Raw genomic sequence first — 113,801 nt, forward strand, 5'->3', positions numbered from 1 at the left:
AGAATGCGGACGAAGGTATCGACGAAATTCAAGCTTCCTCGTCCTACACCCTACCCGCCAACGTCGAGAACCTCTGGTTGGGCGGGGTTGCGAGCTACGGCGCCGGCAACGAACTCGCGAATGCAATCCAGGGCAACGATCAGTCCAATCATCTCTTGGGGCTAGGCGGCGATGACATGCTCAGCGGGAGCCTGGGCGACGACACTCTCGATGGCGGCACCGGCAACGACACGATGCTGGGCGGGTGGGGCAATGATATTTACTACGTCGACACCGCCCTGGACGTCGTTATCGAGTCAGACACGGACAACGGGACCGATACGGTTCGCAGCACCGCCGCAAGTTTCACCTTACCGGGAAACGTCGAAAATCTCGAGCTGCTGGGCAACTCGTTCCTGACTGGCAGCGGTAATGCCTTGGATAACTTGATCACCGGCAACTCGGGCAACAATCGGCTTTTCGGAGGGGCAGGCAACGATACGCTATTCGGTAATGATGGTGACGACCTGCTTCACGGAGGCGAAGGCACTGACACGCTGAACGGCGGTTCAGGAAATGACACGGCAAGCTACAGCAATTCATTTTTGGGAGTCACTGTAAACCTCTCGATTGCCGGGCCGCAGAATGTTCTTTGGGACAATATCGACACGCTCGTAAGCATCGAAAGCATAATCGGCTCGATTAGCGGCAATGATACGCTTGTTGGTGATGGCGGATCAAACCGTCTCGATGGCATGGGTGGCAACGACACCCTTCGAGGCGGTGAGGGCGATGACTTTCTGAACGGAGGCGCCGGCAACGACACGCTCCTCGGAGAGGGCGGCGACGACGTCATAACTGATAGCGACGCTGGAAATGACATCCTGGACGGCGGAGCCGGCAACGATTTCATATCCCTGTATCGCCTTGATTCGAGCCTGAACGAGGCGGTGACGATCCGGGGCGGAGACGGCAACGACATGATTACCGCCTGGAGCTACGCTTCTGGCAGTGTTGTGATCGATGCGGGAGCCGGCGACGATTCCGTATCACTCGTCACATCGAACAATTCGCAACAAATCACGCTCGGGACCGGACGCGATGTCCTCAATCTCGATCTCTTCCAGCCGATTCAGGGGGCGGGGCAGACCAGCCGCATTGTGACCGATTTCCAGACCGGTGCGGTCGGCGACAGTGTTTTGATGCACCAGCTGCTGAGTCGCTACGGCGAATGGGACGGCCAATCCAATCCATTCGAAGCCGGCGTAATCCGGCTCGTCCAGCGTGGGGCAGATGCGGTCCTACAGATGAGCGGAATCGCGGGCGTAAGCGATTTCCAGGACGTCGTCATATTTCAGAACGTCAGCACCGGGAGTTTCGTTGCCGAGAATTTTGGGGGGTTCTCACCCAATGGCGTGCCTGCAGCCCCCACCAACCTCACGGGAGATGGCGCCGATAACACGCTCAATGGTGGATATGGCGAAGACATCATCAACGGGCTGGGTGGCGATGACACCATCGACGGCTCGACTGGAAACGACATCCTTCGAGGCGGCGACGGGTACGATACGATTCGGCCGGGGCAAGGGAACGATGTTGTAGAAGGCGGCGCAGGTAACGATTTCATCGATCTATATCATGATGGCGGCTCGGACTCGGTCGACGCTGGAACCGGCAACGACTGGATCAGGGTTTATCGGACGTTTCGCGACGTCTCTGAAGACCTCACCATCATTGCGGGCGATGGCGACGATCAACTTACCTACCAGAATTTCGATCGCGGAACGCTGACTGCCTCCCTTGGCAGCGGAGCAGATCTCTTCATCATCCTTGGCGCTCGCCAGGACATCAAGCTGACGCTGGGCGCGAACGCCGACATCATTGATCTATCCCAAAACGACCCCACGCTCATTGGCGAAATGCTGATCACAATTGCCGACTATGTTCCCGGTGAAGATCATATCGAGTGGGGCTATTATCTACAGAACCAGCTGATCGGATGGGATGGTCAATCAAATCCATTCACCTCGGGATACCTGCAGCTTGAGCAGCAGGCTGGAAAGGTTGTGCTCTCCATCGACCGCGATGGATCCAGCGACAGCACTTACGCCGCCGCCCCGTTCCTCGTCCTTGAGAATGTCTCCCTGAGCTCGCTTTCGTCGGCGGACTTCGCAGGCCATTCGCCTGCCAGCGACGCCCGCAACGACTTCAACGGCGATGGGCGCAGCGATATTTTGTGGCGCAACGACAATGGGCAGATGACCAACTGGCTGGGCGAGGCCGATGGCGGCTTTGCCTACAACGATGCCAATGCCGCCAACGTCATCGCTACCGACTGGCGCATTGCCGGGGTTGGCGACTTCAACGGTGACGGCCGCGACGACATTTTGTGGCGCCGGGACAATGGGCAGATGACCAACTGGCTGGGCGAGGCCGATGGCGGCTTTGCCTACAACGATGCCAACGCCGCCAACGTCATCGCCACCGACTGGCACATTGCCGGGGTTGGCGACTTCAACGGCGACGGCCGCGACGACATATTGTGGCGCCGGGACAATGGGCAGATGACCAACTGGCTGGGCGAGGCCGATGGCGGCTTTGCCTACAACGATGCCAATGCCGCCAACGTCATCGCTACCGACTGGCGCATTGCCGGGGTTGGCGACTTCAACGGCGACGGCCGCGACGACATATTGTGGCGCCGGGACAATGGGCAGATGACCAACTGGCTGGGTGAGGCCGATGGCGGCTTTGCCTACAACGATGCCAATGCCGCCAACGTCATCGCCACCGACTGGCACGTACAGCCATCCGAAATCCTGTGGATGTGAGGGTGTCGAGGAGACAATTTGTTATGCTTGTCGACTCGTGGACGTGCCTACCAAGTCAAGCCCCAACGGCGATTTGCGGCAAATCCGTGCCTGTCCGCCGATAGAGTCCGCGCGCCTCGGAATCCGCCTCGAACCGGCGCGTCTGGCCGATTACAGTTTCGCCCGCGCCAAGCATCAGCCAACCGTCCGGCACCATCGCATCGGCAATGCGGTCGAATACCACGCCGCGCCGCTCTGAGTTCAGGTAGAGCAGCACATTACGGCAAAGGACGATGTCGAACTTGCCGGGATGGGGCGCCGGTTCAAGCAGGTTCTGTACCTGGAACCGGACCGTCCGGCGGAGCGGCTCGACGGCCCGCCATCCATTTTCGGTTTCCTCGAACCAGCGGATCATCTGGTTGATGCCAAGGCCGCGCTGGACCTCAAACTGGCTATATTGTCCTTCCCGCGCGCGCCGCACCACCGCCTCGCTGACATCCGTCCCCAATATGTCGATGGTCCAGCCTGCCCATTTCACCGGGTCTTCGGCGAACAGCATTGCAAGGGAATAGGCTTCCTGCCCGGTTGAGCAGCCGGCCGACCAGATCGTCAGACGCTTGGTAGCGGCACGCCGCTGCATCAGCTTTGGAAGTGCCGACCGCGACAGCAGGTCGAATGGAGCCCGGTCACGAAAGAAATAGGTTTCGTTATTGAGAAGTGCCTCGACGACCTGGGTAGCAAGGCTAGGTTCGCGCCCCATCACGAGGATGGTGATCAGCTCGTCGAGGCTCGGGATCCCCCGTTCGCGGAGCAGCGCGGCAAGTGCCGTCTCGATCCGCCAGCGACGGCTCATCGTCAGCTGTTGACCGGTACGAGCTTCGAGGAGTCCAGCCAGAATTCGACTGGAACTGTCGCTTACTTGCACGGGCCCTCCTCGGCACGCGACCCCACCCGGCGAGCCAGCTTGTCGGGCGAGAGTACAGCACAGGCCAAGCCCAGCTCGGCTACGGCACGCGGCATTCCCCACACCGCGGACGTGGATTCGTCCTGTGCCATGACCGAGCCGCCCGCTTCGATAAGCTTGCGTGCGCCTTCCGCTCCGTCGCGACCCATTCCGGTCAGGACGATACCAAGCGCGCCCCCGCCAAGTACGGCACCTGCCGACGCCAGCATGGGATCGACCGAAGGCATGCAACCGCTGGAGACTTTGGTCTTTAGTAGGCGAGCGATCAGCAAGCCGTTGACCTCGTCGACGAGCATGTGAGCCTCGCCAGGAGCGATGACGATGCAGTCGGGAAGCAACTGGGTCCCGTCCTGTGCGACAACGGCCTCCCTTCCCGCTGCGACCGACAATTGCCGCGCGAAGACCGTCATGAAGGCGGGTGGCAAATGCTGCGTCACGAGGATCGGAACGCCGATGCGCGCCGGAAGCGCGGCAAAAAAGGCGCCCAGCGCCTGGATGCCTCCGGTCGAGGCGCCGATTGCTACCAGCCTCAATGCTTGGCTGCTTTGCGGGCGGATGACCTGCGGCAACGATGCCGGTTGGCTGGGCCGGACCGAGCTCCGGTCCGCATAACCAAGGCCGCGAAGCTTGCTGAGTAGCACTTCGGAGAAGCGGCCGTTGAAACGACCCGTCCCGGGCTTGGGCAGCGTGTCAGCAGCGCCGAGCGCCAGTGCAGCCACCGTTTCCTCCGCCCCCTCTTCGGCAAGCGACGAGACGATCAACACCTTCGCGCCCTTTGCGGCCTCGAGAATTCTGGGAAGCGCCTTCAGCCCGCCCACGCCGGGCATTTCCAGGTCCAGGACGACGATATCAACCATCACCTGACCCAGCGCTTCGATTGCGTCTTCGGCCGTCCCGGCGATTCCGGCGATCTCGAAATTGCCGTCCGCGTCGATCATCCGGCTGAGCACCGCGCGCGCGACCATCGAATCGTCGACGATCATCAGCTTGATCGGCCGGCGTGATTCTCGGTCGGGCCCCGCCCGATGGCTGGCCCGGGAAGTGGCGAGCGCGCCGCTCATGAGAGCCTCAGGCGACGCCGACGAGTTGTAGCTTGATGTGAAGCGTTTCGCGATCGAACGGCTTCATCACATATTCGTCCGCTCCGGCCTCCAGTGCCGCGCGGATGTGCGCCATGTCGTTTTCCGTCGTGCAGAAAACGACCTTGGGCTGGTCGGAATGACCGCGCTGCCGAAGCAGCTTCAGGAATTCCATGCCGCTCATCACGGGCATGTTCCAGTCGAGCAGGACGACATCCGGCATTTTTGCCTCGCAGCGATCGAGCGCTTCACGGCCGTCGCCGGCTTCCTCGACCTGGAATTCCAGGGTCTCGAGGATGTGGCGCGCGACCTTGCGGATCACCTTGCTGTCGTCGACGATGAGGCAGGTTTTCATATGTCTTCCCGTGCGTTTGACGAGTTTATGTAAGCGATAAGGGTAACGAACATCTTAAGCCGCGCGCGCTTCAGCGCCTGGGCCGGCAATCAAGGCCGCGACATCGACCAGGAGCAGCGGCCCCTCTTCCGTTTCGACCATTCCCAGCGAGACGCGTTCCCACCCTTCTCCCATGGCAGCCCGGATCGCGGCCGGCTCGGACAGCGCTTCGACGACGTCTTCGACCGCATCGACCGTCAGCGCATAATTATGACCGTCCAGCTCGACGACCGCCGCTTCATGGATGTTGCCGTCGGAAAGGTCGGTCGCTCCCAACTCCAGCGATCGCTGGCAGTCGATCACGGTGAGGACGCGGCTGCGAAGCGCGGACAGGCCGGCGAGATGGGCCGGAGCGCGAGGCACCGGGATCAGCGTATCCAGTTCGACCACGCTTTCCACCGCCGCGGCAGGCATCGCCACACGGCTTCCGGCTATCGAAACGATCAGCAGCAACTCGTTCATCAACGCCTCCCCGCGCTTGCGGCCTTGAGCGCGATCAGCAGGCCTGTGCGGTCATATCGGTAGACACTGTCCAAACCGTCTGCGGCGTCAGGGTCGGTCGCCAGTCGCAGCACCCGCCCGCCTTGTTCGGCCGCGATTTCGCGGTCCTGCGAGACGATCGTGATGTCCGCGCTAAGCTCGTCCTTCTCGCCGATGACCAAATAGCCGGCAGCCTCGATGATGGGGCGGAGCATATTCTGCATCCAGGCGTCATTCTCCGGCAGTCGGCAGACCAGTTGCGCGGCAGGCCGCGTCGCCGCCACGCCAAGATACTCGGCGAAGATCCAGTGGGCGTCGATCAGTTCGGCGGGCTCGCCTTCGATCAGCGTGACGCCGCCGACATCACCGGGTGCATCTGCGGGAATCACGTCGCGATCCAGGCTCTTGAGGTCGATCACCTCGCGGAAGGCATAGCCGATCTCGTGGCTGCCATCGTTAAGGCGGAAAACGCGAACCTTGCCTTCGAGGGCATCGGGTTGGTCAACGCCGGCAAGCGGCAAGATCGCATCGCCCAGCTGGACCCGAAGCTGCCCGGCGCTGTGGCGAATGGCATCCTTCGCTTCCACTTCCTCGATGCGATCGACCACGCCGAGGCGAAGTGCGCGCCGCGCGCCGTCGAGCCCGCGGAAGAGCAGGACCGGGATCTCATTCGAATTGGCAGCGGCCGGTGCTTCCGCAGCGCGTCCGCCGCGTTCCAGCGTTTCGAGGCGCACCCCGCCAACCTGGGCAAGACCGGCCGGATCGAACAGCAGGATCGGACTTCCGTCGTCGGCCAAGGTGGTGCCGGCATAAAGGCCGGTCGCCATCACCGCTGGTGCGGCGGGCTTAACCACCAGTTCTTCATGGTCATGGATGCGGTCGACAGCCAGTGCATAAACATCCCCGCCCGACGGCCTCAGTACGACCAGCGTGCGTTCGTCGTCGCTCATCGTGTTGGGCAGACCCAGCACATCGGCGAGGGCGACCTCAGGCACACGGCGGCCGCGAATGGTCGCGACCCCTGCCCCGCCGATCGTTTCCAGCGTGACGCTGGCGCCATTGGCGCGGACGATCTCTTCGATCGCCGAACGCGGAATTGCGAAATGCTGCTTGCCGATCGACACGGTGAGCGCCGGAATGATCGTCAGGGTGAGCGGAACGCGAAGCGTCATCCGCGTTCCCTTGCCGGGTAAGGAATCGACCTCGACGACACCGCCGATACGTTCGACGTTCGAACGGACGACATCCATTCCGACACCACGTCCGGAAATGGCGGTGACTTCCTTTGCGGTCGAAAGGCCCGCTTCGAAAATCAGGGCCAGCTGCTCGCCCTTCGACAGCCGCTGCGCGACATCGCGCTCGATGACGCCGTTGGCCAGCGCCTTCTCTACCAGCTTGGAGCCGTCGATGCCTTTGCCGTCGTCGGCGATTTCGATCAGGATCTGATTGCCCGACTGGCGCGCCGAGACGGAAAGCAGGCCAATTTCGCGCTTCCCGGCCTTCAACCGGTCAGCCGGCGGCTCGATCCCATGATCGACCGCGTTGCGGATGATGTGGGTCAGCGGATCGCGGATCATTTCGATCATCTCGCGGTCCAGCTCGACATCGCCGCCGTCGATATCCACCAGCACCTGCTTGCCGAGTTCCGATGACAGGTCGCGCACCATGCGCGGCAGGGCTACGAACAGATTTTCGATCCGCTGCATGCGCGTCCGGGTAATCGCGTCGCGCATCTCGGCGATAATCCCCGACAAGCGCTCGAACGCTCCGCCGACTTCGACTTCGCCTGGCGCTTCGCGGAGGCGGCGGGCAAGTTCGTTGCGGGCGAGCACCATGTCGGACACGCCGGACATCACCCGGTCCAGTAGCTCCACCGAAAGCCGGATCGTGCGCGGCGTCGCGTTGCTGCCCTTTGCGCCATTGTCGGCAACGACGGTAGCGACTGCCGGTGCCGCCGCACCTTCAGCACCGGGCGCGAGCGCGTCGATCAAACCGCTGTCATCGCCCGACGGAAGTTCCTCGCCGGCATCGATCGCGGCAATCATTTCGCCGATACGATCGATGATTGCGAGGACAGCACTGACGAGCGCCCCGTCCGGAACCCTGCGGCCGGAGCGGCAGTCTGCAAGCGCGTCCTCGGCAGCGTGGCTCAGGGCCTCGAGGCGGGGAAAATCGAAGAAGCCGCAATTGCCCTTCACCGTGTGGACAAAGCGGAAGATGCTGTCGAGGCGGCTTCGATCGTCGGGATTTGCTTCCCAGGCGACGATTTCGCCGCCCAGCGATTCGAGCATTTCCCGGCACTCGGCCACGAAATCGGCAATGAGGTCGTCCATCGGAGGCGAAGCCCTACCCAGCTAAAGTTGCTTGGGTCCTCTATGCCGCCAAGGTGTTAACGCCTCGTTAGCCCTGTCCCGACCCTAAATTCGGGAGGGTAACGCCAATCAGCAGCGTCTGGTCTTCCGGATCGCTGAGCTGGATCGAGCCCCCGGCCTCCTTTGCCAACGTATGTGCCAACCAGGCACCCGCGGCACGCGGCTCAACTTCGCCGCCCGAATGTCCTTGCGCGATCGTTTCGCGAAGCTTGGGATCGAGCAGGATCCGCGGACCTTCTGCCCGGATCACCATTTCAAGCGCACCGTTCCGCCGCTCCGCCCCGACATCGAGCCGCCCGCCGCGAACCAGCGCATCGCCGGCAATCATCGCCAGGTTGAGCAGGAGTTTTACCGCTCCCTTGGGCAGCTTGTCGTCAGCCACCATCCAGCCGAGCTCGGTCCGCTTGTCTGCGCCATAAAGGCCCTCGAGAGCAGTCCTCGCCTCGCGCGTATCGATCTCATCACCGAAGCCACCGCCAGCGCCAAATGCCAGGCGGAAGAATTTCAACTTGTTGGCGGTCGCCCGGGCGCTTTCCGCAAGCAGTTCCAGGCAGCGCTCGCGCATGTCCGGGTCCTGCTCGTCCGCGAGCAATTCGATTCCGTTGTTGAGCGCTCCGACCGGCGACAGGAGATCGTGGCAAAGACGGGAGCAGAGAAGGCTGGCAAGTTCGACTGAATTCATGGCCAAGTGAATAGCGGGACTTTAACCTGAAGCAAGCATTTGCCCCCATTGAATCCTACAAGCCCAATTCCCAGATTGGGATCAATGACCGGGGGGTATAGCGAAGTCGAAATAGCGCTCGACGCCAGCCATGCAGGCTGGCGGCTCGATCGCGCACTCGCTGCCACGGTTCCGAGCCTTTCGCGCGAGCGGCTGAAGGTGCTGACCAAGGCCGGCGCGCTGACCCGCGATGGCAACGCTGTCCGCGACCCGGCGATCAAGGTTAAGGGCGACGAGCGCTTCATCTTGGCGATCCCGGCACCGGAGCCGGCCCATAACGAGCCGCAGGAAATACCGCTGCCCATCGTTTATGAAGATGAGCATCTGTTGGTGGTCGACAAACCGGCCGGTCTGGTGGTCCATCCGGCGGCCGGAAACCGCGACGGAACGCTGGTCAACGCACTGCTTCATCATTGCGGCGGGTCGCTTAGCGGCATCGGCGGCGTAGCGCGGCCGGGCATCGTACATCGGATCGACAAGGATACCTCTGGCCTGCTGGTCATCGCCAAGCATGACAAGGCTCATGAAGGATTGGCCAAGCAATTTGCGGATCACTCGATCGACCGGCGCTACCTGGCGATCGTCTCCGGCGTTCCGCGGCAGGCCGACGGTTCGGTCGACGCACCTCTCGCCCGTTCGCCGCAGAACCGCAAGAAGATCGCGATTGTCTCTGCCGGCAAGGGTAAGCGGGCCGTCACACACTGGAAGCGGCTGGAATTGCTCAACGATGCTGCGCTGGTCGAATGCCGCCTGGAGACGGGCCGGACCCACCAGGTCCGGGTGCATATGGCCTCGATCGGCCATCCGCTGGTCGGCGATCCGGTCTACGGGCGCGGAAAAGCCGTTCACAGAAAGTTACTTAATCAATTGGACTTCAAGCGGCAGGCGCTGCACGCTGCGCACTTGGGGTTCATTCATCCGGTGACGAAAGGTCGTTTGTCGTTTGACAGTGCCCTTCCGTCGGACATGCAGGAACTGTTCACCGCACTTGGTGTATAGAAATAAAACAGCTAAGGGGCGTGCCCCCTGGCGAGGGAGTGAACGAAACGATGGCTAATGCGACCCGCGTTGTGTCGATTCCCGCCTCTGGCGGCGAAGCCGGACTCAACCGCTACCTCAGCGAGATCAAGAAATTTCCGATCCTTGCTCCTGAGGAAGAATATATGCTTGCCAAGCGGTGGCGCGAACATGGCGACACCGACGCAGCCGCGCGCCTCGTCAACTCGCATCTCCGCCTCGTTGCAAAGATCGCCATGGGCTATCGCGGATATGGCCTGCCGGTCAGCGAGCTGATCAGCGAAGGCAACATCGGCCTGATGCAGGGCGTGAAGAAGTTCGAGCCGGAGCGGGGCTTCCGCCTCGCCACCTATGCGATGTGGTGGATCCGCGCCTCGATTCAGGAATTCATCCTGCGCTCGTGGAGCCTCGTCAAAATGGGTACCACCGCGGCGCAGAAGAAGCTGTTCTTCAACCTCCGCCGGATGAAGAACCAGATCGATGCGTTCGAGGAAGGCGATCTGAAGCCGGAAGCGGTCAGAAAGATCGCCAACGACCTTGGCGTGACCGAGGAAGAAGTCGTCTCGATGAACCGTCGCATGGGCATGGGCGGCGACACCAGCCTCAATGCTCCGCTGCGCGACACGGACGGCGAAGGCCAGTGGCAGGATTTCCTGGTCGACAACGGGCCGCTTCAGGACGAGATCCTGGCGGACGATGAAGAGCGCCAGGTTCGGCATGAGCTTCTGGTCGAGGCGATGGAAAGCCTCAACGACCGCGAGAAGCACATCCTGACCGAGCGCCGCCTGATCGACGAGCCCAAGACGCTCGAAGACCTCTCGCAGGTCTACGGCGTCAGCCGCGAGCGCATCCGCCAGATCGAGGTCCGCGCGTTCGAGAAGCTGCAGGCCGCGCTGATCCGCTTGGCCGGCGAGCAAAGGCTGCTCCCGGCTGCTTAAGGATCAACTCCGATTGTCGGCGGTCAGTGCCTTTTCCTGACGAGAACAGCGTCCTGATTCCTGCCGATGCCCTCTGCAGAGATGGACAATACATCAAAGTATTTTGACCATCTGCGTCGAATATACGCATGGGTATGATAGCTGGTTTGATAGAAATCAGGCAAACCATCCGTGCCTGATCCGGTTGAGTAGTAGAATCCACGAGAATTAATTTCGCTCAGCCCAGCCTTGGGAAGCTTGCTGTAGTGATTCTCACCATGGGTTGTGAAGAGGCCGATGCCGCCTGGCTTCAGGATCCGCGACAACTCCGCCAGCCAAGCGTTTTGCATTTTCTCAGGGAGGTGCGTGAAGACGCTGATGCTGAAAATGAAATCAAACTTGCCGTCGGGATACTTCGTCGGGACCTTCACGCGGTTCACATCAACGTCCTGGAATGACGGGTAATGAGCGTTTAGCCAACGAATGGGCTTGATATCTATGTCTGTCCCGGAAATCCTCCCGGGAGGAACCATGAATCCAAGCGGAATCATTAATCGACCGCAGCCGCATCCAAAATCTAGAATATTATCAAACTTGAACAGTGACTGCCCGTTGCTTTGCAATATCCGCTCGATATCGTCTAACATTCTCTGGCCGCTAATGAAAAACTTATCGTTATAAGTGCCGGCGACGCGAATTTGTAAATGCTTCGGCGGTACGGAAATAGATTTATCCTTGAGATTCAGAAGTGAAATGAATTGACTCAACTCAATCTGAATATCTGAATATTTTGTCTCAATTTTTTTGAGACGTGAGAAGACATTGATTGAACTAATAAACTGCTTAATGCTATCTATCAGCATTCATTCACCCGCTTAAATCGAATTGAAAATGCCCGTCATACCTGAAGTTCGATCAGGCGACGTGCTGGGATATCCCGCAAGCTGTAATTCGCAATGTGGGTTGGCAACAGGACCGATCTCACACCTGAAAAAGATTGTGATCTCACTGCCCGTTGGCATCGTGTGGCCAGCCTAGCCAGCGATAATGTTGCTCAGCGTCGCTTCGGGAAGGACGAACGGCATAGGCGATTGAGCGAGGGGTAGTTTACTCCCCGCGACCGGAGGCAGCCTGATCGTCGTCCGGAGGAGGCGGGCCCGCTTCCGCCAGACTTGGTCCTCTTTCGGACAGACCGGCGTCCTTCACCCCAGCGACGTGATCGGCGACCCACGCGCCGCGCTCGCCGAGCGGCTCGGCGCGGCCGGTGGTGCTGTCCATGGAAGTTTGGTGCTCAAGCTCGGCATTAAGCTCCGCGCCGAACAGGAAGGCGTAGGCGGACAGGTACATCCACGTCAGCAGCATGACGATCGCCGCGATCGAACCATAGGTCGCGCTATAGTCGGTCAGCCGGGTGACATAGAAACTGAAACCCGTCGCCAGCAGCAACCAGACAATCGAAGTGAAGATCGACCCCGGTGTCAGCCACTGCCAGCGCGCATCCTCACGCGAGGGACCAAGGCGATAGAGCGCCGCTGCCATCCCGGCCGCCAACAAGGCCATGCCGACATAAAGGCCGATCCGCCCGGCGACGAGCAAGGCGGCTGTTGCCCTCGGCAAAATTCGCTCCAACTCCCCAATTGCCGCCATCGCAGCCAAGGCGATCAGCGCAATCAAGGTCGCGCCCACCGTGATGACGATCGCAATCCCGTAGAAGCGGAACAGGCTGCGCTTTTCCTTTTCTTCATAGGCAATGTTCAGTGCGCTCATCACCGCGCCCGCGCCATTGCTGCCGGCGTAAAGTGCGACTCCGAGTGCGGCCAGGATTCCGAAACCGCTCGATTGCTCCGAGGCATGGACGGCGTTCATCAGCAACTGGCCCAGCAGCTTCACCACATCGGGTGGAAGGAAGCGGACCAGCGTCGTAACATGGTCGATCACCGTCGTCGGCTGGGCGAACATGCCGTAGCTCAGGACCAGGATTCCAAGCAGCGGCACCAGCGCCAGGAAGCCGTAGAATGCGACACCTGCGGCAACCAGTCCGATATTATCGAGCCAGCTCTGGTTCCACACGCGAACCGCAACGTCCTTCCAGGCGCGCAGCGGTATTTGCCAGGGGGTGATGGCGTTGCGGCCGTGCCGGTCCCGAGGAGCTTTCGTCATGCGGATCTTCAAGCGCGGGAGAAGCGACGTCGTTCCGCCACTTGCCATTCGCGCGAAAGAGTCCGACGCTGTTCCTTTGGAGAGCGCCTGCCGCTCGACATGCGACTCGGCGCCCCCGCCAACACCGGAGGAAGGAGAGTCGCATGCCCGGAGCAACCAATGGCACGAGGTTAATCGCGCTGGTCGGACCGGCCGGCGCGGGCAAGACTAGCCTGGCGGAAGCATTTCTGTTCGCCAGCGGAACTACCGACAGGCAGGGTTCGGTCGCAAACAAGTCGAGCATCGGTGACAGCAGCGAGGAATCGCGCTCCCGCGGCGGATCGACCGAAACCAATCTCTACAATTTCACCTACCTCGGCGACAAATACGCTATCATCGACGCGCCCGGATCGATCGGCTTTTCCGCCGATGCCGCGCGCGGCCTGGCGGTTGCCGATGTCGCCATTGTCGTCGTTGATCCGGACCCGGCGCGTGCCGCCCTTGCCGCCCCTGCCCTTCGGATGCTCGACGAGCTTGGCATTCCCCACCTCATTTTCGTCAACCGCATCGACCAGGCCCATGGCCGGATCCGCGACCTGCTGACCTCACTGCAGCCGATGAGCGTGTCGCCGCTGATCGCGCGCCAGCTTCCCATCCGTGAAGGAGAAAAGGTTACCGGCTTCATCGATATCGCGCTGGAGCGCGCCTATCATTATGTGCCCGGCAAGCCGTCTGAGCCGATCGCGCTTCCCGACGAACTGGCGGAGCGCGAAGCGCAGGCCAGGACCCAGTTGCTGGAGCAGCTGGCCGACCACGACGACAATTTGCTAGAGCAATTGCTAATGGACCAGGTGCCGGAACCGGGCACTATTTTCGCGGACCTGAAGCGCGAAACGAGCGACAACCTTGGCGTGTCGGTTCTGTTCGGTTCGGCCCAGAACGGCTGGGGCGTACGGCGATTGCTGAAGGCCCTGCGCCACGAGGCGCCGGGTCCGGAATCGACCGCAGCCAGGCTGGGGGTCGATGCTCCCGCCGTCTATGCGTTCAAGATCTTTCACGGGGGATCGGTCGGGCGGCTGGCGCTGGCGCGTGCGCTTGGCGGCGGTGTTCATGAAAACACCGATTTCAAGAACTCGAACGACGAGCACGGCCGGCTGGGTGCGCTCTTCTCGGTCCAGGGCGAGAAGACCGCAAAGATCGCCGACGCGGCCAATGGCGATGTCATTGCAGTAGCAAAGGTAGACGGAGTGAAGTCGGGCGACTGGCTCGGGGCCGGCAAATTGCCTCCGAAGGTAGACATCGATTTCCCATCGCGTAATTGCGCACTCGCAATCCATCCGGCCGATCGCAAGGACGATGTGAAACTGTCCGGCGCGCTAGCCCGAATCCTCGAGGAGGATCCAAGCCTCACGCTCGAACAGGATGAGGCCAGCCATGAGATGCGACTTCGCGGCGTCAATGACGAGCATCTGAAGACGACCTTGGCGAAGCTGAAACGCCGGTACGGCGTCGAAGTCAGCCACCACGCGCCATCGATCGGCTATCGGGAATCCATCCGGAAACCGTCGCAGCAGCGCGGCCGTCACAAGAAGCAATCCGGGGGTCACGGACAGTATGGCGACGTGATCATCGAGATCAGGCCGCTTGGGCGCGGCGACGGCTTCCATTTCGAGGAGAAGATCCACGGCGGGGCAATTCCCAAGCAGTGGATCCCGGCAGTGGAACAGGGCGTCAAGGACGCGATGGCAAAGGGGCCGCTTGGCTTTCCGGTTGTCGATGTCGCAGTGACGTTGTTGGACGGCAGCTACCATAGCGTGGATTCCAGCGAACTTGCGTTCCGCCTGGCCGGGCGGATCGCGATGCAGGACGCGTTGGCCGAGGCAGTACCGCACCTTCTGGAACCGGTTCAGAAACTGGTCGTGGTAACACCCGCCGTGTCCACCAGCCGGGTCTCGTCGGCAGTCGCCAGCAGGCGCGGCCAGATGCTCGGCATGGGTCCGCGCGAAGGCTGGACCGGTTGGGACCGGATCGAAGCGCTGATCCCGGAAGCGGAGCTGACCGGCCTTGAAGCGGAACTTCGGTCGATGAGCCAGGGACTTGCCAGCTACGAAGCGGAGTTCGACCATCTGGCCGAGCTAAGCGGTCACCTGGCCGATAAGGTGGTCCAGCAGCATGAGGCGGAACCCGCCTAGGCGAGACCTTCGACGGTCAGGATCGGATGCCAGTCGCCGAGCCGGTGCGTTGACGCGAAATCGTCAGGCACTGGCTCGCCGGCATGGATGCCGTGACTGACATAGACCGCATCGATTCCATATTTGGCGGCCCCTAAAATGTCGGTCGGCAGGCCATCGCCGATCGCCACCATTTCTTCGAGCGGCGGGTTGCCAGCCAGCGAGCGGGCATAGTCGTAGATCGGCCCGTGCGGCTTCCCATACCATAAGACGTGGCCGCCCATGGCTTCGTAGATATCGGCCAGCGCCCCGGCGCACGCTTCCCGCCTGCCACGATGAATGACGACCCGATCCGGGTTGAGACAGTGCATGACGACCCCCGATTGCGCGAGGCCCGCAAGCATGTCGCGATACTGTTCGGGGTCGTCATATCGATCGTTGAGTCCGGTGCAGGCAAGCTCGGCATAGTTGCTTGAGATGATCGTAACGCCGCGCGATCGCAGGTCCTCGCGATCGTCCTCCAGTCCAAGAAAGCCCACCGGTCGAGGCGGATGGGTGAGCGCGGAGATTCCCGCCTCCCCGCTAGTCGAAATCGCATCATAGCTGTCGCGGGAGAGGCCCAGCCGATCGAGAGCGCGCTGTACCGACGACGCTGGCCGCGGCGCATTGGTGAGAAGGATGATGTGACGGCTTTCATCCTTCCATTTGAGAAGCCGTTCCTGCGCGCCGGGAAACAGGTGCCCACCATCATGCACGACACCCCAGATGTCGCAGAGAATGACGCGGTACTTGGGATCGAGATCGTCGAGAGAATCCATGAGCTCGCGATGCCCTGCCGCTCAGATCGTGACAAGCTGCCTTGACGCGACACCAGCCAGCGGCTTGGGTGCGCGGCAAATCGAGAGGGGAGCACACGTGGCCAAACGCCTGACTTATTATATTCTCGGGGGCCTGGTGCTCGGCATCCTCGTCGGATGGGTCCTGAATGGGACCATCCAGGATGGGACGCCAGAGGCTACAGCGAAGCTTGAGCAGATCGCGCACTATTTCTCGATCCTGACCACCGTCTTCCTTCACCTCATCAAGATGATCATCGCGCCGCTGGTGCTTTCGACCCTGGTGGTTGGGATTGCGCATATGGGTGACACGTCGGCACTGGGCCGGGTTGGCATAAAGGCCGTTGGCTGGTTCCTGTGCGCCAGCATCGTCTCGCTCACCCTCGGCCTCGTCCTCGTCAACATGCTGCAGCCGGGGGTCGGCGTCGGCCTTCCGCTGCCGCCCGAGACTGCAACCAGCGGCGTTGACCGATCCGCCTTCGACTTTGCCAAGTTCGTCACGCACATCTTCCCTGAATCGATGATCGAGGCGATGGCGGAGAACCAGATCCTCCAGATCGTCGTCTTCTCCCTGTTCCTCGGCGTCGCCATCACCGCCGTCGGCGAGCCCGCCCGCCCGCTGGTTCGCGCGATGGAAGCGCTGGTGAAGGTGATGTTGCAGGTCACCGACTATGTGATGCGCTTCGCTCCTGTCGCGGTGTTCGCGGCAGTCACGGCAACGATTGCCGAGCGGGGCCCTGGCATCCTCGGCACCTATGGCTACTTCATGGGCAGCTTCTACCTGGGCCTGATCCTGCTTTGGGTACTGCTGTTGGGAGTCTGTTTCCTCATTGTCGGCAAGCGCACCCGCCAACTGATGCGCTACATCCGCGACCCGATCGTCCTGGCCTTCTCGACCGCATCTTCCGAGGCCGCTTTCCCCCGCACCTTGGAAGCGCTGGACCGCTTCGGTGTGCCGCCGCGCATCGCCAGCTTTGTCCTGCCGCTCGGCTATTCGTTCAATCTCGACGGTTCGATGATGTACATGACCTTCGCCGCGATTTTCATCGCGCAGGCCTATGGCATCGACCTGACTCTCGGCCAGGAGATCGCGATGCTCCTGACCCTGATGGTGACGTCAAAGGGTATTGCCGGCGTACCGCGCGCCAGCCTGGTGGTCATCACCGCTACGCTATCGCAATTCAACATCCCCGAAGCCGGCATCCTGCTCGTGCTGGCGATCGACCATTTCCTCGACATGGGCCGTTCTGCGACCAACGTCGTCGGCAATGCCGTCGCGAGCGTGGTGGTCGCCAAGTGGGAAGGAAATCTCGATCCTATCGAGCCAGCCGACATCGAGCCGCCTCATGCCCCGTCCAGTCACAGTCTGCTGCATGCGCCGGACGGCGAAGCGGCCAAGGGGCCTGATTCCTTCAGGTAGCGGGCGCGGGAACGACGCGGTCGTCGGCTGGCTCGCCCCGGCTGACAACCGTCGCGCAGGTCAGGTCTCCGGTGACGTTGAGCGTCGTCCGACACATGTCGAGGAAGCGGTCGACGCCCAAGACCAGGCCGATGCCTTCGGGCGGAACGCCGATCAGGCCTAGGATAAGCGCCACGACCGGCAATGACCCGGCGGGAACGCCGGCAGTTCCGATCCCACCAAGGATGCAGATGAACAGCACGACCGCCTGCTGACCAAGGCTCAGCTCCACGCCGAAGAACTGGGCGAGGAACAGGACGGTTACGCCTTCGAAGATCGCCGTTCCATTTTGATTGGCGGTCGCGCCGATCGTAAGCACGAAGCGCGCGACCCGGCGCGGCAGACCCAGCTTCTCCTCGGCAACGCGCATCGCGGTTGGAAGGGTGGCGTTGGACGATGCCGTCGAGAACGCCATGACCATCGCCTCCTGGCTTTGGCGGAAGAACCACAGCGGGGATACGCCGCCCGCGAACTTCAGCAGCAGCGGATAAGTCACGAACATGTGAACACCGAGCGCCAGCAGGACCACGCCGACATAGGCGCCGAGCTTCACCAAAAGGTCCCAGCCGAACAGCGACGCCAGGTTGAACATGAAACAGGCGATGGCGATCGGCGCGAGACGGATGATCAGGCCCATGAGCCGCATGGAAACCTGGAAGATGGCTTCGAAGATATTGAGGAGCAGCGCGGTCTGCGGCGTCGCCGTCAGCAGCATCCCGATGCCGAAGATCAGCGCAAAAACCATGACCGCGAGAATGTCGCTGGTCGACATGGCGGTGACGATATTGCTGGGGATGATCGCCAGGACCGCGTCAACACCCGTCGGTTTTTCGGCCTGTCCGGAAAGGATAGCTCCCGCTCCCTGCCGCGCACTGTCCAGCATCTCTTGCGCCTGGGCGTGGTCCACGCCGACGCCGGGCTGGAAATAGTTGGTGACGGCCAGTGCCAGCACGACGGCGATGCCCGAAACCACCACCGTAAAGGCAAGCGTTTTAAGGCCGACGCGCTTCAGGGCGCGGATATCCCCCATTTCCGCAATCCCGACGATCAGTGCGGAGATGAGCAAGGGGATGACCATCATGAAGATCAGGCGGAGGAATATCTGCCCGATCGGACCCGTCACATAAGTGGAAATCCACTCAGCCCATGCCGGCTCCGCCGCCGCATTCGCAATCAGCCCAAGCGTGAGGCCGACCAGGAATCCAATGAGCATCTGCCATTGCAGGGAAATGCTCCGGCGCTCTGCGGTGGCCATTCGCTAGCCTTTCTCCTCCGCCGGCCATTACGGAGGCGGTTGGGTCAGCTAACGCCTGAGTGGCCGATCGGTTCTTCAAGGGACTTGGGCGGGACGCTGAACCATTTCGGACCGGCGGCCGTCATGTAGAAGCAATCCTCCAACCGGATCCCGAATTTGCCGGGGAGGTAAATGCCGGGCTCGTTCGAGAAACACATGCCGGGCGCCAGGGCTGTCATCTCGCCGTGGACCAGGTTGATCGGTTCATGGCCCTCCATGCCGATGCCGTGGCCGGTGCGATGCGACAGTCCCGGCAATTTGTAGCCCGGGCCATAGCCCCAGCTTTCGTAGGCACGGCGGACGGCATCATCGACGCTGCCCGCAGGAGCGCCGACCTTCGCGGCCTGGTTGGCGATCTGCTGTCCACGCGCCATCTGGTCCCAGACCTTGCGCTGCTCGGGGGTCGGATCGGCTCCCCAAACGAAGCTGCGCGATATGTCGGACTTGTAGCCGCGCACGTCGCATCCGCAGTCGAACAGGACGTTGATGCCCCGCTCCACTACCTGCGGCTTGCGCGTTCCATGAGGATAGGCCGTCCCCTCGCCCAGCAGGACGAGCCCGCCGTCATAAGAGCCGCCCATGGCTCGTGTCGCCTGGCCGATGATGGCGTCGATGTCGGCGACGGTCATGCCCGCCTTCAGTTGGGGCCAGGTATAGGCGAATGCGGCGAGCGTGATGTCCGACGCCGCCTGCATCAAGGCCAATTCCGGAGCGGTCTTGATCATCCGGCAGCCGCGAACGACGGGATTGGCGCTGACGACCCGTGCACCAGGCAAATGCTGGTTCAGCTTGTCGAGGATGAAGAAGCGGTTGGTTTCTTCCATGCCGATCGGCGACGAAGCCAGGCCACGCTCCCGGAGAAAGTCCGCTACCAGTTTCAGCGGTTCGACGTCTTCGTGCCAGGTTCGGACTTCGGCTGGGATGCCGAGGCTTTCCTCGATCGACGGCTTCTCGAAGAAGGGTGTGACGATGATCGGGTCACCAGTGGCGGGAATGACCGTCCCCGTCAGCCGTTCCGATCTCCACCATTGGACGCCGGTGAAATAATCGAGGCTTGCGCCGGATTCGACGATGATCGCACCGATGCCGTTGGCCTGCATCAGCGCCTGCGCACGCGCCAATCTGGCAAGCCGTTCTGGCCTGCCGATCGCCGGGGGAATTGCGAACTTCTTTAGCTCGGCGGCCTGCGCCGTTGCGCTGCGGGCCAATCCGGTCATCGATGCGGCTGCAAGCAGCCCTCCCCCGGCTAGAAGCTGGCGGCGACCAATTCGCATATATTCCCCCACTATCGTCGGATGGTTGGGCCCATCTGTTGCATGATGGCGTTCAATAGGCCAGCTACGCCGATCCATGCCTATCGCCCTGCCCTATTCGACCGGAGCACGCCGCCCCGGGCCCAAGGAGACCGTCGCGCTTCTCGCCGGGCTGATGGCGCTGAATGCGTTCGCCATCGATGCGATGATTCCTGCCCTGCCCGATATTGGGGCGGACCTCGGCGTCGGCACCGAGAATATGCGGCAGCTGGTGGTGATCGCCTATTTCTTCGGTTTCGGCGTCGGGCAGATTATTTGGGGACCGCTTGCGGACCGGTTCGGGCGCAAGCCGATCCTGGCAGTCGGGGTCGCCCTCTACGCGGGCTTTGGGCTGCTTTGCGGAATCGCTGGAAGCTTCGAGTTGTTGATCGCGGGGCGCATCGCCATGGGCGCCTCGGCCGCGGTTACCCGCGTGCTTGTCACGGCCATGGTCCGGGACCTGTTCGAGGGCGAGGAAATGGCCCGGGTCATGAGCCTCGTCTTCATGGTGTTCATGCTGGTGCCGATGCTGGCGCCCAATATTGGCCAGGCGATCCTGCTGGTTGCCGACTGGCGGGCGATCTTCCTGGTCTTGGCCGGGTACGGCGCGATCATGTGGCTATGGGGGTTCATCAGGCTTCCCGAGACGCTTCACCCGGAATTTCGGCGTGCTCTCAATGCAGGCGAAATCTGGTCCGGCGTGAAGGTTGCGGCGTCCGACCGGCTGTCCATCGGTTACACATTGGCGCTGACGGCGGTCTTCGGTGTGCTGACCGGCTATATCTCCTCGATCCAGCAGATCGTCTTCGACGTTTTCGATTCCGGTGAACTGATCGGCATCGTGTTCGCAGCAATCGCCGGGCCGATGGTCTTCGCAAGCTGGGGTAACAGCCGCGTCGTTGGCCGTTTCGGCCTTCGCAGGACTGGCCATTGCGGCCTGATCGCGATCGTGACGATGACGGCGATCCATGCGATCGTTGCGGAATCCATGGACGAACCCTTGTGGCTGTTCATCCTGCTGATGCAGCTCACCTTCGTCAGCTTCTCCTTCACGACATCGAACTTCGGAACCTTGGCGATGACCAACATGGCTCCGATCGCTGGCACGGCCTCCTCTTTCCAGGGAGTGACGGGCACGATCGGTGGTGCGCTTCTTGGTCTCGCCATCGGCCAATCGTTCGACGGAACGCAGCTGCCGTTCCTGATCGGCTGCGCGATGTGCGGAACTCTGGGCCTCGCCATCGTGTTCTGGACCGAGCGCGGGAAATTGTTCGCGGCAATTGGCAAGCCGGAAGAGGAAGAAGAAAGGGCGGAGACAACGCCCCCGCCCGATCCCGACTATTGATGTTGCAAAAGCAGCCTATTCCTCGACGTCGTCGTCAGGTCCGGCTCCAACCATCAGCGCTTCGCCGACCTCTTCGGTCTTGCCGCGGATCGCATTTTCGATCCGCTTCGCCATGTCCGGATTGTCCTTCAGATACTGCTTGGCGTTCTCACGGCCCTGACCGATCCGTGTCGAGTCATAGCTGAACCAGGCGCCGGACTTCTCGACGAGGCCTGCCTTGACGCCAAGGTCGAGCACTTCGCCGACCTTGCTGACGCCTTCGCCATACATGATGTCGAATTCGACCTGCTTGAACGGCGGGGCGACCTTGTTCTTCACCACCTTCACCCGTGTCGTGTTGCCGACAATATCATCCCGGTCCTTGATCTGGCCGGTACGGCGGATGTCCAGGCGGACCGAAGCGTAGAACTTCAGCGCATTGCCGCCGGTCGTCGTTTCCGGATTTCCGTACATGACGCCGATCTTCATACGCACCTGGTTGATGAAGATGACCATGCATCGCGAGCGGCTGATCGAACCGGTGAGCTTGCGCAGCGCCTGGCTCATCAGGCGGGCCTGGAGGCCGACATGGCTGTCGCCCATCTCGCCTTCGATTTCGGCCCTGGGAACCAGCGCGGCGACGGAGTCGACCACCAGCACATCAATCGCGTTCGAGCGGACCAGCGTGTCGACGATCTCGAGCGCCTGCTCACCGGTGTCGGGCTGCGATACGATCAGCTCGTCGATGTCGACGCCAAGCTTCTTGGCGTAAACCGGATCGAGGGCGTGCTCGGCGTCAACGAAGGCCGCGGTACCGCCGGTCTTCTGAGCTTCGGCGATGGCGTGCAGTGCCAGCGTGGTCTTGCCGGAGCTTTCCGGACCGTAAATCTCGATGACCCGGCCGCGCGGCAGGCCGCCGACGCCCAGCGCGATGTCGAGGCCCAGCGAGCCGGTCGAAATCGTCTCGACCTCCATTTTCTCGCGGCTGCCCAGCTTCATTGCCGAGCCCTTGCCAAACGCGCGATCAATCTGCGCGAGCGCTGCTTCCAATGCCTTTTGACGGTCCGTGTTCACATTATCCCCATTCAAGCCGACGACTTTGAGTTGCGCTGCCATGGCCTTCATTCCCTCGTCAATCGGGCGGCTCGTTACCCCCCTTGAAGGCCATTTCGTATCCTATTTGTTCCATAAGAACAAGATAGGAACAATTACATTGATTTCTTCTTTGAAACTATCAGGAAATAGGCTTCGCGCATCGCTTCTTCAAACGAAGTTCGGCCATAAATATCATTGTGCCCCGCCCCCTTGATCGTTCGGTCGTAAATGAGGTTCGGAACTTGAGGGCGCAGGGCCGCGGTTCGAATTGGGCGGATGATCTCATCGCGCTCGGCCGCGACCAGCGCGACCGGGACCGGATTGCCCTTCAAAGCGCCGGCGGAGTTCATCTCATGCTCGAAGAAGGGACCGACCGGCAGCCAGGGAAACAGGTCGGACGCCGCGGCCTTCAACGAATCGAACGGTGTCACAAGGATCAATCCATCGAGCCTTCGCTTCCCCGCCAAATGGGCCGCGACCCCGCTGCCGATGCTAAATCCGGCAGCAATAACCTTCCTCGCCTTGGTGTGTTCGACCGCGGCATCATAAACTGTTGGCGCGTCGGCAATCAGAGCCTCGGACGACGGGCTGCCCGTCGAGGGTCGATACCCCCGATAGTGAAATGCCACGACATGTGCGTCGGGGAACAGGCGGTTGAGTTCTACCGCGACATGCTGGCCATTCCAGGCATTTCCGCCGAAGCCAAGAACCAGCGGATCGTCGCCTTCATTGCGAGGCCGAAGGTAAACGCCGTGGAGCCGCACGCCGCCGGACGCTTCGATTTCAAGCTTTTCCGCACCAGCAGGCAGCGGTCCCGCAGCCGGAACCGCGTCCGTCGGGAACAGCATCTGGGTTTGAAAGAAACTCATCATCAGAAGCACTGCACCCATAGCGCCGAGCGCCACGATAAGCAGCCTGCCGGCAATTCCGATACGTCTAGCTGGCGAATGCCGCTTCAATGATCGGTGTGACCCGGTCGATCGTGTAAGGTTTTTCGATCATCGGGGCGTTCTTGAATTCAGCCGGGGGCGGATCGACATGCCCGCCGCTGGCTAGCACGAAGGGCGTGCCCTTTTCGCGCAAGGCCGTGGCAACCGGCCAGACATTCTCGCCCTTCAGATTGACGTCGAGGATCGCCAGATCGAAGTCGATCTTCTCTACGGCTTCCAATGCGGAGCTGACACTGTCGCAACTGCCACTCACCTCATGCCCCAATGAATGGAGGAAATCCTCCAGCATCATGGCAATCAGCGGCTCGTCCTCGACGATTAGGATGGAACGCGAACCCGACATAGACCTAGGAAATAGCAGCCGTTTCGCCGGAGGAAAGGATTAATTGCCGGACAACACTTTACGGACGGCTTCCGCAAGTTCCTGAACCGAAAAGGGCTTGGGCAGGAAGGCGACATTGGCGATGTCGATCGACTTTCTGAGCTGCTCCTCGGCATAGCCGGACATGAACAGGATCGGCAGTTCCGGCCGGGTCTTGCGCGCCTCGCGGACCATGGTCGGCCCGTCCATCAGCGGCATGACCACGTCGGAGATGAGCAGGGCGATCTCATCGCCGCGGTCGATGATCTCCAGCGCTTCCTCGCCATTGTTGGCGGTCAGCACCTTGTAGCCGTGCCGGGTGAGCGCCCGTTCCGCGACTGTGCGGACCATCGGCTCGTCCTCGACCAGCAAGATGGTGCCAGTGCCCCAAAGCTCGTTTTCGCTCTCCTGCTTCTTCGATTTGCGCCCGCCCTTCTTCTCTTCCTCAACCTGGTGAACCGGCAGGTAGATGGTGAAGCGGGTACCGTCGCCGACCTTGGAATCGGCAAAGATATAGCCGCCCGACTGCTTGACGATGCCGTAGACGGTCGAAAGCCCAAGGCCCGTGCCCTTCCCGACTTCCTTGGTGGTGAAGAAGGGTTCGAACACCTTGCTCAGGATCGCCGCCGGAATGCCGGTCCCCGTGTCGGCGATCGACAGCGCCGAATAATCGGCGATGGGCAGGATCTCGCTGCCGAGGTCGGCGACCTGATTCGCCTTTACCGAATAGGTCTGGATGGTCAGCGTGCCGCCGCCCTTGGTGGCCATTGCATCGCGTGCATTGACGGACAGGTTGACGATCACCTGTTCAAGCTGCCCCGGATCGGCGCGGACCGGGCCAAGGTCGCGGCCGTGCTTCACCACGAGCTGGACGGTCTCGCCGAGCAGCCGCTTCAATAGGTGCGACACTTCACTGATGACGTCGGGCAGCTGAAGGATCTGGGGCCGCAGTGTTTGTTGGCGAGAGAAGGCGAGCAGCTGCCGGGTCAAGCCGGCGGCGCGGTTGGAATTGGATTTGATCTGCTGAAGGTCATCATAATCGGTGTCGCCGGGCGTGTGCCGCATCAGCATCAGGTCGCAGTGGCCGATGATCGCCGTCAGGATATTGTTGAAGTCGTGGGCGACACCGCCGGCCAGCTGCCCGACGGCTTGCATCTTGGTCGCCTGCGCGATCTGGCGCTTAAGCTTCGCCTCTTCGCTATTGTCCTTGAGCAGCAGGAGCACCGCCGCATCGCCAAGCCCGCGAAGACCCGCCACGGTCAGTGCGACCGGCTCCGTCGGCTGGTGCTTCAGCCGGACCGGCAAGTCGCCCGACATGGACGGCCCGCGGGCGTTTCGGCGCACGGCATCGGCCACCGCCGCCTTATCCTCCTTGACCACCAGGTCGCCGGGATAGGACGGCATGTCGCTCCCTGGAATTCCGCCGGCCTGGCGGAACGCCTTGTTCACCGTCAGGAAGCGGCCATCGCGATCGACCAATGCCAGACCGATCGGCAGCATTTCCAGCAGCACCTGGACATTGGTGGAGCTTGCAAGGCTTGGCCCCTGGTCGGCATCGAACAAGAGCAGGGTCGCCGCCGATTCCGCGTGACCGATTTCGATCGGAACGGTGACGACGCGCATTGGTCGTGCATCCGGACCTTCCGCCATCAGCTTCACGGAGCCATCGCCGGCCGGCTCGATCAGGTCGGTGAACAATGGCGGCTGTTTGGTCGAGACCGTTCCGTCGAGCGCTCGATCCGAAAACAGGGCGTTCGCAGCCACCAGGCGGCCGTTGCCATCGACAAGGACGGCAAGCACGCCGGCGGCGGCCAGTCGTTCGCCGGTCTGCCCAGCAATTTGATTGGCGGCCGAATCCAGCGGATCTTCCCGAGATTCGCTAGTGAACCGCCAGAGAAGCAGGTCACGACCAATGCCGATCCGGCTAACCTCGACCCTGGCTTCGGCACCGCCCAAGACGGCGATATCGGACGATCCTTCGCCATCGCGCAGCGCCGCGTCCTTCAGCCGAACGAGCTTGGTTGATGCCGCCTTGTTGCGACCAACTTCGATCGGAGCAGGTGTTCCGTCGAACCGATCCTTGTACGCAATATTGATGGCCTTCAGAGCGCCTTCGACGTCGGTAATTGCCGCCGGGTCGCTTGAAAGGTTGAGCGCCGAACCGGCCAAGGCCAGATCGGGGAGTACGATCGGTTCCACCTCGACCCGTCCGGCACTCCTCCGATCGATGACGAAGGCGGCGACCAGCATCCCGACAAAACCGGCCAGGAAGAGCCCGCCGTAAATCGGTTGGCCGATCAGGAAGAACAGCAGTGCCCCGCTGATGGCAGCGGCGGCAACCAGACCCGGCACAAGCCATTTGAAGCCGCCGTCCAGCGGCTCGACTTCACCAAGGTCTAGCTGCTCGTAAAGCATCTACCAGATACGTACCCGTTGCTCCGGCGACAAATACAGCTTCTGCCCCGGCTGGACATTGAAGGCGGGATACCATGGGTCGAGGTTGCGCACCACGGCGGCGCGCTGTTCCGATGGCGAGTGCGGGTCGGTGATCAGCCGCTGGCGAAGATTCGCCTCGCGATAGTTGCGCCGCCACACCTGCGCCCAGCCGAGATAGAAGCGCTGGTCGCCGGTGAAGCCGTCGATCACCGGAGCTTCCGCGCCGCCCAGCGAATGCATCCAGGCGTCGTGGGCGATGGTAAGGCCGGCCAGATCGCCGATATTCTCGCCCAGGGTCAAAGCGCCCTTCACATTGGCATCGGGGAAGATCTGGTAGGCATCATATTGCGCGATCAGCGCCTTGCCAGCCGCTTCGAACGCCTTTCGGTCGGCCTCGGTCCACCATTCGTTGAGACGGCCGTTCTCGTCATATTTCGCGCCCTGGTCGTCGAAATGGTGGCTGATCTCATGGCCGATCACCGCGCCGATGCCGCCATAGTTGAGCGCCGGATCGGCATTGGGATCGAAGAAGGGCGGTTGCAGGATGGCGGCCGGGAAGACGATCTCCTGCATGCCGAAATTGGCATAGGCGTTGATCGTCATCGGGGTCATACCCCACTCCCAACGGCGGATCGGCTCGCCGAGACGGGTGATGTTGTCGTTATGCGACCATTCGGCCGCGCGCATCGCATTGCCAAGCGGGTCGTCGCGGCGGATCTCCAGCGCCGAATAATTCTTCCATTGGGACGGATAGCCGATCTTGGTCCGGAAATTGGCCAGCTTGGCCTTGGCGCGGACCTTGGTTTCGGGCGCCATCCACGTCAGGCTGTCGATGCGCCGGCCCATGGCCGCAACCACGTTACGGACCAGCTCGTCGGCCGCCGCCTTGGTTTCCGGCGGGAAGTGCCGCTCAACATAGATCTGGCTGACGTCGTCAGACAGGGAACCGGTGGTGAAGGTCACTGCCCGCTTCCACCGCTCCTCCTGCTGCGGCGTGCCCGACAGGGTCGTGCCGTAGAAGCTGAAAGCCTCCTTATCGAACGCGCTGGGCAGTACGGCCGCAAACTGGTCGAGCGAACGGACCAGCAGCTGATCCTTCAGCACCTGCAGCGGTGCCCGCGACAATAGCCGGGCGATCCCGTTGACCGCGCTCGGCTGCGCGACGTTGATCTCGGTCGCAGCGCTCAGCCCGCTGTCACGCAGGAAGGTCGCCCAGTCGAAGCCCTTCGCGTCGGCCTGCACCTTCGCCAGCGGCATGAGGTTATAGGTCTTAGTCGCGTCGCGGCTGTCGACCTGGGTCCAATGAACCTTGGCGACCTCCGTCTCGAAGTCGAGCACGGCCTTGGCCCGCGCGGCAGCATTAAGCTCACCCGCCAGGTTCAAGACATTGGTCATGTGCTGAAGATATGTCGCGCGGATGCCCTTCATCCGCTCGTCCTGGAGCAGATAATAGTCGCGGTCGGGCATGCCGATGCCGGACTGGAACATCTGCGTTACGTAGCGATCGGGGCTTTTGTCGTCCTGACCGACGTACAGGCCGAACGGAATGCCGATGCCATAGCGGCCCGCCTTGGCGGCCAGTGCGGCGTAGCCTGAGCGGTTGCTCAGGCCCTTGATCTCGCCGAGCCATGGCTGGATCGGGGCTAGGCCCTTGGCCTCGATCGCGGCGGTATCGAGGTAGCTGTTATAGACATTGCCGATCTTGCTGTTGGAGTCCCTGGCCGCTTCCTCGATGATGACCCGGGTGCGGTCCTTCGACAGGTCGTCCAGCTTGGTGAACATGCCATAGTTGGACTTGTCGGCGGGGATCGGCGTGTTCTTCGCCCAGGTCCCGTTCGAGAACATGTAGAAATTGTCGCCGGCCTGGACCGAGCGATCCATGCCGGCGGTGTCGAAGCCGAAGGTGCCGAGCTCGGGCTTCGGTGCCGGGGCCGGCGGCGGCGGCGGGGCCTCGGCTGGAGCTGCGGGAGCGGCCATTTCGGGCGGTGGGGTCGTCGTGCAGGCCGCAAGGGCGGTGGTTGCTGCGAGAAGGATAACCAAACGCTTCATTACTCTCTCCCCAATTCCGATCGCCCCTTGACCGGGCTCACTCAGCGGTGGCGAAACGCCGGCGCCACTTGCGACCGACCCACCAGCGCCAAACGACAAGCGACACGATATAACCGACAAGCGCAACCCCGAGGCCGATCAGGAACAGGCCCGATACCAGCGCCGGGGCGGCGTCCGAAAACAACCATTGCATCCACGTGCTGACGCTTTCGCCGCGCAGGGCCATGAAGCTCGCCAGGTCGGTGTGGAACCCGATCCTCCCGCCAACGTCGATCGCGGCAAGAAGGAAAAACGGAGTAGTCAGCGGATTGGACAGGAAGGTCATCGCCGCCGCGATCGGGATGTTGGCCCGAAGCGGCATCGCGAGCAGCGCCGCGCCGACGATCTGAAGTCCCGGCACCATCAGGAAGATGCCAATGAACAGTCCCGCGAAAACAGCTCGGGGAACCGACCGGCGCGTAAAGCGCCAGAGCTCCGAATGCGCGATCCGTTGACCGAAAGGCTTCAGCCAGGGGCTCGCCAGCACCTCGTCGCGCGACGGCGTGTTCTTGTGCAGAAGTCGCTGAAAATAATTGATTGGCCCGCTCATTATTATCCGTTTTGCCTCAACAGCCGGCCCTGTTCCCGCTTCCAGTCCCGCTCTTTGATCGTTTCCCGCTTGTCGTGGGCCTTCTTGCCCCGCGCCAGTGCCAGTTCGACCTTCGCGCGCCCCCGCGTATTGAAATAGATGGAAAGCGGCACGAGCGTTAGCCCCTGACGCGTGATCGAGCCATGCAGTTTGTCGATTTGTTTGGCTCGCAGCAGAAGTTTCCGGCGGCGGCGAGGCTCGTGGTTCATCCAGCTGCCGGCGCCATATTGCGGAATATGGCTGTTGATCAGCCACACTTCCTCGCCCTCGACCGTGGCATAGGCTTCCGCGATTGAGCCTTCGCCCGTCCTGAGCGCCTTTACCTCTGTGCCCTGCAGTTCGATCCCCGCCTCGAACCGATCTTCGACGAAATAGTCGAAGCGTGCGCGCCGGTTCTCGGCGACGACCTTCGCTTTGTCGAATTCAGTGATCGGGGCCTTGGACACGGGCGGAGCCTTAGACGGGTGACTGCTGCAATGCCAAGTGGCCTAGGCGCCGATGGCAACCGGCGCCACCTGGACGGCATAGGCAAAACAGACAAGCAGCAGGGCGACGATGTGAAACGGCCGCCAGCGAACGAACATCAGGCTGATATAGGTCCCAAGAAGGAAAAGCCCAAGGAACAGGGAATTGTTGATCGGCTCATGGCCCGGTGCGTAAAAGATGTAGCGATAGCCGGTGAACAGGATGAGCCCGGCAACCAGCGCTCCGTAGGTAACCTTTCGCGACGCCATATAATGGTCCCGCAGGTCGACCTGTCCGCTCTCGGGTGGCTCGGGTAGCGCAGCCGCGGCAACGACATAGACGGCCAAGAGCTTCAGGACCTGCAGCAGGCTTTGCGGGACCGTCACCTCAACGAGGTCGCGGTCGTGCCACTGGTCGACCCAGACGAATACGACGATCATCACGACTAGCGCCCCCTGGAGCAGCGGCTCGATCGCCCAGCGGACCCGCGAACCCGCCCGCAACAGTTGCTGAAAGCTATTGGCAAGCTGCGTCAGCGCCAAGGCCAGGATGACCGAGGTGAGCCCGAAGAACAGCTCGAAGGGCGTCATCCCCTAGATGAGCCCCGCGTGGGCCAGTGCCGCATCGACCGCCTTCCGCGAAGCATCGGACGGCTCCGTCATCGGTGCGCGAAGCTCGATAGAAAAGCCGGGGCGAACCCGCGACATCGCATATTTGACCGGTCCGGGCGACGCGTCGGTGAACAGGGCAGTGTGGAGCGGATAGAGCCGGTCCTGAAGTACCAGCGCTTCGTCCCACCGACCCTCGCGCATCGCTTCCTGGAACTCGGCACAGAGGCGCGGCGCGACATTTGCCGAGACGGAGATGCAGCCGACGCCGCCCATCGCATTGAAAGCCAATGCGGTCTCGTCATTGCCGCTCAGCTGAACAAACTGTTCTCCGCAGGCCCGGCGCTGGTCGGAAACCCGCCCAAGATTACCGGTGGCATCCTTGACCGCGATCACGTTCGGCAGACGTGAAAGCCGCGCCATTGTCTCGACCGCGATGTCAGTGATGGTGCGAGCCGGCACATTATAGAGGACGACCGAGATGCCGAGGTCTGCGACCGCCGCAAGGTGATTGTAGATCCCGTCCTGGTTCGGCCGATTGTAATAGGGCGGCACATGCAGCACGGCGTCGGCGCCGGCCGCTTTGGCGGAACTGGTGAGCTCGATCGCATGGGCGGTGTTGTTCGAACCGCAACCGGCGATCACCGGCACCCTGCCCCGCGCCACTTCGACCGTGATCTCGATGAGCCGCCGATGCTCCTCGGTCGTTAGCGTCGCCGCCTCGCCAGTAGTGCCGCAGGGCACCAGCCCGTTCGACCCCTCGTCGATCTGCCACTCGACCAATTCACGGAACGCCGCTTCATTGACTCGGCCCGCCGCAAAAGGAGTCACCAGTGCTGGTATCGACCCGAAAAACATGAATATTTTCCTTTGCTTGAACTTGCAGCGGCGTTCGGCGTTCGCAAAATTGAAGCCAGTTGTTCAGCGGCTGATAAGGACTCGGGGGTGATAATGTCCAGTATGAGGAGCGTGGGTCTATTCAGTTCGATTCTGTTGTCGTCCGTGGCCGTCGCCTCGGTCCAGCAGACCGGTACAACGCCGGCGGCCGCAACCGCTGCAGCGCAGGCAAGCAGCCAATCCTCCGCTTACGAGATTAATTATGCCCTGGCCGACTGGCGCCGGCTTCGTCAGAGCAGCGGCTATTCCTTCGCCGACTATGCGCGCTTCGTGAATGCCAATCCCGGCTGGCCGGGCGAAAGCGGTCTCCGCAGGAGCGCGGAAAAGCAGATGCGCCCGGGCGAAAATGCCAACACGGTCCTCGCATTCTACCGCACCAGCGAACCGCAAAGCGGCAACGGCTGGGCGCGCCTCGCCGAAGCCTATCAGGCGACCGGCAAGCCCGCCGAAGCACTGGCGGCAGCCCGAGGAGCCTGGGTATCCGGCGACCTCAGCCAATATGACGAGCAACTGCTCTTCTCGCGGTTCAGCTCGCAACTCACGGCCGCTGATCACGACAGACGCATCGACGCGCTTCTGTTCGACAAGAAGACGACCGACGCTTACCGGATGCTGCCCTATTCAAGCCCTGGACGGCGCGCGGCGCTTTCGGCTCGCATCGCAATGCTGTCCCGGACGGCCGATGCCGAGCAGCGATACCAAGCGGTCATCAACCAGGTGACCACCGATGCAGGCCTGATGATGGATCGCGCCCGCTATCTTCGTGATGGCGGCTACACGGTTGCGGCGCGCCAGCTATTCGCCCGGCAGCATAATTTCACCCAAAAGCCCGCCGACGTCGACCGTTTCCTCGACATGATGGTCCTCCTGTCGAAGGAGGCCGCTTCTGACCGGCAGTGGCAGATTGCCTACGACATCACCCGGCAAGTTGACGACGTGTTCGGACCCGGTGTCGACATCAGCCTCAAGGATTATGGGATCCGCGACAAATATACGACGCTGACCTGGACTGGCGGGACCGTCGCGCTGGAGCGGATGAACCGTGGCCGTGACGCGATCGCTCTGTTCGACAAATATGCAGGCGCCGGGCGTTCGCTGCAGGTCAAGACCAAGGGCTGGTACTGGGCAGGCCGGGCTTCCTCTCAATCTGGCGATGCCTTGCGCGGCCGTAGCTACTTCGAACGCGCAGCCGCGACACCTGAACTTTTCTACGGACAGCTTGCGCTTGAGCGCCTGGGCCGGATCGTTCCTGCACCGGCGGCCAATCCGGCGGTGGCAGTCACCGACGTCCAGCGCCAGGCATTCAACCAGAAGCGGTTGGTCCGCGCCGTCCGCCTCCTCGGTCAGCAGCGCCTCTACAGCGAGCAGAGCCTGTTCGTTCGTGCCTTGTCGGAAGACATCGCGACTGATGCCGATCGCCTGCTTGCCGTCGAACTTGGAACGCAGCTCTGGCGCCCGGACCTGGCCGTCTGGACGGCCCGGTCCGCTCGAAATGCCGGCAGCGCTTTCTACTACAAGGCAAGCTACCCCACCCACTCCGCCAGCGTGCCGTCAGGCCGTGCCTGGTCGTTGGTCCATGGCATCACCCGCCAGGAATCGAGCTTCGACAAGGCTGCTGTCAGCCATGCCGGCGCGCGCGGGATGATGCAGTTGATGCCCGGCACGGCGCGAGAGCAGGCGGGCAAGATGGGCTACGGCTATGACTATGGGCGGCTGACGACCGATCCCAGCTATAACGTCATGCTGGGCAGCGCCTACTTCCAGCGGCTCGTGAACATGTGGGACGGCAACTATCCGCTCGCGGTTGCCAGCTATAACGCCGGTGCCGGCAACGTCCGCAAATGGGTCAACAGCTATGGCGATCCACGCGGCAACGTCGACATCGTCAGCTGGATCGAGAAGATCCCGTTCGAGGAGACCCGCGGCTACGTCCAGCGCGTACTGGAGAACAGCGTGGTCTATGACCGGCTGAACCCGACGCTGCCGGGCCCGCAGCCTGTCCATATCTCTGCCTATCTCGGCAAGTCGTCGCGTCCGGGCTGATCCAAGCATTTGTCATTGCGAGCCGTCGTAGACGGCGCGGCAATCCAACACGCTCGACTGGATTGCTTCGCCTTGCTCGCAATGACAGAGAGTTGAGGTGACCGACCGCCCTCCCAGATTCATTACGCCGCAGGGTTTCGCGCGCATCCGCGCCGAATATGAAGAGCTATTCTCGGTCGAACGGCCCAAGATCGTCGAAACCGTGTCCTGGGCCGCGTCGCTCGGCGACCGATCCGAGAATGCGGACTATCTCTATGGCAAGAAACGCCTGCGCGAGATCGACCGGCGGCTTTCCTACCTGGCCAAGGTGATGAAGACGGCCAAGGTTGTCGATCCTGCCCGCCAGGAGCAGCGCGATACGGTGCGTTTCGGCGCCACGGTCGAGCTGGCCGATGAGGAGGATGACCGCCGCGTCATCACGCTGGTGGGCGAAGACGAATCCGACGCTTCGTCAGGACAGGTCAGTTGGGCAGCGCCGATCGCAAGAGCATTGGTGGGCGCGAAAGTCGGCGACGAGCGCATCGTTCGCCTTCCATCGGGCGAGAAAAGCTACGAGATCATGAAGATCAGCTATCCTTCACAGGCGTAGGCCATCCGGGATTGAGCATGGGGCGCTAAGCGCGGGACGGCTCGCTGGTCTTGGGCTGGCGGAACTGGACGACCTTCTCGCCCACTTCGGGCGGTTCAGCCGGCATCGCCTTCTGGTAGATATCGGCAATCGCCGTCAGCGCGGAAATCGTCCCGCTGGTCATGTCATTGCCGTCGATCACCGTCCATGGCGCCCAGCGCGTGTCGGTGTTCCGGAACGTTTCGTGGACGACTTCCGCGATGCGGTCGCGATGCCCCAGCCCGGAGACATCTTCCTGGGTCAGCAGATGCTGTTCCCAAGGGTCCTCCCGGCGTTCGTTCAGCCGCTCAAGCTGGCGCTCGGCCGACACATGGAAGAAAAGCTTCACGACCAGCGTGCCATGGTCACGTTGCTGCGCCTCGAATTCGTTGACCTCGTCGCAGGCCCGCGCCCACACCTTGTCGTTGGCCTTGCCAAACACCCGCTGTTCGATGATCCGTCGATACCAGCTGCGGAAGAAAATGGTCGTGTCGCCGGCCGCCGGGAGTCTGCTCCAGAATGGTGCCAGCCAATGGCGCTCATCGTCCCCTTCATCAGCCCCGCCGACCGTATGAACGCTGTAATGGCTAGGATCCCAGGCGCCCGCCAAACGCCTTAGTGCGGTGCGCTTGCCCGAAGCGATCCAGCCTTCAAGCAGGATGATCGCCCGCTTGCGATGAACGATCTGCGACGTTTGCAGGCGCGCCAACCGGTCTTGCAGCGAAGCGATCGCTGCATCGGCATCACCATTGAACGGTTCCCCCCGTTCAAATTCTGTTAACTCGATCGGCACGCGCGATGGCTATCGTAAAGGTTAAGCCGCCGCAATTACCTTTCGTCGATCCGTCGACGGCCGAAGCGTCCCGCCGTGGCACGAACGCCGTGAGCTGTTGAAAGGTTTACTGATTTTTGGGCGCGCCATCTGCCACGATGCGGATCGACAGCTCTTTCAGCTGCTTGTCCATCACCGGCGCCGGCGCGTTCATCATCAGGTCTTCGGCTTTCTGGTTCATCGGGAATACGATGACCTCGCGGATGTTCGGCTCGTCGGCCAGCAACATGACGATGCGATCGATTCCCGGCGCCGATCCGCCGTGCGGCGGCGCGCCGAACTTGAACGCACCGATCATGCCCGGGAAGCCGCTGTCGACTTCTTCACGCGTATAGCCCGCGATTTCGAACGCCTTGTACATGATGTCCGGGCGGTGGTTCCGGATGGCGCCGCTACTCAGCTCCACGCCGTTGCAGACGATGTCATACTGCCAGGCGAGGATATCGAGCGGATCCTTGGTTTCCAGCGCTTCCATCCCGCCCTGCGGCATGGAGAAGGGATTGTGGCTGAAGTCGATCTTCTTCTGCTCGTCATTATATTCGAACATCGGGAAATCGACGATCCAGCAGAAGCGGTATGCGCCCTGTTCAATCAGGTCGAGCTGCTCGGCAACGCGGGTCCGCGCAATGCCGGCGAGCTTGGCCGCCTCGTCTTCCTTGCCAGCGGCGAAGAAGATGCCGTCGTCGGGGCCAAGGCCCATCGCCTCGGCCAGCTTGTCCATACCCTCGGCACCATGGTTCTTGGCGATCGGACCGCCCCACTCGCCGCCCTTGCGGGTGGCGTAACCAAGGCCTGCGAAGCCCTCGCCCCGGGCCCATTCGTTCATGTCGTCGAAGAATTTTCGGCTCTTTTCGGCGGTATTCGGCGCTGCAACGGCGCGCACGACCATGCCCTTTTCGACTAGGCCGGCGAACAGGCCGAAGCCCGATCCCCGGAAATGCTCGCCTACGTCGCTGATCAGCAGCGGGTTGCGAAGGTCAGGCTTGTCGCTGCCATACTTGAGCAACGCTTCCTTGTAGGGAATGCGGGGATACTCTCCCGCTGGTGTGACGAACTTGTCCTCGCCGAACTCGGCGAACACGCCTGACAGCACCGGTTCGATCGCTGCGAACACATCGTCCTGCGTGACGAAGCTCATTTCGAAGTCGAGCTGGTAGAATTCGCCTGGGCTACGGTCAGCGCGCGCATCCTCGTCGCGGAAGCAGGGCGCAATCTGGAAGTAGCGATCGAACCCGGCAACCATCAGCAGCTGCTTGAACATCTGCGGTGCCTGCGGAAGCGCGTAGAACTTGCCGGGATGGACGCGGCTCGGAACCAGATAGTCGCGCGCACCCTCGGGCGAGGAAGCCGTCAGGATCGGCGTCTGAAACTCGGTGAACCCCTGGTCGATCATCCGCCGGCGGATCGAGGCGATGACCTTGGAACGCAGGATGATGTTGGCGTGCAGCCGGTCGCGCCTCAGGTCGAGGTAGCGGTACTTGAGACGGATATCCTCGGGATATTCCGCTTCTCCAGCGACCGGCATCGGGAGTTCGGCGGCCGAGGACTGGACCTCGACCTGCTTTGCGACAACCTCGATCTCGCCGGTGGCGAGCTTCGGGTTCACCGCTCCGCCTTCGCGCATCACAACCTCGCCGGTGATCGTCACCACCGATTCGGCGCGCTGGTGGTCGAGCAGCTTCAGCGTTTCGCTTCCCGCGGCGCACACGACCTGCGTCAAACCGTAATGGTCGCGAAGGTCGATGAACAGCACTCCGCCATGATCGCGCTTGCGGTGGATCCAACCGGACAAGCGGACGGTTGAGCCGACGTCGCTCGAACGAAGATCGGCGCATGTGTGAGTACGATAGGCGTGCATGGTCATGGTCTCATACAAAAGCAGGCAGACCCCGGCTGGACGCTGGGGTAACGAGTGATCGAAGTTGCGGGCGCTTCACCTTCGCATCGCGCCTTTGTCAAGGCGCGAGCATCTCGCTATGGCGCGCCGCAGATGAAAATTCACCCGCTAATCAAGACCAGCAAAGAGCTTGCCGCCCTCGTAACCCGCATGAGCGCCCATGACTTCGTCGTGGTCGACACCGAATTCATGCGCGAGAACACCTATTGGCCGGACCTCTGCCTGCTGCAGGTCGCCACCGAAGAGGAAGCGGCGGCGATCGATCCCAAGGCTGAGGGAATCGACCTCACCCCCCTGCTAGATCTGCTCGTCGAAAATCACGACGTGCTGAAGGTTTTCCATGCGGGCGGGCAGGACCTGGAAATCATCCATAACCTGACCGGCAAAGTCCCGAACCCGTTGTTCGATACGCAGATCGCGGCGATGGCGCTCGGTTACGGCGAGCAGGTCGGTTATTCGAACCTGGTCGAAAGCATGCTTGGTCATGCGCTCGACAAGGGCGCACGCTTCACCGACTGGTCGCGCCGACCGCTCGACAAGAGGCAGATCGACTATGCGATCGCCGACGTCACCCACCTTGCGGAAATTTTCCCGAAGCTGGTCAAGAAATTGATCAAGACCGGACGCGGCGAATGGCTTGACGAGGAAATGGAGCGGCTGGCCGATCCGTCCAGCTTCGCGTTCGAACCCGAAGATGCCTGGAAACGCCTGAAGCTCCCCAGCCGCAACCCGGCCATTCTCGGCCGCTTGAAGGCGCTCGCCGGCTGGCGCGAGACGGAAGCCAGGTCCAAGAACCTGCCGCGCGGGCGCATCGTCAAGGACGACACGCTGAACGAACTCGCGAGCCATCCGCCAAAGACGCAGGACGATCTCGCCAAGGTCCGCGGCCTGTCGTCGGGCTGGAAGAGCAACGACATCGGCGCCCGGCTGATGGCAGCGCTTGCCCAGGCCAAGCCGCTGGAAGGCGACGAACTGCCAAAGCGCGAGCCCACCCGCCCCGGCCTCACCAAGGATGCGGCACTGGTCAGCGATTTGTTGAAGCTGCTCCTCAAGATCCGCGCCAAGGAGGCTGGAGTAGCCGCCAAGCTGATCGCTCGTTCCGACGAGCTGGAGGCATTGGCAGCGGGAGTCCGCAACGGCCTCAACATCCTGTCCGGTTGGCGGTTCAGCGAATTCGGCAGCGACGCGCTGGACCTGGTGGAAGGACGTCTCGCCTTCGCCACCGAGAACGGGAAGTTGAAAATGAGCCGGATCGATTCAGGAACCGATCAGGCCGCCTAGCGCTTCATTCCGCCGATCATCGCGTGGAGATTGGAAATGCACCTGTTAACCGCCGGCGCCGCCGCATTCGCGCTTGCCGCCTGCACGATCGCCGAATCGGACCCTGGTCCCGGCTTGCCTCAGGGTAATTGCCGCAGCGAACCTCTCGCCCAGTTCATTGGCCAGCCCGCCAGTCAGGACCTGGGCGCACGAATGCTGTCGGCTTCGGGCGCGCGCATCATCCGTTGGGTGCCAAAGGGCGGCGTGGTCACGATGGATTTCAGCCCGAACCGGCTGACGGTGCAGCTCGACGAATCCAATCGGGTCGAAACCGCCAACTGCGGCTAGTTAAACGTCACTTCGGGACGGCGGTCCATCGAGCGCGCCAGCTGTAGCAATCGCCGCTCCACCGCCTCGGAGTAGAGCGCCCGGTACTTTTCCGGGATCGAAAGGATGACCTTGCCGGGCTTCAGGCCGATGCTGGTCTTCCGCAGGAGCGCCTCCGTGCCGCCACTCAAGCGCTGTGCGAGACGAAGCGCGCGTCCCCACGAAATCAGTCGCTCGACCTCGCCCGGTTTCAGCAGCGCCGCCACGTCCGCGCTGAAGCCGCCATCGCCACCGAATGCGCTGCACAGCGCCCGGCCCAGAACCGCCCGGCCATGCGAATTGATGCCGACCCAGTTGCCGTGCAGCGCCATGTCCACGGCGCGCTCCGCACGGAAATCGGGGTGAGCGTTCCAGGCAATGTCTGCCAATAGGCAGGCCGCCAGCCTCAGCCGCTGCAGATCGCCCGGTTCGTCCGGGAACAACGGGTCCATCCACATGTCGAGTACTGTGCCATGGTCGCCGAAACGGCCCAGTCGCTCCCCAACCTCCAGCGCCGCAGCCAGAAGCGGATCCTCTGCCCGGGTCAGCGCGTCGAGGTCGCGATAGAGCAGCCCCTCGCGAAGACCGAACGCCGAAACGCAAATCTTCCTAGGCCCCAGCACCGAGATCATCGTTTCAAGCAAGGTGACCACGGCAGGCAGGGTTGGAATGCGTGCCCCGCTGATCTGCGTGTGCGCCTTCAATTCTTCATTGTTCATGCTTGCGAGCGCGCGCCGCAGGTCCGGCAGCCGATCGGGCTGGATGCGGTGACTGTGAACAATCGGCAGCGGGTGCCCTGCCGTCTTCATGTCGAGCAGGGCCAGCGCACGAAAGGAACCGCCGACGAGATAGAGGTTACCGCCCCTTGCCGCATCCTTGAGCCTGGAATTCTTGATGCCGTTGCGAATGATGTGGGCAATGTCACCCCTCTGAGGATCCGGCCCAAGCCTCAACACGCCCAGCGGCAAGGTCGCTGCACTTCCGACCGCTCCGCGAGCGACCCCGATCAGTTCAAGGCTTCCGCCGCCAAGGTCGGCTACGATGCCCTTGGCCTGGGGCATCGCGGAGATGACGCCCAGTCCAGCCAATTCGGCCTCTTCGTCGCCACTGATCAACCTGGGTTTCAGGCCCAGTTCTGCGATTTCTTTCAGGAAGATCTTGCCGTTGGTCGCGTCGCGAACAGCGGCCGTGGCAACGGTATGCAACCGCTTCAGCCCCATTTCCTTGCCCAGCTGACGAAAGCGCGCGAGCGCTCGCAAGGTCAGATCCATGGCCTGCTCGTCGAGCTTCCCGTTCTTGGCAACTCCTCGACCGAGAGCGGCCATAAGCTTCTCGTTGAACAGCACCGAAGGAACGCGCTCGGTGCCGCCATAAGCGACAAAGCGAACGCTGTTGGAACCGATGTCGATGATGCCGACGGGACCGAACCGTTTGACTGGCATCAGCCCCTCTGCGTCAGCCGCAGCTTGGGAACGGCCTTGCCGGCCAGCGACTGCCCTCGCCCGGACAGCGAGGGGTTGGTCATGAAGTAGCGATGCAGGTTGAAGTGCCGCTTACCGGGCTTCATCCGCGTGTAACTTCCGTCGGCATTCAAGACCCAGCTCTGCTCATTGTCGATCAAATTGGCGATCATCACCTGGTCCAGCACCTGTGCGTGAACCGTGGGATTTTCGACCGGCATCATATACTCGACCCGCCGGTCGAAGTTCCGGGGCATCCAGTCGGCGGAGCTGATGTAGACCTTGGCTTTGCGATGCGGCAGGCGCGCCCCGTTGGCGAACACGAAGATCCGGCTGTGCTCCAGGAAACGGCCGACGATCGATTTCACCCGAATGTTCGTCGACATGCCGGGCACCCCCGGCCTCAGGCAGCAGACACCGCGAACGATCAGCTCGATCGACACTCCTGCCTCGCTTGCCTGGTAGAGCTTTTCGATCACCCTTTGATCGACCAGGCTGTTCATCTTCGCCCAGACCGCCGACGGCATTCCCGCCTTCGCATTGGCGATTTCGGCATCGATCAGGACCAATATCTTATCGCGCAGGCCTGCTGGGCTCAGCGTCAGCAGCTCCAGGTTCTTCGGAGGGACATAACCGGTCGTGAGGTTGAACAGCTTGGCCGCATCGCGAGCCGCCCGACGGGACGCCGTGAAGTAGCTGAGGTCGGTGTAAATCTTGGCCGTTGTCGGATGATAATTGCCGGTACCGAAGTGGCAGTAGGTACGCATCACGCTGCCTTCGCGGCGGATGACCATCGACACTTTGGCGTGGGTCTTCCACTCGACGAAGCCGTAGATCACCTGGACCCCGGCCCGCTCGAGCCTGCTCGCCCAGAGCAAATTCTGCTCCTCGTCGAACCGCGCCTTCAATTCGACGACCGCGGTTACCGACTTCCCGGCCTCCGCCGCCGCCACCAGCGCGTCGATGATCGCCGACTGCTTGCCCGCCCGGTACAGCGTCTGCTTGATCGCCACGACATCCGGGTCCTCGGCCGCCTGCCGAAGGAAGGCGACGACCACGTCGAAGCTTTCGTAGGGATGATGGACAATGAAGTCCTTGGCTCGGATCGCGGCGAAGCAATCGCCGTCATGCTCCAGGATTCGCTCTGGAAATCGCGGTGTATAGGGCGGGAACTTGAGGTCAAGACGATCGGCGTCGACCAGCTGGCCCAAATCGGCGATACCGATGAAGCCCGCGCTTTCAGCAACCAGGGCCGTATCGGCGCTCAAGCCTTCGCGGACCATCCCCTCCAGTTCCGGCGGCGTATCGGCGGCGAACTCCAGGCGGATGACCCGGCCTCGCCGCCGCCGCTTGATGGCACTCCTGAAGTAGCGGACCAGGTCCTCCGCCTCTTCCTGAACTTCAATATCGCTGTCGCGGATAAGGCGGAACGCCCCAGCGCCGATCTTCTCGAATCCCGGAAACAGCTGATCAAAATTGCCTCGGATTACATTCTCGATCGCGATGAACCGCAAATCGGTGCCGGGAAGCCTTATAAACCGTGGCAAGGTCGATGGGATCATCAGCAATTCGACCACCGGCTCCTGCGTCTTGCCGCGTCGAAGGTCGAACACCAAGCTGAACCCGCCATTGGGAATGAACGGGAATGGATGCGAAGGGTCGATCGCCTGCGGGGTCAGGACGGGCAGAATCTGTTCGCGGAAATGATCCGCCAGCCATTGAAGTTCGGCCGGCTTCAGATCCTCTTCGTTCAGCACCTCAAGGTCTTCGTCCGCCAGCGCCTGACGAAGGATGATCCATTCGGCCTGCTGCGCGACCACCAGGGAGTCGGCTTCCTCGGCGATGTCTCCCAACTGCTGGGTCGCGGTCATTCCGTCCGCGCTCAAATCCTCGATACCCTGCAGCTGGTAGCCCTTGAGGCCAGCGACGCGGACCATGAAGAATTCGTCGAGGTTGGTGCCGGAAATGGACAGGAACCGTAGCCGCTCCAGCAGCGGGTGTGCCGGGTTTGTGGCTTCTTCAAGCACGCGCCGGTTGAAGGCGAGCCAGCTGAGCTCGCGATTGAACAATCGTGCCGGAGCTTTCGTCAGATCTGGGCGAACATTCATGCCGCGCCTCGCGTATCGATGATCCCGCCCTCGCCCAGCGCCCGCCGGATCGTTGGCAGGGTCAGCCGAGAGCGCTCTGCGATCGCGAAACGGTCGATGGCCTCCACCACCCGCTCCGCCATCCAGTAGCTGCGCTCGACCCTATCGCCGATATATTTCAATGCTTCGTCTGGGATGTGCATGCCCCGATCCGCGAACAGCAATTGGATGATCGCCTTGAACAATGCATCGTCCGGCTGCTCGATCCGGGCAATCGGGGTTATTGCCAGTCTGGTTCGCAAGTCCGGCAAATTGATCTGCCAGGCCGGCGGCACCTCATCGACGATCAGTACAATGGGCTTTCCGCTGTCCTGTGCGGCATTCCAGGCGTGGAAAAGCTCTTCCTCATCATGGCGATCCGCATTCTCGAACAGGCGGCCTCCAACGCGGTCGATGAAGGTACGCGCGAGGAGCGAGCGCCCGGACCGGCGCGGCCCGGTCAGCAACGACGCCTTGACCGGCCAAAGGCTCCAGTTCCGAAAATGTTCGAAAGCCGCGCGGTTCGCCTCGGACAGGATGAAGCGGCTTTCGTCCTGTGCCTGGGGCCAGTCGAGCGGAAGCGCGATCTGGTCCTTGCTCTTGGTCATGGCTGGGCGGGCGAAGGCGCCGGCGCGACGCCGGGAGCGGCGCCTCTTGTTACGTAGAGGACGCCGCCACGGTTGGTGACTGCCCAGCCGCGCGATGAGAGCGCCGATCCAAGCGATGTCGCATCGCCTCGGAAATTGACCGAGAGATTGGCATTGCCGTTGGGCAGGGCGGCCTGGGTGACCCAGACCACGCCAGCCAGTCCCCGGATCTGGGCGACAGACTGGGCAACCGCGTTGGCGTCACCCTTTTCGATCACCAGCACTTGCACCACGGTGGCCGGCACGAGCGCCACGGCCGGACCTGCCTCTTCCACCAACTCCACTTCTTCGGGCGGCGGCGGCTGGATGATCAGGTCGGGATCGCCGCGGACAAGGCCGGCGGAATGGGCCTGGACGAACAGCTCATCCATTTTCCGCACGCCCTCGGACATCATCCGGGGCAGGTCATTGCTGTTCCGCGCGACCAGTTCGAAGCTTCCGAGGATCGTGCCGTCCGGACCGAATCGCCCGACGAATTGCGCCTTCGCCGGTCCGCCCGGATAAAGCCGGTCCACCCTGACTTCTGCGACCAGGATATTGGCGGCGCCATAAAGGTCGAGCACGTTCCTCCACCAGCCGCGGCCGGGCCGCCGGGTCTGCGCGGCGTTGACCAGCAGCGGATCGACTCCGAGCCCGCTGACACGCACATAGTCGATCGGGCTTTGCGACGTGCGGAATTGGGCCCAGGCCCGCTGCCACGGATTACGGAGTTCAACGCTCGTTGGGGTGCCGCCCGAGATCATCACCGGAATCAGCAGCATCGGCGCCGAACGTCGGATTTCACCCGCGACTCCAAGTAGCTCCGCCGAACGCGCCCGATCGAACAAGACGCCTAGCGTTGCGATATAGCGGTTGGGGCCGATCTGCTCATTCTCGACCACGATCGAGCTTACGAGCCCGTCCAGCACCGAATCCGTGAGATTCGGGGCCTGGCTGATTGGCCGCTTCGTCGTTTGCGCCCAAAGTGCCTTGAAACCTTCGCGCTGGGCCATGCGCCATCCGGCATAGCGCGCGGTATCGGCGTCCTTGCCGCCGACATCGACCTTGATTCCGGTGATCTCCAGGGTCCCGGAGCTGTCGATAGGAAGGATTCCACGTTCGCCGCTCTCCATTTGAGCGACTAGCGCCCCGCCCAATCCGGCGAGGACGAGGAACAGGGCGGACAGGAGAACGGCAGGCCGGCGCAACAGCATCAGGGGGCTTTTGGCGACAATGGCGTGGAATTCCAAGCGCGATATGGCTAGGCGGCTGGCGATATGAGCAATGATTTGTCGAAAAAGCCGCTGACCTATGCCGATGCAGGCGTTTCAATCGCCGCCGGCAATGCGCTGGTGAAGGCCATTGGCCCCCTCGCCAAATCGACCGCTCGCCCCGGCGCCAATGCCGAACTGGGCGGATTCGGCGGCTTCTTCGACCTGAAAGCCGCCGGTTACGAAGATCCGCTGCTGGTTGCGGCCAACGACGGCGTCGGCACCAAGCTCAAGCTCGCCATCGATACCGGAAAGCATGACGGCGTCGGAATCGATCTCGTCGCGATGTGCGTCAACGACCTCGTCGTGCAGGGCGCGGAGCCTCTGTTCTTCCTCGACTATTATGCGACCGGGAAACTCGACAACGAGGCCGCGACAGCGGTCGTCGCATCGATCGCGGAAGGTTGCCGACAGGCCGGCTGCGCCTTGATCGGCGGCGAAACGGCCGAGATGCCGGGCATGTATTCGGCAGGGGATTACGACCTCGCCGGTTTTTGCGTCGGCGCGGTCGATCGAGCCAAGGCACTGACCGGAAACCGCGTTGCGCCCGGCGACATTGTCCTCGGGTTGGCAAGCTCAGGCGTACACAGCAACGGTTTCTCGCTCGTCCGCCGCCTGATCGAGGTCAACGGGTGGAAGCTCGATCGCCCCGCCCTGTTCGACCAGGATCGGCTGCTCGCCGACATCCTGCTCGAACCGACGCGCATCTATGTGAAAAGCCTCCTGCCGCTGGTCCGGGAGGGCAAGATCAAGGCCCTGGCCCATATCACCGGCGGCGGCCTGCTGGAGAATATTCCGAGGGTTCTTCCGGAAGGCGCTCACGCCGTGATCGACGCGGACAGCTGGCCCCTTCCCCGCCTGTTCGCCTTCCTGCAGGCCGGTGGGTCGATCGAACCGGCTGAGCTGGCGCGCACCTTCAATTGCGGTATCGGGATGGTCGCCATCGTTCGCGAGGACGAAGCGGCGCAAATCATCGAACGGCTCGAAGCTGCCGGAGAGACCGTATTCCGGATCGGCATTGTCGAGGCAGGCGAGACTGGATGCACGGTAAGCGGCAGCGCGGACACCTGGAGCGCCCGCGAGTCCTGGACCGCGACCCATCATGGCTGAGCGAAGCCGGATCGCGATCCTCATTTCGGGCCGCGGCTCGAACATGGCGGCGCTGATCTACGCTTCCCGCGCCGACGGCTGCTCATATGAGGTCGCGCTGGTGACCGGCGACAAGCCGCAGGCGCATGGCCTGGAAGTCGCCGTGGCGGAGAGCATTGCGGTCGAAGCCCTGGACGCAAAGGCCCTTGGCCCCGCTTATTGGGACAAGCTGCATGAAGTCCTGAAAGCGGCCGATGTCGACCTGATCGCTCTGGCCGGTTTCATGCGCATCATTCCAGACGATTTCCTGGCTCGCTGGGACGGCCGCGTCGTCAATATTCACCCCTCACTGCTGCCGAAGCACAAGGGCCTGGCCACGCACGAAGCCTGCCTTGCGGCCCGCGACAAGGTGACCGGTGCGACGGTGCACCTGGTCACGCCCGATCTCGATAGCGGTGAGATACTAGGCCAGGTCGAGGTCGCGGTCCTCTCCGACGATACAGCCGAAGCACTCGCGGAACGGGTGCTCATCGCCGAGCATCAGCTCTATCCGCATATCGTCAGCCAATTTCTCGGCCGCACCAACGACTTCGACTGGATTACGGAGAAGGTCGGCGAGCTGGCATTGGCGCTACAGGAAACGACCTTCCAGACGAGCCACGGCTCGCCCGGGTGGAAGGTCGGCAGCAAGAGCGGAAGCAAATTCTTCGCCATCATGTGGAATCGCCACCACGGCGAGGAATCGATCGGCGTGCTGGTCAAATGCAGCGGCCAGGATGAAATGGCGCAGCTGATCGAGGCGGAACCGGACATCTATTTCCGGCCGGCCTATTATGGCCCGTCCGACTGGATTGGAATTGCGCTTGATCGGCCGCGAGTCGACTGGGATCACGTGTCCAACTGGCTGCATCGGAGCTGGCTGGCCATGGCCCCGCCGCGCCTTACCAAGTTGATGCGGGCCGCCGAAGAATTCTAACACACGGCTCGTCGCCCCAGCGCAGGCTGGGGCCCATGTCATGGATGCCAGCCTTCGCTGGCATGACGGGAAAAAGAGGTTCGACTTCCGTTAGGCCAACAGGAGGGATCGACGATGATCGCTTTGCTCATGCTGTTCCACGCAACGACCACACCCCAGGCCATGCCCGCTTTCCTGTCAGGCTGCTGGGAACAGCGCAGCGACGACGGCCGCTGGACCGAGGAATGCTGGACCAGCGCTCGCGGTGGCCTGATGATCGGCTCGGGGCGCGATGGCAAGGGCGACAAGGTCGGCCATTGGGAATGGATGCGGATCGAGCGCGGCGCCGACGGCTTGCTGACATTCTACGGGTCGCCAAAGGGAGCGACAGCCGTCGGGTTCAAGGCGATCGAGGCCGACGCCAAATCGATCACATTCGCCAATCCGGGCCACGATTACCCGCAGCGCGTTCGCTATGTCGTGACGGACACCGGGCTCGACGCGGAAGTTTCGCTGGCCGACGGAAGCAAACCCAATCGCTGGAGCTATCGCAGGCCCGCGAGCGGACAATGAAAAGGCCGCCGGGTCGCCCCAACGGCCTCTACATTCTGTCGAATTCGTCAGCTGTTAGCCGACGATTTCTTCCGGCTTGAAGAAGAAGGCGATTTCGATCGCGGCATTCTCGTCGCTGTCCGAACCATGGACCGAGTTGGCTTCGATCGATTCAGCGAAAAGCTTGCGGATGGTGCCCTCGGCGGCGTCGGCCGGGTTGGTCGCGCCCATCACGTCGCGGTTGAGCTTCACGGCATCCTCGCCCTCGAGGACCTGAACTACGACCGGTCCGGACGTCATGAAGGCGCACAGGTCGTTGTAGAAGGGACGCTCCTTGTGGACCGCGTAGAAACCGCCAGCCTGCTCGTTGGTCATGTGGATGCGCTTCGATGCGACGACGCGAAGGCCGGCATCTTCCAGCGCCTTGGTGACCGCGCCGGTCAGGTTGCGGCGGGTGGCGTCGGGCTTGATGATCGAAAAGGTGCGGGTAACCGCCATTTGAATGCTCCGGATTTCCAGGGGTTGGGATTGGCCGCGCCCCTAGCGGCCCAGCGTGACAAGGGCAAGGCTCAGGCCTTCTTCACCCATTTCCCATCTTCCTGCGCCCAATAGTTGCGCTCCACCCCTTCGCGGCCGGCGAGCAATTTCCAGGAAAGTCGCGCCCCTTCCAGCGTCTCCTCATCGAACAGGTAGAACGCCCGTTCATAAGCCAATGCCGAATCGCGCCATTCGCCGTCGGCGATGAGAATATTGCGGGCGAGATTCGGAGCGTCGGCACCGGTCGACAGCAAGATTGGCTGCGCAGTGTCATCAGCGCCGCCTGCCAGCCCGTGCGGGAGGAAACTGGTAGCGCCCTGATCCCACAGCAACCGGTCGAGCCGCGCGAGGAGCGCCTCGTCCGATGCGACAACCAGCAACCGCTGCTCTTCACCGAGCAACCGCCCGGCGATCGCGGCAATCACACTGTCAGGCTGGGCGCCGCCGAGCTGGTAGAAATCGACCCTCATAAGCCCTGCGTCATCGCGAGCAGCGTAGCGGCGTGGCGATCCAGCCTGGATTGCTTCGCTTTGCTCGCAATGACAGTTCCTTAGGCCTCGGCCGTGTCAGCGATGAACTTGTCGAGAAGCCGCACGCCGTATCCGGTGGCGCCCTTCTCGGCCGTGGCGGACGCCTTGTCGGCCCAGGCCATGCCGGCGATGTCGAGGTGAGCCCAGGGGGTGTTGTCCTCGACATAGCGAAGCAGGAACTGCGCCGCGGTGATCGATCCGGCCTCGCGCGGTCCGACATTCTTCATATCCGCGATCGGCGAGTCGATCAGCCGGTCATAGGCATCGCCCATCGGCTGACGCCAAAGCTTGTCGCCGCTTTCGTCGGCGGCCTTGATCAGCTGTCCGGCGAGCGTCTCGTCGTTCGAGAAGATGCCGGCATATTCATGGCCCAGGGTGATGACCATCGCGCCGGTCAGGGTCGCCAGGTCGATCATCGACTTCGGCTTGAAGGTGCGCTGTGTCCAGGTCATCGCGTCGCACAGGACCAGACGGCCCTCAGCGTCGGTGTTGATGACCTCAACGGTCTGGCCCGACATCGTCGTCACGACGTCGCCCGGACGCTGCGCGTTGCCGTCCGGCATATTCTCAACCAGTCCGCAAACCCCGACCACATTGGCCTTGGCCTTGCGTCCGGCGATCGCCTTCATCGCTCCGGCAACGGCGCCGGCACCGCCCATGTCCCACTTCATGGCTTCCATGTTCTGGGCAGGCTTGATCGAGATGCCGCCGGTATCGAAGGTCACGCCCTTGCCGATCAGTGCAACCGGCGCCTCGCCGGCCTTCCCGCCATTCCACTTCATGACGAGCATTCTCGGTTCGCGGACCGAGCCCTGGGAAACGCCAAGCAAGGCACCCATCCCGAGCTTTTCCATCGCGCCCCGGTCGAGCACCTGGATTTCAAGGCCGAGGCCCTTCACGCTTTCCGTGACGCGCTCGACGAAGCTTTCCGGATAGATGATGTTGGCTGGCTCCGTAACCAGCTCGCGGGTGAGGGCAACGCCCTCGACGACCGCGGCGTAGCGCGTGGCATAACGCTCTTCAGCTGCCTGTCCGGCACCGACGATGGTGACCGTGGTCAGCGTCGCCTTCTGCTTTTCCTTGATGCGCGTCCGGTAACGGTCATAGCGCCAGCTACGAAGCGCGGCGGCGAACGCCACGCGGGCGGCGGCATCGGCATCGAGCTTCAGACCCGTGAGGTCGATGACAGCATGCGTTTCACCCGAGGTCAGCAGGCGAGCGATCGCGGCGCCGGCGAACTTCTCCGCCGCATCGCCGTCATTGGCCTTGCTGCCCGTGCCGACAACAATGAGCCGGCGGCCGCCGTCGCCTTCCAGGAAAATTTCGACCGCCGAACCTGCATCGCCTTCGAAGCGGCTGCGCTTGAGAGCGGCGGCAACGCCGGCCTTTGCCGCACCAAGGCTGTCGAGGCCCGGCGAGGTCGAGCCGCTGGACGGAAGCACAAGTGCGAATTCGCCTGTCGGGCGGGCGTCGGCAAAGCGGATCTGCATGAACTTCCTCAAATTCAAAAAAGGTCAGGGTTTGGGCCCTTTAAGCGGCAAGTCGCGCCATGGCAAAGGGGCGACTTGTCCGAAGCCGGATTGCCGCCTTCGGCTCAAGGTGCAATAGGCGGGCTTTCCATGAGTATCGGACCGGACGGGACCTTGTTGCCAGCGCGATTTACAGGCCTCTGCTTAACGGCGCTGCCGCTGGTGTTGTGCGTTCCCGTCGCGGCGCAGGCTGCGCAAGAGCCGGTAGCTGCCCCAGCCGCGCCTCCTGCTACCGAGCCGGTCATCGAATTCAGCGCCGACGAGGTCACCTATGAGAATGAGGTGGACCTGGTAACGGCCCAGGGACGCGTGCGCATGTCGCGCGACGGCAATTACCTGGCGGCGGACAAGGTCAGCTGGGATCGTCGCAGCGGCCGGGTCTTGGCCGAGGGCAATGTCGTGATCATGACGCCCCAGGGCGACAAGCTGGTCAGCGACAAGGTCGACCTTACCGATACGCTTCGCGACGGCGCGGTCGAGAACCTGCTCATCGTCCTTGAAGGCGGCGGCAGGATCGCGGCCGAGCGCGGGTCGCGAACCGGCGATGTCACGCAGCTGGAAAATGCGGTCTACACGGCCTGCCCCGTCGTGACGGCGGCAGGATGCCCGAAGAATCCCAGCTGGAAGATCACGGCAACCCGGGTCACCCACGACAGGGCCAGCGGCCGGATTCGCTTCAATGGCGGACGGCTGACGGTTCTGGGGGTCCCCCTGCCACTGCTGCCCATCTTCAGCATCGGGGACGGGTCGGGCGAGGGTGGATTCAGCGGCGCGCTCGTGCCTGGCATCCGGGTCGACAGCAACAACGGGCTTGAGATCGATTTCCCCTACTATTGGCGGATCGACAAGAACCGCGACCTGACGATCACGCCGCATATCTACACCGGCGCACTTCCGGCGCTTGAAACCCGCTGGCGCCACCTGACGTCCAAGGGTGCCTACCAGCTTGGGGCGTTTGTCACCTACGGCGACATTCCGGATCCCGACATGGTCGACCTCACCCCGGAAGATAAGGACGGCTTCCGCGGCTTCTTCGAAGGAAATGGCCGCTTCCAGCTCGACCCCTTCTGGACGGTGACCGGATCGCTTCGTGCCGCCACCGACAAGACGGTCGCCCGGCAATATGACCTGACCCGCGACGATCGACTGCGCAGCTTCGTCAGTGCGGAGCGGATCTCCCTCGACAGCTATGTCGCCATCGAAGGCTGGGCGTTCCAGGGCTTGCGCAGCACGGACAAGCAAGGCCGGATCCCGATCGCATTGCCCGCCGTGGATGCACGGGTGCGCCTGGACGATCCTGTGCTGGGCGGAAAAGTCGAACTGCAGGCCAACAGCCTCGCGATCCTTCGCCTCGACGGGCAGGATACGCAACGCGCCTTCGCCAGCGCTCGCTGGGACATGCGGCGCTTGACGCGAATGGGTCAGGAACTGACCTTCACCGCTTTCGCCCGGGCCGACGCATATCACACCGATAATTCCGAAGAGACGGTAGTCGACATCTACCGCGGCCAGGATGGTTGGCAGTTCCGTGGAATCGGGGCTTTGGCGGCGGACCTCAAATGGCCCCTGATCGGCCAGCTTTGGGGAGGCTCGCAGCGGCTGACCCCCCGAGTCCAGCTGGTGCTGACCCCGCCGACCGAAAATCTGGACATCCCCAACGAGGATGCCCGCGCGGTCGATCTGGAGGACAGCAACCTTTTCGCCCTCAACCGCTTCCCCGGCTACGACCGGTGGGAGGACGGATCGCGCGTCACATACGGACTGGAATGGGCTTTCGACCGCCCGAAATTCTCGGTCGATGCGGTTATCGGGCAAAGCTATCGGCTGACAAACGAGCCCGTGCTTTTTCCCGACGGAACGGGCCTTACCGACCGTTTCTCGGACATTGTCGGGCGGACCCGTATACGCTTCGGCCGGCTGGTCGATGTCACTCACCGCTACCGCGTCGACAAGGATAATCTGGCGGTGCGACGGAATGAGCTGGATCTGACCGTCGGCACCGAGCTCACCTATGCCCAAGTCGGCTATCTGCGGCTCAACCGCGACATTTCCCCGACCGTTGAGGATCTGCGCGACAAGGAAGAGCTTCGGCTCGCGGGGCGATGGCAGATCCTGCCTTACTGGTCGGTATTCGGTTCGACAGTGCTCGACCTGAGCGATGAAGAGGAAGATCCGCTGAACATCGCCGACGGATTCGAACCCGTTCGCCATCGCCTCGGCTTCACTTACGAGGATGATTGTCTGGAGCTTGGCGTAGCGTGGAAGCGCGACTATGAGCGGATCGGGGAGTTCCGGAAGGGCAGTACTTTTTCCATCAACTTCGCGCTGAAGGGTATCGGCCGCTAAGCTACGGTTCAGACCGGCTTGGTAAAGGCAGTTCACATAGCGTTGGCGATAAAGGGAATTTTGAGGGTGGTAGCGATTAAGAGCATGGTTTCGATACCGCTGGTGCGCGGCGTTTCGCTGACTTTGGGACTGGCATTGGCAACAGCCGCCATCGCGCAGCAGGCCCAGACCGGCGGCCAGGCGCAACAGCCCGCTCAGCCGAGCTCTGCCGCGACTCTTAACCTGCCGCAGAATCCCGAGCTGTTCGGCAAATCCCTGCCGTCGGTGGTGAAGGCTACCGCAATCGTCAACGGAGAGGTCATCACCCAGACCGACGTCGACCAGCGACTTGCCCTTCTTTCGATCGCCAACAACACGCCGATCCCCGCGGCGGAAATCGATCGTTTGCGTCAGCAGGTGCTCAGCAACCTCATCGACGAGACGCTGCAGATCCAGGCCGCGCGCAACGAAGAAATCGAAATCACCGACGCCGATGTCGACAAGACGGTCGCCCGCGTCGCCACCAACGCAAAGCAGACCCCGGACCAGATGGCCGCCTATCTGAAGGCGCGCGGGTCCTCGATCCGCTCAATTCGCCGTCAGATCACCGGTGAAATCGCCTGGCGCCGGCTGCAATCGAAGAAGATCGAAAGCTCGGTCAGCGTCGGCGACGAGGAAGTTCAGGCCGTCATCGACAAGATGAATGCATCGAAGGGCGCCGAGGAATTCCGCGTCGGCGAAATCTTCATTTCCGCCAACAGCACCAACGAGCAGCAGGCGCTCGCCAATGCCGATCGGGTCTTCGCAGCCCTGCAGCAAGGCGGCTCCTTCGTCGGCTACGCCCGGCAGTTCTCCGAAGCGTCGACCGCGGCGGTGGGCGGCGATCTCGGCTGGGTACGGCCGGAGCAGATGCCCGACGCTCTCGCCCAGGCAATCCGGCAGATGCGCCCGGGCATGGTCTCGCGCCCGATCAAGGTGCAGGGCGGCTATTCGATCGTTGCCGTGCAGGACATCCGCAAGATCCTGACCGCTGATCCGCGCAATGCCGTTTTGAGCCTGAAGCAGGTCACCGTCAGCTTCCCGCAAGGCACCAACCGCGCGGCGGCAGAGCCGATCGTCGCCCGCTTCGCCACGGCCGCACAGAATATCGGCGGCTGCGGCGGTGCGGAGCGGATTGCCGGGGAATTGAACGCGGAAGTCGTCCAGTCGGACGACGTCAAGACGCGCGACCTTCCGCCAGCGCTGCAGGAAATGATCCTCGACATGCAGGTCGGTCAGGCGACGCGGCCATTCGGCTCGATCGAGGAAGGCGTCCGGGTACTGGTTCTTTGCGGCCGTGACGAGGCCGATCCGAGCGCACCCAGCTTCGACCAGGTCTATGCCCAGCTCAACGAAGAGCGCGTCAACCTTCGGTCGCGACGCTACCTGCGCGATCTCAGGCGCGACGCCATTATCGACTATCGCTAGGCCGGATATGGGTGCAAAACCCTGACGATGGCAAATAGCTACAGGCCACTGGCGGTTTCGCTGGGCGATCCCGCCGGCATCGGCCCGGAGGTGGTCGGCAAATGCTGGGACCACCGCGACCGGTTCGGTTTGCCCCCATTCGTGGCGATCGGCGACCCGCGCAGCCTCGCTGCCGTATGGGACGGTCCGCTGGCGACAGTCGACGATCCGCGGGAAGTCGACAGCGCCTTCGACGTCGGGCTCCCGATCCTGTCCATCGCATCGGTAGAGGCCGATCTTCCCGGCCATCCGACTGTTGCCGGGGCTCACTGCTCGCTTGACGCGCTGGAGCTGGCTGTCGGCCTGGCCCGATCGGGCTCGGCCTCTGCGGTTGTGACCGGCCCCGTCTCCAAGCAGCAGCTTTACGGGATCGGCTTTTCGCACCCGGGCCAGACCGAGTTCGTCGCCGAACGCTGCGGCGTTTCCCCCGGCAATGTCGCGATGATGCTGGCGGGGCCCACGCTTCGCACCGTGCCCGTCACGACGCATCTTCCGCTGGGCCATGTCGCCGCGGCGCTATCGCCGTCACTCATCGAGGCGCGCGGACGGGCGGCACTGCGCGGTCTCCAGCGCAACTTCGGCATTTCCGACCCCCGGCTGGCCGTTGCCGGCCTCAATCCGCATGCCGGCGAGGGCGGAGCGCTCGGCCGCGAAGAGATCGAGCTCATCATTCCAGCCATCGAGGCGCTTCGGACCGAAGGCTGGCGCGTGACGGGGCCTCACCCGGCGGACACGATGTTCCATGCCGGCGCACGCGCCCAATATGATGCCGCGCTCTGCATGTATCATGATCAGGCGCTGATTCCCTTGAAGGCCCTTCACTTCGAGGAGGGTGTGAACATCACGCTAGGCCTGCCGATCGTCCGGACGGCGCCCGATCATGGCACGGCGTTCGACATTGCCGGCCAAGACCTCGCCGATCCGCGCGCCATGGCGGCGGCGATCCGGCTGGCTGCGGAATCCGCACTTCACCGCGCAACGCTTTCGGTCTGATGCCCGAACCGCTGCGCGACGTCATTGCCCGCCATGGCCTGCAGGCAAGCAAGGCGCTTGGGCAGAATTTCATCCTGGACCGCCAGCTGCTGGCGCGGATCGCCGCCGTGCCCGGCCCGCTCGAGGGGACGAAAGTTTATGAGGTTGGCCCCGGCCCCGGCGGCCTGACGCGTGCACTGCTCGATACCGGGGCCGAAGTCGTCGCGGTCGAGCGGGATCGCCGGTGCCTTCCAGCGCTGGCAGAGCTTGACGCGGACTTTCCCGGAAAGCTGCGCATCATCTCCGGCGATGCGCTGAAGGTCGATGAACGTGCGGAAGCCGGCGATGGCGCCCACATCGTCGCCAACCTGCCCTACAATGTCGGAACGGCGCTGCTCTTAAGCTGGCTGGAAGGGCCGTGGCCGCCATGGTGGTCGTCGCTCACCCTGATGTTCCAGCGCGAGGTTGCCGAGCGGATCGTCGCGAAGCCCGGCAGCGAACATTATGGCCGTCTGTCGGTGGCTGCCCAGTGGCGCTCCAGCCCACGGATTGCGATGCAGGTGCATCGCTCTGCATTCGTGCCGCCGCCAAAGGTGGCTTCGGCGGTGGTTCACATCGTCCCTGCGGCCGAACCGGCCGGCGTGCGGGCGGAGGTACTGGAGCAAATCACTGCAGCTGCATTCGGCCAGCGCCGAAAGATGATGCGATCCAGCCTGAAATCGGTTGCGGGCGCGCTCGACGCGCTGGCCGCCCTAGGGATCGACATCGAACGCCGCGCCGAAACAGTCAGCGTCGAGGAATTCGTCGCGCTTGCGCGCGCCCTGTCCTGAGGCCGAACCCGGCGTCAGTTCTTCTTGGGAACCTCAGGCGTCTTGGCCGCGGCAAGCGCCGGACCACGGGCAATGGCGGTCGACAATGTCCCGACCTGCGGGCAGCTGGTGGTGCCGCACAGCTTCTGAAGCTTGGCCAGATTCTCCTTGGCGCGCGGCAATGCGCCCAATTCGACCATCGCCTCGCCCTGGACGGCAAGTGCGTCCCGGTCGGTCGGCTCCAGGGTCAACGCCTTGTTGCTAAGGCGAATTGCCTGACCGTAGAGCTTCTGCTTGATCGCAACCCGCGCCATGGCGACGAACGCCGCCCGGTTCTTGGGGTCGACGACCAGGGCGGTCTCCAGTGCGTCGTCGGCTTCGACGAACTTGCCCTGCGAAAGAAGCGTTTCACCCTGCTTCAACAACTCCATCGACTTCGGCGCGATCTGATCGTCCGGACGCTGTCCGACGACAGCGACCGACAGGGTCGAGGCGGCAAGGCCGAGGCAAAGAACGAGCGGTGACAGGCGCATCAAAATCTCCAACCAACCGCGCGACGCTAGCATGGCTTCGCAAATCGCGCGACGAAAAAGCCGTCGGTGGCATCGTGCGCCGGGGTCAGGAGCCGTCCCGGCCCATCCGCACGTCCACCTTCGAACGGCATATCCTGCACGATCCAAGATGAATGGCGGCCTAAGAAGTTCCTCGCTTGATCAGTGCCTTCGGCTCGGATGATCGAACAAGTCGCATAAACCAGCGCCCCGCCGGGCTTCACCAGCGGCGCCGCGATGTCGAGCAGGTGCTGCTGCAAATGCACCAGCCGGTCGAGCCGATCCGGCGACAGCCGCCAGCGGCCTTCGGGGTTTCGCCGCCATGTACCCGACCCGCTGCAGGGCGCGTCGACCAGGACGATGTCGCACTGCCCTTCAAGTTCGGCCAGTTGAGCGCTCTCCCGGCCGCCATCCAGCAACCGCACTTCGATCTCGGCAACAGCACGCTGGGCGCGAGGCGCAAGTTGTGCCAGCCGCGCCCGGTTGGTGTCGGTCGCGATCACCTGACTGCCCGGCGATGCCGCAGCCAAGGCCAGCGCCTTACCCCCTGCCCCCGCGCATAGATCAAGGATGCGCGCCCCCTCGGATGATTGGCAGGCAAGCGCAATCAACTGGCTGCCTTCGTCCTGGATTTCGACCAGGCCTTGCAGGAATGCCGGATGATCATCGACCCGCGTGTCGGGAGGGAGCCGCAATCCCCAAGGGCTGTGCGGTGCCGTCTCGGCACCTTCGAACTGACCGATCAGCTCGTCTCGGCTGGCCCGGGCAGCATTGACCCTGAGGTCGATCGGAGCCCTTTCAAGCAATGCCGGCCATTCAGCTTCGGTCACATGGCCCGAAAGCAGCGGCTGAACCCATTGCGGGATAGCCGACGGCTTGGCCACATCGTCAGCCGGTTCGCGCACCGCCGGTCCGTGAGGCGAGCCGTCGAACAGGTCGAGCAGCATGGCATCCTCGTCGGCCAGGCCCAGCATGGCGGAGCGGCCGCTCGCCGGTACCTCGCCGCTTCGCCGGATCGCGCGGAATACCAGTTCCCGGACGGCGCGCCGATCCTTTGACCCGGCATAGCGGCGCGCCTTGAAATATCGAGTGACGATGGCGTCCGCCGGCGCTCCGTCCTGGCGCACCGACGCGATCACCTCATCGAGAATCTCGATCGCCGCCTGGACGCGAGCGGAGGGCGTCATATTTCTCTCCGTTCGTCCTGAGCGGAGCGCGAAGCGCGTAGTCGAAGGGCGGCAATGCGATCGCCCTTCGACTTCGGCCTACGGCCTCCGCTCAGGACGAACGAGCTTGTTCGCGGCACAACCCTACCGCGTCGGATAGTTCGGCGCCTCGCGGGTGATGGCAACGTCATGGACATGGCTTTCGCTAAGGCCCGCATTGGTAATCCGGACGAACCGAGCGCGCTGCTGCAACTCTTCGATCGTCGTCGAACCGGTATAGCCCATCGCGGCCTTCACGCCGCCGACCAGCTGGTGGATCACGTCGCGGACCGGCCCCTTGTAAGGCACCTGGCCTTCGATCCCTTCCGGAACCAGCTTCAGCTGATCCTTGATGTCCTGCTGGAAATAGCGATCGGCCGAACCGCGCGCCATCGCACCGACCGACCCCATGCCGCGATAAGCCTTGTAGGCGCGGCCCTGGTACAGGAAGGTTTCGCCCGGCGCTTCCTCGGTTCCCGCCAGCAGCGAGCCGACCATGACGGTCGAGGCACCTGCCGCAAGCGCCTTTGCGATATCGCCAGACGTACGAATGCCGCCGTCGGCGATGACAGGAACGCCGCGCTGGCTCGCGGCACCGGCCGCCGCCATGATCGCCGACAATTGCGGTACGCCAACTCCAGCGACGATACGCGTGGTGCAGATGGATCCGGGGCCAATACCGACCTTGATCGCGTCGGCACCGGCATCGGCCAGTGCCTTCGCCGCATCGGCAGTGGCAACGTTGCCGGCAATGACCTGGACGCTGTTCGACAGCCCCTTCACCCTCTCGACCGCCTTGCCGACGTCCTGGTTATGACCGTGGGCGGTATCGATGACGATGCAGTCCACGCCTGCCTCTATCAGCGCTTCCGACCGCGCAAAGCCCTTGTCGCCGACCGTCGTCGCGGCTGCGACCCGAAGGCGCCCCTGCGCGTCCTTGGTCGCAAGCGGCGAAGCGACCGCCTTCTCGATGTCCTTGACCGTGATGAGACCGACGCAATGGCCGCTGTCATCGACCACCAGCAGCTTTTCGATCCGCCGCTGGTGAAGCAGACGCCGGGCTTCGTCCTGGCTGGTGCCCGGCGGAACGGTCGCCAGATTGTCCTTGGTCATCAGCTCGCTGACCGGTTGTTTCGCATGTTCGGCGAAGCGCACGTCGCGGTTGGTAAGGATGCCTGCCAGCTTGCCAGACTGCTCGACGATCGGAATGCCGCTGATCCGGTTGGCCTTCATCAGCTCCAGCGCCTCGGCCAGCGTCTGCTCCGGCGCCATGGTGATCGGATTGACCACCATGCCGCTTTCGAACCGCTTCACCGCGCGAACGGCGGCAACCTGGTCTTCGATCTCCAGGTTGCGATGGAGGACGCCGATTCCGCCCAGATGGGCCATGGCGATCGCCATGTCCGCTTCCGTTACCGTGTCCATCGCGGACGACAGGATCGGAATGTTGAGCGGGATCTCGCGGGTCAGGAAGGTGCGCGTGTCAGCGCTGGAAGGAAGCACGCTCGATTCGAGCGGCTGAAGCAGGACATCGTCGAACGTCAGTCCGAGCGGGATTTCATCGTGGAGAAGGTGGGCCATGCGGGCCTTTGGCAGACGGACCGCGATTCGCCAACCCCGTCAGCCTCTCCCGGACCTCGCAAGCAGGCGGCGCGCGGACTCCACGTGCATCTGCTCGATCATCTCCCCTTCGAACCGCTCCGCGCCGCCCGTGGCCGCTGCAACCAGCCGCTCGGCCCGCGAAACTTCCGCATCGCTCGGGGCAAATGCGGCATGGCAGGGTGCGATCTGGCTGGGATGGATCAGCGACTTGCCGTCGAAGCCCAGCTTGCGCCCCTCGGCTGCTTCCGCCGCAAAACCGTCGAGATCGTCGAGCTGATTATAAACCCCGTCGAACACGGCAATCCCTTCAGCGCGCGCTGCAAGCACGATCGACTGAAGCGCCGTTTGGAGGGGCCCGCGCCCCGCGCCGGGCGGCAGGCGAAGGCCAGCCGACAAGTCGTTCGTGCCCGCAATCAGTGCGACCGAGTCATGGGCGATCGTCGGGGCAGCAAGGACACCCCTGGGCGTTTCGATCATGGCCGCGACGGGCGAACCCGACTGTTTGCGGACGAAGGTCAGCACTTCCTTGTCCTCGACGCGCGGCATTACGACCAGATCGACATGGCCATGAGTGACCGTAACCAGGTCCTGTCCGTGCCACGGCGTCCCGAACCCATTGATGCGGATGGCAACCGGCATCGGCCATTCTTGCTTAATCGCCTCGGCGGCCGCCGCTCGGGCGGCCTCTTTGTCCTCAGGCTTCACCGCATCCTCAAGGTCGAGAATGACCAGGTCCGCGTCGCTTTCACGCGCTTTTGCGATGGCGCGCGGATTGCTTGCTGGAAGAAACAGAAGCGCGCGTTTGTCGAACAGGTTTAGGCTCATGCCGATTTTCCTTCCCACAAGCGCGGCGGCTTTGCATCATGCCGGCAATCAAAGGGGTCTGACATGCTTGAATTTCTCGTTGGCCTATCTGTCTTTGCACTGCTGCTCGTGATGATGAGCGTCAAGATCGTGCGCCAGGGCTATCGCTATACGATCGAACGCTTCGGCCGTTTCGTTCGCGTCGCGGAGCCAGGCTTCAACCTGGTGACGCCATTCATCTATCGCGTTGGTCACAAGATCAACATGATGGAGCAGGTGCTCGATATTCCGGGGCAGGAAATCATCACCAAGGACAACGCCATGGTCGCGGTCGATGGCGTGGTCTTCTTCCAGGTGCTGGACGCCGCCAAGGCCGCCTATGAGGTAAGCGACCTCTATCTGGCGATCATGGCTCTTTCGACCACCAACCTTCGTACAGTCATGGGCTCGATGGACCTCGACGAGACCTTGTCCAAGCGCGACGAGATCAACGCCCGCCTGCTGGCGGTGGTCGACCAGGCTACCGAATCCTGGGGCGTCAAGATCACCCGCGTCGAGTTGAAGGACATTCGCCCGCCGCGCGACATCGTCGATGCGATGACCCGGCAGATGAAGGCGGAACGCGAAAAGCGTGCGGCGATCCTCGAATCAGAGGGGATGCGGGCGTCCGAAATCCTTCGGGCCGAAGGTGAAAAGCAGGCCAAGATTCTTCAGGCTGAGGGCCTTAAGGAAGCGGCGTTCCGCGAAGCCGAAGCCCGCGAGCGTGCGGCACAGGCCGAGGCCACCGCGACCAAATCGGTCAGCGACGCGATCGAAGGTGGAAGCTCGCAGGCCATCAACTATTTCATCGCCCAGAAATATGTCGAAGCGATCGGCAAGTTTGCTACTTCGCCCAACGCGAAGACCATCCTCTTCCCGGTCGAGGCTACCCAGCTGATGGGAACCCTCGGCGGCATTGGCGAGCTTGCAAAGGAAGTGCTCGGCAAGGACGCGGTTGCCGCCCCGACGGTTCGCCCCGGTCTCCCGAAGGCGGGCCAATAATGTTCGAAAACCTCGAACCCGGATGGTGGTGGGCGATCGGCGGCTTGGTCCTGCTGATCGCTGAGGTAATCGCGCCCGGCTTCTTTCTCGTGTTCCTCGGCGCCGCCGCAATCGCCACTGGCCTCTTCACATTGATGTTCGACCTTGGCCTCGCGCCGCAACTGGTGCTGTTCGTGCTCTACACTGCGCTCGCCGTCATGATCGGCAAGCGCTGGTACGCGGAACCGCACGGCGGCGATCAGCGCCATGCGATCAACGAACCCGCCAAGCGGTTGGTCGGAAAGACGGTGACGGCGGTCACCGATGTCGACGACCATGGCGGCCGAGTTCGCGTCGGCGACGGCGAGTGGAATGCCCGTGGCGGTCCCGCCGCCGCCGGCGACCGGCTGACCGTCACCGCCGTCGAAGGCAATTGCCTGATGGTTGAACCAGTTCGCACCCTACCCCCTGCCTGAGTATTTGGAGTCACTGCCTTGAACGATCTGAGCTTTTCGCGCCGCCAGGCGGTTGCCGCGCTTTCCGCTGGCGTCGCGGCGGTTGCCCTTCCCGGTTCCGCCCGCGCCCTGACGCAGGCAGCTACTGCGTCCAGCGAAGCCGACGTCGTCGCCCTGCTCGACTCCATCGGTGAAAACCTGCTTGCCCTGTCACCCGAGAGCGCAACCAGCCTTGGCATCGATACAGGCGCGAAGGCCTCGTACCGCGCTCGGCTGTCGGATCGCAGCCAGGCCGGGCAGGACAAGATCGCAGCAACCCTCCGCGCCGATCTCGCCCGCGCCGAGGCGGTAAACACCGCCGCCGTTACCCATTCGACCCGGACAAGCGTCGAAGTCGTGAAGTCCGCCTATCGCGTCGCGCTCGACGGTTTCGCCCAGCCCTATGGCGACGTCGCCGTCGGCGGCTGGCGCAACACGCCCTATGTCGTGATCCAGAACGTCGGCGCCTATCTCGACGTGCCGCGCTTCCTCGACACCGATCACCGTGTCGAAAATGCCCAGGACGCCGAAGCCTATCTCGCCCGCCTGGAAAGCTATCCGGTCCAGCTCGAAGGCGAACTCGCGCGGCTAAAGGATGCTGGCGGCAAAGGCCTGATCGCCCCCGCCTTCCTGATCGACAAGGCCGTCAACCAGATGACGGTCAGCGTGAAGAATGCGCGCGAAGGCGGCGGCCTCGTCGAATCGATCGAGCGCCGGACCAAGGATATTCCCGGCGACTGGGCGGCCCGCGCCCGCGCCATCGCGCAGCAGAAGGTCGCACCGGCGCTTGAGCGCCAGCTGGCCGAACTCCAGTCGCAGCGAACCCGCGCGACGATGGACGCCGGCATGTGGGCGCGCCCGCATGGCCCCGAATTCTACCAATGGGCACTGCGCGCCTCGACAACGACTAAAATGACTCCGGACGAGATCCACAAGATGGGCCTCGAACAGGTCGCCGAGCTTCACGGCCGGATGGACGTGATCCTGAAGAAGCTGGGCTATTCGCAAGGCACCGTCGGAGCCCGCATGACGGCCCTGTCGAACGACCCCCGCTACAAGTTCGCGGAAGGCGATCCCGGCCGCGCCGAGATCATGGCCTTCATCCAGGAACGGCTGAAGATCATCCGCGCCCAGCTTCCGCGCGCTTTCCGCACGCTGGTCCGCGGCAATCTGGAAGTGAAGCGCTTGCCGCCCGAGGAAGAACCCGGCGCACCTGGCGCCTATGGCGGCGCGGGATCGATCGACGGTTCGATCCCGGGCAAATTCTGGATCAACCTTCGCACCACCGACCTGCATCGCAAATATGACCTGCCCGACCTTGCCCATCATGAGGCGATCCCGGGTCACGTCTGGCAGGGCGAATATTCGAACCAGCTTCCGCTTATCCGCGCGATGCTCGCCTTCAACGCTTACTCCGAAGGCTGGGCGCTCTATGCCGAGCAACTGGCCGACGAACTTGGCGTCTACGACGACTTCGAAGTCGGCCGCCTCGGTTATCTGCAAAGCCTCGCCTTCCGCGCAATCCGCCTCGTCGTCGACACAGGCCTCCACCACAAGCGCTGGACCCGCGAACAGGGCGTCCGCTACTTCGTCGAGGTCAACGGGTCGAAGCAGGAAGAGGTCGCCAGCGAAGTCGACCGTTATTGCAGCTGGGTCGGCCAGGCCTGCGGCTACAAGATCGGCCATACCGAGATCGTCCGCCAGCGCACCCGCGCCCAAAAGGCACTCGGCCCCACCCGCTACGACCTCCGCGATTTCGACGACACGGTGGTGAAGGGCGGCAACGTCCCGCTCGACGTGCTGGCCAAGAACATCGACGAATATATCGCCACCGCGAAGGGCTAAGGCGATTTGAAGTCCTTCTAGCGGTCGGCGGACACTAGAGTGTAAGCTACCCCAATGGCCAACGACCGCGAAAAACAGCGAACGGAAACGGACAGCGAAATCGAACGGGAGATCCGCGAAGGCCGCAAGCTGACCGCCAAGGATCTCATGGCCCGGCTAGCCGGACCCGGAGCGATGAAAGGCGCCTCGCCAGTCTCTCCGGTTCAGCAGGCCGAGAACGAAATCGGCAGCTGGCTCGGTAACAACCTGCAGGACGACTGCGGCCAGTTGCGCGTCGTCCTGCATCGCAACCTAAAGGGTAGCGAGTGCTTGCTGGAAAACCTCGATCAGCCGCTCACAGCGATCGAAGAATATCTCCGGCGGCTCCTCGCCACCGACAATCTTCTGAAAGAGATCGTCCGGGAAGCAGATGTCGAATGGGGCCGCGTCATGGATGAGCGGCCCCATTTCGAGCGAGAAGGCGCAGCGGCCAACCCTGACGATCCCTACACTTGCATTGGCGTTCGCAAGACCTTGGGTGACGCGCTGGAGAGACTGCCCCACGCGACCAAATAGGATCGCCATGCGATACTGCTGTCCTACAGGCATCGAACCGTGCGACAATCGTCGCCGGTCTTTCTCATGGTCTGCATCAAAGTCGGGCGCGCGATCCCTAAAGTCACTAAAGTCACACGAAATGACGCCGCAGCTTGAGACTTTTGCGACGTTAGTGACCTTAGGAGGCCGGGCTCAGGGCATTGCCGCAAGGTCAGGCTCGACCCAGCCTCGCCGCGCGTCGACGCTCATCAGCCGGTCCTTGGACCAGAAGCGTAGCGGCCAATCGCGGCGCCCCATCGGCGACATCAGCAGCTCGTTGACCAGCTCGTGGATCGGTCGGCTCGTATCCACCTCTTCGAGGAACAGGCGGATCCCGCGGAGGTAAGCGCGGGTGATGGTGTCGTGATAGCCTTCGGTATCGGTGTTCTTGCCGCCGACACTCTCGTTATATCTTGAGATGATCCCCGGAAGCTCGACGTCGAGGTCGATCTCCGCATGTTTCAGGACAAGATAGGTCGTCGCGGCGAGGTGGGCCTCATGGGTCCACTCCTCGCGCGGCAAGGTACGGGCCAACAGCCCCTCGCCCACATGGGCAACGGCGTCGTCGGACAGGAAATGGCGTACTGGATATTCGGTCATTTTTGGGTCTCGTCATTGCGAGCGCAGCGAAGCAATCCAGGCCTCACCGCGCTGGATTGCTTCGTCACTGCGCTCCTCGCAATGACGAGAATGCAGTAATTTAAGCGTCAGGCAGCGGCGCTGATTTTCGGCCCCGATTGTCGCACGCCCTCATCCACATGATCCGCGAACTCGGCGAAGTTCTCGATGAACAGGTCAACGAGCTTGGCCGCGGTGCGGTCATAGTCAGCCTTGTCGGCCCACGTCGAACGCGGGTCGAGGATCGAATTGTCGACGCCGGGTACCGCGACCGGCACGTCGAACCCGAAGTTCGGATCCTTGCGGAACTCGACATTCTTCAGGCTTCCGTCGAGCGCCGCGTTGAGGAGCGCACGGGTCTCCTTGATCGGCATGCGCTTGCCGGTGCCATACTTGCCGCCGGTCCAACCGGTATTGACCAGCCAGCAGTCGACATGGCCCTCAGCAATCCGCTTCTTCAGCAGGTTGCCGTAGACCGACGGGTGACGCGGCATGAAGGGCGCCCCGAAGCAGGTCGAGAAGGTCGCTTCCGGCTCGGTCACGCCGATTTCGGTGCCGGCCACCTTGGCGGTATAGCCCGACAGGAAGTGGTACATCGCCTGGTCCGGAGTCAGCTTCGCGATCGGAGGCAGCACGCCGAACGCGTCGGCGGTCAGCATCACGATGTTCTTCGGCACCGGGCCCATGTTCTTCTCGGAAGAATTGGGGATGTACTCGATTGGATAGGCACCGCGGCTGTTCTCGGCGAGGCTGTTGTCGTCGAGGTCGAGGGTGCGGGCCACCGGATCCATGACGACATTCTCAAGCACCGTTCCGAAGCGCTTGGTCGTGGCATAGATTTCCGGCTCGCTCTCGGCCGAAAGGCGGATCATCTTGGCGTAGCAGCCGCCTTCGAAGTTGAAGACCGCCGTATCCGACCAGCCATGCTCGTCGTCGCCGATCAGCGTCCGGTTCGGGTCGGCCGACAAGGTCGTCTTGCCGGTGCCCGACAGGCCGAAGAAGATCGCCGTGTCGCCGTCCTTGCCGATGTTGGCGGAGCAGTGCATCGGCATGGTGCCTTCGGCCGGCAGCAGATAGTTGAGAAGGCCGAACACGGACTTCTTCATCTCGCCGCCATATTCGGTACCGCCAATCAGGATCAGCTTCTCGCTCAAATTGACGGCGATCACCGTCTCGCTGCGGCAGCCGTGGCGCGACGGTTCCGCGCGGAAGCTCGGCAGGTCGATGATCGTGAACTCCGGAACGAAGCTGGCGAGTTCAGCCGTCTCCGGGCGAACGAGCATCGTGCGGATGAACAGGTTGTGCCAGGCATATTCGTTGATCACGCGCACATTGACGCGATGCTCGGGCTGCGAACCGCCAAACAGGTCGGCGACGAACAGCGTCTCGCGAGTCTTCAGGTGCGCGAGGAAATCGGCCTTGAGCGCCGCGAATGCCGCGGGGTCCATCGGCTTGTTCGACTTGCCCCACCACACGGTATTTTCCGTCTCGGAATCGCGGACGGTGAACTTGTCGTTGGCCGAGCGGCCGGTGTGCTTGCCGGTCTTGACGACGATCGGGCCATCCTTGGCCAACTCACCCTCGCCACGCGAAACGGCCTGCTCGACCAGTGGTGCGGTCGTCAGGTTCCAATGGACGGTCGCCGAGGTTTCGATGCCCTGGGCTTCCAGTCGGTGCGCGGGGGTGCGCTCGCTCACGTCAAGATTCTCCCTTAAATATCAAAGGCGACGCCACTTTTGGAACGCCGCCGCATGTGCCTGCGGGGCGGCCTATACAGAGCGTGCGCTCATCGGTCAAAGCGGCTCGCCTCACCCTTGTTTCGGCGAGACGCGCTGGCTATCCCTCCCCAAGTGCTTAAGGAGCCGGAATGAGCCATGTAATCGCGCTCGTCGATGACGACCGCAACATCCTGACATCGGTATCGATTGCCCTGCAGGCAGAAGGCTTCCTGACTCGTGTCTACACCGATGGTCAGGCAGCGCTGAAAGCCTTCGCGGACAATCCGCCGGATCTCGGCGTCTTCGACATCAAGATGCCGCAGATGGACGGGATGGAACTGCTCCGGAGAGTTCGGGAGCTGGGCGGCCAGATCGGGGGCATGCCGGTCATCTTCCTGACGTCCAAGGACGACGAGCTCGATGAGGCGCTTGGCCTCGCCATGGGCGCCGACGATTATATCTCCAAGCCCTTCTCCCAACGGCTCCTCATTGCCCGCATCCGCGCCATCCTCCGCCGCCAGGACCTGGCGAAGGGCGTCAATTCAAACGGCTCGCAATCCGTCGCGGAAGAGCTGCCCCTGATCGAGCGCGGGCGCCTGGTCATGGACCCGGCTCGCCATAAGGTTTTATGGGATGGCCGGGATGTTACGCTGACCGTCACCGAATTCCTGATCCTCGAGGCGCTTGCCCAACGCCCGGGAGTGGTCAAATCACGAAACCAGCTGCTCGATGTGGCCTATCAGGATGATGTCTATGTCGACGACCGTACCATCGACAGCCACATCAAGCGCATCCGCCGGAAGTTCCGCGGGGCCGACCCGGCCTTTGACGCAATCGAGACCCTCTATGGCGTCGGATATAAATTCGGCGAAGAATGAGGAAGCCGACCTCACCCTGACATGGTCGGGGCGATGGACGCTTGCTCACCGCATCCTAGCGGTGAACGTGCTGACGCTCGTCCTCGTCCTGCTCGCCATCTTCTACCTCGACAGCTATCGAAACCGCCTCGAGAAAGAGCGGGTCCAGAAGGTCGCGTCCGAGGCAACCATGGCGGCTACCGCGCTGGAAGCCATCCCGCCGGCGGCTCAAGAACGACTACTGGCGAACCTGTCGAAAGAGAATGAGAGTCGGATCCGGCTTTACGGGGCGGATGGCCAACTCATCATGGATAGCTGGCGGCAGACTGGTCCGACCTATCGCCTCCGCGACCCGGCCACCCAAAGGTGGAACAAGGATGTCGCAAGGGCACTGGACCGAGGGTTCAATGCTCTCGTCGGAGAGGAACCGGACGAGGATTTCGTCGAGCCCGCTACCGACAAGGCAGATGCCTGGTCGGAGGTCATCGCCTCTCGGAAATCCGGGATAACGGAAACGGAAATTCGTCTGGCACCGGAACAGACTCCAGTCTTCTCCGCTGCTGCCCCGGTAACGGGCGGCGCCACGCTGCTGGTAACCGACAACGACCGAGCTTTCACGCGGACCGTCCGCAAGCAGCGCAGGTCGCTCCTGATTGCGCTTGCGGTCGTTGCTGCACTTTCCGTGCTGCTTTCACTCTTCCTCGCCCGGACGATCGTTAGACCGCTGCGCCGGATCGCGCTGGCCGCCCACCGGGTCCGCCTGGGACGAGCGCGCGAAGTCAATGTTCCCCGCCTGCCCTCGCGAACCGACGAGATCGGACTGCTGGCCCGATCCATCAGCGACATGAGTCAGTCGCTGCGGCAAAGGATCGACAATATCGAAGCCTTCGCGGCCGACGTGACCCACGAACTGAAGAACCCGCTCGCTTCGCTGCGGTCGGCCGTCGACGGACTGGAGCGCATTGAAGACCCGGCACTTCGCAAGCAGCTGATCGATGTCATTCGCCAGGACATCGTTCGCCTCGACCGGCTGATCAGCGACGTCAGCGAGGCTGCGAGGACCGATGCGGAGCTGGCCCGGGCGCGCTTTGAGTTGGTCGACCTTGGCGCCTTGATCGGCCAGCTGGTCTCGTCCTGGAAAGAGCGGCGCGAAACCGGAAACGTGCGCATTGCCTTTGCGCGACCGCGACGTGCCAGCGCGATCGTCATGGGAGAACCAGGGCGGCTGGCAAGGGCGATCGACAATATCATCGACAACGCGATCAGCTTTTCGCCGCCGGGCGGGTTGGTCGAAGTCGCTGCCACCCATGTCGATGACGAGATCCGCATTCGCATCGACGATGAAGGACCTGGCGTGCCGCCGGAGCTTCGTGAGGCGATCTTTAACCGGTTCCATTCAGTAAGGCCGGAAACCGAGAGTTTCGGACGGCATTCGGGACTCGGGCTGGCGATCGCACGGGCGATCGTCGAGGGACATGATGGGGAGATCGATGTGACCGACCGTGACGATGCGCCGTCCGGAGCGCGCTTCACCATCATCCTGAAGGCTGCCGACCGGGCATGAACGGAGATCGCCTGAGTTCCGAGAACCTGCACGCTTCCTGTGTCTCGTACCAGGGCCGCGCCGTGTTGATCGCCGGGCCGTCGGGTTCCGGAAAGTCCGATCTCGCTCTGCGCCTGATCGACCGCGGCTTCACTCTGGTGAGCGACGATCGGACCATCCTGCGCAAGGATGGCGACAGGCTGATCGCTTCTGCCCCTGCAACCATCAAGGGAAAGCTGGAGATTCGCGGGATTGGAATCGTCGACATGGACTCGGTCAACGAGGTTCCAGTGGCTCTGGTGGTCGAACTGACCGGCGACATGCAGCGCATGCCGGATGATAGCCGGGAGCGGCTGATCCTCGGTGCTGGCATTCCGCTGGTCAACGTCGATGCAATGACCGCATCGGCACCGGCCAAGGTGGTCGTCGCTCTCGACCGCCTCGGGCTGAAGTCCTGATATGGCGGCACGTCCCGGCACCTTTCCGCGCCTGCTGCTCGTCACCGGAATGTCCGGTGCCGGCAAATCGACCGTCCTCCATGCGTTGGAGGATATGGGCTGGGACTGCGTCGACAATCTGCCGACCAGCCTGCTGGAGGCGTTTGTCCATGGTGAACGCGGGGCGCGGCGCAAGATCCCGGTTGCGGTCGGCATGGACGTGCGCAGCCGCGGGTTCGATCCCCAGACTCTTCCCAGCCTCATTCAGTCGATTGAGGGCGTTACGCCGGAAATCCTCTACCTCGACTGTGCCGGTTCGGAACTGATCCGGCGATATGACGAGACTCGGCGCCGCCATCCCCTCGCTCCAGACCGACCTGCGGAAGATGGAGTTGCGAAGGAACGCGCCTCTACTGCCGCCCTCCGCGACCTCGCCGATACGCTGATCGACACGACCGATCTCACGCCTGCCGAGCTGCGTGAGGAGCTGAGGAGCCGCTATGGCGGGGACATCGACCAGCCGGTTCTAACGATCGTCTCTTTCGGCTTTGCGCGGGGCATCTCGCGGACCGCCGACCTCGTGTTCGACATGCGCTTTGCCGACAATCCGCATTGGGTCCCTGAACTTCAGCCGATGACCGGGGAGGATCGGGCGGTTCAGGACTATTGCTCGAGCGATGTCGCCTGGACGCCGGCGATGGCCCAAATCGAATCGCTGTTAATCACCCTAATTCCCCGCTATTGGGCCGCCGGCAAAAGCTATCTGACGGTGGCATTCGGCTGTACGGGAGGGCGTCACCGGTCGGTGGCGGCAGCAGTCGAAATGGCGAACCGGTTGCGCGAAGCGGGATTTTCACCGAATGTCCGCCACCGTGACCTCGCCAAACCGCAGAGCGATGCAGTTGAGGACACACCCGCGGAAAAGCCATCGGGCACTGGGCCATCGATGAAATCAGGGGCGCGGGACGGTAATGATGCGGGTGAGTGAATGATTGGACTAGTGTTGGTGACTCACGGCCGGTTGGCGGCCGAGTTCATCACAGCCATGGAGCATGTTGTCGGTCCCCAGCAGGCGATCGAGGGCATTTGCATTGACGCCGACGACGACATGGAAATGCGTCGCAAGGAGATCGCGGACGCCATCCAGCGCTGCGACCAGGGCGATGGCGTCATCATCCTGACGGACCTGTTCGGCGGCACACCGTCGAACCTCGCCATCAGCCTGATGAAGAGCGAGAATGTCGAGGTGATCGCCGGCGTTAACCTGCCGATGCTGATCCGCCTTGAGGGTGCCCGCAAGGCGATGACGGTTCGCGCCGCGGTTGCCGCCGCTCGCGAAGCCGGCCGCAAATATATTTCGGTCGCGTCCGAAATCCTGGGCGAGGCCGCTGCTTGAACGCCCTTTCGCGAACCATCGAAATTACCAACAAGCGCGGGCTGCATGCCCGGGCGAGCGCCAAGTTCGTCAACGTCGCCTCCGGCCTCACGGCCCGGATCGAAGTCGAAAAGGACGGCAATCGCGTCGTCGGCACGTCGATCATGGGCCTGATGATGCTGGGCGCGGCGATGGGCGATTCGATCACCATCCATTGCGAGGGCGACGGCTGCGACGATGCGATGGCCGAGCTTGCGGCGCTCGTTGAGGGACGCTTCGGGGAAGAATAGTTAGCCGTCGCCCCAGCGAAGGCTGGGGCCCATGTAATTCAATGGCATGGATGCCAGCCTTCGCTGGCATGACGAAAAGGGGAAACATGCCTCGCCAGATCACATCCTATTCCAATGAGACGGTGAAGCGGCTTCGGGCGCTGCGCGACAAGAAGGCGCGCCGCGCCGAAGGGCTGTTCCTTGCCGAGGGCCTTCGCATCCTCGCCGAGGCGCGGGACAGCGGAAGCCTGCCGGAGATCATCGCCTATTCCCCGTCGGGCGGAATCCATCCGCTGGCGGCGGACATCATCGCTGCGGCGGAAGCGAAGGGCGCGGACATCATCGAGACGACGCCCGACATCCTTTCGAAGATGTCGGGGAAGGATAATCCGCAGGCGATCCTCGGCGCCTATCGCCAGCCCGACACCTCGCTTGCCGCCATCGACCGCGACTCGTCGCCGCTGTGGATCGTTGCCCAGGCACTGCGCGATCCGGGCAACATCGGAACGATCCTTCGGACCGGTGACGCCACGGCGGCTGGCGGCCTAATCCTGATCGACGACAGTGCGGACCCCTACTCCGTCGAAGCCGTCCGTGCCTCGATGGGCGCGATCTTCACGCAATCCGTGGCAATCGCCCGGTGGGACGAGTTCGTCACCTGGCTCCGTTCCGGATCGGGTCAGCTGGTCGGCACCAGCCTTAATACCGACCATGACTATCTGGAGCCGACGTACGAACAGCCCTGCTTCCTGCTGATCGGCAATGAAAGCCAAGGGTTGCCCAGCGCCTATGAGGCGGAATGCGACTTGCTGGTCAAAATGCCGATGCTTGGCCGCGCCGATAGCCTCAATGCAGCAGTTGCGGCGGCCGTCATGGCCTTTCAGGTTAGAGCAAGCTGGCGGAACTGATAAGGAAGCGGGAGGTTTGTTCCGCTATGAAAACGATCGCCACTGTACCGCTTCTCGCACTCGCCCTGACGGCGTGCGATCCATATTATGGGATGGGCAATTCGCAGCCCTATCCGCAGGGGCCGCAAGGCCAGCAGGGTTATCCGCAGCCCGGCTACCCGCCGCAACAGGGCTACCCGCCCTATCCTGACCAGGGCTATCCGCAGGGTTACCCGCCGCAGGGCTATCCCCAGGGCGGCCCGCCGATGCCGCCGGGCGGACCGGTCTATCCGGGTCCCGGCCAGCAACCCAATTATCCGCCGCAGGGTTATCCGCCCCAAGGCTACCCGCAGCCCGGCTATCCGTCGGAGCAGGGCAATTATCGCGCGATCGGGACGGAGCCCTTCTGGGACCTGGAGATCGGCCGCGACATGGTGTTCACCGATCGCGGCAATAACGTCAGCGTCCGGCAACAGACGCCGCGGCCGATCAACGGCACTGCGGGCGAGATCTACCGGACGCAGCGGCTGGAGGTGAACATCGTCCATAGCCAGTGCAGCGACGGCATGAGCGATCGGACCTATCCGGATACGGTACAAGTCTATGTCGACGGCCGGCTGTATCGCGGCTGCGGGGCGCAAAGCTCCTTCTACAGCCAGGTGGGCGAAGGCGGCTATCCGAACCAGCCTGGAACCGGCGGGTATCCGGGACCCGGAGGTCCCACGGTCAACCTCAGCAGCACCAACTGGCGCGTCGTCTCGATCAACGGAACGAGGACTCCGGCGAGCAACTTCTACATCAACTTCATGCCCGACCGGATCGGCGCGAAGTTCGGGTGTAACTCGCTCGGCGCGGGCTACACCCAGACCGGCAATGTGCTGAAGGTCGGGGCGATCATGGCCACCCGGATGGCCTGCCCGGACATGAGCTTCGAGACCCAGGGCTCGGCGATCCTGATGCAGCCGGTGACGGTCAGCGGTTACGGCAACCAGCTGACGCTAACCAGCCGCGCCGGAACGATTGAGCTCGTGCAGGCGCAGTAGCTTCACTAAAGTCACAAAAGTCTCAAGGAGAGGCGCCTTTTCGTGCGACCTTAGTGACTTTAGCGCGCTTGGTTGATTGGTGTCGGACGAGTCAAAGAGCCAGCCGAAAAGCTCGCAAATCAATTCCTACATTGCGAGCGGAAAATTCAGGCTGCCGCTTCCTCCCTTCCCTTGCAGGGAGGGGAGACAATCAGGCGGCTGCGTCGTCTTCGTTGACCGCAGACTTCGGCGACGCGAGCTTGGTCATCGGGCGGGGAGCGGCCTCGACCATCGGCGGCTCGGGTAACTCCTTGGCACTTCCGGCGCCCAGCACCTCGAACCGACGGGCCTGGCTGAACACCTGGCTTTCGAAGCTGCCGACCATCTGGTTGTAGGCGGAGTTGGCGGTCGAGAGGTTCTTGCCGACCCGCTCCATATGCTGCGCCATGGTGGCAAGCCGCGAGTGGAGTTCCTTGCCGAGGCCGGCGATTTCCTCGGCTGCCTCGTTCAACTTTTCTTGCCTCCAGACGCTGGCAACGGTGCGGGCGATGGCGACGAGATTGGTCGGCGTTGCAAGCAGTACTTTCCGCTCAAACGCCCATTCCCACAAGGTGTGATCCTGTTCGAGCGCCGCGGACAGGAAATGCTCCCCTGGGACGAACATGACGACATAGTCGGCGGCGTCGCCAAACTGGCTCCAATAGCTCTTCGAACCGAGCTGCTGGACGTGGGTCTTCATCGAATTGAGATGCTGGGTCAGATGAACCGAGCGACGCTCGTCGTCCGCTTCCTCGGAGGCATCGAGAAATGCGTTCAGCGAACATTTGGCATCGATCACAAGCTTCCGCCCGCCGGGTAGATTGACGATCGCGTCGGGCCGCAAGCGCCCGTCGTCCGTATCGACACTAACTTCGGTAGCGAAGTCGGCATGCTCGACGAGGCCAGCCTGCTCCAGCACATTCTGCAGCGTTTTCTCGCCCCAGCGCCCGCGCGCCTTGGGCGAGGAACGGAGCGCGTTGACGAGATTACGGGTCTCATCGCGCACCTGCCCCTGCCCTGCACGGACCAGCTCCACCGCCTCGCGAAGGCCGGCATAATGGTCGACGCGTTCCTTCTCGACCCGCTGCAGTCCTTCCTCATAGCGCTTCAACGTCGCCTCGACCGGCTGGAGCAGGGACTGGAGCTTGTTCTGGCTCGCCTTGTCCGCCTCGTTGAAACGCTCCCCGGCCTTGGCGAGGAAATCCTTGTGGGCTTTTTCGAGCAGCTGGTCGCCAATCTCGCGGAACTGGGTCACGAGCGCGTCGCGGTTGGCGGCGAGGTCCTTCATCCGCTGGTCGAAATGCTCGGCCTCCGCACGAAGGCGGGCGAGCTCGGCGTTGAGCGGACCGATCTCGGAGCGCGCCGAGTCACGCTCCGCAACCACGCCATCGAGCTGCATCCGAAGCGACTGGGCCGTCGCCTTGCCTTCGCTTGCGCCGCGCGAGCCCATGAGCCAGCCGATGATACCGCCGACGGCCAATGCGATCAGCGCAACGACAATCAGGCCAGCGTCCATCAACCCCTCCAAATCACGCGGAACGAAATGCGAACATATCCGCGTTAGCCGCACTGCTCAAGCGTTTGCGACGCCTTTATTTACGGGCGCTTGGCCTTGGTCGCGCCCTTGGCGAACTTGTCCCCGAAATAGCTTCCCTCATACCATAGAGGCGCGGAGTCCGCGTTGGCCAGTTCCCGTCCGATTTCGTAGTTTATCCGCGCAAACCGGGCCGCTGCCTTCCAGTCGATCGGCAGGTCCACCTCGTCGCTGACCTGGTGATAATTGTTGGCAAAGAAGGTATCGAACGCGGCCTTGCCGGGGCCGGCCCAACCAGTTGCCAGGAATATGCTGGGAATCCCTTCCTTCACGAAATTATAGTGGTCCGATCGGGTGAACAGGCCTTCCTCCGGCATGGGATCGGGGGACAAGGCAACACCGGCGGTTTGCAGCGCACGCTCGACCGCCGGGCCCATGGTCGAATGCTCCGCGCCGAAAGCGATCAGGTCCTTGAAGTCATAGGTCAGGATCGGCATGTCGAGATTGACCACAGCGACGACTTTCTTGCCGTTCGTCACCGGATGCTTGGCGAGATATTCCGAACCGAGCAGCCCATCTTCCTCAGCAGTCACCGCAGCAAACATGATGGACCGGCGCGGGCGAGCGGGGGCATCGAGAAAGGCCTGGGCCGCTTCCAACATGGTGGCGACGCCCGATGCATTGTCCATCGCGCCATTCATGATGGAATCGCCGTTCACGGGCTTTACGATGCCGTCATGGTCGAGGTGGGCCATGAACAGAACGACTTCGTCAGCGAGCTTGGGATCGCTTCCCGGGATCAATCCGACGACGTTCGGGCTCGACATCTTGTCGACCGCGCTATGCCGTTCGAAATGCAGTTTGCCCGGGATCGCAAAGCCCTTGGGGCGCGCCTTCGGATCTTCGATCTGCGCGTAAATCTTGTCGATCGTCTTGGCGCTACCGGCGAACAGCTCTTCGGCCGCCTTCGGCCCCAGGGACCCGCCAACGCGCAGGCCGGGCGCAACCACATTGGGCGTGCCGTCGGCGTGAAGCCAGCGCAGCCGCGGCACTGCCCCATATTGCTTCCACTGTTCCCAGGGCAGCTGCTTCAGCGTTTGCGGGGTGGAGATGCCAATCGCACCGATCGCTCCCTTCGATTGAGCCAGTTCGGTCCGCTTGTCGCCCAGCTCCGCCACGACATCGCTGGGCGCGCCGCCGGGAAGGCTGGTGAGGAAGGCGACAATCTTGCCCCGGACGTCAAGGCCCGCATAATCCTTGAAGCCGTACTGCGGCGCGTCGAAGCCGTAACCGACGAAGACGACTTCATGGTCCTCGGACTGGTCCGGATAGACGCTTGTGCCCGACAGGACGACTTCTTCCCCGTTCCTCCAGGTCTTTCCGCCGAAGCTGATAAAGCTATCGGGGCTCGCCTTGATCGAAGACAGCACGAACGGAACTTGCTGGAAGTAGCTGCCCGAAACCGGCGGCGTCAGTCCCAGCGCCAGGTAGCGGCTGGCAACATATTCCGCTGCCAGGTCATATCCCCTAGTGCCGGTATTGCGCCCCTCCAGGAGGTCATGCGCCAGAAACCGCATATCGGCCTTGATGCGATCTTCAGAAAAGGTTTGGCCCGCGACTGGCGCACAAACCATCGCCGATGCGAGCATCGCCAGCACATATTTTTTCATGAATACTCCCCTATTCAGGGCAGAATGGTGCGCGTTATTCGGTGCCGAGGCAAGCGGCGGCAGGCCGCGTTCTCATTTCCTCTGTCAGTGGGCGCGGCGCCTGCTACTGATCGATATTCCGGCCGAACCTGCCATTGCTTCAAGCGAAAGGAATTACATGCGTATCCCGGCGTTGCTGACACTCGCTTCCCTTCTGGTAGTCGCCACGCCGGCGGCCGCGCAGCCAAAGCCCGAGGCGGTGCTGACAACCAAAGGTTATCAGGCGGCGGTCAACGTCCTCGACCGCGACCATGATCGCCTGGTCGCCGAGATCATCAAACTGACCGAGATTCCGGCGCCCCCCTTCAAGGAGGCCGCGCGCGCCAAGGCCTATGCCGAGATGCTGAGGGAGGCGGGGCTCGCCGATGTCGAGATCGACGAGGAGGGCAACGCCATGGGCGTCTATCGCGGCACCGGTCCCGCCGGCGGCCCGATGGTCATGATTGCCGCTCACCTCGACACCGTCTTTCCGGAAGGAACGCCGATCAAGGTACGTCGCGAAGGCACGCGCCTGTCCGCTCCCGGCATTGGTGACGACACCCGCGGCCTCGCGGTGCTCCTCTCCTACGCCCGCGCAATGAAGGAGAGCGGCATCAAGGTCCGGCAGGATATCGTCTTCGTGGGCAACGTCGGCGAGGAAGGACCCGGCGACTTGCGGGGGGTTCGCTATCTGCTGACCAAGGGCAAGTATAAGGACCGCGTGAAATCCTTCTTCTCGATGGATGGAACGGACGCATCGCGCATCGTCGTCGGCGGCGTCGGATCGAAGCGCTATCGCATCACCTACAAGGGGCCCGGCGGTCACAGTTACGGCGCTTTCGGCCTGGTGAACCCGATGGTGGCGATGAGCCAGACCGTCGTCGACTTCTACAAGATTCCGGTGCCGACGAAGCCGAAGGCGACCTACTCGGCTAGCGTCACCGGTGGCGGCACCTCGGTCAATTCGATCCCGAATGAGGTCTTCATGGAATTCGACATGCGATCGGAGAACCGTGAGGAGCTGGCAAAGGTCGAGAAGGCCTTCCTCGCGATCGTCCAGAAGAGCGTCGAGGGCGAGAATGCCGCTCGTTCGACCAAGGAAGGAGCGGTCTCCGCCGACGTTAAGCTGATCGGCGATCGCCCGGCGGGCGAGACGGCCTCTACCCAGCAGATCGTCCGGAACGCGGAAGCGATCGTTCGTGCCAAGGGGCTGACCCCCAAGCCGTCCTTTTCGTCGACGGATTCGAACATGCCGATGAGCCTCGGCATTCCGGCGGTGACGATCGGGTCGGGCGGCGTCGGCGATCGCTCGCATTCGCTCGACGAATGGATCGACGTGGAAAAGTCGAAGAGCCTGGAGGGCGCGAGCATCGGGCTGGGCATCCTGCTAGCCACCGCCGGCATGCAATGACGATCGAGCGCCAAGGGAGTTACGCCATGAGCCACTTGTCTCCATTTCACATTGCCTTCCCGGTCGACGACCTCGACGCGGCGCGGCGCTTTTACGGCGAGGTTCTGGGCTGCGAGGAAGGACGGAGCAGCGATCACTGGATCGATTTCAACATGTATGGCCACCAGATCGTGGCGCACCTCGTCGAGGGCAATGAAAAGAGTGACGGCGATGGCGGCGAGAGTCAGGTCGACGGCCATTCGGTGCCGGTGCCGCATTTCGGCGTGGTGCTGCCGCCCGCCGAGTGGAAAGCGCTGGCGGAGCGGCTGAAGGGCCTGGGCGTCAAGTTCGTGATCGAACCCTATGTCCGGTTCGAGGGACAGGTCGGAGAGCAATCGACGATGTTCTTCCTCGATCCGGCCGGAAACGCGCTCGAGTTCAAATCATTCGCTGACCTGGACGCGCTCTTCGCACGCTGAGTTTCCTTCGAATATGCGCGGAGTGACGTCATTGCCGGACGCGAGAGCAATGCGCCTAAGTCTTTGTAATAACAGATTGCTTGATCGCCCGTAACGATTATTAGGCTTCCTGGGTGTAAACGGTGCGGGAGTATTGGCCGTTTGAGCGTCGCATCGATTATCCGAAGCCGAACTCGCCATGAGCATGTTCGCACAGAAGTCATTTACACGGACTTCGATCTTCAAACTCGACAGGGATACAAGCGCTTCCTGATTGCCCAGGCATCGGCAAGTCTTGCCGTTGAGCAGTCACTCGAAAAGGCGGGTGTTGCCGATGTTGTCGACGACTGGCCGGATCGCCGGCGGAGCCACCTGATTTACGACGATCTCGACGAGCTGAGTATCGGCGCCATTCGGATCCAGCCGCCAACTTCGCTTGGGTCCTGGGCCGAAATCCTTGGTGCGGTCTATGTTCTCGAAGGCTCGCGGCTGGGCGGAAAGGTCTTGCGCAAGCAGGTCTTCCAATCCGCCCCCACTCGCTTCCTCGATGCACAAGGCAAGCCCGGCGCCTGGAGGGCGTTTCTGGCAGAGCTGGAAACGCGGCTGACCGGGCATCAGGAAATTGACTTGGCCGTTAGTGCCGCTCGCGGCGTGTTCGCAACGTACCAGGCTGCCGGCCGCGAGGCAGCGGAGATTCCCCTTGAACATTAATGTCCAGTCGGTCGACCTCACCAATTGCGATCGCGAGCCGATCCACCTGCTTGGCGCCATCCAGTCCAACGGCTTCCTGCTGGCGCTTTCAGCCGACCTCAAGGTCCAGCGCGTATCGGCCAATGCCGGAGAGTTTCTGGGCTGCGACAGTCTTGATCTGATTGGCCAGCCGATCGCCGAATTGTTCGGCAAGGAATTGATCCACGCCTTGCGGAACCGATTGGCGCTGCTGGAAGGCGGCGGCGGAGTGGAACGGATCTTCGGCTGCACCCTCCAGCCGGGCCGGATGCAGTTCGACATTGCCGTCCATGTCTCGGGCGACTTCATCATCTTCGAGGCGGAGCCGTCTTCCGACGAGCATGGGGATGCAACCAACACCGTCCGCTCGATGATCGCCCGGATCGATCGGGCAACGACGACGGAAAGCTTTCTCAATGATGGCGCCAGGCTTATCCGCGCGCTGACTGGATATGACCGGGTCATGGTGTACCGGTTCGCCGAAGACGGCTCCGGAGAGGTGGCCGCCGAGGCATGCCGATCCGGCATCGGAAGCTTCAAGGGGCTGCACTACCCGGCCAGCGACATCCCGGCCCAGGCCCGGAAACTGTACACCATCAACCTGTTGCGGGTGATTGCCGACGTCAACGCGGTTCCCGTTCCGATCCTGCCGGCGGAAAATCATGAAGCCCAGCCGCTGGACCTGTCGCTTTCGGTACTGCGGTCGGTTTCACCGATCCACATCGAATATCTGAAGAATATGGGCGTCGGAGCGTCGATGTCGATTTCGATCATCGTCGACGACAAATTATGGGGCCTCTTTGCATGCCACCACTATGGGCCACGGACCCTCACCTTCGAGCGCCGGTCCGTATGCGAGCTGTTCGCCCAAATGTTTTCGATGCGTCTGGAAAGCCGCGAGCGGAAGGAAACCGTCGAATATGAGCGGCAGGCCCGCGACATTTCCGACCAGCTGCTGGGAGCGGTCGCTTCGGACGAGACGCTGCTAAACGACCCCGATTGGCTTGGCGACATCCTCCGAAATGCCATTCCCGCCGATGGCGTAGGCGTGTGGATCAACAACACCGCCGCATTCTCGGGCACGGTCCCGGCGCCGGCGGAGTTCCGCCAGATCATTGAAGCGTTGAAACAGTTGGAGGATGGCCGGGTCGTCGCGACCGACAGCATTTCTTCGTTCGTCCCCGAAACTAGCATCGGCGACCAGGTCGCCGGCCTCCTCGCCATCCCCATTTCGCGCTCGGCACGAGACTATGTCGTCCTGTTCCGCGAAGAGATGATCCGATCCGTGCGGTGGGGAGGCGATCCTCACAAGCCGGTCGAATATGGCCCCAACGGACCCAGGCTGACGCCAAGGGAGAGTTTCGCCGAATGGAAGGAACTGGTCGAAGGCCGCTCCCGCCCGTTCACGCGGTCGGAAATCCGTGTCGCGGAGACGCTGCGCGCGACGCTGATCGAGGTCGTCCTGCGCATGGCCGACGAGGCGACCGTCCAGCGTCAGCAGGCCAATGAGCGCCAGGAACTGCTGATCGCCGAGCTGAACCACCGGGTTCGCAATATCTTGGGCGTGATTCGAGGACTTATCCGCCAATCGAAGCCAGCCGATGACAATGTCGAAAGCTTCGTTTCGCTGATCGACGGCCGCATCCACGCGCTGGCGCGGGCGCATAACCAGATCACCGACGACCATTGGGGACCGGCCCCCATCAAGGCGCTGATCGACGCCGAAGCGGCCGCCTTTCTCGCCGACCAGCCGGACCGGATCAGAACCAGCGGCGGCTTCGTCCTGCTGAACCCGCAGGCCTATTCCACCATGGCCCTCGTGATCCACGAGCTCGTCACCAACTCCGCCAAATATGGCAGCCTTTCCGGCGAAGGCACGGTGGATCTGCACTGGAAACGCGATGAGGACGGAGACCTGATCGTCAATTGGGCCGAAAAGGACGGCCCACCGGTCGTCGCACCGGCGCGCAAGGGCTTCGGATCGACGATCATCACGCGGTCGGTCCCTTACGACCTTGGCGGGAAGGCGCGGGTCGAATTCGCGGCGTCGGGACTACGCGCGGAGTTCTGCATTCCGGAGAGGCACGTCAGCGAGGCCGACGCCGATCAAATTCCCGCGATCAAGTTCCCACGCTCATCGCCCGGCCATCCGGTTCCCTCGCCGTCCCGGATCCTGACTGGAGAGAGGGTTCTTCTGGTCGAGGACAGCTTGATCATCGCTCTTGATGCTGAGGACGCCATCGAACGCCTCGGGGCGGACAGCGTGGTTACGGCGTCGACCGTGTGGGACGGGCTTGCTGCAATCGACAGCTTCAAGCCGACGCTGGCGATGCTGGACGTCAATCTTGGCGACAGCACAAGTTACGCGATCGCGGACAGGCTGCTGGAGATTGGAACGCCCTTCGTCTTTGCATCGGGATATGGTGAGCAGGCAAAGCTGCCAGAAGCCCATCAGTCGCGGACCGTCCTGCAAAAGCCCTATACGCTGGAGAATATCGCGCGCTGCCTTGACGAGCTCAGTCAACTCAGCGGCGAATAGCCTATTTCGCGTGCATCACGCCGGGCAGAGCGTTCCCCGATAGGCCGCATCTTCCAGCACCCTGCCCGCACCCAGGGCAACGCAGATCAGCGGCGCTTCGGCCAGATGCACCGGAAGGCCGGTTTCGTCCGCGATCACCTTGTCGATGTTGCGTAGGAGCGAGCCGCCGCCCGTCATGGTGATGCCGAGATCGATGACGTCGGCGGCGATCTCCGGCTTGGCCTTTTCAAGCGAGGCGGTGATGACCTGGACGATCTGCGCAATCGGATCACGCAATGCCTCAACGATTTCGGCCTGTGAAATGGTGATTTCGTGCGGAACGCCCTTTGCAACATCCTGTCCGCGGAGGTGCCCGACGATGTGGTGGCTTTCCGGCGTGGCTATCGCCGATCCCATCTCCTTCTTGATGCGCTCGGCAGTCCCCTCGCCGATCTGGAGGTTATACTTCCGGCGAACATAGGCGGTGATCGCTTCGTCCATCTTGTCGCCGCCGACGCGCGCCGACGTGCCATAGGCCAGGTTCATCAGGCAGATGATGCCGACCTCGGTCGTGCCGCCGCCGATGTCGACCACCATCGAACCGATCGGCTCGGAAACCGGAAGGCCCGCGCCGATCGCGGCGGCCATCGGTTCCTCGATCAGCCAGACTTCCCGCCCGCCGGCGTTGAAGGCGGCGGCACGAATGGCGCGGCGCTCCACGGAAGTTGCGCCCGAGGGAACGCAGATCACGACCTCAGGGCCGCGCGAAAGCATGGTCTGAACGCCGACCGCCTTCTGGATGAAGTGCTTGATCATCTCCTCGGCGATTTCGAGGTTGTTGATGACCCCGTCGGTCAGCGGGCGGCAGGTTTCGATATGATCGGGCGTCTTGCCGACCAGGATCTTTGCATCGCTACCGACCGCGCGAACATGCCGGGTCCCGCCAGAAGTCTCGATCGCGACGACCGACGGTTCATCGATGACGACGCCCTGGCCGGGTACATAGACCAGGGTGTTGGCCGTCCCCAGATCGATCGCGATGTCGCGCGAGCCTATCGAACCGAAGCGGAAAAGCATGGTTGGAGAAATCCTCCCGCAAAACAGTCCGAAGCTAGCTTCGGCCTTTCGATTTCATCATGACATCGGGAAATTGCCCTATTTTTCAAATCGATAAACTTACGGAAGGCGCACGAGGTAGAACGGCCGCATAGAGTGGCCCCGCAAGCCTTGTCTTCAACCCGCAATTCCGTGTCGCAACTTATGATGCGAGCAGCGCCAAAGGCGGCCAATGACGAGCAGTCATTGCGCAATTCACAGGTCAAGATTGATGTTCGGCAAAACGATCGTCGGCAACTGGTTCCTTGCACCGGCTATCACGGGGCGGCCGGCCCATTTCTGGAGTCTGGTCGCGATCGTGATTCCGACCCTCATTCGTGCGTCGGTCCAGGGGCCGGTGACCGGTGTGCCGCTCCTAATCTACGTCCCGTTCGTCCTGCTTTCCGCAATCGCCCTAAGCTGGAGGCATTCGGTTGCCGTTGCGCTGGTATCCGCGCTGGTTGGCAGCACCCTCTTTATCGAGCCGCGCTTCATTATCCTGGCGGGGCCGACGGACTGGTTCGAAATCAGCGCATTCCTGATCGCTACGGCAATGATCATCAAATTCGTCCACGAACTGAAGGGCACCATCGTCGCCGAGCCCGGTTCCCCGGCAGCAAAGTTTCGCAACGGTATCGTCTTCAGCAGCGAAGGCGGCGACGCATGGGCGAGCTGGCACGGCCAGCGGTGCACGGTGCGCCTGGGTACGAAGGATGAAGTAGCCGAGATGATGCAAGATTATCTGGCGCAGTGCGCACTTGGGAAAAAGCTCGCCAGCTAGTGCGAAACGTCCCGGACCGGCACAGGCCCAAACAGGCTATCGCCAAGGCCTTGTGAAATCTGGGATATTGAGGATGGCGCATTGCCGAATGCGTTCAGTGGTAGAAGCCCTCGATGTTTTTTCCCCACATCGGGGGCTTTCTGCATCTCAAGGACCTCTATCGGCGACCCGTTCCATCGCTTCCGCATGCGCTTCCGGTGGCTCGGTAGGCGCGGGATCGGCGCTTTCCATGATGGTGAAGCGTGCTCCCTCGGTCAGTGCGCGGTGCACCGGGCATTTCCCGGCGATCTCCAGCATCCGCGCCCGCTGCTCAGCATCGAGGTCGCCTTCGAACTTGATGCGGACGTCGAACCGGTCGCGGGGGCTCTGATCAAGCTCGCGCGTATGGCCGACGTTGGTGCGAATACGCTTCAGCGGCCATCCCTTCTGGTCCGCGTAGAGCCGCACCGTCATGGTCATGCATGACGCCAGCGCGGATCCCAGCAGCTGGAAAGGTGACGGACCGCTGTCCAAGCCGCCGAAGCTGGCGGGCTCATCGGCGATCAGCTGGTGCTTGCCGGTTTGGATCCGGAGCTGGAACTTGCCCTTGCCGGTCTCGACGGCCTCCACATCCACGGGCGGGTCCTTACCGGGCGCCGGCTCGACATAGGCGTCGGCCCAGGCGGCGATCAGGCCAGCGGCGCGTGCGGCATCTTCCTTGCGGGTGAGCAGATGATCCGCCTTTTCGAGCGACAGGAAGCTCTTGGGATGGCGTGCGGCCGCAAAGATTTGCGTTGCGTGATCGAGAGAAACCGTGGTGTCGGTCGGGGCGTGGAGGATGAGCAGCGGACGATGCAGCGACGCAATCCGCTTGCCCTGGTCCTGCATCCGGAGGCTGTCGATCAGCTCCTTACCGACACGGAACGGCCGGCCGGCCAGCCGGACTTCGGCGCTGCCTTCGCGCTCGATCTCCTGCAAATCGTTGGACGAGAATTGCGCAAGCGCATGGGCGACGTCGAAGGGCGCGTTGATGGTCGCCACTGCGCGAACCGTCTTGCACTCACCGGCCGCGGCCAGCACGGCCGCTCCCCCGAGGCTGTGACCGATTAAAAGGCTGACCGGCCAGCCATGCTCGGCCATCGCGCCGCAAGCAGCGACGATATCGCCGACGTTGGATGCAAAGCTGGTTTCGGAGAATTCGCCTTCGCTTTCGCCGATGCCCGCAAAGTCGAAGCGGAGCACGCCAATCCCCTCGGCAGCCAAGGTGCGGGCGATGCGGACAGCGGCGAGATTGTCCTTCCCGCAGGTGAAGCAGTGGGCGAACAGGGCCCAGCCTCGGACCCGGCCGGAGGGGGACTCGAGGCGGCCCGACAATTGCCTGCCGTCAGCGCCCTGAAAGTCGAACGAGTCGATCATTTCGAGCGCGCTTCAAGCACAGCGGGGCTTCGGATGCACGGCATTCCGCAATTTCCCCGATTTTCAGGCGACCTCGCGGGTGCTTCTCCACGTTCTCGCGCAGGAGGCAGATGATGTGCCGTTGGCTAGCTTATTCGGGCAGTCCGATCCTCTTGGAATCGATCCTTTACAAACCGCAGCATTCACTGATCGACCAGAGCCTCCACGCACGCCTTGGGCCTCACACGACTAACGGCGACGGCTTTGGCGTCGGCTGGTATGGCGAAGGCGACGAGCCCGCCCTCTATAAATGCGTCGACCCGGTCTGGAACGACCGCAATCTCAAGGAACTGTCGCGGCAAATCCGGTCGCGGCTGATGTTCGCCCATATCCGCGCATCGACGGGTACGCCGGTGCAGCAGACCAATTGCCACCCGTTCCGCCACGGCAAATGGCTGTGGATGCACAACGGGCAGATCGCCGGCTTTGCGGGCGTAAAGCGCGAGCTGGTGATGGCCGTCGATCCGGCGCTTTACGGGTCGATCGAGGGATCGAGCGATACGGAGGTCTTCTTCTACCTGGCCCTGACCTTTGGGCTTGCCGAAAACCCGCCGGCCGCTGTCCAGCGCGCCGTGGGATTCATCGAGCGAACCTGCCGCGCGCAAGGAATCGAGCATCCGATGCGGATGAGTGTTGCAGCAAGCGACGGTGAAAGTCTGTGGGCCTTCCGCTATTCGAGCGAGGGCGTGCCTCCGTCTCTTTTCTATTCGACCGACGTGCAGGCGTTGCGCGAGCAGCATCCCGAGATCGAGGTGTTCCGGACGCTTTCGGATGAATCGCGAATGGTGGTTTCCGAACCGTTAGGTGAACTGGCCGGCGTCTGGAACGAGGTACCGCCATCCAGTTGGGGCAGGATCCGCGAAGGCCAGGATCAGGTTGGACCATTCATTCCGGCAGCGCACTGAAAACGGCCGAAAAGTCCCATATTCACTCGGCGTTCAGCGTAGCGCGACGGCCCGAGCCTTCCGCGCGACGGGGCTAGCCACCGCCTCCAGATAACGTTCGTTCTTATCCTTGAACGGCTCCTGCCGCGTAAAAGGAGATTAGAGCCATGAACAATATGATCAAAACGATGACGCTGGGTGCAGGTTTTGCAGCCCTTGCGGCGACTGCTCCTGCAGCCGCGCAATATTATCCGGGCTACGGCCAGTATGGGTATAATGGTTACAACAATAATGTGACCCAGATTGCCGCGCAGCGCTGTCAGGCGGCGGTCCAGAACCGGCTTTCCTATCGGACCAACTCCAACGGCCTTCTGGGCGCCATCCTTGGCACCAGCACTTCGGGCCGGGTCTTGGGCGTTACCCAGGTCACCCAGCGCCGGAACACCGTGAAGGTGCGCGGCGTCGCCTCGACCGGCCGCATGGCCTACAACCAATATGGTATGGGCTATTACGGTACGCTCGGCGCCAATTATCAGCCGGACCTAACGTTCAGCTGTGACGTTGATTACCGCGGTTATGTCCGCGACGTGGACATCAATCGCCGATAACTAGAACATGCTGTGTAGAGGAAGCGCCGGGCTAACCCCCGGCGCTTCTGATTCATGCCTACTTGCGGAACAATGGCTCAGGTGCTTCGCTCGCATTCACAAAAGGAGAGGAAGCCAATGTCCATCCGCAAGCAGATCGCGCTGCACCCATCGTCAAAGGATCATGTGAACCAGGCGCTGGGCGATGCGGTGCATCACCTGATGTACTGCGCGAAGATGTGCCTCAGTTGCGCGGACGCCTGCATGGCCGAGAAGATGGACATGACGCAGTGCATTCGCCTGTGCCTCGATTGTTCGGACATTTGCGAGGCCACGGCGAGGTTGGGATTGAGGCGGACGGGCGACGACCAGCCAATTCTGCGCGAGCTGCTCGAGCTATGCGCCCGCATGTGCGAGCAATGCGCCGCCGAATGCGAACGGCACGATCATGAGCATTGCCGGCTGTGCGCGCAGATCTGCCGCGAATGCGCCGCGGACTGCGGGAATGCGGCGGCCAGCCTGGCCTAGGAGCAACGTCGTCATTGCGAGGAGCATAGCGACGCGGCAATCCATCTGGATTGCTTCGCTTCGCTCGCAATGACGAAAATTACGCCGCCCTCAAACCGCGCTCTTTCCGAGCCTTGGCGAGCTTCTTCAGCACCATGTCGCGCTTCAGCTTCGACAGATGATCGATGAAGAGAACGCCCTCCAGATGATCCATCTCATGCTGGAGGCAAACCGCCAGCAGTCCTTCGAGGTCCTGCTCGTGACTCTTGCCATGCTCGTCGAGCCAGCGGGCGCGAATTTTGTCGGGCCGCATCACCTCGGCATATTGGTCGGGCACTGACAGGCAGCCCTCGGTGTAGGGCACCTCATGATCGCTGTGCGCGAGAATTTCGGGGTTGATGAACACCCGCGGTTCCCTGACGGGCTTGCTTTCCGGATCGTCGGGATCTTCCGGTTCCTGGAGGTCCATCACCAACAGGCGCTTGGGGATGCCGACCTGCACCGCCGCAAGGCCGATCCCGGGCGCCGCATACATCGTCTCGAACATGTCCTTGATCAGTGCGCGCACCTCATCGTCCACCTTTTCGACCGGGGTCGAAATTTCGCGAAGGATCGGGTCGGGCGTCTCGTAGATCGGTAAAAGTGCCATGGGGGCTCAGGTAAGTAGTGCAGCTTCTCCGGTCAACGCTGCAACAGCTTCAAATCATACTCGTTTTCTAAGCGAACCCCCAAGGAGGATGAGATGACCGGCATCAAGCAGCAGATTTTCGACCTCGAGACCCAGTTCTGGCAATCAATGAAGGACAAGGACGTCGATACGGCCGCCGCAATGATCGCGAAGGAGGGCCTGGTGACCGGACCGATGGGCACCGAAACCATCAATCCCGAAAAATATGCCCGAATGACCCGCGACGGCAATTGGACGCTCGACAATTTCGAGATGAAGAATGTCGAGGTGGTGCAGCCCACCCCGGACAGCGCGATCATCGCCTATGAAGTCCACCAGACCGGCGACATGAAGGGTCAGAAGATGGATATGCGCTGCGCCGATTCATCGGTCTGGGTGAAGGAAGGCGGCGACTGGAAATGCGCCCTCCATACCGAAACCATAATTGAAGACGCCAACGCTCGTCAGCGCGAGCCCGCGTAACGGATCAGGCCAGCGGTCGGCGAGCTCGCAGAGCCTGGGCCAGCGTTCCTTCGTCGAGGTAATCGAGCTCACCACCGACCGGAAGTCCGTGCGCCAACTGCGTGAGGCGGATGGGAAATTTCTCCAGCCGCTCTGCCAGGTAATGGGCGGTGGTCTGGCCTTCGAGTGTCGCGTTCATTGCCAGGACCACCTCGTCGATTCCTCCCGCCGCGATGCGGGCGACGAGCTGGTCGATGCTGAGATCCTCGGGCCGCACCCCTTCCAGCGCCGATAGTCGTCCACCGAGCACATGATAGCGGCCCGGGAAAAGCCGCGAACGGTCCAGCGCCCAAAGGTCGGCCACCTCCTCGACAATGCATAGCAATCGATCGTCCCGCTTGGGATCTCGGCAGATGGTACAGGGATCGCTGGTATCGACATTGCCGCAAGTCGAGCAGGTCGAGAGCTTGTCGGCGACGGCCTGTAATGCGGCCAGCAGCGGCTCCAGCGCCGCTTCGCGCTTCTTCATCAAATGCAGCACTGCACGGCGGGCCGAGCGCGGCCCGAGACCGGGTAGGCGAGCGAGCGCCTGCGTCAGTGCTTCGATCTGATGACTGGCCATTACTGGATTGCTTCGCTTCGCTCGCAATGACGATTGAGAATTCGTCATTGCGAGGAGTGAAACGACGAAGCAATCCAGAATCTCGCAATTTGGTGATTGCTCCTCCATAGCGCCCCCATGCGGATCATTTTCATGGGCAGTCCGGATTTTGCCGTTCCAACGCTCGACGCGCTGGTCGAGGCGAGCCACGAAGTGGTTGCGGCCTATACCCAGCCGCCACGGCCAGCCGGCCGGGGCAAGGGCGAGCGTCCGACGGCCGTCGAGATCCGCGCCCATGAGCTGGGCATCGAGGTGCGCAGCCCGAAATCGCTGCGGGGAGAGGCCGAGCAAGCCGCATTCGCCGAATTGGACGCCGATGTCGCGGTGGTAGCGGCTTATGGCCTGATCCTGCCTCAGGCGATCCTCGATGCGCCGATGCTTGGATGCCTCAACGTTCATGGATCGCTGCTCCCGCGCTGGCGTGGCGCGGCTCCGGTGCAGCGGGCGATCATGGCAGGTGACGAAGCGACCGGGATCACAATCATGCAGATGGAAGCTGGCCTCGATACCGGTCCGATGTTGCTCAAGCGCGCCCTAGAGATCGAAGACAGGAACGCGGCACAACTAACTGAAGAATTGGCGAAACTTGGCGCGTCGATGATGGTCGAGGTGCTGGAGGACCTGCCACGGTACGAGCCCATCCCGCAGCCCGATGACGGCGTCACCTATGCCGCCAAGATCAGCAAGGATGAGGCGCGGATCGATTGGTCCCGGCCTGCTGCCGAGCTTGTCCGTCATGTGCAGGGCCTGGCGCCTTTCCCCGGCGCCTGGTTCGAGGTGGAAGGCGAGCGGATCAAGCTGCTGGCTGCGAGCGGAGGCTGCGATGGCGGGCACCCGGGCGAAGTGATGGATGACCAGCTGACAATCGCCTGCGGCAATGGCGCGCTGCGGCCCACACTCGTCCAACGTGCCGGTAAGGGCGCTATGAGCACGGACGAGCTGCTGCGCGGCTTCCCGGTGCCGAAAGGCGCGATCCTTCGATGACCCGATGGCGCCTGACCGTTGAGTTCGATGGCGGCTCGTTCATGGGCTGGCAGCGACAGGATCATGGTCCCTCGGTGCAGGAGGCGCTCGAGCAGGCGCTGTTCCGGATGACCGGAGAATTGGCCACGCTGCACGCCGCGGGACGCACCGATGCCGGGGTCCATGCGCTGGCCATGACCGCCCATGTCGATGTTGCGAAGACGCTAACCGAGCATCGGCTGCGGGAGGGCATCAATGCGCTGGTGCGGCCGAACCCGATCAGCGTCACCGAGGTGAGCAAGGTCGCGGATGATTGGCATGCCCGCTTCAGCTGTGTCGGCCGCCGCTACCTCTACCGCATCCTCAATCGCCGTGCGCCGCCGGCGCTGTTGCATGGCAAGGTATGGCATGTGCCGATTGACCTCGACGTCGATGCGATGGCGGAGGCTGCCACACATCTCGTCGGGCTTCACGACTTCACCACGTTCCGGTCGGTGCATTGTCAGTCGCAGAGCCCGGTGAAGACGCTGGACAGCCTATCGGTCGAACGGGTCGGCGAGGAACTACACATTCGCGCGGCGGCGCGCAGCTTTCTTCACCATCAGGTGAGGTCGATGGTGGGATGCCTGGCTCTGGTTGGGCGCGGGCGCTGGGCGCCGGAAGATGTGAAGGCGGCGTTGGAGGCCAGGGACCGGCAGGCGTTGGGCCTGAATGCACCGCCGGAAGGGCTGTATTTTGTGGAGGCGATTTATCCTTAGCCGTCATCCCAGCGAAGGCTGGGATCCAAATTATCGTCGATATGGGCCCCAGCCTTCGCTGGGGCGACGTGTGAGTTAAATCAGCATCTCCCTCGCCATAGGCTGGCTGAGAAAGGCAGTCGGGCTGGCGCTCAGCCCATAGGCGCCGGCGCAGAAGATTGCGACTAGGTCACCCACCTCCGCCCGTGGCAGCATCGCTTCGTCCGCAAGCAAGTCGAGCGGGGTGCAGAGGCATCCGGTGATGGTCACCTCCTCATCCGCAGCGCTCCCGAAGCGGCCCGCAATAGCGACGGGGTAATTGCGCCGCAGCAGCTGCCCGAAATTGCCGGATGCGGCGAGTTGGTGCTGGAGACCTCCGTCGGTGACGTGGAAAGTGCGTCCCCTGCTCTCCTTCCGGGCGATAATTCGGGTCAGGTAGACGCCGGCCTCGCCGACCAGCCAGCGGCCGAGCTCGATCGCGAATTGGGTGTCCGCGAGGATTTTCGGACGTCCCGCCAAAGTCTTGGCGAGCGCATCTCCCACCGCTTCGACATTGAGCGGTTGATCCTTGGCGAAATAGGGAATGCCGAAACCACCGCCCAGATTGACCTCGGGCGGTGGGTGTCCCGCTTCCTCCGCGATCGAAGCTGCCAATGCCACCGTATCGTGCTGCAGCTCAATTAGGGCGTCGGCATGAAGGGCCTGGCTGCCTGCGAAGATATGCAGTCCGCGCCAATCTGCGCCCGCTTCGATCAGTCGCCGAACAAGCGCAGGTGCGCGGTCGTGATCCACACCGAACTGGCTAGGCAGTCCGCCCATCTTCTGCCCCGAACCTTTTAGGCCGAATGGCGGATTGACCCGCACGGCGAGCTTTGGCGTCAGTCCCTCTCGCTGGGCGATTGCCAAAGCCCGATCCGCCTCGCCTTCGCTTTCAAGGTTGACCGTGATCCCGGCCCTGATCGCGGTCTCCAGCTCCTGGTCGCGCTTCCCGGGACCGGCGAAGCTGATCGGCAATGCGAGGTGCGCGACCTTGCCCAGTTCACCCGCCGAAGCGGTGTCGAAGCCGTCAACCAGAACTGCCATCGCTTCGAGAAGCGGCGCGTAAGGGTTTGCTTTGACGGCATAATGCAGAGCGACACCCGGAAAGGCCGCCCTGAACCGGGAGACCTGGTCGGCGATCCGGCGCGAGTCGTAGACGAACAGCGGCGTACCGCCCGCCTCGTTGACGAGCATCTCGGCATCCCAGCCGCCGATGGTCAGGCGGCCGTCGCCATCAGCTTCATAACCGGCAGGGATCGGCCCCAAAGCCTTCATTGGATTTCCGCCTTCAATGCCGTCCGATCCAGCTTTCCGTTTGGGCCGACCGGTAGCCGATCCTTCCAGACGATCCGCTGCGGCTGCATATGCTGCGGCAGCTCCCGCCGGAGCCATGCGGAAAGCTGCGCCTCCGCATCGTCGACATTGGCGACGGCGACCAGCACGATCGCCTGTCCAAGCCTTTCATCGGAAACGCCGAACGCCGCAGTGTCACTTACCGCGCCGCTGGCTAGCGCCGCCTCCTCGATCTCCGTCGGGCTGATGCGGTTGCCGCTGACCTTGATCATCGCGTCGTCGCGGCCCCTGAAGCGAAGCAGGCCATCCTCACCTTTGGCGACCGTGTCGCCGGACCAGACCGCCGTTCCGCCGAACTGGCTGAATTCGGGTGCCGCCTTGAACCGTTCGGCGGTGCGCTCGGGATCGTTCCAATATCCCAGCGCTACCAGCGGCCCGGCATGGACCAATTCGCCATCCTCGCCCGGTGCAGCCTCGCTGCCGTCGGGCCGAACGACCATCAGCTCCGCGAAGGGAATGGCGGTGCCGATGCTGTCCGGGTGTGCGTCGACCAGCGCCGGATCGAGGCTCGACGAGCGAAAGGCTTCGGTGAGGCCGTACATCAGGTGCAGCTTCGCCTGCGGGAACAGGTCACGCAAGCGGCGGACGAGCGGCTCTGGAAGATGGCCGCCGCTGTTGGTCAGGGTTTGGAGTGTCCCGCCTGCTTCGTCCCATTTCTGCTCTGCGATCTGCAGCCAGAGCGGCGGAACGCCGGCCAGGACCGTGACGTCATGACGTCCGATAGCTCGGACCAGGTCGCGCGGCAGGAGATAGTCGAAGCCGATCGCGCAGCCACCTGCTGCCCAAGCCGAGAGCAGCTGGTTCTGCCCATAATCGAAGGCGAGAGGGAGGACGCAAAGGGTGCGGTCAGAAGGCTTCAGGTGGAGATAATGGGCGACGCTGATCGCCCCCAGCCAAAGGTTGGCATGGCTGAGCATGACGCCCTTGGGACGGCCGGTGGATCCAGAAGTGTAAAGCAAGGCCGCAAGGTCGGTTGGATTGCGGTTCGAGGCAGGCAAGGCCTCACGTCCATCATCCCACTCCTCTAGGGCGACGGCCTTGGCATCGGCCAGGTCGCCCTGCTCCAGGCTCTCAAGCCGCGCGCCGTTGGCGAGGAGCAACCTTGCCCCGCTGTCGGCGAGGATGTGGGCGGCCTGAGCATGCTTCAGCACAGGGTTGATCGGCACATGGACGAGTCCGGCACGTGCCGCCGCCAGCGGCATGATGCAGGCCAGGAGCGTCTTACCCATCCAGGTCGCTACGCGATCGCCCGGGTTCAGCCCCATCGCGAGCAGCCGGGCCGCCGTTCTTCCGACGGCCTCGTCCAATTCGCGATAGGTCAGCCGCGATTCACCAACGACCAGCGCTTCGGCCCCAGCAGCGCCGCGCAAGGCCAGGTGGTCGAGCGGAAATGATGTGAGCCTGAGTGCCGTCATTGCGAGCGTAGCGAAGCAATCCAGAAGTTGTCGAACTGGATTGCTTCGTCGCGGCGCTCCTCGCAATGACGAATTGCATTGACCCCGCACTTTCCTTAGGGGGCGCGCCATGGCGACCATGGGGGACACAATCGTGGCTTTGGACGATCGCGAAGAGGTCGAGCAGACGGTTCGCGCCCTGCTGGTCGACGTGCTCAACCTGAAGCCATCGCGCGTCGCCAAGTTCGACGATGAAACCGAGCTGTTCGGTGCACTGCCGGAGTTCGACTCAATGGCCGTCGCGACCTTGCTGACCGAAATGGAAGAGCGGCTCGGAATCCTGATCGAGGATGAGGATGTCGAGGCCGAGGATTTGATGAGCTTCGGCCGGCTGGTGTCGCTCGCCGAGAGATTGTCGCTAACCTAAGTCAGTTCGCCGCACTCACCGGTTGACCGACTCAGCGCGGCGGGCGCAGGGCTGCCTTGGGCCGCCTGTCTCGGTTGCGCACCATCATTCTCCACGGCCTGAAATCTGCGTGCCGTCTGCGTCTCCCGCAACTCCCTGACCAGGAGAATGATAATGGCCGAAACGACGCCGCCCACCGGCGGTGCGGACACTCTTGCACCCCAACCCACCACGACTGCCTCGGATCGCCCGATTATCGGTACTTCCGCCACCGTGGATCCGACCGTCGAAGATCGCACGATCCGGCCGTTCGAATTCCGAGCTTCGGACGAGGATCTTGCCGACCTCAAACAACGAATTTCCGCGACCCGATGGCCTGAAAAGGAAACCGTTTCCGACGACACGCAGGGCGTCCAGCTCAAGACCATCCAGAAGCTCGCCAGCTACTGGGCCACCGGCTACGACTGGCGCAAGGTGGAGGCACAGCTCAATGCCCTCCCCCAGTTCCTCACGACGATCGATGGCCTCGACATCCACTTCATCCATGTGAAATCCAGGCATGAAAATGCCCTGCCGGTGATCATTACGCATGGCTGGCCGGGATCGATCATCGAACAGCTGAAGCTGGTCGGTCCGCTAACCGACCCGACCGCATTTGGCGGTTCCGCGGAAGACGCGTTCGACGTCGTGATCCCGTCTATGCCCGGCTATGGATTCTCCGGAAAACCCGAAACCACCGGCTGGGGGTCCGAGCGCATTGCCAGCACCTGGGACGTGTTGATGAAGCGGCTCGGCTATGATCGCTACGTCGCCCAGGGCGGCGACTGGGGCGCGATCATCATCGACCAGATGGGTGTGCAGGCACCCGAGGGATTGCTTGGCATCCACACCAACATGGCCTGCGCCATCCCGCCGGAAGTCGACGCGGCCGCCTTTGCCGGCGGCCCTCCGCCCGAAGGCCTGAGCGATGAAGAGCGCTACTCGTTCGACCATGTCGCCTTCTTCTACAAGCATGGCCTTGGCTATGCGCTGGAGATGGGGAACCGTGCGCAGACGCTATACGGTCTCGCGGATTCGCCGGTTGCGCTCGCATCGTGGATCATCGACCACGACATCTGGACCTATCGGCAGATTGCCAAGCTTTTCGACGGCACGCCGCAAGGGTTCACGAGGGACGAGATCCTCGACAACATCACCCTCTACTGGCTGACAAATACCGGCGTATCGTCGGCGCGCCTTTATTGGGAGAACAAGCTGCCCTTCTTCTCCCCGAAAGGCGTAAAGGTCCCGGTCGTCGTCAGCGCCTTCCCGGAAGAGATTTTCCCGGCCACACAGAAATGGGCCGAGAAGGCGTATCCCAACCTGATCTACTATCAGAAGCACCCGGAAGGCGCTCACTTCGCTGCGTGGGAACAGCCGGAAGCGTTGATCGGCGACATGCGCGAGGGCTTCCGCTCGCTGCGTTGACCCTAAGTCGCAGGCGGCTGGTTACTCGGCCGCCTGCAGCGCCTCGAACTCCTCGGCCGCTAGGAATTTCTCCGCATCAAGCGCAGCCATGCAGCCGGTGCCGGCGGCGGTGACTGCCTGGCGGTAGATTTTGTCCATCACGTCGCCGCAGGCGAAGACGCCGGGGATCGAGGTGCGGGTCGAGCCGCTTTCGACTTCGAGATAGCCGTCGCTGTCTAGCTTGAGCTTGCCGGAGAACAGTTCGGTCGCCGGCTTGTGGCCGATCGCGACGAAGGCGCCGTCGACATCGAGCCGGGTAATGGCACCGGTCTTCACGTTGCGGACGTCGAGGCCGACCAAAGCTTCGGGCATTCCGCCGCCGACGAACTCGGCAACTTCGCTGTCCCACATGATCTTGATGTTGGGATGGGCGAACAGCCGGTCCTGCAGGATCTTTTCGGCGCGAAGCGAATCGCGGCGGTGGATCAGGGTCACGTCATGGCTGTGGTTGGTGAGGTAAAGCGCTTCCTCGACCGCGGTATTGCCGCCGCCGATCACCGCGACCTTCTTGCCGCGATAGAAGAAGCCGTCGCAGGTCGCGCAGGCGGACGCGCCCCTGCCCTTCATATGCTCTTCGGACGGAAGGTTGAGCCACTTGGCCTGAGCGCCGGTGGCGATGACCAGCGCATCGGCATGATATTCGGCGCCGCTATCGCCCTTCAGGACGAACGGCCGGCGGGAGAAATCGACTTCGGCGATATGGTCCCAGACCATCTTGGTGCCGACATGCTCCGCCTGCGCCTGCATTTCCTCCATCAGCCAGGGACCCTGGATGACGTCGCGAAATCCGGGATAGTTTTCGACGTCGGTCGTGGTGGTTAGCTGCCCGCCGGGCTGGATGCCCTGGATGACGATCGGCGAAAGGCCTGCACGGGCGGCGTAAATGGCGGCGGTATAGCCGGCTGGGCCCGAACCCAGGACGATCAGGCGGCTGGAAATGACATTGCTCATGGCCCCCAATTAGGGAGCCATTTGCGTCGCGGCAATGGGCGGAAAACGGTGCCTAGAGGATGAACATCGGCGTCTGGTCCACCACTGCGGGAATCGACCGGACAATGGTGCAGCCCTGGGGCTTATTGTTGCGGCGCTGGGCCACTTGCTGCTGTGATTGTTGCTGGCGCTGCTGTATCTGTTCGCCACGGGGGCAGCCCTGGCGACGTTGCGGTTCCCCGGCCCACGCGGCCGCTCCCGGCAATGCCGCCACCAAGATCGCGAAGATCAGCTTCCCCTGCATGCCGCCCACGTAACGACTCTCTGGCTGAACGGCAAATGAATCGAGCGGAGACGCCGAGTTTAACGCCGACGAGCAGAGCGAGGAGGTGTTAAGCGAAGAGACGTCGAACGCCGGACGACCTGCCGGCTCAGCCGGACAGGATCGACGTCACGGATTTACTCCGTGACGGCAAACGCCCGACTCAAGAAAAAGGCGGATCCATGATGAAAACGCACCGTGCCCCACACGGTGCTAGTTTTCATCATCAAGGCCGGGATGACGACTGGGGCCTAAACGAGCCTGCTCTGCTTCAACGCCGCGCCGATAAACCCGGCGAACAGCGGATGCGGCTCGAACGGTCGGCTCTTCAGCTCCGGATGGAACTGGACGCCGATGAACCAGGGATGCTCCGGCCGCTCCACGATTTCGGGGAGTTCTCCGTCCGGCGACATTCCCGAGAAGATCAGCCCGCCCTTCTCCAGGGCTTCGCGATAATGGACGTTGACCTCGTAGCGGTGGCGGTGGCGCTCGCTGATTTCGGTCGTGCCGTACTGCTCCGCAACCTTGCTGTTATGACCCAGCTTGGCCGCATAGGCGCCGAGCCGCATCGTGCCGCCCATGTCGGTGTCGGCGCTGCGCTTCTGAAGGCCTTCGGGGCTCATCCATTCCGTGATGAGGCCCACGACCGGTTCGCTAGTATCGCCGAACTCGGTGGTCGAAGCAGCCTCGATCCCCGCCGTGTTCCGCGCGCCTTCGATGCAGGCCATCTGCATGCCGAGGCAAATGCCGAAGAATGGCACTTCGCGTTCGCGGGCGAATCGGACAGAGGCGATCTTGCCCTCGCTGCCGCGCTCTCCGAAACCCCCCGGCACCAGGATGCCGTGAAGCGGCTCCAGCTCGGCGGCAAGGTCGGCGTCTGCATGTTCGAACATCTCGGCGTCGAGCCAGCGGATGTTGACCTTGACCCGGTTGGCGAGGCCGCCATGAACCAGCGCCTCGCGGAGCGATTTATAGGCATCCGGCAGGCCGACATATTTGCCGACGACGCCGATGGTGACTTCGCCTTCCGGATGGTCGACCCGGTCCATGATGTCGTTCCAGCGGGCAAGCTCGGGGCTGGCCGCGTCATCGATGCCGAATACCTTCAGCACTTCGGCGTCGAGCCCCTCGCCATGATATTGCAGCGGCACGTCATAGATGGACCGCGCGTCCAGCGCCTGGATGACGGCTTCCTTGGGGACGTTGCAGAACAGGGCGATCTTGGCTCGCTCCGCCTCCGGGATCGGGCGATCGGCGCGGCACAACAGCACGTCTGGCTGAATGCCGTAGCTGGTCAGTTCGCGCACCGAATGCTGGGTCGGCTTGGTCTTCAGTTCGCCCGCCGCAGCAATGTAGGGCACCAAGGTCGTGTGGACGAAACAGGTCCGGCCGCGCCCAAGGTCGTTCTTCAGCTGCCGGATCGCCTCGACGAACGGCAGGCTTTCGATGTCGCCGACGGTCCCGCCAATTTCGCAGATGACGAAGTCGAGCCCGTCGACGTCGGTCTGCGCGAATTCCTTGATGGCATTGGTGACGTGCGGGACGACCTGCACCGTCGCGCCAAGATAATCGCCGCGCCGTTCGCGGGCGATGATGTCGCGGTAGATTCGGCCCGACGTGATGTTGTCCGACTGATGCGCGGAAACGCCGGTGAACCGTTCATAGTGGCCGAGGTCGAGGTCGGTTTCAGCCCCATCGTCCGTCACATAGACTTCGCCATGCTGATAGGGCGACATCGTGCCCGGATCGACGTTGAGATAAGGATCGAACTTCCTGATGCGGACCGAATAGCCGCGTGCCTGGAGAAGCGCCCCGAGGGATGCTGCCAGAAGTCCTTTGCCAAGCGAGGAAACCACGCCGCCGGTGATGAAGATATACCGCGTCATGGGAGTCGGGCCTTAGGGGCGCTTTGCCCAATGTGGCAAGCGCCAGAATCGTTCTGGGCGAAAAAAGTCGCTTGTGCCGCTTATTGAGCGATCGGAACCGCCGGCGCCGCTTCGTTGGCAGCCGGAGCCGCGGGAGCCTGCTGTGCCGGAGCCGGCGCAGTGCCCTGATACGGCTGTTCCTTGGCCAGCGAGGTATCGACCGTCGGAGCCTCGCGGGTCACGCCGGCGATGGCGGCAAGCGTGATCGACAGGAAAATGAAGAGGCCGCCAAGGATCGAGGTCGCACGGGTCAGGAAGTCCGCTGCCCCTCGCGCCGTCATCAGGCCCGCCGACGATCCGCCGACGCCAAGTCCGCCGCCTTCCGACCGCTGCATCAGAATCACCGCGACAAGCGCGACGGCAACCAGCGTCTGGACGACGAGCAGGAAGGTGAACATCGATGGGCCTTTACAACAAGAATGGAATTGAGCGGCCCCTTAGCCAGCGCGCGCGGAAAACTCAACGCGCGCCGGCATTGGGAAGCAATTACTGGGCCGAAGCCTCGAGGTCGGCGACAGTTGCACCAACCATGGCGCCGTCGGCGCCGCCCGCGATCCCGTTACGCGGCAGGCGAACAGCCTTGCCGGATGCGAGCTTGATGGTGACGAACTCCGCATCGATCGAATCGATCGTACCGGCGGCCGCACCGGCGCTGTCCTTGACCGACGCGCCGACCACCAGCGATGCGGCGGCGGCGGCGTTAGCGCCTTCGACGAGGGCATTCAGCTCGGCCTGGGTGTTGCCGATGTAGAGCTTTCCGTCCTGCTGGGCGAAGCTCGCCTTGCCGAGCGCAGCTTCGACCTTGTCGGTCTTCACGGTGACGACGTCACCATTAACGGCAGTGATCGTGCCGACGAGATTGCTGCTGGAATCAAGAACCTGTGCCCCAACAGCGAAGCCGCCGTCCTGGGCGAATGCCGGGCCGGCGATGGCCAGAGAGGCCGCAGCAAAAGCAACAAAGAGACGCATCGTAACCTTTCCCTTTGATCAGAAAGGCGTTTGTTTAACGCCCTTTGCCTGATCGGCAAGTGAACAGTGGGTTGCGAGTTGGCGTCGCGAATTATCGATTTGACGTCGCAGACGCCGCTTCGACGATCGGAAGGAAATCGGTGGCCTTCAGGCTGGCGCCGCCGACGAGGGCTCCGTCGACGTCAGGAACGGCGAAAATCTCAACTGCATTCGAAGCCTTCACCGAGCCGCCGTACAGAATTCGAACCTCCGAACCGGCATCACCAAAGGCTGCGACGAGACGGGCTCGCAGAGCGGTGTGCATTTCGTCGATGTCGGCAGTCGACGGCACCTTGCCAGTGCCGATCGCCCAGATGGGTTCATAGGCGACGGAGAATCGCGAGGCCTCCGCAACGCTGCCGGGAAGCGAAGCATCCAGCTGCGCGGCAACGGTTTCCACGGCCTTCCCAGCTTCCCGGATCGCATCGCTTTCGCCCACGCACAGGATCACCGAAAGCCCTGCCGCCAGCGCTGCCTCGGCCTTCGCCTTCACATCGGCATCGCTTTCGCCCTGCGCTTCGCGACGCTCGCTATGGCCGACGATCGTCAGGCGGGCACCCGCGTCGAGCAGCATTGCCGCGGAAATGCATCCGGTATGAGCGCCCTTTTCATTCTGGTGAACATCCTGCCCACCAATTGCGAAGCCCGGCGCCGCGCGAACCGCACGCTCGATCAGGGTCGCGGGAAGGCACAGCGCGACATCTGCATCTGCCGTCTCGGCGGCCAGCGCGATGGACGTCACCTCGGTCAAATCCGCCGAAACGCCATGCATTTTCCAATTGCCCGCCACCAGCTTGCGCCGCGTCATATTTCTCCCCTTCAGCTTGCTTGCTGTAACCGAACGCCGCCCCTAAAGCGGCATTCGATTTTTTTCAAAGTATGGAATTTTCATGCTCTCCGCGTTTCGCAAGCTGTCCAAGTCCGCCTTCGGATCCATCCTCCTGATCCTCTTCCTGATTGCGATTGCCGCTTCATTCGCACTGGCCGACATCAGCAATGTTCGTTCGGGATCCTTTGGGTTCGGCGGCGGCAATGGCCTGGTCCAGGTCGGCGATGAGGATATTTCAGATCGCGACATGGACGGCGCGATGCGGCTAGTCCTGCAGCAGGCGCAGCGGGAGAATCCGGAGGCGACCTATTCGACCATCGCCGACCAGTTCGACCCGGTGCTGGACCAGCTGATCAGCGAGCGGACGCTGCTGGCCTTCGGCAATGACAATGGATTCCAGATTTCGAAGCGGCTGGTCGATGCTCAGATCGCCACCATGCCGCAGGTGCGCGGGCTGGACGGCAAGTTCAGCGAGCAGGCCTATGCGGCTTTCCTGCAGCAGCAGCAGATCAGCGATGCGGATTTCCGGCGTGTAATTCAGAGCGCGGTCATGCAGCGGCTGATGCTCGTACCGGCGGCCGTCGATGCGCGCGTACCGATCGGCGTTGCCCGGCCCTACGCCTCCATGCTGCTCGAAGCGCGTGAGGGCCAGATGGGACTGGTTCCGACCGATGCATTCAAGGCGGGGCTCAACCCATCGGATGGCGACCTCCAGTCGTTCTACACCCAGAATCGCCAGCGCTACATGGTTCCAGAGCAGCGCGTGCTGAAGCTGGCCCGGATCAGCCCCGATTCGCTTCCCACACCGGCCCCGACCGAAGCTGAGATCGCGAAATATTATCGTGACAACCAGGCGACCTATGCCGGCAGCGAGAGCCGGACGATCAGCCAGGCCGTGGTCCAGGACAAGCGCCAGGCCGACGGCATTGCGGCGCGGGCCCGTTCCGGCGCCGCCTTCGCAGCAGCTGCCGCGCCTGCCGGCCTTGCGGCGGAAGACGTTAGCCTGGGATCGCAGACCCGCGCGCAATTCACCGGCGTTGCCAATGACGCCGTTGCCAACGCTGCGTTCGCGGCAGCCAAGGGCGCAATCGTCGGGCCGATCAAATCCGACCTTGGCTGGCATGTCATCAAGGTGGAGGACATTCGCGGCGCATCGGGTCGTACCCTGGCCCAGGCCCGCGACGAAATTGCCGGTCTGCTGACGACCGCCAAGCACAAGGATGCGCTGACGGATCTCGTCACCCGCGTGGAAGACCAGATCATGGACGGCGCCAGCTTCAACGAAGTGGTGACTGCCGCCAAGATCCCGGTGACGACCACGCCGCCGATCAATGCCGGCGGAACGTCGCGAACCGACGCGGCATTCAAGCTTCCGGCGGAATATGCCCCTGCGATCAAGACCGGCTTCGCGATGGGCGTGGACGAGGATGCCGAAATCGTCACCTTGCCAGAAAATGCGGGTTACGTAGTGGTCGCAATCGACCGGATCATTGAATCCGCCCCTGCCCCACTAGCCGAGATCAAGGATCGCGTCCGCGCCGACTGGATCCAGCGCAAGGCGAACGATCGCGCCCGTGCCGTCGCATCGGAAATCGCAGCGAAGGTTGCCCGCGGCACCGATATGGCGAAGGCGATGGACGAGGCCGGCATTCCGCTTCCGCCGGTCCAGCCGATGTCGGCTCGCCGTCTTCAAATCGGCCAGGCCAACGCCGACGCGGCCGTACCGCTGCGCATGTTGTTCACCTTGACGCAGGGAAAGAGCCGGCTGGTCGCCGATCCGAAGGCCCGTGGCTTCATGATCATCAAGACCAACAAGATCGTCCCCGGCAACGCCATGAACAGTCCGATGCTGATCGCCCAGACCCAGGCCGAGTTCCAGCAGTCGGCGTCCAACGAGCTGGGGCAGCAGATGTTGGTCGCAATGAAGCTGGACCAGGGCGTCAAGCGCAACGAGGAAAAGATCACGGCGGCCAAGCGGCGCATCACCGGCGCCGGACAGTAACGGGCGCGGCCGCTGAACGCGCCGCGAATCCTTGTCGTCGACAATGTCGACAGCTTCACCTTCATGCTGGTGGACTATCTGCTGGCGCTGGGGGCCGAGGTTGCGGTCAAACGCAACGATGCGATCTCGGTCGAGGATGCGCTTCGATCGGGATCGGATGGGATCCTGATTTCACCAGGGCCGGGCACTCCGGAACAGGCAGGCATTTCCGTGGAGCTGGCCGCGGCCTGTATCGAGCGTCGTTTCCCGCTGCTAGGGGTTTGCCTGGGCCACCAAGCTATTGCCATCGCCTGCGGGTCCAAGGTCGAGCGGACCAATCCCATCCACGGCAAGGTCGCCACGGTTCGGCATGACGGTACCGGGCTGTTTGCGGGACTGCCCTCGCCCTTCGCTGCCACTCGCTATCATTCGCTTGCGGTTCCCGACCCTCGCCTGCCGCTCATCGCCAATGCGTGGAGCGAAGACGGAACCGTGATGGCAATGCGGCATGAGGGAGCGCCGGTTCATGGCATCCAGTTCCACCCGGAAAGCGTGGCATCCGAACAGGGCAAGGAGCTGCTCTCGGCATTCCTCGAAATCTGCTGCGTTCCCGCTTGACGAAATCCATTTCGTTTCCTACACGTTCTCCGTTCGTTCCTGATGGAGGGGCAGATGCTGACCGCCAAGCAACATGAGTTGTTGAATTTCATCCATGAACGCCTGGCGAAGACGGGCGTCAGTCCGAGCTTCGACGAGATGCGCGAGGCGTTGGACCTCAAGTCCAAGTCGGGTGTGCACCGGCTGATCTCCGCATTGGAGGAACGCCAGTTCATCCGCCGCTTGCCGAACCGCGCCCGCGCGCTCGAAGTGGTGCGAATGCCCGACGTCGCTGTGCCGGCATCGGCGGCGGCACCGGTTCCGCGCCCAATCGTTCCGGCCGCTGCGAACGACACTATCGACATCCCGCTGCACGGCCGCATCGCTGCCGGTACTCCGATCGAGGCGCTGCAGGGTACGGAGGCCTTCTCGGTCCCGGCCGCGCTGCTGGGTCCCGGCGAACATTATGCGCTGGAGGTTTCCGGGGATTCGATGGTTGAGGAAGGCATTCTCGACGGCGATTTCGCGCTGATCCGTAAGGTGGATTCGGCCCGTGACGGAGAGATTGTGGTCGCCTTGATCGACGATGAGGAAGCGACGCTCAAGACGTACCGCCGCGAAGGCCAGATGATCCGGCTCGACCCGGCCAATCGTTCCTATGAGGCGCAACGCTACGACGAGGGCCGCGTTCGGATCCAGGGACGCCTCGCCGGCCTCATCCGCCGGTATTGAGGTAGGCGACCCTCAGACTCGCTCGGACGAACGGTTAGGAATGACGATGCCCCCAAGGATTGACTATGTCGAACTGCCCAGCGTTACCGCGCATGAGCTGACCCGGGGCTTTTATGCCAAAGCGTTCGGTTGGACCTTTACCGATTATGGTCCCGATTATTCCGCGACGACTAGCGGCGATGTCGACCTTGGTTTGAACGGTCAGCCCGATGAGGCGCTGGCGGCGCCGCTGCCGGTAATCCGCGTCGACGACCTGGAAGCTGCGTTCGATGCGGTGATGAAGTCCGGGGGGATCATCGCCAAGCCGATCTTCTCCTTCCCCGGCGGTCGCCGCTTCCACTTCATCGATCCGTCGGGAAGCGAGCTGGCGGTCTGGCAGGAGGCCTGATCGCAAGCGGTTCCGGCCTCCACGGATGCCGGCCGATGCGGTCGGTAACGGATGACACATAAGGCTCGTCGTCCAGGTAGATCGCTAAGCCGCCCGTCCGCTCCAGCATCGGCCGATCGAGCTTGAGCCAGCGCGGCTGGCAGGCGCGTGGCAAGCGGCGATCGGCCATCACGATATCCGCGTCCGCACAGGCCTTCGTCAGGCTGGTCCAATCGATGCGGTCGCGGCTCCTGATGGCGAGCAGTCGCCATGCCCGGCCATCCCGGACGATGTCGGCAATGCAAGCGTCGCGGCTGCATCGGGCGAACCGCTGCTCCTCGAGGTTCGCCGGTTCTCCGTCGAAAGCCGCCGCTTCGCTCATCAGGTCGCGCACGAAGTCGCCGCTCCTGCTGCGGAGCAAGACGGGCGTACCATCGTCGCGGACCAGCGCGAGATGTTGTCCGTCGCCTGTGACGAGCAAAGCCGGCACCGGCGCGAGCGCAGCCCCGGCGGCACCCGTCGCGAAGGCCACCAAACCCCAGAGCCGGACCTTACCGATCCAGAGGCAGGTCCATAGGCCGCCCCCAATCATCAGCGCAAATGCCCAGCGCGACATGGTGGGCAGCATTGTAACCGCGCCTTCTGCACTGGCGATGCTGTGCGCCAAATCCACCATCGCACCGATCGCGATGCCGGTTGCGGACCATAGCGGCGTCCCAAGCCCAACGGCATCCAGCAGCAATGCCCCCGCCTCCAACGGCATAATGACGAAGGTTGTGAGCGGAATGGCAATGAGGATGGCAAAGACGCCGTAAAGCCCAGCCTTGTGGAAATGATAGAGCGCGAAGGGAATGAGCGCGATCTCGACCACCAGGCCGGTGAGGAGCAGGCCGAAGATGCCGCGCAAGAAGCGCATCGGCCAAATCTCCTCTCGGGGAGCAAGCCATGTCCGGACCAGCGACCAGCGATGAAGAGCGATGATCGACGTCACCGCCGCGAAACTCATCTGGAAGCTGGCTCCCGCCAATGCCTCCGGCCGGACCGACAGGACCAGCAGCGCTCCGACCGCGACCAGCCTGAGACTGATGGCGTCGCGGCCTAGTGCAATTCCGCCAAGCACCAGCAAGGCCGCAATGCAGGCGCGAACGGTCGGCACCTGCATTCCGGTGAGCAGCGTATAGGCAATTCCCGCGATCGCGCCGAAGCCTGCGGCGACGAGGACCAGGTTGAAGCGAAGCGCTAGTCGTTCGGATAGTGCCAGCAACCGGAGCGACAACAGCATCGCGGCCCCGACGACTGCCGCGATGTGAAGGCCGCTAACCGATAAAAGATGGGCCAGACCCGACCGGCGCATTGCTTCGGCGTCTTCTTCGGTGACCGCCGCCTGGTCGCCGGTTGCGAGCGCCGTTGCAATTCCACCGGCGCTGCCCGGCAAGCGATCGCGGATATGACGGCCAAGCCCGTCGCGCATCGCATCCAGCCCGCCACCAGCCGTAGGTTTCACGACCTCCACCGGGCCGATTGCTCGCCCGACTCCCCCGATGCCTTGAAACCATGCGTCGCGGGCGAAATCATGGCTTCCGGGCAAGGCCATGGGCGGGGGCGGTTGCAGCCGTGCACGAAGCCGAACATGCGCGCCCTCCCCCAAGCCTTCCGGCGGAGATTTTGCAGGAAAGGAAACACGAACCGTTGGCGGAAGGCCGCCGGTTGTGGTTGCAAGGGTTAGGCGCAAGTCGCCCTTGGCCGCCCGCGTTTCCATACGTTCGACGATGGCCGCGAAGCTGGCCACCGCCGGCCGATCCAGCCGCGGCGTGCCGACCGCCTCGCTCCGCCACCAGATGAGGGCACATCCCGCGGCCATCGCCATGCCGCCGAAGAGTAGCGCCCGGCCGCTCCGCGCGGAACCGAGCGTCAGGCCCGCCGATGCGATTCCAACTGCCAGAACCAGGAATGCTACCCATCCCTGTTCGCCCGGCAGCCACAGCCACGCAGCGATGCCCATTCCGAAAGCCACCGCAAACCAAAGCGGCAGCTGTGCGCGCTCCCTTTCAAGGAATTGTTCGATGCGCCCGGAAACGGCGGAAAACCGCTGGAACAAAAAGGATGGCTGCGCCGGTTCCAGCGGCGCGTCCACTGTGATAGGGGCGCTCGTCCAGTCCATCGGCCCCATCAGACAAGAGGAAAGCGCGTAGCAGCGCAAGCGACAAAATTGACCAGCGCAAATGACAAGATTCCGGGCGTCGTAACCCGCTTCGCTCCCTCACCGACGGGCTACCTCCACATCGGCGGCGCTCGAACGGCGCTGTTCAACTGGCTGTTCGCCCGCCACCACGGCGGAAAATATCTCCTTCGCATCGAAGATACGGACAAGGTCCGGTCGACCAAGGAAGCGATCGACGCGATCCTCGACGGGCTCGACTGGCTGGGCATCAGCGGCGACGGCGAACCCTATTTCCAGTCGCAGTTCGAAAAGCGTCATGCCGAGGTCGCCCACCAGCTGCTGGAAAAGGGTGCGGCCTACCGCTGCTACATGACCCAGGAGGAGCTGGCGGCTTCGCGCGAGCGGGCGCAGGCCGAACGCAAGCCGTTCCGGATCAACAGCGAGTGGCGCGACCGTAGCGACTGGCCGGCCGACAAGCCCTATGTCATCCGCATCAAGGCGCCGCAGCAGGGCGAGACCGTCATCGACGATCTGGTCCAGGGCCGGGTGACCGTCGCCAATGCCGAGATCGACGACTTCATCCTGCTCCGCTCCGACGGATCGCCGACCTACATGCTGGCCGTCGTCGTGGACGATTTCGACATGGGCGTGACCCATGTCATCCGGGGCGACGATCACCTCAATAATGCATTCCGCCAACTGGCGATCATCAACGCCATGGAATGGCCGGTTCCGACCTACGCCCATGTGCCGCTGATCCACGGATTCGACGGGGCCAAGCTGTCGAAGCGCCACGGCGCACTCGGTGTCGACGCTTATCGCGACGAGCTCGGCATCCTGCCCGAGGCGCTGTTCAATTATCTTCTGCGCCTTGGCTGGGGTCACGGCGACGACGAAATCATCAGCCGCGAGCAGGCGGTCGAATGGTTCGACGTCAACCACGTCGGCAAGAGCCCGTCCCGCTTCGACCTGAAAAAGCTAGAAAATCTCAACGGCCACTACATCCGTGAGGCCGACGATCCGCGCCTCGCCTCGCTGGTCTCGCCGAAACTCGGCCTGAGCTATGAGGAACTAACGCTGCTGATCCGCGCTATGCCGGAATTGAAGGCGCGCGCCCACAACGTCCATGAGTTGGCCGACGGCGCATCCTTCCTGTTCGACAAGCGTCCGTTGAAGCTGGATGAGAAGGCCGCAGTGCTGCTCAACGACGAAGCACGTACCCATCTCGCACTTGCACATGGTGCACTTGCTGCGGCGCCGCAGTGGGAGCATGACGCGCTGGATGCTGCAGTGCGGGAGGTTGCAGAAAGCAACTCACTTAAGCTAGGCAAGCTCGCCCAGCCGCTCCGCGCGGCACTAACGGGCAAGACGACCTCGCCGGGTATTTTCGACGTCCTCGTCCTGTTGGGCAAGGAGGAGAGCCTCGCCCGCATCGCCGATCAAATGCTGGAGCCGAATAAATGACGAACAGGACCGCCAAAATTTCCACCGGAAGCGGCGACCTTACCTACCCGCTGCTCGAGGGATCGGTCGGACCGGATGTCATCGACATTCGCAAGCTCTACGGCGAGTCCGGGATGTTCACCTACGATCCCGGCTTCACATCGACTGCCAGCTGCCAGAGCGCGATCACCTATATCGACGGCGACGAAGGCATTTTGCTCCATCGCGGCTACCCGATCGACCAGCTTGCCGAACAGTCGAGCTTCATGGAGGTCGCCTACCTTCTTCTTCACGGTGACTTGCCGAAGAAGAACGAGCTGGAAGAATTCAACTATATCATCAGCCGCCACACCATGCTCCACGAGCAGCTGGCGACCTTTTACCGCGGTTTCCGGCGTGACGCGCACCCGATGGCGATCATGTGCGGCGTGGTCGGAGCATTAAGCGCCTTCTACCACGACAGCACCGACATCACCGATCCGCAGCAGCGGCTGATCGCCTCCCACCGGCTGATCGCCAAGATGCCGACGATTGCGGCGATGGCGTATAAATATTCGATCGGCCAGCCGTTCCTCTATCCGGACAACAGCCTCAGCTATACCGGCAACTTCCTCCGAATGACGTTCGGCGTCCCCGCGGAGCCCTATGAGGTCAATCCGATCGTCGAGAAGGCGATGGACCGGATCTTCATCCTCCACGCCGACCATGAGCAGAATGCGTCGACCTCGACCGTCCGCCTGGCCGGATCGTCTGGCGCCAATCCGTTTGCCTGCATCGCCGCCGGCATCGCCTGCCTGTGGGGTCCGGCGCATGGCGGCGCCAACGAAGCCGCATTGAACATGCTGCGCGAGATCGGCGACGTGAAGCGCATCAAGGAATATGTCGCCCGCGCCAAGGACAAGAACGACCCGTTCCGCCTGATGGGCTTCGGCCACCGCGTCTACAAGAATTACGATCCGCGCGCGAAGGTCATGCAGCAGACCGCCGAGGAGGTTCTGAAGGAGCTGAAGCTTTCGGATCCGGTGCTCGATGTGGCCCGCGAGCTGGAGCAGATCGCGCTCAGCGACGAATATTTCATCGAGAAGAAGCTCTATCCGAACGTCGACTTCTATTCGGGCATCATCCTGAACGCGATCGGCTTCCCGACCGAGATGTTCACCGCGCTATTCGCCCTCGCCCGCACCGTCGGCTGGGTCGCGCAGTGGAACGAGATGATTTCCGATCCCGAGCAGAAGATCGGCCGCCCGCGCCAGCTCTATGTCGGTGCGACGCAGCGCGATTACGTACCGGCGGGCAAGCGCTAGGCGCTCAGGCTCCTGGCAGGACCAAAGTGAAGCGCGCGCCCTGCCCGGGCGTGCTCACCAACTCGATATCGCCGCCCATTGATCGGGCAAGGCGCCGCGAGATGGCGAGACCGAGTCCGCTCCCCTCGGGCGATGTGTCGGCGCGTTCGTAGCGCTCGAAAATTCGCTCCTGGTCTGCCTCGGCAACCCCGGGTCCTTCGTCGGCCACCGTCACGGCCACACTATCGCCCCGGCGCTCGGCGATGACGGCGACGGTAGCGCCTTCCGGCGAATGGCGGACCGCATTGTTCAGCAGATTGACGAGAATCTGGACAACTCCGCGCGGCTCGCCGCTGGCCGTCAGCGCCTCATCTGCGCCGACCCGTTCAAGGTGGATCGAGCGCTCCTCGGCGCGAGGATGGACGAGCTGCATCGCTTCCGTTGCGCAATCGACCAGGTTGAGCTGAGCACTGGAGGCCGGCGCCTGCTGGTCGGTGATCGAATGGACGACGGACAAAAGATGCCGGCCGGCCGCGGCGATGTCTCCGGCATAAGCCGCATAATCGCTCCTCAGCGGCCCTTCGCTGCGGTCCACGATGCGTTCCGCCGCGGCGATGATCCGGTCGAGAGGCGAACGCAGCGCTTCGTCCAGTGAGGCGTCGATGGCCAGCCCGCCGTGATGCCGGTCGTCGCCGTCCACGGCCACTTCGATTTCATAGCCGCCGAGCCCCGACGACGTGACCAATGCCACGCCCTCAAGGGTCAATTCGATGTCGTTCTTTCCGCGAAGCTTGGCGCGCTGCCCGGTAAAATCGCGGCGGGCGGCGATGGCTGACAAGAGCGGCATGCCATGACCGTCATCGCTAAGCAGGAAATGCCGCGTCAGCGGGTCGCCGACCGCGCTTGCAGCATCGATACCCAGCCGCTCCGCCAAGGTCTCGCCCATCCGCGTGATTTTCAGCTCGGCGTCGGTTGTGAAGCTCAGAGCCTCGCTACCCTCGTCTTCGTCCGGGAGCGGTTCGCTGCCGACCAGCGTCAGCCGTGGTGGCGCAGGTGGTCGCGACTTCCATCCTTCGATGGTCAGCCTCGCCCCTTCGGCGTCGGGCTCGGCGCGAACCCAAAGATCGATATCCTGGTCGCTCGATGCTGCAATGACCGCGCGCGAAAGAGGCACACCAAGCTTGATCGCCGATCGCGCTACCGCGGCCAGTTGCGGTAGCGCGAGCGGGGCGCCCAACTTCGACCCCGCCTCCTGCTGGAGCTTCAGCAGCGGCGCGTCCGCCTCTACCAGCCGACCGTCGCGGTCGACTCGTCCGCTGACCGGTCCAAGATCGGAAGGAACGCTAGCCATGGGCCAGCCCAAATGCCTGGCGCGCGGTGCGATAATGCGGATCGAGCCGCAGCCAATGGCGACGCTCCTCGACGACTGCATCGTCAATCCCATCGAAGCGGTCGATGAACCGTTCCGCCGAATGGGCGCCCGACATGGGTTCGAACGCTGCCAGGATCTGCGCGGCCGTGGCCCGCTCGCATCCTGCCAGCCGTGCCAGCATCATCGCCTCGCCGCTCGTGAACATCCGCCAGGCGTCGTCCGGATCGATACCCGCACGACGGGCAAGCAGCCCCGCCAGCAAGGCAGCGTCGCCTTCGCCAGCCAAGGTCGCGACCATCCCATCGTCGCCTCGGCCAGTGGATTCGAGACCCCGAGCCAGTGACGCGACGGTCGCCTCCAACCTCCGTCCTTCGTCATGGCGTGCGAGGACCGCGCGTACGGCCTCGATCAGCGCCATTTCCGAATCGCTGTCCAATCCATGCCAGAGCGCTGCTGCAACTGAATTGACCAGGGCCACGGCATCTTCCGCCGCGACATCGTCGAATTCCGCACCAAGGCGCCCGAACTTGTCCAGCCGGCGGCCCCGAGCCAAGGTCAATGCCATGGCGCTTTCGGCGACCGAGCCATCCTGGTCTCCGACGAGCGATCCCAGCATCGACGTTCCGCGATGGGCGTGCCCCGAGAGCTGTTGCTCGTCCGCCCTGCGCAGAAGTAGGCTGACCAGCCCCTGCCGTTCCAGAAGCCCGGCATTGCGAAGCTGGCGGTAAAGGCCGTCGCGCAGGTGTTCAGCCTTTGCACCAAGCAAAGGCGGCAATTGGGAAATCAGCTCGTCGGCAACCTCGAGAACGAGCGAGCGGAGCATGGCTGCCATCAGCGCCCGCTCTTCATCGGTCAGCCTGCTGGCTTCATCGAGGAAGAAATCGGTCATGACTGCGGGCAGCCGGTCGCGACCCGCGTGTGGGCGCGCGGGATCGACCGGGCGGTCGGCTGCACCAGCAGCGAGCGGCCATTCCACGGGCATCATTCTGTCTTCATAAAACAGATGGGGTTAACGCGCGGTCAATCCCGTTCGACAATGTGACGAAAGTGCTGGGCAATGAAAAAGCTGGTCGCCGCATAGACTGCGAGCAATCCAAGATAGGCCGACCACCAGCCGCCGATCGCAAAGGGCAGCGCCAGCCAGATCGCCGATCGCCGCGAAAAATGCCATTCGCTGCCCGGTAACGTCCGCCCGGACCGTTCGACCTGCGCCGCTTCGGCGAAGGCGCCCGCGCCCAAGGCGGCCATCAGCGCCCCCCAGCCCGAATCGTGGTTCATTTCGAACCAGCCGAGCGCGAGTAAGGCGAGGCCCGCGGCAGGCCATAAAAGGCGCCGGGACAGCATCGCCGGGCTCAGCGGCTGCAGGCGAAGCGTGGCAAGACGCTGCGCGACGAGGTCGAGCGGGGTCGACAGCACCAACAGCGCAATCGCTCCCCAGTGCCATCCGCGGCTGAAGCAAAACGCCCCGCCAACCGTCATCACCAGTCCTGCCTGGACCAGCCAGCTGGGCCTGACCGCGGTTTCCATCAGCTTTTCGGTGGCGAACTCCTCGACCATGGGGAGGAGGTAGCGGCTGACCCAATCCTCACGGACGGCGCGCGAAGCAACGATTAGCCTGCGTTCATAGCCCGCCACGCCTTCCTCGTTCGCCGCAAGAAATGGCCCCCGCCCCTCTGCGTCCGACGATTTCAGGAGCCGGGAACCCGACTGGATGGCCCGCCGCAGCAAGGTCGATTGGAGGTCCCAATCGCCAAGCATAGCGGCGGTTGCCCCGACCATGTTGGAATCGACCCGCGCCAACCCGGCCCAGCGGTTCGTGCCATCGATGCGCTCGAATTCCGAATGAGCCTCGTCATCCGGAACCGTCAGGATCGCGCTCCCGCCTTCTTCGAGAAGCCGCTCCAGGTCGCCCATGTCCGGCAAAATACCGTCGGCGAGGAGGATGAGGTCGTTGCCGGCCTCGAAGCGGCTCGCCGCCTCGCTCCCGTCGCTGACGGGAATGATCGAAATTCCCTCCGACCGAAGGCGATCGAACGCTTCGTTGAGGGCTGGCGGAACGCGCTCGACCAGCACGACCAGCGGCGCTGCGCCGGCAGCGGCAAGGCAGCGTGCCTGAAATTCCACCAATGTACGGCCAGCGAGCGGAAGCAGGGCTCGAAGCCCGCCCGAATCGTCTTCCTGATAGGCACCGATCAAGGCGCCGAGCGCCATGGCTAACCCCGCTTGACTTGAAGTTCCCCCCTGAAGTCACGGACCATAGGGCAGCCCCGGTGATAATTTCTACCCTGGACTGTGCCCTTTTGTCGCTTTTCCCACCCAACAAAGGTGGTAAACTCCCCGGTCATGAGCACCAGCCCGCATCGCGCCCAGCATGAGCCACTCCACAACCAGGTGGAGGAGATCCCGACGGTCGAAGGCGAAGAGGTGTATGGCGGGCCAAGCTTCGATCGGATGAGTTGGGCGGAGACCCGCGACATTCATGGCATCGCCACCGAAGGCGGCCGTCAGGTGCTGGGTTGGGCGCTTTCGATCCTGGCGCTGCTGTGGGTCGGCTATACCGCCTGGTCCGCAGGCCGCGCGCTCGCGACCGAACCGCTGACCAGCCCGCAGATTGCCCAGTGGGTCGCGATCATGGCTGGACCGCTGGCACTGTTGGGCCTCGTCTGGCTGATGTTCGGACGGACGCGCCGTAAGGAAGCGGAGAAATTCACGCGGTCCGTAATCACGATGCGGACCGAGGCGCGTGCGCTTCAGGATGTACTGGCGGCGCTGCAGCAGCAGGTTGCCGAGAATCACCGCTCGCTTGGCGTGATGGCCGGCGACCTGATGGGCCTTGGCGACCAGGCCGCGAACCGCCTCGGATCGATAACCGCCCAGCTAAACGAAGGGTCGCGGACCCTGGCCGAGCATGGCGCGGCGCTGGACCGGGCCGCTGAATCCGCGCGAACCGACATCGGCGTCCTTCTCACCGACCTTCCGCAGGCCGAGGACAGCGCCAAGCGAATGGCCGACAGCCTGCGCAGCGCCGGCCGTTCCGCCATCGAGCAGGCAGCACAATTCGAACATCAGGTTGGTCAGCTCTCCACACAGGCCGAGCAAGCCGATGCGATCGTGCGCGAAGCGTCACAGCGCCTGCTTGCCAACCTCAGCCAGATCGAAGCCGCCGGAAACGGCGCAACCGCCAGCATTTCGCAGGCAGGCGAAGCGACCCGTGCAACGGTCGACGAACTGCTTGCTCGTTCGGCGGAAGCACTTGCGGAGATCCGCACCGGGGTCGACGCACAGGCGACCGCGGTTTCGGCGCTCGTCGCGCAAAGCCGGGCAGGAATCGGCCGTGCCGGCATCGATGCGGCCGAATTGCTTGGGGAAAGGCTGGCCGGCGCCGGATCGGCATTGGACGGCCTCAGTTCCCGAATTGCCGAGCAGGAACGCGCTTCCCAACGGCTCGTCGCCGACCTCGACCTTGGTCTCGCGGCACTCGACGAGCGGTTCACGGAAGTTGCGCGCACGGGCGATGAGCGCGCTGGCCAGATACAGACTGCGCTTGGACGGCTGCGCGGCGAACTGGAGCAATTGTCTGCCGCCACGTCCGGCCATGACAACAGCATCGATGGGCTCGCAAATCGGACGGAGCGGCTCCGTTCGGGTCTCGATGAGCTTGGCCTGATGCTGTCGGGCCAGATGACGTCGACACTGGCCGATGCAGAAGCGGGCGCGGCGCGCTTGCTTGCTTCGGCCGAAACGGCACGGCCCAATATCGAGCAGATGCGCGACGCGGCGATCGAAGCCGCCAACCGCATCGAATCCGGCGCGTCTAATGTCGAGGCTCAGCAGGAACGCCTCGCCGCCCTGATGACCTCTGTCGACCTTGGCGTCAGCCAGGCGGAGGAGCGGCTCACGGAACTCAGCGCCTCCATCGCCGCCGCCAGCCAGGAAGCGGGCCGCCTGTCGAACGAGACCGGACCGGCATTGGTCAATGCGCTTGTCCAGGTGCGCGAAGCAGCGGCCCATGCGGCGGAACGCGCCCGCGAAGCCATTGCCAAGGTCATCCCGGAAAGCGCCGGCGAAATGAGCAAGGCCACGCGCCAGGCCCTGGAGAAGGCCGTCCGCGAAAGCGTCGAAGCCAAGCTGATCGAGCTCGACACCGTTGCCGCGCGCGCAGTCGAGACGGCCCGCGAGGCTTCGGACCGGCTTACCGCGCAAATGCTCTCGATCGGCCAGAGTGCCGTGGCGCTGGAAGCCCATATTGAACGGAACCGTGAGGCTCAGCTCAAGGATAGCGGCGAAGAATTCGCGCTTCGCGTCTCGCTGCTGATGGATTCGATGCATTCGGCCGCCATCGACGTTCAGAAGATCCTGAGTGACGAGATCGACGACAAGGCATGGAACCATTATCTCAAGGGCAATCGCGGGGTGTTCACCCGCCGCGCCGTGCGGCTTCTGGGTGGGACCGAAACCAAGGCGATCGCCGGACAATATGAGACCGATCCGGAGTTCCGGAACGCGGTCAATCATTATGTCCAGGATTTCGAAGCGATGCTGCGGCGGGTCCTCGCCGAGCGCGACGGCGGAATGATTGCCGTCACCCTGATGTCGAGCGACATGGGCAAGCTCTACGCCGCCCTGGCGCAATCGGTTGAGAAGAAGCTTTAGGGCGCCGTCAATTGTAGAAGTCGAGGTCGTCGACCGTGATCCAGCCGAACTGGTAATTGGCGACGAATAGCGCAGTCATAAGCGCCGCGATCACGCCCGCTCGGATCAGATGTCCCGGCAGGTCGAAGCGATGCGGAGCGCTATCCGCTTGCCCAGCGACCCGCTCCGCCCCCGCTTCTTCTGCCGTCTTCACGCCGAACGGCAAGGTGATGAAGGCGGTAAGACAGAAAATCAGGAAATAGATGGCAAGGACCGACGTCCACTTCATACGGCGACCTCGACCAGCATGACGTCGACGACCGGCTTCTTGCCCGTCCACAGCGTCGCGCAACGGCGCACCGCCAACCGGACCGCTTCACGAACCTTCTCGACCTCACGCGTCGGTTCATAAGCACGCTCGGCCGCGTCGCAGGCGTCGGCCAGGAAGTCCTCCCGGTCCTGCTCTACTGGAACGCCGAACAACCGGATCTGCACCTTGCCGGAAAGCCGGCCTTGCGCGTCGATCGGCACCGCGACCGCCATCAGGCCGTTGTGGGCAATCTTGCGGCGCTCATTGAGGGTGGATCCATCGGCCGGCAAGATGACATCGCCGTCGAGCACGAGCCTGCCGACCCGCTCCTCTCCGATTTTCGTTGGCCCGTCGGGAGCAAGACGGATGAGGTCACCATTCTTCTGGACGATGGCGCTAGGAACGCCCTCAGCAAGGCCAAGGCGCGCTTGCTCACGCATGTGCCGCATCTCGCCATGGACCGGCACGAGAATCTCCGGCCGTATCCAGCGATACATGGCTGCAAGCTCCGGCCTTCCCGGATGTCCGGATACATGGATATGCGCCTGTCGCTCGGTGACCGTGATGACACCAAGATCACTGAGCGCGTTCATGATCCGGCCGATCGCCATCTCATTGCCGGGGATCTGCTTGGACGAGAAGATCACCGTGTCGCCCTCGCCGATCTTCAGCTCATGCTGGCCGAACGCAATCCGGGCCAGCGCGGCGCGCGACTCCCCCTGCCCGCCGGTGGCGATGATCAGCACATCCTCCTTGGGCAGCGTCATCGCCTCGTCGAAGCGAAGTGTCTCCGGGAAGTCGAGCAGGTATCCGGTGGCCTTGGCGACCTTCAGGATGCGATCGAGGCTCCGGCCAGCGACTACGACCTTGCGGTTGGTTTCGATCGCCACCCGGCCGATCGTCTCAAGCCGAGCGGCGTTGGACGCGAAGGTGGTGATGAGCACGCGGCCTCGCGCCTTCATCACCTCGTTGCGAAGGGCTTCATGGACCGAGGATTCGCTGCCCGACGCGCTATTCACGAAGGCATTGGTGGAATCGCAGACCAGCGCCAGGACGCCGCTGTCGCCGATCTCCGTCAGCGTCTCGGCCGAACTTGGATGGCCGAGCACCGGCGTCTCGTCGATTTTCCAGTCGCCCGTGTGGAAGATCTTGCCGAACGGCGTTTCAATCAGCAGCCCGTTTCCTTCGGGGATGGAGTGGGCCAGCGGCACATAAGTCACCCGGA

104 protein-coding genes (2 of these 104 only partly in view) are annotated in these 113,801 nt (G+C 62.9%); 49 read left to right on the forward strand and 55 right to left on the reverse strand.

Features of this window, described 5'->3' with window-relative positions; all coding sequences use genetic code 11:
* A protein-coding gene (locus LZ496_RS02570) for an FG-GAP-like repeat-containing protein (protein WP_283937866.1) crosses the window boundary here: on the forward strand, window positions 1-2,810 show its 3' portion. It extends 493 nt beyond the left edge of the window; 2,810 of the gene's 3,303 nt are visible here — the last part of the coding sequence; its start codon lies beyond the left edge, outside the window; it ends in the stop codon at window positions 2,808-2,810.
* Between the two features lie 55 nt (window positions 2,811-2,865).
* On the opposite strand, the gene LZ496_RS02575 is transcribed toward LZ496_RS02570, so the two are convergent.
* From LZ496_RS02575 to LZ496_RS02600, 6 genes are all read right to left on the reverse strand, one after another.
* The gene (locus LZ496_RS02575; protein ID WP_249903025.1) at window positions 2,866-3,642 is read right to left on the reverse strand and encodes a CheR family methyltransferase; all 777 of its coding nucleotides are present in this window, start codon (window positions 3,640-3,642) and stop codon (window positions 2,866-2,868) included.
* A 62-nt stretch (window positions 3,643-3,704) separates the two neighbouring features.
* Window positions 3,705-4,814, reverse strand: a complete 1,110-nt coding sequence (gene cheB / locus LZ496_RS02580; RefSeq protein WP_249903026.1) for a chemotaxis-specific protein-glutamate methyltransferase CheB — start codon at window positions 4,812-4,814, stop codon at window positions 3,705-3,707.
* 7 nt (window positions 4,815-4,821) lie between these two features.
* On the reverse strand, window positions 4,822-5,187 hold the full coding sequence (locus LZ496_RS02585; RefSeq protein ID WP_235066540.1) for a response regulator: 366 nt from the start codon (window positions 5,185-5,187) through the stop codon (window positions 4,822-4,824).
* Window positions 5,188-5,241: 54 nt separating this feature from the next.
* Window positions 5,242-5,688: a chemotaxis protein CheW gene (locus LZ496_RS02590; protein WP_249903027.1), complete on the reverse strand. Its 447-nt coding sequence runs from the start codon at window positions 5,686-5,688 to the stop codon at window positions 5,242-5,244.
* Window positions 5,688-8,039, reverse strand: a complete 2,352-nt coding sequence (locus LZ496_RS02595; protein WP_249903028.1) for a chemotaxis protein CheA — start codon at window positions 8,037-8,039, stop codon at window positions 5,688-5,690. The genes LZ496_RS02590 and LZ496_RS02595 overlap by 1 nt, the downstream gene beginning before the upstream one ends.
* Window positions 8,040-8,106: 67 nt before the next feature.
* The gene (locus LZ496_RS02600; protein WP_249903029.1) at window positions 8,107-8,760 is read right to left on the reverse strand and encodes a histidine phosphotransferase family protein; all 654 of its coding nucleotides are present in this window, start codon (window positions 8,758-8,760) and stop codon (window positions 8,107-8,109) included.
* A gap of 84 nt (window positions 8,761-8,844) precedes the next feature.
* On the opposite strand from LZ496_RS02600, the gene LZ496_RS02605 reads away from it, so the two are divergent.
* A complete protein-coding gene (locus LZ496_RS02605) occupies window positions 8,845-9,798 on the forward strand; it encodes an RluA family pseudouridine synthase (protein ID WP_249903030.1) in 954 nt (317 codons plus the stop codon).
* 50 nt (window positions 9,799-9,848) lie between these two features.
* Window positions 9,849-10,754: an RNA polymerase sigma factor RpoH gene (rpoH, locus tag LZ496_RS02610; RefSeq protein WP_249903031.1), complete on the forward strand. Its 906-nt coding sequence runs from the start codon at window positions 9,849-9,851 to the stop codon at window positions 10,752-10,754.
* Window positions 10,755-10,777: 23 nt separating this feature from the next.
* On the opposite strand, the gene LZ496_RS02615 is transcribed toward rpoH, so the two are convergent.
* A complete protein-coding gene (locus LZ496_RS02615; RefSeq protein ID WP_249903032.1) occupies window positions 10,778-11,596 on the reverse strand; it encodes a class I SAM-dependent methyltransferase in 819 nt (272 codons plus the stop codon).
* 244 nt (window positions 11,597-11,840) lie between these two features.
* Window positions 11,841-12,893 carry a YihY/virulence factor BrkB family protein gene (locus LZ496_RS02620; protein ID WP_249903033.1) on the reverse strand — a complete coding sequence of 351 codons (1,053 nt, stop codon included), beginning with the start codon at window positions 12,891-12,893 and terminating at the stop codon, window positions 11,841-11,843.
* 143 nt (window positions 12,894-13,036) lie between these two features.
* On the opposite strand from LZ496_RS02620, the gene LZ496_RS02625 reads away from it, so the two are divergent.
* Window positions 13,037-15,064, forward strand: coding sequence for an elongation factor G (locus LZ496_RS02625; RefSeq protein ID WP_249903034.1), 2,028 nt, complete (start codon window positions 13,037-13,039; stop codon window positions 15,062-15,064).
* On the opposite strand, the gene LZ496_RS02630 is transcribed toward LZ496_RS02625, so the two are convergent.
* Entirely contained in the window at window positions 15,061-15,861 is an 801-nt protein-coding gene (locus LZ496_RS02630) for a TIGR01459 family HAD-type hydrolase (protein ID WP_249903035.1), read from the reverse strand. The genes LZ496_RS02625 and LZ496_RS02630 overlap by 4 nt on opposite strands.
* A 97-nt stretch (window positions 15,862-15,958) precedes the next feature.
* Between LZ496_RS02630 and LZ496_RS02635 the strand changes: the two genes are divergently transcribed.
* Window positions 15,959-17,299 carry a dicarboxylate/amino acid:cation symporter gene (locus LZ496_RS02635; RefSeq protein ID WP_249903036.1) on the forward strand — a complete coding sequence of 447 codons (1,341 nt, stop codon included), beginning with the start codon at window positions 15,959-15,961 and terminating at the stop codon, window positions 17,297-17,299.
* Here the strand turns inward: LZ496_RS02635 and LZ496_RS02640 are convergent.
* Together LZ496_RS02640 and LZ496_RS02645 are read right to left on the reverse strand one after the other, a co-directional pair.
* Window positions 17,292-18,593, reverse strand: a complete 1,302-nt coding sequence (locus LZ496_RS02640) for a dicarboxylate/amino acid:cation symporter (RefSeq protein WP_249903037.1) — start codon at window positions 18,591-18,593, stop codon at window positions 17,292-17,294. The genes LZ496_RS02635 and LZ496_RS02640 overlap by 8 nt on opposite strands.
* A 44-nt stretch (window positions 18,594-18,637) precedes the next feature.
* Window positions 18,638-19,906, reverse strand: coding sequence for a M24 family metallopeptidase (locus tag LZ496_RS02645; RefSeq protein WP_249903038.1), 1,269 nt, complete (start codon window positions 19,904-19,906; stop codon window positions 18,638-18,640).
* Between the two features lie 76 nt (window positions 19,907-19,982).
* Between LZ496_RS02645 and LZ496_RS02650 the strand changes: the two genes are divergently transcribed.
* Complete coding sequence (locus tag LZ496_RS02650; RefSeq protein ID WP_249903039.1) at window positions 19,983-21,269, forward strand: multidrug effflux MFS transporter; 1,287 nt, start codon at window positions 19,983-19,985, stop codon at window positions 21,267-21,269.
* 15 nt (window positions 21,270-21,284) lie between these two features.
* On the opposite strand, the gene recA is transcribed toward LZ496_RS02650, so the two are convergent.
* From recA to dapA, 9 genes are all read right to left on the reverse strand, one after another.
* Window positions 21,285-22,364 (reverse strand): recombinase RecA, encoded by a 1,080-nt coding sequence (gene recA / locus LZ496_RS02655; protein WP_249903040.1) that lies wholly within the window; start codon window positions 22,362-22,364, stop codon window positions 21,285-21,287.
* A gap of 92 nt (window positions 22,365-22,456) precedes the next feature.
* The gene (locus tag LZ496_RS02660) at window positions 22,457-23,212 is read right to left on the reverse strand and encodes an alpha/beta hydrolase (RefSeq protein WP_249903041.1); all 756 of its coding nucleotides are present in this window, start codon (window positions 23,210-23,212) and stop codon (window positions 22,457-22,459) included.
* A 67-nt stretch (window positions 23,213-23,279) separates the two neighbouring features.
* Entirely contained in the window at window positions 23,280-23,636 is a 357-nt protein-coding gene (locus tag LZ496_RS02665; protein ID WP_249903042.1) for a response regulator, read from the reverse strand.
* 39 nt (window positions 23,637-23,675) lie between these two features.
* Entirely contained in the window at window positions 23,676-26,069 is a 2,394-nt protein-coding gene (locus tag LZ496_RS02670) for a hybrid sensor histidine kinase/response regulator (RefSeq protein ID WP_249903043.1), read from the reverse strand.
* Complete coding sequence (locus LZ496_RS02675; RefSeq protein ID WP_249903044.1) at window positions 26,070-28,139, reverse strand: M13 family metallopeptidase; 2,070 nt, start codon at window positions 28,137-28,139, stop codon at window positions 26,070-26,072.
* Window positions 28,140-28,176: 37 nt separating this feature from the next.
* Entirely contained in the window at window positions 28,177-28,728 is a 552-nt protein-coding gene (locus LZ496_RS02680) for a DUF2062 domain-containing protein (RefSeq protein WP_249903045.1), read from the reverse strand.
* 2 nt (window positions 28,729-28,730) lie between these two features.
* Window positions 28,731-29,213: an SsrA-binding protein SmpB gene (smpB, locus tag LZ496_RS02685; protein WP_249903046.1), complete on the reverse strand. Its 483-nt coding sequence runs from the start codon at window positions 29,211-29,213 to the stop codon at window positions 28,731-28,733.
* Window positions 29,214-29,255: 42 nt separating this feature from the next.
* Complete coding sequence (locus tag LZ496_RS02690; protein ID WP_249903047.1) at window positions 29,256-29,822, reverse strand: hypothetical protein; 567 nt, start codon at window positions 29,820-29,822, stop codon at window positions 29,256-29,258.
* Window positions 29,823-29,825: 3 nt separating this feature from the next.
* Window positions 29,826-30,698, reverse strand: a complete 873-nt coding sequence (dapA, locus tag LZ496_RS02695) for a 4-hydroxy-tetrahydrodipicolinate synthase (RefSeq protein ID WP_249903048.1) — start codon at window positions 30,696-30,698, stop codon at window positions 29,826-29,828.
* 93 nt (window positions 30,699-30,791) lie between these two features.
* Between dapA and LZ496_RS02700 the strand changes: the two genes are divergently transcribed.
* The gene (locus LZ496_RS02700; protein WP_249903049.1) at window positions 30,792-32,780 is read left to right on the forward strand and encodes a lytic transglycosylase domain-containing protein; all 1,989 of its coding nucleotides are present in this window, start codon (window positions 30,792-30,794) and stop codon (window positions 32,778-32,780) included.
* 97 nt (window positions 32,781-32,877) lie between these two features.
* Window positions 32,878-33,369 carry a transcription elongation factor GreB gene (gene greB, locus LZ496_RS02705; RefSeq protein ID WP_249903050.1) on the forward strand — a complete coding sequence of 164 codons (492 nt, stop codon included), beginning with the start codon at window positions 32,878-32,880 and terminating at the stop codon, window positions 33,367-33,369.
* A gap of 25 nt (window positions 33,370-33,394) precedes the next feature.
* On the opposite strand, the gene LZ496_RS02710 is transcribed toward greB, so the two are convergent.
* Together LZ496_RS02710 and aspS are read right to left on the reverse strand one after the other, a co-directional pair.
* Window positions 33,395-34,180, reverse strand: a complete 786-nt coding sequence (locus tag LZ496_RS02710; RefSeq protein ID WP_249903051.1) for a polyphosphate kinase 2 family protein — start codon at window positions 34,178-34,180, stop codon at window positions 33,395-33,397.
* A gap of 106 nt (window positions 34,181-34,286) precedes the next feature.
* Window positions 34,287-36,077, reverse strand: coding sequence for an aspartate--tRNA ligase (gene aspS, locus LZ496_RS02715; RefSeq protein WP_249903052.1), 1,791 nt, complete (start codon window positions 36,075-36,077; stop codon window positions 34,287-34,289).
* A 132-nt stretch (window positions 36,078-36,209) separates the two neighbouring features.
* Here aspS and rnd point away from each other — a divergent pair, with 132 nt between their 5' ends.
* Both rnd and LZ496_RS02725 read left to right on the forward strand, forming a co-directional pair.
* Window positions 36,210-37,397, forward strand: a complete 1,188-nt coding sequence (gene rnd, locus LZ496_RS02720) for a ribonuclease D (protein ID WP_249903053.1) — start codon at window positions 36,210-36,212, stop codon at window positions 37,395-37,397.
* A 36-nt stretch (window positions 37,398-37,433) separates the two neighbouring features.
* On the forward strand, window positions 37,434-37,724 hold the full coding sequence (locus LZ496_RS02725; protein ID WP_249903054.1) for an I78 family peptidase inhibitor: 291 nt from the start codon (window positions 37,434-37,436) through the stop codon (window positions 37,722-37,724).
* Here the strand turns inward: LZ496_RS02725 and LZ496_RS02730 are convergent.
* Genes LZ496_RS02730 through LZ496_RS02745 form a run of 4 tightly spaced genes read right to left on the reverse strand, consistent with a single transcriptional unit; the run spans window position 37,721 to window position 43,168 of the window.
* Complete coding sequence (locus tag LZ496_RS02730; RefSeq protein ID WP_249903055.1) at window positions 37,721-39,184, reverse strand: Ppx/GppA family phosphatase; 1,464 nt, start codon at window positions 39,182-39,184, stop codon at window positions 37,721-37,723. The genes LZ496_RS02725 and LZ496_RS02730 overlap by 4 nt on opposite strands.
* The gene (locus LZ496_RS02735; protein ID WP_249903056.1) at window positions 39,184-41,310 is read right to left on the reverse strand and encodes an RNA degradosome polyphosphate kinase; all 2,127 of its coding nucleotides are present in this window, start codon (window positions 41,308-41,310) and stop codon (window positions 39,184-39,186) included. Before LZ496_RS02735 ends, LZ496_RS02730 begins: the two co-directional genes overlap by 1 nt.
* Window positions 41,307-41,936, reverse strand: a complete 630-nt coding sequence (locus LZ496_RS02740) for an HdaA/DnaA family protein (RefSeq protein WP_249903057.1) — start codon at window positions 41,934-41,936, stop codon at window positions 41,307-41,309. The genes LZ496_RS02735 and LZ496_RS02740 overlap by 4 nt, the downstream gene beginning before the upstream one ends.
* On the reverse strand, window positions 41,933-43,168 hold the full coding sequence (locus LZ496_RS02745; RefSeq protein ID WP_249903058.1) for a heavy-metal-associated domain-containing protein: 1,236 nt from the start codon (window positions 43,166-43,168) through the stop codon (window positions 41,933-41,935). The genes LZ496_RS02740 and LZ496_RS02745 overlap by 4 nt, the downstream gene beginning before the upstream one ends.
* Before the next feature lie 63 nt (window positions 43,169-43,231).
* Between LZ496_RS02745 and purM the strand changes: the two genes are divergently transcribed.
* The 3 genes from purM (at window position 43,232) to LZ496_RS02760 (ending at window position 45,842) form a co-directional block, all read left to right on the forward strand.
* Complete coding sequence (gene purM, locus LZ496_RS02750) at window positions 43,232-44,335, forward strand: phosphoribosylformylglycinamidine cyclo-ligase (protein WP_249903059.1); 1,104 nt, start codon at window positions 43,232-43,234, stop codon at window positions 44,333-44,335.
* On the forward strand, window positions 44,328-45,290 hold the full coding sequence (purN, locus tag LZ496_RS02755; protein WP_249903060.1) for a phosphoribosylglycinamide formyltransferase: 963 nt from the start codon (window positions 44,328-44,330) through the stop codon (window positions 45,288-45,290). The genes purM and purN overlap by 8 nt, the downstream gene beginning before the upstream one ends.
* 114 nt (window positions 45,291-45,404) lie before the next feature.
* Window positions 45,405-45,842 carry a DUF6265 family protein gene (locus LZ496_RS02760; RefSeq protein ID WP_249903061.1) on the forward strand — a complete coding sequence of 146 codons (438 nt, stop codon included), beginning with the start codon at window positions 45,405-45,407 and terminating at the stop codon, window positions 45,840-45,842.
* A gap of 54 nt (window positions 45,843-45,896) precedes the next feature.
* Here LZ496_RS02760 and ndk read toward each other — a convergent pair whose 3' ends face one another.
* From ndk to LZ496_RS02775, 3 genes are all read right to left on the reverse strand, one after another.
* A complete protein-coding gene (gene ndk, locus LZ496_RS02765) occupies window positions 45,897-46,319 on the reverse strand; it encodes a nucleoside-diphosphate kinase (protein WP_249903062.1) in 423 nt (140 codons plus the stop codon).
* A 71-nt stretch (window positions 46,320-46,390) separates the two neighbouring features.
* Entirely contained in the window at window positions 46,391-46,828 is a 438-nt protein-coding gene (locus LZ496_RS02770; protein WP_249903063.1) for a DNA polymerase III subunit chi, read from the reverse strand.
* 80 nt (window positions 46,829-46,908) lie between these two features.
* Window positions 46,909-48,378 carry a leucyl aminopeptidase gene (locus tag LZ496_RS02775; protein WP_249903064.1) on the reverse strand — a complete coding sequence of 490 codons (1,470 nt, stop codon included), beginning with the start codon at window positions 48,376-48,378 and terminating at the stop codon, window positions 46,909-46,911.
* 129 nt (window positions 48,379-48,507) lie between these two features.
* Here LZ496_RS02775 and LZ496_RS02780 point away from each other — a divergent pair, with 129 nt between their 5' ends.
* From LZ496_RS02780 to rsmA, 4 genes are all read left to right on the forward strand, one after another.
* Complete coding sequence (locus LZ496_RS02780) at window positions 48,508-50,763, forward strand: LPS-assembly protein LptD (RefSeq protein WP_249903065.1); 2,256 nt, start codon at window positions 48,508-48,510, stop codon at window positions 50,761-50,763.
* 84 nt (window positions 50,764-50,847) lie between these two features.
* Window positions 50,848-52,209: a peptidylprolyl isomerase gene (locus LZ496_RS02785; RefSeq protein WP_249903066.1), complete on the forward strand. Its 1,362-nt coding sequence runs from the start codon at window positions 50,848-50,850 to the stop codon at window positions 52,207-52,209.
* Between the two features lie 27 nt (window positions 52,210-52,236).
* Complete coding sequence (pdxA, locus tag LZ496_RS02790; RefSeq protein WP_249903067.1) at window positions 52,237-53,241, forward strand: 4-hydroxythreonine-4-phosphate dehydrogenase PdxA; 1,005 nt, start codon at window positions 52,237-52,239, stop codon at window positions 53,239-53,241.
* On the forward strand, window positions 53,241-54,050 hold the full coding sequence (rsmA, locus tag LZ496_RS02795; protein ID WP_249903068.1) for a 16S rRNA (adenine(1518)-N(6)/adenine(1519)-N(6))-dimethyltransferase RsmA: 810 nt from the start codon (window positions 53,241-53,243) through the stop codon (window positions 54,048-54,050). The genes pdxA and rsmA overlap by 1 nt, the downstream gene beginning before the upstream one ends.
* 14 nt (window positions 54,051-54,064) lie before the next feature.
* Here the strand turns inward: rsmA and LZ496_RS02800 are convergent, their stop codons facing one another.
* The 4 genes from LZ496_RS02800 to LZ496_RS02815 form a co-directional block, all read right to left on the reverse strand.
* The gene (locus tag LZ496_RS02800) at window positions 54,065-54,562 is read right to left on the reverse strand and encodes a tetratricopeptide repeat protein (protein WP_249903069.1); all 498 of its coding nucleotides are present in this window, start codon (window positions 54,560-54,562) and stop codon (window positions 54,065-54,067) included.
* 26 nt (window positions 54,563-54,588) lie between these two features.
* Window positions 54,589-55,767, reverse strand: a complete 1,179-nt coding sequence (locus LZ496_RS02805; RefSeq protein WP_249903070.1) for an RsmB/NOP family class I SAM-dependent RNA methyltransferase — start codon at window positions 55,765-55,767, stop codon at window positions 54,589-54,591.
* A gap of 123 nt (window positions 55,768-55,890) precedes the next feature.
* Window positions 55,891-57,366: an IMP dehydrogenase gene (gene guaB / locus LZ496_RS02810; RefSeq protein WP_249903071.1), complete on the reverse strand. Its 1,476-nt coding sequence runs from the start codon at window positions 57,364-57,366 to the stop codon at window positions 55,891-55,893.
* A 39-nt stretch (window positions 57,367-57,405) separates the two neighbouring features.
* Entirely contained in the window at window positions 57,406-58,212 is an 807-nt protein-coding gene (locus LZ496_RS02815; RefSeq protein ID WP_249903072.1) for an HpcH/HpaI aldolase/citrate lyase family protein, read from the reverse strand.
* Between the two features lie 63 nt (window positions 58,213-58,275).
* Here LZ496_RS02815 and LZ496_RS02820 point away from each other — a divergent pair, with 63 nt between their 5' ends.
* The 4 genes from LZ496_RS02820 to LZ496_RS02835 are packed head-to-tail and all read left to right on the forward strand — an operon-like array spanning window position 58,276 to window position 62,105.
* Window positions 58,276-59,232, forward strand: coding sequence for an SPFH domain-containing protein (locus LZ496_RS02820; RefSeq protein WP_249903073.1), 957 nt, complete (start codon window positions 58,276-58,278; stop codon window positions 59,230-59,232).
* Window positions 59,232-59,687, forward strand: a complete 456-nt coding sequence (locus LZ496_RS02825; protein WP_249903074.1) for an NfeD family protein — start codon at window positions 59,232-59,234, stop codon at window positions 59,685-59,687. The genes LZ496_RS02820 and LZ496_RS02825 overlap by 1 nt, the downstream gene beginning before the upstream one ends.
* Window positions 59,688-59,705: 18 nt before the next feature.
* Window positions 59,706-61,550, forward strand: a complete 1,845-nt coding sequence (locus LZ496_RS02830) for a DUF885 domain-containing protein (protein ID WP_249903075.1) — start codon at window positions 59,706-59,708, stop codon at window positions 61,548-61,550.
* Between the two features lie 54 nt (window positions 61,551-61,604).
* On the forward strand, window positions 61,605-62,105 hold the full coding sequence (locus LZ496_RS02835; RefSeq protein ID WP_249903076.1) for a hypothetical protein: 501 nt from the start codon (window positions 61,605-61,607) through the stop codon (window positions 62,103-62,105).
* 174 nt (window positions 62,106-62,279) lie between these two features.
* Here LZ496_RS02835 and LZ496_RS02840 read toward each other — a convergent pair whose 3' ends face one another.
* Entirely contained in the window at window positions 62,280-62,726 is a 447-nt protein-coding gene (locus LZ496_RS02840) for a hypothetical protein (RefSeq protein ID WP_249903077.1), read from the reverse strand.
* A 107-nt stretch (window positions 62,727-62,833) separates the two neighbouring features.
* Complete coding sequence (locus LZ496_RS02845; RefSeq protein ID WP_249903078.1) at window positions 62,834-64,441, reverse strand: phosphoenolpyruvate carboxykinase; 1,608 nt, start codon at window positions 64,439-64,441, stop codon at window positions 62,834-62,836.
* Window positions 64,442-64,611: 170 nt separating this feature from the next.
* On the opposite strand from LZ496_RS02845, the gene LZ496_RS02850 reads away from it, so the two are divergent.
* The 8 genes from LZ496_RS02850 (at window position 64,612) to LZ496_RS02885 (ending at window position 70,873) form a co-directional block, all read left to right on the forward strand.
* On the forward strand, window positions 64,612-65,340 hold the full coding sequence (locus LZ496_RS02850; RefSeq protein WP_249903079.1) for a response regulator transcription factor: 729 nt from the start codon (window positions 64,612-64,614) through the stop codon (window positions 65,338-65,340).
* A complete protein-coding gene (locus LZ496_RS02855; RefSeq protein ID WP_249903080.1) occupies window positions 65,309-66,883 on the forward strand; it encodes a HAMP domain-containing sensor histidine kinase in 1,575 nt (524 codons plus the stop codon). The genes LZ496_RS02850 and LZ496_RS02855 overlap by 32 nt, the downstream gene beginning before the upstream one ends.
* A complete protein-coding gene (locus tag LZ496_RS02860) occupies window positions 66,880-67,320 on the forward strand; it encodes an HPr kinase/phosphorylase (protein ID WP_249903081.1) in 441 nt (146 codons plus the stop codon). Before LZ496_RS02855 ends, LZ496_RS02860 begins: the two co-directional genes overlap by 4 nt.
* 1 nt (window position 67,321) lies before the next feature.
* Window positions 67,322-68,287, forward strand: coding sequence for an RNase adapter RapZ (gene rapZ, locus LZ496_RS02865; protein WP_249903082.1), 966 nt, complete (start codon window positions 67,322-67,324; stop codon window positions 68,285-68,287).
* Window positions 68,288-68,695 (forward strand): PTS sugar transporter subunit IIA, encoded by a 408-nt coding sequence (locus LZ496_RS02870; protein WP_249903083.1) that lies wholly within the window; start codon window positions 68,288-68,290, stop codon window positions 68,693-68,695.
* Window positions 68,692-68,964 (forward strand): HPr family phosphocarrier protein, encoded by a 273-nt coding sequence (locus LZ496_RS02875; protein WP_249903084.1) that lies wholly within the window; start codon window positions 68,692-68,694, stop codon window positions 68,962-68,964. Before LZ496_RS02870 ends, LZ496_RS02875 begins: the two co-directional genes overlap by 4 nt.
* An 86-nt stretch (window positions 68,965-69,050) precedes the next feature.
* Window positions 69,051-69,851: a TrmH family RNA methyltransferase gene (locus tag LZ496_RS02880; protein WP_249903085.1), complete on the forward strand. Its 801-nt coding sequence runs from the start codon at window positions 69,051-69,053 to the stop codon at window positions 69,849-69,851.
* Window positions 69,852-69,877: 26 nt separating this feature from the next.
* Window positions 69,878-70,873 (forward strand): META domain-containing protein, encoded by a 996-nt coding sequence (locus LZ496_RS02885; protein ID WP_249903086.1) that lies wholly within the window; start codon window positions 69,878-69,880, stop codon window positions 70,871-70,873.
* A 190-nt stretch (window positions 70,874-71,063) separates the two neighbouring features.
* Here LZ496_RS02885 and LZ496_RS02890 read toward each other — a convergent pair whose 3' ends face one another.
* Window positions 71,064-72,407 carry a DNA recombination protein RmuC gene (locus tag LZ496_RS02890; RefSeq protein WP_249903087.1) on the reverse strand — a complete coding sequence of 448 codons (1,344 nt, stop codon included), beginning with the start codon at window positions 72,405-72,407 and terminating at the stop codon, window positions 71,064-71,066.
* An 80-nt stretch (window positions 72,408-72,487) separates the two neighbouring features.
* Window positions 72,488-74,095: a M20/M25/M40 family metallo-hydrolase gene (locus tag LZ496_RS02895; RefSeq protein ID WP_249903088.1), complete on the reverse strand. Its 1,608-nt coding sequence runs from the start codon at window positions 74,093-74,095 to the stop codon at window positions 72,488-72,490.
* Window positions 74,096-74,252: 157 nt separating this feature from the next.
* On the opposite strand from LZ496_RS02895, the gene LZ496_RS02900 reads away from it, so the two are divergent.
* The 4 genes from LZ496_RS02900 to LZ496_RS02915 all read left to right on the forward strand — a co-directional run bounded on the left by LZ496_RS02900 (window position 74,253) and on the right by LZ496_RS02915 (window position 79,229).
* Entirely contained in the window at window positions 74,253-75,524 is a 1,272-nt protein-coding gene (locus LZ496_RS02900; protein ID WP_249903089.1) for a M20/M25/M40 family metallo-hydrolase, read from the forward strand.
* A gap of 26 nt (window positions 75,525-75,550) precedes the next feature.
* A complete protein-coding gene (locus tag LZ496_RS02905; protein ID WP_249903090.1) occupies window positions 75,551-75,982 on the forward strand; it encodes a VOC family protein in 432 nt (143 codons plus the stop codon).
* Window positions 75,983-76,123: 141 nt separating this feature from the next.
* Window positions 76,124-76,672 carry a biliverdin-producing heme oxygenase gene (locus LZ496_RS02910; RefSeq protein ID WP_249903091.1) on the forward strand — a complete coding sequence of 183 codons (549 nt, stop codon included), beginning with the start codon at window positions 76,124-76,126 and terminating at the stop codon, window positions 76,670-76,672.
* Entirely contained in the window at window positions 76,662-79,229 is a 2,568-nt protein-coding gene (locus LZ496_RS02915) for an HWE histidine kinase domain-containing protein (RefSeq protein ID WP_283937867.1), read from the forward strand. Before LZ496_RS02910 ends, LZ496_RS02915 begins: the two co-directional genes overlap by 11 nt.
* A 15-nt stretch (window positions 79,230-79,244) precedes the next feature.
* On the opposite strand, the gene LZ496_RS02920 is transcribed toward LZ496_RS02915, so the two are convergent.
* Window positions 79,245-80,285 (reverse strand): rod shape-determining protein, encoded by a 1,041-nt coding sequence (locus LZ496_RS02920; protein ID WP_249903092.1) that lies wholly within the window; start codon window positions 80,283-80,285, stop codon window positions 79,245-79,247.
* A gap of 250 nt (window positions 80,286-80,535) precedes the next feature.
* Here LZ496_RS02920 and LZ496_RS02925 point away from each other — a divergent pair, with 250 nt between their 5' ends.
* Window positions 80,536-81,084, forward strand: coding sequence for a DUF4118 domain-containing protein (locus tag LZ496_RS02925; protein WP_249903093.1), 549 nt, complete (start codon window positions 80,536-80,538; stop codon window positions 81,082-81,084).
* A gap of 147 nt (window positions 81,085-81,231) precedes the next feature.
* On the opposite strand, the gene LZ496_RS02930 is transcribed toward LZ496_RS02925, so the two are convergent.
* Window positions 81,232-82,479 carry a bifunctional alpha/beta hydrolase/OsmC family protein gene (locus LZ496_RS02930; protein ID WP_249903094.1) on the reverse strand — a complete coding sequence of 416 codons (1,248 nt, stop codon included), beginning with the start codon at window positions 82,477-82,479 and terminating at the stop codon, window positions 81,232-81,234.
* A gap of 113 nt (window positions 82,480-82,592) precedes the next feature.
* Here LZ496_RS02930 and LZ496_RS02935 point away from each other — a divergent pair, with 113 nt between their 5' ends.
* From LZ496_RS02935 to LZ496_RS02945, 3 genes are all read left to right on the forward strand, one after another.
* Window positions 82,593-83,423, forward strand: a complete 831-nt coding sequence (locus LZ496_RS02935; RefSeq protein ID WP_249903095.1) for a class II glutamine amidotransferase — start codon at window positions 82,593-82,595, stop codon at window positions 83,421-83,423.
* Between the two features lie 146 nt (window positions 83,424-83,569).
* Entirely contained in the window at window positions 83,570-84,010 is a 441-nt protein-coding gene (locus LZ496_RS02940; protein WP_249903096.1) for a hypothetical protein, read from the forward strand.
* Window positions 84,011-84,127: 117 nt separating this feature from the next.
* Window positions 84,128-84,517 (forward strand): four-helix bundle copper-binding protein, encoded by a 390-nt coding sequence (locus LZ496_RS02945; protein WP_249903097.1) that lies wholly within the window; start codon window positions 84,128-84,130, stop codon window positions 84,515-84,517.
* A gap of 79 nt (window positions 84,518-84,596) precedes the next feature.
* On the opposite strand, the gene def is transcribed toward LZ496_RS02945, so the two are convergent.
* A complete protein-coding gene (gene def / locus LZ496_RS02950; RefSeq protein ID WP_249903098.1) occupies window positions 84,597-85,145 on the reverse strand; it encodes a peptide deformylase in 549 nt (182 codons plus the stop codon).
* A 93-nt stretch (window positions 85,146-85,238) separates the two neighbouring features.
* Here def and LZ496_RS02955 point away from each other — a divergent pair, with 93 nt between their 5' ends.
* Complete coding sequence (locus LZ496_RS02955) at window positions 85,239-85,646, forward strand: nuclear transport factor 2 family protein (protein ID WP_249903099.1); 408 nt, start codon at window positions 85,239-85,241, stop codon at window positions 85,644-85,646.
* 4 nt (window positions 85,647-85,650) lie between these two features.
* Here LZ496_RS02955 and recR read toward each other — a convergent pair whose 3' ends face one another.
* Window positions 85,651-86,247, reverse strand: coding sequence for a recombination mediator RecR (gene recR, locus LZ496_RS02960; RefSeq protein ID WP_249903100.1), 597 nt, complete (start codon window positions 86,245-86,247; stop codon window positions 85,651-85,653).
* 117 nt (window positions 86,248-86,364) lie between these two features.
* Between recR and fmt the strand changes: the two genes are divergently transcribed.
* Together fmt and truA are read left to right on the forward strand one after the other, a co-directional pair.
* The gene (gene fmt / locus LZ496_RS02965) at window positions 86,365-87,270 is read left to right on the forward strand and encodes a methionyl-tRNA formyltransferase (RefSeq protein ID WP_249903101.1); all 906 of its coding nucleotides are present in this window, start codon (window positions 86,365-86,367) and stop codon (window positions 87,268-87,270) included.
* Window positions 87,267-88,007: a tRNA pseudouridine(38-40) synthase TruA gene (truA, locus tag LZ496_RS02970; protein WP_249903102.1), complete on the forward strand. Its 741-nt coding sequence runs from the start codon at window positions 87,267-87,269 to the stop codon at window positions 88,005-88,007. The genes fmt and truA overlap by 4 nt, the downstream gene beginning before the upstream one ends.
* 75 nt (window positions 88,008-88,082) lie before the next feature.
* Here truA and LZ496_RS02975 read toward each other — a convergent pair whose 3' ends face one another.
* Complete coding sequence (locus tag LZ496_RS02975; protein WP_249903103.1) at window positions 88,083-89,300, reverse strand: pyridoxal-dependent decarboxylase, exosortase A system-associated; 1,218 nt, start codon at window positions 89,298-89,300, stop codon at window positions 88,083-88,085.
* Window positions 89,297-90,793, reverse strand: coding sequence for an acyl-CoA ligase (AMP-forming), exosortase A system-associated (locus LZ496_RS02980; protein ID WP_249903104.1), 1,497 nt, complete (start codon window positions 90,791-90,793; stop codon window positions 89,297-89,299). Before LZ496_RS02980 ends, LZ496_RS02975 begins: the two co-directional genes overlap by 4 nt.
* Before the next feature lie 109 nt (window positions 90,794-90,902).
* Between LZ496_RS02980 and LZ496_RS02985 the strand changes: the two genes are divergently transcribed.
* Window positions 90,903-91,199 carry an acyl carrier protein gene (locus LZ496_RS02985; protein ID WP_249903105.1) on the forward strand — a complete coding sequence of 99 codons (297 nt, stop codon included), beginning with the start codon at window positions 90,903-90,905 and terminating at the stop codon, window positions 91,197-91,199.
* A gap of 153 nt (window positions 91,200-91,352) precedes the next feature.
* Complete coding sequence (locus LZ496_RS02990) at window positions 91,353-92,645, forward strand: epoxide hydrolase family protein (protein ID WP_249903106.1); 1,293 nt, start codon at window positions 91,353-91,355, stop codon at window positions 92,643-92,645.
* A gap of 21 nt (window positions 92,646-92,666) precedes the next feature.
* Here the strand turns inward: LZ496_RS02990 and trxB are convergent, their stop codons facing one another.
* From trxB to tpiA, 6 genes are all read right to left on the reverse strand, one after another.
* Window positions 92,667-93,635, reverse strand: coding sequence for a thioredoxin-disulfide reductase (gene trxB, locus LZ496_RS02995; RefSeq protein ID WP_249903107.1), 969 nt, complete (start codon window positions 93,633-93,635; stop codon window positions 92,667-92,669).
* 52 nt (window positions 93,636-93,687) lie between these two features.
* Window positions 93,688-93,918 (reverse strand): hypothetical protein, encoded by a 231-nt coding sequence (locus LZ496_RS03000; protein ID WP_249903108.1) that lies wholly within the window; start codon window positions 93,916-93,918, stop codon window positions 93,688-93,690.
* Window positions 93,919-94,187: 269 nt separating this feature from the next.
* Window positions 94,188-95,822, reverse strand: a complete 1,635-nt coding sequence (locus LZ496_RS03005; RefSeq protein ID WP_249903109.1) for a CTP synthase — start codon at window positions 95,820-95,822, stop codon at window positions 94,188-94,190.
* A gap of 80 nt (window positions 95,823-95,902) precedes the next feature.
* The gene (secG, locus tag LZ496_RS03010; RefSeq protein ID WP_249903110.1) at window positions 95,903-96,259 is read right to left on the reverse strand and encodes a preprotein translocase subunit SecG; all 357 of its coding nucleotides are present in this window, start codon (window positions 96,257-96,259) and stop codon (window positions 95,903-95,905) included.
* An 88-nt stretch (window positions 96,260-96,347) separates the two neighbouring features.
* Entirely contained in the window at window positions 96,348-96,830 is a 483-nt protein-coding gene (locus LZ496_RS03015) for a hypothetical protein (protein WP_249903111.1), read from the reverse strand.
* Between the two features lie 91 nt (window positions 96,831-96,921).
* Window positions 96,922-97,677, reverse strand: coding sequence for a triose-phosphate isomerase (gene tpiA, locus LZ496_RS03020; protein WP_249903112.1), 756 nt, complete (start codon window positions 97,675-97,677; stop codon window positions 96,922-96,924).
* 82 nt (window positions 97,678-97,759) lie between these two features.
* Here tpiA and LZ496_RS03025 point away from each other — a divergent pair, with 82 nt between their 5' ends.
* The 4 genes from LZ496_RS03025 to LZ496_RS03040 are packed head-to-tail and all read left to right on the forward strand — an operon-like array spanning window position 97,760 to window position 101,396.
* Window positions 97,760-99,700: a peptidylprolyl isomerase gene (locus LZ496_RS03025; RefSeq protein ID WP_249903113.1), complete on the forward strand. Its 1,941-nt coding sequence runs from the start codon at window positions 97,760-97,762 to the stop codon at window positions 99,698-99,700.
* Window positions 99,701-99,727: 27 nt separating this feature from the next.
* On the forward strand, window positions 99,728-100,297 hold the full coding sequence (locus tag LZ496_RS03030) for an anthranilate synthase component II (protein ID WP_366516698.1): 570 nt from the start codon (window positions 99,728-99,730) through the stop codon (window positions 100,295-100,297).
* A 54-nt stretch (window positions 100,298-100,351) separates the two neighbouring features.
* Window positions 100,352-101,008 carry a transcriptional repressor LexA gene (gene lexA, locus LZ496_RS03035; RefSeq protein ID WP_249903115.1) on the forward strand — a complete coding sequence of 219 codons (657 nt, stop codon included), beginning with the start codon at window positions 100,352-100,354 and terminating at the stop codon, window positions 101,006-101,008.
* Window positions 101,009-101,054: 46 nt separating this feature from the next.
* Window positions 101,055-101,396 (forward strand): VOC family protein, encoded by a 342-nt coding sequence (locus LZ496_RS03040; RefSeq protein ID WP_249903116.1) that lies wholly within the window; start codon window positions 101,055-101,057, stop codon window positions 101,394-101,396.
* Here the strand turns inward: LZ496_RS03040 and LZ496_RS03045 are convergent.
* Window positions 101,350-103,536, reverse strand: a complete 2,187-nt coding sequence (locus tag LZ496_RS03045) for a ComEC/Rec2 family competence protein (protein WP_249903117.1) — start codon at window positions 103,534-103,536, stop codon at window positions 101,350-101,352. The two genes, LZ496_RS03040 and LZ496_RS03045, sit on opposite strands and share 47 nt — an antisense overlap.
* Window positions 103,537-103,584: 48 nt before the next feature.
* On the opposite strand from LZ496_RS03045, the gene gltX reads away from it, so the two are divergent.
* Entirely contained in the window at window positions 103,585-105,000 is a 1,416-nt protein-coding gene (gene gltX / locus LZ496_RS03050; protein WP_249903118.1) for a glutamate--tRNA ligase, read from the forward strand.
* The gene (locus tag LZ496_RS03055) at window positions 104,997-106,283 is read left to right on the forward strand and encodes a citrate synthase (RefSeq protein WP_249903119.1); all 1,287 of its coding nucleotides are present in this window, start codon (window positions 104,997-104,999) and stop codon (window positions 106,281-106,283) included. Before gltX ends, LZ496_RS03055 begins: the two co-directional genes overlap by 4 nt.
* Window positions 106,284-106,287: 4 nt before the next feature.
* Here LZ496_RS03055 and LZ496_RS03060 read toward each other — a convergent pair whose 3' ends face one another.
* From LZ496_RS03060 to LZ496_RS03070, 3 genes are read right to left on the reverse strand one after another with little or no spacing between them, the layout of a single operon-like run.
* Entirely contained in the window at window positions 106,288-107,613 is a 1,326-nt protein-coding gene (locus tag LZ496_RS03060) for a sensor histidine kinase (RefSeq protein ID WP_249903120.1), read from the reverse strand.
* Entirely contained in the window at window positions 107,606-108,619 is a 1,014-nt protein-coding gene (locus LZ496_RS03065) for a hypothetical protein (RefSeq protein WP_249903121.1), read from the reverse strand. Before LZ496_RS03065 ends, LZ496_RS03060 begins: the two co-directional genes overlap by 8 nt.
* Window positions 108,620-108,654: 35 nt before the next feature.
* Entirely contained in the window at window positions 108,655-109,845 is a 1,191-nt protein-coding gene (locus LZ496_RS03070) for a hypothetical protein (protein WP_249903122.1), read from the reverse strand.
* A gap of 132 nt (window positions 109,846-109,977) precedes the next feature.
* Here LZ496_RS03070 and LZ496_RS03075 point away from each other — a divergent pair, with 132 nt between their 5' ends.
* The gene (locus LZ496_RS03075; RefSeq protein WP_249903123.1) at window positions 109,978-112,287 is read left to right on the forward strand and encodes a coiled-coil domain-containing protein; all 2,310 of its coding nucleotides are present in this window, start codon (window positions 109,978-109,980) and stop codon (window positions 112,285-112,287) included.
* A 7-nt stretch (window positions 112,288-112,294) separates the two neighbouring features.
* Here LZ496_RS03075 and LZ496_RS03080 read toward each other — a convergent pair whose 3' ends face one another.
* Window positions 112,295-112,555, reverse strand: coding sequence for a DUF1467 family protein (locus tag LZ496_RS03080; protein ID WP_249903124.1), 261 nt, complete (start codon window positions 112,553-112,555; stop codon window positions 112,295-112,297).
* Window positions 112,552-113,801 carry the 3' portion of a ribonuclease J gene (locus LZ496_RS03085; protein ID WP_249903125.1) on the reverse strand. It continues 391 nt past the right edge of the window, so 1,250 of the gene's 1,641 nt are visible here — the last part of the coding sequence; its start codon lies beyond the right edge, outside the window — the gene reads right to left on this strand; its stop codon occupies window positions 112,552-112,554. Before LZ496_RS03085 ends, LZ496_RS03080 begins: the two co-directional genes overlap by 4 nt.

Origin of the sequence: Sphingomonas caseinilytica, assembly GCF_023516455.1 — a bacterium.
GTDB lineage: Bacteria > Pseudomonadota > Alphaproteobacteria > Sphingomonadales > Sphingomonadaceae > Sphingomicrobium > Sphingomicrobium caseinilyticum.

What these genes read in the sequence shown, in the direction of transcription:
- LZ496_RS03080 (WP_249903124.1), bottom strand. Translation starts at nt 112,555, where the DNA reads ATGAAGTGGACGTCGGTCCTTGCCATCTATTTCCTGATTTTCTGTCTT.
- LZ496_RS02990 (WP_249903106.1), top strand. Translation starts at nt 91,353, where the DNA reads ATGGCCGAAACGACGCCGCCCACCGGCGGTGCGGACACTCTTGCACCC.
- LZ496_RS03045 (WP_249903117.1), bottom strand. Translation starts at nt 103,536, where the DNA reads ATGGACTGGACGAGCGCCCCTATCACAGTGGACGCGCCGCTGGAACCG.
- LZ496_RS02860 (WP_249903081.1), top strand. Translation starts at nt 66,880, where the DNA reads ATGAACGGAGATCGCCTGAGTTCCGAGAACCTGCACGCTTCCTGTGTC.
- recA (WP_249903040.1), bottom strand. Translation starts at nt 22,364, where the DNA reads ATGGCAGCGCAACTCAAAGTCGTCGGCTTGAATGGGGATAATGTGAAC.
- LZ496_RS02700 (WP_249903049.1), top strand. Translation starts at nt 30,792, where the DNA reads ATGTCCAGTATGAGGAGCGTGGGTCTATTCAGTTCGATTCTGTTGTCG.
- rnd (WP_249903053.1), top strand. Translation starts at nt 36,210, where the DNA reads ATGAAAATTCACCCGCTAATCAAGACCAGCAAAGAGCTTGCCGCCCTC.
- LZ496_RS03000 (WP_249903108.1), bottom strand. Translation starts at nt 93,918, where the DNA reads ATGCAGGGGAAGCTGATCTTCGCGATCTTGGTGGCGGCATTGCCGGGA.
- LZ496_RS02640 (WP_249903037.1), bottom strand. Translation starts at nt 18,593, where the DNA reads ATGGCCACCGCAGAGCGCCGGAGCATTTCCCTGCAATGGCAGATGCTC.
- LZ496_RS02945 (WP_249903097.1), top strand. Translation starts at nt 84,128, where the DNA reads ATGTCCATCCGCAAGCAGATCGCGCTGCACCCATCGTCAAAGGATCAT.
- purN (WP_249903060.1), top strand. Translation starts at nt 44,328, where the DNA reads ATGGCTGAGCGAAGCCGGATCGCGATCCTCATTTCGGGCCGCGGCTCG.
- LZ496_RS02895 (WP_249903088.1), bottom strand. Translation starts at nt 74,095, where the DNA reads ATGAAAAAATATGTGCTGGCGATGCTCGCATCGGCGATGGTTTGTGCG.
- LZ496_RS02980 (WP_249903104.1), bottom strand. Translation starts at nt 90,793, where the DNA reads ATGACGGCACTCAGGCTCACATCATTTCCGCTCGACCACCTGGCCTTG.
- rapZ (WP_249903082.1), top strand. Translation starts at nt 67,322, where the DNA reads ATGGCGGCACGTCCCGGCACCTTTCCGCGCCTGCTGCTCGTCACCGGA.
- LZ496_RS02620 (WP_249903033.1), bottom strand. Translation starts at nt 12,893, where the DNA reads ATGACGAAAGCTCCTCGGGACCGGCACGGCCGCAACGCCATCACCCCC.
- LZ496_RS02975 (WP_249903103.1), bottom strand. Translation starts at nt 89,300, where the DNA reads ATGAAGGCTTTGGGGCCGATCCCTGCCGGTTATGAAGCTGATGGCGAC.
- LZ496_RS02775 (WP_249903064.1), bottom strand. Translation starts at nt 48,378, where the DNA reads ATGCAGATCCGCTTTGCCGACGCCCGCCCGACAGGCGAATTCGCACTT.
- LZ496_RS02625 (WP_249903034.1), top strand. Translation starts at nt 13,037, where the DNA reads ATGCCCGGAGCAACCAATGGCACGAGGTTAATCGCGCTGGTCGGACCG.
- LZ496_RS03005 (WP_249903109.1), bottom strand. Translation starts at nt 95,822, where the DNA reads ATGACGCGGTATATCTTCATCACCGGCGGCGTGGTTTCCTCGCTTGGC.
- LZ496_RS02900 (WP_249903089.1), top strand. Translation starts at nt 74,253, where the DNA reads ATGCGTATCCCGGCGTTGCTGACACTCGCTTCCCTTCTGGTAGTCGCC.
- LZ496_RS03075 (WP_249903123.1), top strand. Translation starts at nt 109,978, where the DNA reads ATGAGCACCAGCCCGCATCGCGCCCAGCATGAGCCACTCCACAACCAG.
- LZ496_RS02850 (WP_249903079.1), top strand. Translation starts at nt 64,612, where the DNA reads ATGAGCCATGTAATCGCGCTCGTCGATGACGACCGCAACATCCTGACA.
- LZ496_RS02630 (WP_249903035.1), bottom strand. Translation starts at nt 15,861, where the DNA reads ATGGATTCTCTCGACGATCTCGATCCCAAGTACCGCGTCATTCTCTGC.
- LZ496_RS02985 (WP_249903105.1), top strand. Translation starts at nt 90,903, where the DNA reads ATGGCGACCATGGGGGACACAATCGTGGCTTTGGACGATCGCGAAGAG.
- LZ496_RS03055 (WP_249903119.1), top strand. Translation starts at nt 104,997, where the DNA reads ATGACGAACAGGACCGCCAAAATTTCCACCGGAAGCGGCGACCTTACC.
- LZ496_RS02660 (WP_249903041.1), bottom strand. Translation starts at nt 23,212, where the DNA reads ATGAGTTTCTTTCAAACCCAGATGCTGTTCCCGACGGACGCGGTTCCG.
- pdxA (WP_249903067.1), top strand. Translation starts at nt 52,237, where the DNA reads ATGGCAAATAGCTACAGGCCACTGGCGGTTTCGCTGGGCGATCCCGCC.
- LZ496_RS02925 (WP_249903093.1), top strand. Translation starts at nt 80,536, where the DNA reads ATGTTCGGCAAAACGATCGTCGGCAACTGGTTCCTTGCACCGGCTATC.
- LZ496_RS02730 (WP_249903055.1), bottom strand. Translation starts at nt 39,184, where the DNA reads ATGCCAGTCAAACGGTTCGGTCCCGTCGGCATCATCGACATCGGTTCC.
- LZ496_RS03025 (WP_249903113.1), top strand. Translation starts at nt 97,760, where the DNA reads ATGCTCTCCGCGTTTCGCAAGCTGTCCAAGTCCGCCTTCGGATCCATC.
- LZ496_RS02930 (WP_249903094.1), bottom strand. Translation starts at nt 82,479, where the DNA reads ATGATCGACTCGTTCGACTTTCAGGGCGCTGACGGCAGGCAATTGTCG.
- LZ496_RS03070 (WP_249903122.1), bottom strand. Translation starts at nt 109,845, where the DNA reads ATGGCGCTCGGCGCCTTGATCGGTGCCTATCAGGAAGACGATTCGGGC.
- LZ496_RS02585 (WP_235066540.1), bottom strand. Translation starts at nt 5,187, where the DNA reads ATGAAAACCTGCCTCATCGTCGACGACAGCAAGGTGATCCGCAAGGTC.
- LZ496_RS02825 (WP_249903074.1), top strand. Translation starts at nt 59,232, where the DNA reads ATGTTCGAAAACCTCGAACCCGGATGGTGGTGGGCGATCGGCGGCTTG.
- LZ496_RS02735 (WP_249903056.1), bottom strand. Translation starts at nt 41,310, where the DNA reads ATGAATGTTCGCCCAGATCTGACGAAAGCTCCGGCACGATTGTTCAAT.
- LZ496_RS02665 (WP_249903042.1), bottom strand. Translation starts at nt 23,636, where the DNA reads ATGTCGGGTTCGCGTTCCATCCTAATCGTCGAGGACGAGCCGCTGATT.
- LZ496_RS02725 (WP_249903054.1), top strand. Translation starts at nt 37,434, where the DNA reads ATGCACCTGTTAACCGCCGGCGCCGCCGCATTCGCGCTTGCCGCCTGC.
- recR (WP_249903100.1), bottom strand. Translation starts at nt 86,247, where the DNA reads ATGGCCAGTCATCAGATCGAAGCACTGACGCAGGCGCTCGCTCGCCTA.
- LZ496_RS02690 (WP_249903047.1), bottom strand. Translation starts at nt 29,822, where the DNA reads ATGACGCCCTTCGAGCTGTTCTTCGGGCTCACCTCGGTCATCCTGGCC.
- def (WP_249903098.1), bottom strand. Translation starts at nt 85,145, where the DNA reads ATGGCACTTTTACCGATCTACGAGACGCCCGACCCGATCCTTCGCGAA.
- trxB (WP_249903107.1), bottom strand. Translation starts at nt 93,635, where the DNA reads ATGAGCAATGTCATTTCCAGCCGCCTGATCGTCCTGGGTTCGGGCCCA.
- fmt (WP_249903101.1), top strand. Translation starts at nt 86,365, where the DNA reads ATGCGGATCATTTTCATGGGCAGTCCGGATTTTGCCGTTCCAACGCTC.
- LZ496_RS02670 (WP_249903043.1), bottom strand. Translation starts at nt 26,069, where the DNA reads ATGCTTTACGAGCAGCTAGACCTTGGTGAAGTCGAGCCGCTGGACGGC.
- LZ496_RS02770 (WP_249903063.1), bottom strand. Translation starts at nt 46,828, where the DNA reads ATGAGGGTCGATTTCTACCAGCTCGGCGGCGCCCAGCCTGACAGTGTG.
- LZ496_RS02645 (WP_249903038.1), bottom strand. Translation starts at nt 19,906, where the DNA reads ATGCGAATTGGTCGCCGCCAGCTTCTAGCCGGGGGAGGGCTGCTTGCA.
- purM (WP_249903059.1), top strand. Translation starts at nt 43,232, where the DNA reads ATGAGCAATGATTTGTCGAAAAAGCCGCTGACCTATGCCGATGCAGGC.
- LZ496_RS02605 (WP_249903030.1), top strand. Translation starts at nt 8,845, where the DNA reads ATGACCGGGGGGTATAGCGAAGTCGAAATAGCGCTCGACGCCAGCCAT.
- LZ496_RS02815 (WP_249903072.1), bottom strand. Translation starts at nt 58,212, where the DNA reads ATGAGCCTAAACCTGTTCGACAAACGCGCGCTTCTGTTTCTTCCAGCA.
- LZ496_RS02575 (WP_249903025.1), bottom strand. Translation starts at nt 3,642, where the DNA reads ATGAGCCGTCGCTGGCGGATCGAGACGGCACTTGCCGCGCTGCTCCGC.
- aspS (WP_249903052.1), bottom strand. Translation starts at nt 36,077, where the DNA reads ATGCACGCCTATCGTACTCACACATGCGCCGATCTTCGTTCGAGCGAC.
- LZ496_RS02785 (WP_249903066.1), top strand. Translation starts at nt 50,848, where the DNA reads ATGGTTTCGATACCGCTGGTGCGCGGCGTTTCGCTGACTTTGGGACTG.
- LZ496_RS02780 (WP_249903065.1), top strand. Translation starts at nt 48,508, where the DNA reads ATGAGTATCGGACCGGACGGGACCTTGTTGCCAGCGCGATTTACAGGC.
- LZ496_RS02855 (WP_249903080.1), top strand. Translation starts at nt 65,309, where the DNA reads ATGGCGTCGGATATAAATTCGGCGAAGAATGAGGAAGCCGACCTCACC.
- truA (WP_249903102.1), top strand. Translation starts at nt 87,267, where the DNA reads ATGACCCGATGGCGCCTGACCGTTGAGTTCGATGGCGGCTCGTTCATG.
- LZ496_RS02745 (WP_249903058.1), bottom strand. Translation starts at nt 43,168, where the DNA reads ATGCTGTTGCGCCGGCCTGCCGTTCTCCTGTCCGCCCTGTTCCTCGTC.
- LZ496_RS03065 (WP_249903121.1), bottom strand. Translation starts at nt 108,619, where the DNA reads ATGATGCCCGTGGAATGGCCGCTCGCTGCTGGTGCAGCCGACCGCCCG.
- tpiA (WP_249903112.1), bottom strand. Translation starts at nt 97,677, where the DNA reads ATGACGCGGCGCAAGCTGGTGGCGGGCAATTGGAAAATGCATGGCGTT.
- LZ496_RS02650 (WP_249903039.1), top strand. Translation starts at nt 19,983, where the DNA reads ATGCCTATCGCCCTGCCCTATTCGACCGGAGCACGCCGCCCCGGGCCC.
- LZ496_RS02805 (WP_249903070.1), bottom strand. Translation starts at nt 55,767, where the DNA reads ATGACGCCCTCCGCTCGCGTCCAGGCGGCGATCGAGATTCTCGATGAG.
- LZ496_RS03015 (WP_249903111.1), bottom strand. Translation starts at nt 96,830, where the DNA reads ATGCGTCTCTTTGTTGCTTTTGCTGCGGCCTCTCTGGCCATCGCCGGC.
- LZ496_RS02880 (WP_249903085.1), top strand. Translation starts at nt 69,051, where the DNA reads ATGCCTCGCCAGATCACATCCTATTCCAATGAGACGGTGAAGCGGCTT.
- LZ496_RS02920 (WP_249903092.1), bottom strand. Translation starts at nt 80,285, where the DNA reads ATGCTTTTCCGCTTCGGTTCGATAGGCTCGCGCGACATCGCGATCGAT.
- rsmA (WP_249903068.1), top strand. Translation starts at nt 53,241, where the DNA reads ATGCCCGAACCGCTGCGCGACGTCATTGCCCGCCATGGCCTGCAGGCA.
- LZ496_RS02840 (WP_249903077.1), bottom strand. Translation starts at nt 62,726, where the DNA reads ATGACCGAATATCCAGTACGCCATTTCCTGTCCGACGACGCCGTTGCC.
- LZ496_RS02935 (WP_249903095.1), top strand. Translation starts at nt 82,593, where the DNA reads ATGTGCCGTTGGCTAGCTTATTCGGGCAGTCCGATCCTCTTGGAATCG.
- LZ496_RS02885 (WP_249903086.1), top strand. Translation starts at nt 69,878, where the DNA reads ATGAAAACGATCGCCACTGTACCGCTTCTCGCACTCGCCCTGACGGCG.
- LZ496_RS03040 (WP_249903116.1), top strand. Translation starts at nt 101,055, where the DNA reads ATGCCCCCAAGGATTGACTATGTCGAACTGCCCAGCGTTACCGCGCAT.
- cheB (WP_249903026.1), bottom strand. Translation starts at nt 4,814, where the DNA reads ATGAGCGGCGCGCTCGCCACTTCCCGGGCCAGCCATCGGGCGGGGCCC.
- LZ496_RS02680 (WP_249903045.1), bottom strand. Translation starts at nt 28,728, where the DNA reads ATGAGCGGGCCAATCAATTATTTTCAGCGACTTCTGCACAAGAACACG.
- LZ496_RS02675 (WP_249903044.1), bottom strand. Translation starts at nt 28,139, where the DNA reads ATGAAGCGTTTGGTTATCCTTCTCGCAGCAACCACCGCCCTTGCGGCC.
- LZ496_RS03060 (WP_249903120.1), bottom strand. Translation starts at nt 107,613, where the DNA reads ATGGCTAGCGTTCCTTCCGATCTTGGACCGGTCAGCGGACGAGTCGAC.
- LZ496_RS02890 (WP_249903087.1), bottom strand. Translation starts at nt 72,407, where the DNA reads ATGGACGCTGGCCTGATTGTCGTTGCGCTGATCGCATTGGCCGTCGGC.
- LZ496_RS02600 (WP_249903029.1), bottom strand. Translation starts at nt 8,760, where the DNA reads ATGAATTCAGTCGAACTTGCCAGCCTTCTCTGCTCCCGTCTTTGCCAC.
- LZ496_RS02615 (WP_249903032.1), bottom strand. Translation starts at nt 11,596, where the DNA reads ATGCTGATAGATAGCATTAAGCAGTTTATTAGTTCAATCAATGTCTTC.
- LZ496_RS02590 (WP_249903027.1), bottom strand. Translation starts at nt 5,688, where the DNA reads ATGAACGAGTTGCTGCTGATCGTTTCGATAGCCGGAAGCCGTGTGGCG.
- LZ496_RS02820 (WP_249903073.1), top strand. Translation starts at nt 58,276, where the DNA reads ATGCTTGAATTTCTCGTTGGCCTATCTGTCTTTGCACTGCTGCTCGTG.
- LZ496_RS02760 (WP_249903061.1), top strand. Translation starts at nt 45,405, where the DNA reads ATGATCGCTTTGCTCATGCTGTTCCACGCAACGACCACACCCCAGGCC.
- LZ496_RS02955 (WP_249903099.1), top strand. Translation starts at nt 85,239, where the DNA reads ATGACCGGCATCAAGCAGCAGATTTTCGACCTCGAGACCCAGTTCTGG.
- secG (WP_249903110.1), bottom strand. Translation starts at nt 96,259, where the DNA reads ATGTTCACCTTCCTGCTCGTCGTCCAGACGCTGGTTGCCGTCGCGCTT.
- LZ496_RS02870 (WP_249903083.1), top strand. Translation starts at nt 68,288, where the DNA reads ATGATTGGACTAGTGTTGGTGACTCACGGCCGGTTGGCGGCCGAGTTC.
- guaB (WP_249903071.1), bottom strand. Translation starts at nt 57,366, where the DNA reads ATGGCCCACCTTCTCCACGATGAAATCCCGCTCGGACTGACGTTCGAC.
- lexA (WP_249903115.1), top strand. Translation starts at nt 100,352, where the DNA reads ATGCTGACCGCCAAGCAACATGAGTTGTTGAATTTCATCCATGAACGC.
- dapA (WP_249903048.1), bottom strand. Translation starts at nt 30,698, where the DNA reads ATGTTTTTCGGGTCGATACCAGCACTGGTGACTCCTTTTGCGGCGGGC.
- LZ496_RS02740 (WP_249903057.1), bottom strand. Translation starts at nt 41,936, where the DNA reads ATGACCAAGAGCAAGGACCAGATCGCGCTTCCGCTCGACTGGCCCCAG.
- rpoH (WP_249903031.1), top strand. Translation starts at nt 9,849, where the DNA reads ATGGCTAATGCGACCCGCGTTGTGTCGATTCCCGCCTCTGGCGGCGAA.
- LZ496_RS02905 (WP_249903090.1), top strand. Translation starts at nt 75,551, where the DNA reads ATGAGCCACTTGTCTCCATTTCACATTGCCTTCCCGGTCGACGACCTC.
- LZ496_RS02800 (WP_249903069.1), bottom strand. Translation starts at nt 54,562, where the DNA reads ATGCGCCTGTCACCGCTCGTTCTTTGCCTCGGCCTTGCCGCCTCGACC.
- LZ496_RS02595 (WP_249903028.1), bottom strand. Translation starts at nt 8,039, where the DNA reads ATGGACGACCTCATTGCCGATTTCGTGGCCGAGTGCCGGGAAATGCTC.
- ndk (WP_249903062.1), bottom strand. Translation starts at nt 46,319, where the DNA reads ATGGCGGTTACCCGCACCTTTTCGATCATCAAGCCCGACGCCACCCGC.
- LZ496_RS02835 (WP_249903076.1), top strand. Translation starts at nt 61,605, where the DNA reads ATGGCCAACGACCGCGAAAAACAGCGAACGGAAACGGACAGCGAAATC.
- LZ496_RS02940 (WP_249903096.1), top strand. Translation starts at nt 83,570, where the DNA reads ATGAACAATATGATCAAAACGATGACGCTGGGTGCAGGTTTTGCAGCC.